Raw genomic sequence first — 113,146 nt, 5'->3', positions numbered from 1 at the left:
CCAGATTAGCCGCCGCGAATTGAATCAATGCAGCTTCTTCCCGGTTGGCTTTCGGCTGACCGTCAAGAGAGTCTGATATCTGGGTCCGCAGCGCTGACAGATCATCCTGCGACAGGTTTGGCAGCGTGACCATGAACCGAAGCGTTTCAGGATGACCCGGCACCAGCGCAAGCGCGCTACGCACATGTTTCAACGCGTCATCCAACCGCCCTACCCCGGCTTGCGCCTTGGCCAGACGCACTTGGCCATAGTGGAATTTTGGGTGTTGTTCGACGACCGCCGCCAGTACCTCGAGCGCACGTTCCCACTGGCGCAACTCATCCAGAATATCCGCTTTCAGGCAATAGGCCTGCAAATTCCCGGGCTGATGCTCGATGACCTGCTCAATCGCGGCAAGGGCTTCTTCTTCCTGATGTTCGCGCAACAATGCCATTGCGCGAATGAATTGCTGGGCTGGTGCCAACGGACCCCGGGCACCGATCTTGTCAATGAAACGCAATGCGGTGTCTGCTTCTCCGCCCTGCACCAAACTCAGCCCGTAGTTCTGAATCAACTCCGCACTACCGGGGTCCAAGCGCCAGGCGCGCTCGAAATAGGTTTGGGCCAGTTTGAATTTTTGCTGTTGGATAGCGCACAATCCGGCCAGCCTTGGAAAGGCCGCTGCTTTTGGCCACTTTTTGGCGGCCTTGGTTGCCCGTTTGAAAGCCCGGTCCAGCCGACCGGTTTTAAGCAAGTCGCCAATGCTGGAGATCTCGGCCTTAAGCTGGTCAGCTTTTTGCATATGTCCCGCCCTTTTTCTGTTTTGCGCAACCGAGTAAAGTTTGCCCTGTGCTAGTTCATTGTTTCCCGGGGGTCCACCGGAGATGAGGTATTGTGGTGGCCGTGGTCTTGACATTGCGTCCGCGCGCCCTCTGGTACTTTCTGCACAAGCAGCGTAAAAGGAATGCTGCGCGAAACATTTGGAGCCTAGCGTCGATGAAAGAACATCGTGGCCGTCTGACCAAGGACGGTATCCGCATCTATGAACAGGGTGACTTTGCCGGAATGCATTCGGCAGGGGCGCTGGCTGCGCGGATTCTTGACGAGATCGCAGAGCACGTATTTACCGGCCAGACCACCGGCGAGATCGATCGCCTGATCACCCAGATGGTCGAAGATGCGGGCGCGACGTCGGCGACAATTGGCTACAAAGGCTATCAGCACGCCAGCTGTATCAGCGTCAATCACGTGGTCTGCCACGGGATTCCCGGCGACAAGAAGCTGAAGGATGGCGATATCCTGAACATCGACGTCACCGTCATTGTTGATGGCTGGTTCGGCGATACTTCGCGCATGTACGTCGCAGGCAAGTTACCGCGCAAGGCCGAACGTTTGATTCAGGTCACCCACGACGCCTTGTTCAAGGGTATCGAGATGGTCAAGCCGGGCAACACGTTCGGCGATATCGGTCATGCCATTCAAACCTATGTCGAGGCCCACCGGATGAGCGTCGTGCGCGATTTCTGTGGCCACGGTCTGGGACGGGTGTTCCACGCGCCGCCGAATGTTCTGCATTACGGGCGTCCGGGTACTGGTGCGGTGCTGGAAGAGGGCATGTTCTTCACCATCGAGCCGATGGTGAATCTGGGCCGCCCCGAGACCAAGACACTGGCCGATGACTGGACCGCCGTAACCCGCGACAAATCCCTGTCGGCGCAGTTTGAGCATTCGGTCGGTGTAACGGCGGATGGGGTCGAGATCTTTACCCTGTCACCGGGCGGAAAGTATCACCCGACCTATTCGTCCTGATCAACGGCCTGTTCACGCCAGAGTTTAAGTAGCATTGTCTCTTGCCCCCACGGCGTGACGGCGTCGTGGATGAACACGGGCGCGCGCATTGGCTTGGGCGGCGGGCCGGTGGTTGTGTCGGCATCCTGGGCAAGCGCCCAGATCGGAGGGGCAATGGCGCGATCCATAGACCGATCGTAACATGCCCGGATCAGATTCCCAAAAGCCTTGGTAACTCGGCCATGTCGGTGAACAACTCGGCCCCAAGATCGGTCAATTTTTCGCCGCCCCCATGCGGAGCATAGGCCAAACAGCGCATATTGGCACGCATGGCCGCGGTCACCCCGCTGAGGCTGTCTTCAATGACGACCGGGTTCGTAGCACCGAAATGTTGCGCCGCAGCCTGAAACAGAGCCGGATCCGGCTTGGCAACCCCCAGTGCATAGGCCGAAAACATCGCGGGCTCAAATCGGTCCCACAGACCATTCTGGCCCAGCGTGATTTTCATCTTGGCGGGCGTGCCATTGGACGCAACGCAATAGGGAAGCCCGATGGCGTCAAGACAGGCCAACAGCTTTGGAACACCTGCGATCACCGGAACCCCGGCACGCAAACGGTCATCTGTTTCAGCTTCGACCTGATCAACCCAGCCAATTGGCAGCGACACCCCCATTTCCTGAGCTTTCTTTGCGCAATCTTCCGTCGTGAGCCCCATGAAAATGGATATGCACTCGGTCGCAGTCATGTGCAGACCATATCGGGCGAGACTGTCAGCCAAAGCCTGATTGGAGATAAATTCGCTATCGACCAGAACGCCGTCGCAATCGAAAATGACCAGATCATGCATGTGGATCTCCGCTTGGTTACAGCCCGGCGTAGCGAAGACAGCGCTTTGGTGCAAATCGGTGATCAGCGCATTTGTGCCCGGACAGTTTCAGTCTGAAACATCCCGCCACATCAAGGAGATATGCGTATCGCCGTACTTCCGGGTATCGTGCAACCTGAACCCGCCAGGTGCAGCCATCGGGGCGCTTTCTTCCCAGACCAGCAAAGCATCGTCGCCGATCCAAGCTCCGGCAACTGCCGCTTCGACCGCTTTCTCGCCCAGCGCCTTGCTATAGGGTGGATCAAGGAAGATCAGGTCATAGGCAGCGCCAGGATTGCCGCCCAGCTTTGTCGCATCACGTCGGACAAGGTCTGTTCGATCACTGCTGCGGGTCAGATCGATATTCTTGCGGATTAGACCCTGCGCAACGCGCCCGTCATCGACAAATGCCACATGATCGGCGCCGCGCGACAGTGCTTCGAGCCCCAACGCGCCAGTTCCAGCAAACAGGTCCAGCACGCGTAGCCCGTCAAAGTCGATCTGATGGCTCAGCACGTTGAACAGGCTTTCACGCACGCGGTCGGTGGTGGGGCGCAGATGGGCGCCCGCATCCCCTTTGCCAACCGAGGCCAAGGCGCGGCCCCGGAAGTCTCCGGCAATGACCCTCACGCTTTGAGCAGCGGCTTCAGATCCGCATCCGGGTCGGCAACAACCACCGGATCAGCGGTCTTGCCCGCTTCGATCAGACGTTTTCCGACCATATAGGCGCGCGGATCGTTCATCGCGTCCACTGCGATCAACCTGTCGCCCTTATAGTACCAGAAGGACACGGTCTGCCCCTCGCCCTTGCGCGTCACAACCCGGTCATATCCGGTATTCAGGCCCGCAATCTGCAATTTGACGTCATACTGATCCGACCAGAACCACGGCGTTGCGACGTAGTCCTTGGCGGCTCCCAGCATGTTCTGGGCCACGACCTCGGACTGATCGATGGCGTTGGGTACGCTTTCCAACCGGATACGCGCACCTGCATGCGGGAAGGACGCGCAATCGCCCGCCGCCCAGATCGACGGATCGGACGTGCGGCCATGCGCATCGGTTTTGATGCCGTTGTCCAGCTCCAGCCCCGCCATCTCGGCCAATTTGGTCGAGGGCGCAATACCCACACCAACCACGACAAAATCGACATCCAGCTGTGAACCGTCGGTCAGAACCGCTCCGGTGACTTTGCCATTGTCGCCCACCAGACGGTCCAGCCCAACACCTTCGCGGATGTCGGCGCCGTATTCGCTGTGCAGGGTGCGGAAATAGTCGCTGGTCTCGGGGGCGGCGACCCGTTGCAGGATGCGGTCGGCCATTTCGACCAGCGTCACCTTGACCCCACGCTTGGCGCAGACCGCCGCCGCCTCAAGCCCGATATAGCCGCCGCCAACGATCAGAGCGCGAGCGCCTTCGGCCACGTAGGGGCCCATATCGTCCACATGCGCCAGATCTCGCACCACATGGACACCATCCAGATCACCACCGATCGCAGCCGGCAGACGCCGCGGGTCAGAGCCGGTGGTCAGGGCCAGTTCGTCGTATGAGATCACCTCATCCCCCACAGTGACCGTTTTCGCCTGCGGATCGATACCGGTCACGCGCTGGCCCAGTCGCAGGGAGACGTTGTTGTCGGTGTAAAAACTTTCAGGGCGCAGGAACAGCCGCTCCAGCTCCATCTCGCCCAGCAGGTATGCCTTGGACAAGGGCGGGCGCTGATAGGGCAGATGCGGTTCAGCCCCTATCAGGGTGATATCGCCTTCGAACCCGTCTTTGCGCAGTCTGGCAACAAGCGAGGCGCCCGCTTGCCCGGCACCAATCACGACAATATGGCTCATGTTCCTCCCACCCTGTCGAATTCCCGTGGTTACTTCCACTTGTCCACCTATATTGCGGCTGGGACTGACTCTGCAAATCCAATCGACAGGAGCATAAAAATGATTTCAACAGGTGACACACTGCCCGAAGCAACCCTGACCCAATTGGGCGCGGATGGCCCCAAAGAGGTTCGGGTTTCAGACAAGACCAAAGGCCGCAAAGTGGTGATTTTTGCAGTGCCCGGCGCATTCACACCGACCTGCCATTCGGCCCATGTGCCCAGCTTCATGCGCACCAAGGACCAGTTCGACACCAAGGGCGTGGATGAGATCATCTGCATATCGGTCAACGATCCATTCGTCATGAATGCCTGGGGCGAAGCCACAGGTGCAACTGCGGCCGGATTGACCATGCTGGCGGATGCCGCGTCCGAGTTCACCAAAGCCATCGGCATGGATTTCGACGCCCCGCCCGCCGGTCTGATCGCGCGGTCCAAACGATATGCGATGCTGGTCGAGGACGGTAAGGTCACCGCATTGAACCTTGAGGAAAACCCAAGTGCCTGCGAAATCTCGGCTGGTGAAGGCCTGCTGGACGTCATCTGAGCCCTGCTGGCCCCGGCTGTGTCGGGGCCCGTTAACTGTATTTAACTTGATACAACGCCCTGATGTGCGAATACTTGGCGCATACAACTGGGAGTTCATTTATGAAACTAAAGGCATTTTCGTTTGTCGTGGTCAGCGCGGGCCTTTTGGCTGCCTGCGGTCCGGCCCCGACGCCACAACAGCAGGCTGCACGGCAACATGAAATCGCATGCCTCAGCGGAACATTGGGCGGTGCATTGATTGGTGGCGCCATAGGCAACCAGTTCGGTGGCGGATCGGGTAAATCGATCCTGACGGCCGCAGGCGCAGCTGCCGGTGGTTTTGAAGGTCAGAGATACGCATGCTGAGGAGAGTCGGAATGAAATATGTACTTGTTGTTGCGGCCCTAGCATTGGCCCCTGTCGCCAACGCGGAAACCGTGGCCGAACTGCATGAAAAAGAGCTGAATGCCATCGACGCAAATAATGATGGCTTTTTGTCCAAGGACGAATTCAACGCCTTTTCCGATTACGCCTTTCAGGAGATGGATGAGGACAAGAACGGCACGCTGGGTCTGAACGAAGCCAAGCCATTTCTGGATATCAAGCAATTCCAAGACGTTGATAGCAATGGCGATAGTCTTGTTTCCAAAGCCGAATACAACGCGCAGATGGAAAGTGATTTCACTGAGGCTGATCAGGACGGCAACGGCCAACTGGACTAGCCTTTTTCCAAAAGGAGCATGGGATGCGCAAATGGATTGGTTTGGGCGCGCTGGCACTGCTGGCGGCATGTGACGTGCCTCAGGCCCCTGTGGTCACCGGCCCGGACGGACAGGCGCGCATCCGGATCAATACCAGCGGTTTGACCTGTTACAACACGCGGTGTCTGGATATTGACCCGGATGCGCGCAGCGTCCGGCAGATCGGTAATCGGACAACGGGCATTCCCAGAAACATCGATGTCAGCGATGGCGCGGTAACACCTGCCGAGTTCGAGCAGTTGGGTGTTACCGCATCGCTGGCCGGTGGCATGGGGTCACGCGGCGACAGAGGTTAACACAGACTGTCCATCTTGCGCGCCAGCTTTGCGTCCAGCGCCGACAAGCCGCCCACGTCATGGGTGGACAATACAACCTCGACGGTACGGTAGACATTCGACCATTCGGGGTGATGGTTCCATTTCTCGGCCCAGATCGCCACTTGGGTCATCCAGCCGAACGCGGCAACGAAATTGCTGAAAATGAAGGTCTTGGTGATCGCATCCCGGTCTTTGACCATGGTCCAGCCGTTGTTGAACAGCGGGTCCAATAGAGGGCCACGGGTCTCGGTCGACAAAAGTTCGGTCATTGCTGTTCCTCCGGGTTCGATTTTCTAAACGGACCATAGTCCGTCAGAATCTCGATCTCTTCTCCCACTGCGCGGCCCTCGGCGTCCAGAAATTTTTTGACCGCATCGGCAAATCCCGGATCTCCGATCCAATGCAAGCTATGCGTGTGCGTTGGCAGATAACCGCGCGCCAGCTTGTGTTCGCCCTGTGCGCCAGCCTCGACGCGGGCGAGGCCATGGGCAATGGCAAAATCAATCGCCCTATAATAGCACAGTTCGAAATGCAGGCAGGCATGATGTTCAACGCAGCCCCAATAGCGGCCATACAGCGTCTCGCGCCCGATAAAGTTGAGCGCCCCGGCAATGGGATACCCATTGCGCTCGGCCAGAACCAAGGCCATATCGTCGGCCATGGTTTCCTGTGCGATATCAAAGAATTGCCGCGTCAGATATGGCGCGCCCCACTTGCGGTCACCTGTGTCCTGATAAAAGCGCCAGAACGCGTCCCAATGCTCGGACCGTAACTCGGGCCCTGTCAGAGTTCGAATCTCACCGCCAAAGTCGCAGGCTTGCGCGCGCTCTTTGCGGATATTCTTGCGCTTACGCGACGAAAGTACGGCAAGGAAGGTGTCAAAGTCAGCGTAGTCGTCATTGAGCCAGTGAAACTGCTGTGAGCTGCGCAGCATCAGGCCCATCTGCTCGCCTGCCAACGCTTCGTCCGCGGTACAAAATGTCGCGTGCAGGGACGACACGCGATTATCTGCGGCAAGTTGCACCGCGCCCTGCACCAGCGCCGACATGCCGATGCCCTCATATCCCGGCCGCACCAGAAACCGCCGGCCAGTCGCCGGGGTGAAAGGCACCGCGATTTGTAGTTTGGGGTAATACCGCCCGCCGGCGCTTTCATAGGCATGGGCCCAGCTGTGGTCGAAGATGTATTCGCCCTGGCTGTGTGATTTGGCGTACATCGGCGCCGCAGAAATCAACATCCCGTCCAGATAAGCGGTCAGGTATTGCGGCTGCCAACCGGTGCCGCGCCCGACCGAGCCGCTTTGTTCCAGGGCCAGCAGGAACCTGTGGGTGGTGAATGGATCAAGGGGCCGGCCGCCATCTGCAGCCTCGGGGCAGGCGCAACTGTCCCACTCTGTTGCAGAAATCTGCGACAGTGAGCTTAGAACCCGAACCTCGATTTGCGCCTGATCCATATACCCTCCGGGTCTGGACATTATTTGTGACGGGGCGCAGCAGGATCAAGCCGCATGCGCCGCCAGATACCCTTCGAAGGTCACATTGTCGGCAACCTCGCGCGCCTTTGCCTCTTGTTCGGGCGATCGGACGGTCCAACACAGGACCGGCACACCGCGCGCCTTCAGTTCGGCCACGCGCGGACGGTCCAGGTCATGAACCTCGTGACTGATGAAACTGGCACCGACCCGGTCGAAATCGGGTATATCGCGCAAGTGGTCACGAACATCGCCCGGCAGAAGCCAATTTTTGCTGTCAAATGAACTGGTCACCAGACCGCGCGGCAGATGCGGTGCCAAACGGGCCAGTTCGGCCACACTGTTGGGATTGAAAGACATCAGGGCCAGCGGGCCATCGTAGCCTTGTAGCGCGCGCACGGCGTCTTGTTCCAATGCTCCGACATCCGTGCCCATGGCCCCGTCCTGATCCTTGAATTCGATCAGCAGCGGCACTTGACCGGCGACCAGATCCAGCACTTCGTCCAGCATTGGAATCCCGTCCTCGGCGTACAACAACGCAGTGTCCGAGGCCTGTGCGGCGGTGATTTGCCGTATCGGGCCGGGCTGTCCGGTGAGGCGGGTCATGTCATAGTCATGAAACACCATGGCGCGCTGGTCCGAGGTCAGTTGCAGATCAATCTCGATCCCGTACCCAGCCTCGATCGCTGCGCGAATGGCCGCCCGGCTGTTTTCCGGGCGGCTGCCCGAGATATCGTGCAGTGCCCGATGTGCAATCGGAACCTGCAGGAATTCTGCTGGCAGGGATGGCGTCATTGAACTTCGAAGATGCCTTCGATTTCGACGGCCACACCCAGTGGCAGCGATGCGGCGCTGACGGCCGAGCGGGAATGACGACCTGCCTCGCCCAGCGCTTCGACCAGGAAATCGGACGCGCCGTTGATCACCTGCGGTTGCGCCGTGAAATCTGCGGTCGAGTTCACGAAACCGGTCAGTTTGATCACGCGCACCAGCTTTTCAATGTCGCCGCCGCAGGCCGCCTTGACCTGTGCCAGCAAGTTGATGGCGCACACCTTGGCCGCCGCCGCGCCTACGTCGACATCCATGTCGTCGCCCAGCTTGCCGGTGATCAGATCATCGGTCTTGGAAATCTGGCCCGAAACGTAAATGATGTTGCCCACGCGCACGAAAGGTACATAGTTGGCCGCCGGTGCAGGTGCGTCCGACAGGGTAACCCCCAGGCTTGCCAGTTTTGCTGCGATGCTCATGTGTTTGTCCTCACCTTCAATTGACTCGGGCGGACGCTAACCGGGAAGCCGCGCTTGGAAAAGCACGAAACCTGCATTTTTTGAATTGCCCGTGATCTGGGCGTAACTTCTCTTATTCCGAAGTGTTGATACAGTGTCACTTTACCCCAACCCGGCAGACGGGTTAAACGCAGGGTGTTTCATTTGAGACCGGAAACATCTATGTGACAACGACTTGTGCCGCGTCAGCACAACAGTATTGATTGAAAGCCGGGCGATACAGGTGCCAGGCAACTTTTGGAGTAGCAAAGACCGTGTTGAGCAGACTTCCTCTGAAACACCTTGTTGTTCTATCGTTGATGACCGTTTTGACGGCTTGCGCCAGTCAACCTGCTGATCAGGCCGCCCGTGGCGAAACCTTTGATCCGTACGAGGGAACCAACCGTTCGATCCACAAATTCAATCTGGGCGTTGACCGGTTCCTGTTCCGCCCGGCCTCGAAAGGGTACGTCAAGATCGTACCCGACCCGATGGTGACCAGCTTCAACAATTTCGCCGAGAATATCTCACTGCCCGGTCAGGCCGTTGATTACCTGTTGCAGGGCAATCCAAAACAGATGGGCAATGCGCTGCTGCGCTTCGTTATCAACATGACCGTCGGCGGAGCAGGTCTGTCATCCCCCGCTGACGAGCTGAACCTGCCCCCAGTGGATACCGATTTTGGCGAGACCCTGCATGTCTGGGGCTTTGGCGAAGGCGCCTATGTCGAACTGCCGCTCTACGGTCCATCGACCACGCGAGATGCGGTGGGGGTTGTCGTGAATCTGTTCTCGAATCCGATCAACTTTACGCCGGTTCGCCCAGTCGACAATATCGGTGTCTATGCCGAGGTCGTGCGGCGGATGGGGGATCGGGGACGGTTCTCGGACACCGTCGATTCGATCCTGTATGACAGCGCCGACAGCTATGCGCAGGCACGGTTGATCTTTCTGCAAAACCGCCGCTTTGAACTGGCACGGGATGATGAGGACGCCTATCTGGGCTTGTATACCGATCCCTACGCCGAAATCGGGACCGACCCTGTCAGGGACCCCTATCTAGACCCGTACGAGGACCCATATGCTGAATAACGCGTTGAACCGTCGTCATCTTATCGCCTCTGGCCTGGCGGGATTGGCTCTGACCACCCTGCCCGTATCTGTTTTTGCCCAAACTGAGGCAAGTGCCAAAGCGCTGGTCAACAGCGTGGTTACCGAAATCAATCGTGTGATCGATTCTGGGAAATCAGAAAACGCCATGTTGCGCGATTTCGAGAAGCTTTTTGTTCAATATGCCGATGTGCCGATCATGGCGCGGTATGCTCTGGGCGCCGACGCCCGTTCGGCCAGCCCGGCGCAACTGAAAAAGTTCACCAAAGCGTTTCAGGGGTATATCTCGCGCAAATATGGTCGTCGCTTCCGCGAATTCATCGGTGGCGAGGTGGAAGTACGGAACGCGCGCAAAATCAAAGCGGGTTACGAGGTCAGAACCTCGGTCAAGCTACGTGGCTCTTCGCCGTTTGAAGTGACCTTTCTGGTGTCCGACAAGTCGGGGCGCGACAAGTTCTACAACATGTTTATCGAAGGCGTGAACCTGCTGTTGACCGAGCGCACCGAGATTGGGGCAATGCTGGACGCGCGCAAGGGCAACCTGAATCAGTTGATCAAGGATCTGGGCCGGGTCGGCTGAGCCGGACCTTTCAGGGTTTACAGGCATCGCGACAAGCAAGTTGTTTTGATTTTGAAAGCCGGGGAACAACACCTGTTCGATCCCCGGACTTTGGCTACCGCTCGGGCTGTGTCTCTACGGCATATAGCTGCGTACCAGAGCGCTGGCGATCAGGGCCCAACCGTCGGCAATTACAAAAAACGCCAGTTTGAACGGCAGCGACACAATCGCAGGCGGCACCATCATCATGCCCATCGACATCAGAACAGCCGCGACCACCAGATCGATGATCAGAAACGGCAGGAAGATCAGAAACCCGATCTGAAAGGCGCGCGCAATCTCGGATAGCATGAAGGACGGCATCAACACCGAAAGAGGCGCTTGCGGCGATAATTCCATCGCGTCGCCACCGGGACGCAACGCTGCCATCGCCTGAAACGTATCCACATCCAACCGGGCAGCCATGAAAACGCGGAACGGTTCCAGAGCGCGCTGCAACGCCGGCTCGACCTCCATCGTTTCTTCAACCATCGGGCGGATTCCGGCAGTCCAGGCCTCGGTAAACACCGGCTCCATGATGAAGTAGGTCAGAAACAGGGCCAGACTGACGATCAGCATGTTGGGCGGCGATTGCTGCAGCCCGATACCTTGCCGCAAGATGGCCAGAACGGTAATCAGAAACGGGAAACAGGTAATCATGATGGCCAACCCCGGTGCAAGGCTGAGCACGGTGATCAGCAGGATCAACTGGATAGTCCGCGCCGATATTGATCCGCCGTCACCCAGCGACAAGGTCATATCCTGCGCGGCGGCCAATGACGGGGTCATCAGAGCCGCCGCGATCATCAACCCGGTCAGAAGACGCATCATCCAATTCCGTTTTGAAGGTCGGCAATCTCGGTCAGGCGCACCGCAAGTTGGCCGGCCTGATCGCCTTCCATTTCTTCCAGCAGGCCGCGGGCAACCAACTGGTCGCCAACATACAGATCCACAGGGTCCTCAATCCGCTTGTCCAGGGTCAGAACGGCGTTTTCACCCATGTTCAGCAAGTCCCGGATCAATGGGCGCGCACGGCCAACCGACACGGTCACCTCAATCGGAACGGAATCGAAAGGGTTGGATTTTTCGGGTTTCGGGGTCTGGGTGTCACTCATTCGACAAAGCCTCTCTTGCCTCAAACACATACGAGTCGAATGCCCGCGCGACCGAAGTCAGCAGGGCGCTGCAATCCACCTCGCGCCGGGACATCCCCACCTGCAACCGCGCCTGTCCCGGCCCAAGCGAGGGATCTTCGATCAGGCGTGGAGCAGGGGACAAGTCCGACGGAATGAGCGATTCCACATCCTCGGACCGCCCTTCCGGCACCATGATCTGCATCGGTTGTTCGATTTGCTCGCGGGCCATGTCACACAATTGTTCGACCAGACAGGCGGCAAAGCCACGCTCGATCACGTCCGGCAGAACGGCTTGGGACAGGCTTTGGAACATCGGCTCAAGCGACAGGATCATGCGGGTGATTGCTTCGTGATAGGTGAAGGACATGTCCTCCAACGATTTGCTCAGTTCGGCCGAGACTTGACCCCGGCTTTGTTGCTGGGCCTGCACCGCATCGTCCCATCCAGCGCCATAGCCCTGCTCGAACGCGGCAAGGCGTTGTTCTTCCAGCGCTTCCTCATCCAGCAAGTGGACCGCGCCACCACCGACCTGAACCGTGAAATCCTCAAGAAGATGGGCTATCGACATCACACCCTCTCCTCACCTTCTTCAAGCCAGTTGCGCAGGATTTCGACCGTTTCTTCCTGCTTGTCGCCAATCATCGCGCGCAGCCTATCCACCGGATCTTCGGTCGTTCCCACACCAAGCGCCGGAACATCAGCCTGCGTTGGCAGCGACGTGAACTCGGACACAGCGTCGGGTGCAATTTCACCCGTAAGAACCGAAGTGCCATCGGCATCGGGCCCGGCAGCCGCAGGCAGCAACGCCGGGGCCATAGCGGGTTTCATCAGGATCGGGCGGATCACGAACAGCGCCAGAACCATGGACACAAGGCCCAGAACAGCCATCTGAATCAGTGACATGGCATCCAGATGGATGTTCTGCCACATCGATGCCGAGGCCAGCGTTCCCTGCGGTTCAACCACGGGTAAATCCAGGGATTTCAAGGTAATCACATCCCCGCGCGCCGCGTCAAACCCGACGGCTGATGCCACCAGCTCCTCCAACGCGCCCAGTTCCGATTGTGGCAGCGGGGCGAAGGTTTCAACTCCGGCCGCATCCTCCGCACGTATCCCGTTGACCAGAACCGCAACCGTCAACCGCTTGATCGCTCCGGGGGCGTTGTGAACCTCAAGCTCGGTTTCGGACACTTCGTAATTCACGCGCTCGCGGGTCTGAGTGCCAGTGGAATTCGATTCATCACCACCCGCGCCATCCCCATCCGGCAAATTCGAGGCAACCGTGACATCAGAAGACTGATTGCGGGCACTGTCTGAACGCTCTTCAACATCGGTGCTGATCGCAACGCGACCTTTGGGGTCAAAACGCCGCTCGCGGATCGATTCGGTCTTGGTCACCGTGTCGACGCTGACCTCAACCACTGCATTGCCTGTGCCGACGCGCGCCTCAACCAGCCGCAATACCCGCTCGCGCAATTGACGGGATTTGTCATCGGCCGTATCGGCAGCCACCGCAGTGTCCTGCCCTCCAACAACCGTACCGTTGGAATCGATGACGGTCACATTTTCGGGGGCCAGACCGCTGACTGCTGAGGCCACAAGAAACCGGATCGCCTTGGCCTGATCGCCCGTGATTTCCGCTCCCGAAGGTACCAGATAGACCGACGCGGTCGGCGCCACACTGCGCTGAAACGGATTTGCGGATCCGTTCGCGATATGAACCCGCGCCTGACTGACATGAGGACCACCGACGATGGTGCGCGCCAGCTCTCCCTCTTTGGCGCGCCAATAGGCAGCGTCGAACATCTGGGACGTGGTACCGAAACCGCTGAGTGAATCCAGCAGCTCATAACCCCGGTTTCCGTTTGCGGGCAGGCCTTCGCTGGCCAATGTCATTCGCAGCTCGTCCCGCTGGGCGCCCGACACGTAAATCGATCCGCCACGGATTGCATAGGCGACGCCGCGCTGGTCCAACGAGCGGACAACATCCCCGGCAGCGCCGCTTTCCAGCCCCGCATAAAGCAGCGTCATCGACGGCGCGCTCACCAGCCGCGACATTCCAAGAACCCCAAGAAACACCAGCACGACCGCACCGGCAACGATGATTTGTTTACGCCTGTCCAAATTCATCCAGACAGTTCCGATCTGCTGCACGCTCACCTCCGACTCGCCGACATTCTGCCCGGCGCACCCCTTGTTTGGACGATTGCCCTTAACAATCGGTTAGTCCCTGCGGGGTTATGACGGGTGCAGAACGGATGGATGAGGACGTCATGACCGACGCAACTGCTGAACAGGCTGAAGCTTCTGAAAAAAAGGGAAAGAAAGGAATAGTTATCGGGCTGATTCTGGCCGCAGCCGGGGCAGCAGGCGGTTACTTTCTGACCTCTTCCGGGCTGTTGCCCATTGGTGGAAAATCGGAAAAGGCCGAAGCTTACGAGACGGAAAAAGATAAGCCAGCCAAGGCGCTTGCGGATGTGGGATTCGTCGATCTTCCACCTGTGATCGTATCCGTGAATTCGGGTAACTCACGGCATCTTAAGTTTCACGCGCAGCTCGAAGTTAACACCCCGTACATCGCTGATGTGGAAAAAATGCAACCGCGAATCATGGATGTCCTGAACGGATACCTGCGGGCGCTCGAAGTGTCGGACTTTGAGGATTCTCTGGCTTTGATGCGCATCCGGGGGCACTTGCTGCGTCGCATCGGAATTGTCGTCGGTGAAGGCCGTGTGCGCGACGTTCTGGTGATGGAATTTGTACTGAATTAGGAGGCGAAATTGGAGCTGATTGCGGATATTTTGCTGGTCGCCGGCGCATTGGGCGCGGGCCTGTATTGCTTTGTGCTGTCGCGACGGCTCAAACGGTTTACCGATCTGGAAAAAGGTGTGGGTGGTGCGGTTGCCGTCCTGTCCTCGCAGGCGGATGAGTTGAAAAAATCTCTGGATAGCGCACGGTCGTCATCTGATCGCTCTGGTGACGCGTTAAAGGAGCTGACCCAGCGCGCGGAAACGGTGGCGCAGCGCCTGGAACTCATGATGGCTTCGATGCATGACGTGATCCCGCATGAGGATACCGAGTCGACGACAGCCGCAGAAGCCGAAGCCTCGGACGATCAGCCCGAAGATACGGTGGAACCGGAGGTCGAGGAGGAGGACAAAGAGCCCGCCGCGCCCGAACTGGAAAACAAGACCGCGCCTGACACTCCCACCAAGGCCCCGGAAGGGTTGATGTTCTTTCGACATCATCGCAAGCAGAGCGAGGCCGCAAAATGAGCAGCACCCCGGCAAGCAAGGGGCGCAACCGCCCACGTGGCGGGGTCCTCACGGTAATTTCCTTGTTGATGATTGGCTCGGCTGCCATCCGGGTGGGGTTGGAGGCCGGTCCAGCCCTCGCAAAGTCAGCAGAGCCTCAGCAAACCGACAACACATCAGCAATGGCTGACACGCGCGATGTTCAAGTTGTCCTCACAGAACTTCTGCGTCGTGAAGAGCGCGTGAAACAACGTGAAGACGCTTTGCGCGATATGGAAAAGGCGTTGGAGATTGCAGACCTCGCGATCGAGACGCGATTGGTCGCCCTGCAAGAAGCCGAAGAAACCCTGCGCGCGACATTGGCGGTCGCGGACAAGGCGGCTGAAACCGATCTGACACGCCTCACGGACGTGTATCAGAGCATGAAACCCAAAGATGCCGCTGCATTGTTCGAAACCATGGACCCAACTTTTGCGGCTGGTTTCCTGTCTCGCATGCCCCCGGATGCGGCAGCGGGCGTGCTGGCTGGCCTCAGCCCCGAGGCGGCATACACGATCAGCGTCGTTATGGCGGGTCGCAACGCCACTGTCCCGCAGGAGTAAGCGCCCGTGTTCCCCAAACCTGTGCTGGAAATTGCTGGAGATCGCAAATGATTGGAGTTGTTGGAATTGTCGTCATTTTCGTGATGGTGTTCGGCGGTTATCTGGCCGCAGGCGGTAAGATGGCCATCATTATGAAATCGCTTCCTTTTGAGATGATGATGATCGGTGGCGCCGCCGTTGGTGCGTTTCTGATCAGCAACGATATGGGGGGTGTAAAACACACACTCAAAGACATGGGTAAAGTCTTCAAGGGACCGAAATGGAAACCCGAGGATTACCGCGACCTGCTGTGTCTGCTATTTTCGTTGATCCGAATCGCACGTGCGAACCCTGTCGAGGTGGAACAACATATCGAAGACCCCGAAAACTCGACCCTGTTTTCTACCTATCCCAGAATCATGGCCGACAAGGAAGCGGTTGATCTGATATGCGACACGATGCGATCCGCCGCGATGAACTATGATGATCCGCATCAGGTCGAGGAAGTTCTTGAAAAGCGGATGGAGACCAATTTTCACCACGCCATGCATTCCAGCCACGCCTTACAGACCGTGGCGGATGGCCTTCCGGCGCTTGGGATCGTTGCTGCCGTACTGGGTGTGATCAAGACGATGGGTTCGATTGACCAACCACCCGAAGTGCTTGGGAAGCTGATCGGCGGCGCGCTGGTCGGCACTTTTTTGGGCGTCTTTCTTGCCTATGGGCTGGTTGGTCCGTTTTCGGGCAAGCTGAAGTCCGTCGTGGAAGAGGACAACCACTTCTATCAACTGATCAAAGAGGTCCTCGTTGCCAATCTGCACAACCATAATGCCGCCATGTGCATCGAGGTCGGCCGTCAGAACACTCCAACCCACAACCGCCCCGGCTTTTCCGAACTTGAAGACGCGTTGAAGGAACTCAAGCAGGCGGCGGCATGACCCGAACTTGTGTCTTGGCTTCGCTTCTCATCACGATGGCAACAGGCGCGGCGTCTCAGGAAATTACCGTGCGCTCGGGCGAGCATGATGGCTACACGCGGCTTGTCTTCAATGTGCCGCCGGGTACCGATTGGGTTCTGGCGCAACGCAAGAACGGCGCGCGACTGACCGTCGCGATGGATGACGTCACCTATCGGACTGGCCCGGTGTTTGGTCGACTATCGACAAACCGCCTAGCGTCCCTGTCGCAGACCAAACCCGGGGCCGCGCTTGAGATGGAATTCGGATGCGACTGCGTGGCATCGGCCTTTTTGTTCCAAAAATCGATGATTGTCGTGGACATCGAACCCGGCACATCGCTACCGCCTCTGATCGCTGATATTCCGCTGCCGGTTTCACGGCAAGAGGTCCAAAATGTACAACCGCCCAAGACCCCTGCCCCGGTGGCGGCGCTGAATCTGTCGCTTTTGAATCGGAATGGGCAAGGATTTAAGGACCAATTGTCGATCCGTCTGCTGCAAGGGGCTGATCGGCATATCCTTGATCTTAATCTGGCCCCCATCGGACCCCGCAGTTCCTTAACGGCGGAAAGCACGACGTTGCCGCCAGACTTGAGCTCGAACGTCAGTCTTTCCACGGTTCTTGATGATCTGGTCGGTCTGCCAAGAGCTGAATTTCCGCAAATCGAAGCGAAACCGATCTGTTTTTCAAGTGCCGAGCTTGGCTTTAATGGCTGGTCTGATGCACGCCCGTTCCCCGATCAGGTGGCAGAATTCAGGGCTGGATTGTTTCACGAATTCGATCGGCTTGACGACGCTCGGGTCGTAGACCTCGCCAAACTTTATGCATTTCATGGCTTTGGCGCCGAGGCGAGCAGTGTGTTGGGCTTGCTGGAAACGCAACCTTCTGACGCGGCGTGGGTGTCTACGATTGCTCGGGTCGTGGATGAGCGCCAGACCATAGCGCCGAACCCGTTTGGTGGTTTGCAACACTGCAACAGTGACGCGGCGCTTTGGGCCGTTTTGACCGAACAAGCCTTGGCATCCGATGCTCGGTTGGAGGTGGTTGAACAAAGTTTTGCCCGGTTGCCCGATCACCTCAGGCGCAACCTTGGGCCACGGCTTTCCTCAATCCTTGTCGACGCTGAGGAATTGGAGGCTGCGCGTCGCATATTGCGCTCGGTGGATCGCGTCGAGCGGAACGGGCATCCGGACGTTTCGCAGGCCAAGGCTGAGGTCGCCGAAGCCGAAGGCGACGACACGCGCGCCGAAGCCCTGCTAACCGAAATCATTGCCGCCCCGGATGCGGCGATTGAGGCCCCCTTGGCCCTTGCGCGTTTAGTGGAAAAACGTTGGGCGGATCGGGGGGCAGTGTCCTCGCAGGAACTTGGGTTGGCCGCCTCTTACGCGACAGAGTTCCGGCGTTCGGAAATTGGCCCCTTGATGATGCGAACACATGCGATTGCTCTGGGTTTGAGCCACGAATTTGACACTGCGTTTGATCTGGTGCGCGCCCTTCCACAAGGCGACGACGCGGCAGGCACACTGAACCGGCATCTGCAATTGCTTGCTGAACGTTCAGATGACGTGATATTTTTGCGCCAAACCCTGGAGATGCCTTCGGATATGGTCGATGCGCTGACGATTGATACCGCCATCGCCCTGTCTGAGCGTTTCGCCTCGCTTGGATTTGCGACCCAAACCTTTGCCCTTGCCAACAGGCAACACGATACTACCAGGCGATCGGATCGGGCACGGCTGCGCGCGCGCGCGGCCCTGATGAATGGCCGCCCGCATCAGGCGATGTTGGAGCTGGCGGAAGATACCTCCGAAGATGCTGCCGCGCTACGGGTGCAGGCCATGGATGCGATCGAAGATTTTGCGTCAGCTGGTGGGATGCTGCGCGATCTCGGCGATACGGGCGCTGCGAACCGTTATTTTTGGCTGGCGGGGTTACGGGAACTGATCGACGCAGAGGCGGTTGGGAAATTCGCCGATCTGAACGAAACAACACAAGCATTGTCCAACCCGCCGGTCCGATTGTTGGATACACCCTTAGCGGATGCTGCCAACATGCTCAGAGATAGCGAGGCCGCCCGCCAACAGATTGCCGAATTACTCAAAACCGTCCGGCAGGAGTAATGCACTGATCACTGGAGCGCAAAGTGACCCTCGACCGTCTGCGTAGCGGCACGGAGATTGCCTTGCGTCCCAGCGCAAAGGCTATGCTTAGGTGTCATGCTTGATCCAGAGCTAGGTCACTGCGGCAATATCGGCTACGCGCGCATCTCGGACGATTGGCGCTGAGCTTGCAGATCTTTTGTGATCGCATCGTCTTTTATCATCGAAACTGTGAGCGCAACATCATGGGGCTTCGAAACACGATGTTCTGAGGCGGCGATCTCGGCACCAGCCCAGCGATCTTGTCGTAACCGTATGGAGCAGTCGTTTTCAGCAACGTGGGTTCGCTGACTCGAGTGGGCGGACGGTCAAGATCGTGACCATGTGCGGTTGCTGTGGGATGATTACCCAAGCAGGAAAGCCAGCTAAAAGTCGGGATGGGCGTGTACCCTGTTTTCGACGCCAGTGTCGGGAACAGGGTACACAAGACCAGAATTGATACCGGTCAAAGGCTTGTCAGTACGGCGCCTCGACATCGTTCATCGAAACATAAACCATCTTCATTTCACTGAAATGATTGATGGCCAGTTTTGAGTTCTCGCGACCGACACCAGACATCTTTGACCCACCAAACGGTGCTTCGACCGGGGCGAGGTTGTAGGTGTTGATGTAACAGGTGCCAGCCTCGAACCCAGCCACAATGCGGTGGGCGCGGGTCAGGTCATTCGTAAAGACACCAGCCGCCAATCCAAATTCGGTGTCATTGGCGCGAGCCATGACCTCTTCCTCGGTATCGAAATCCAGCACCGACATGACGGGCCCGAAGATCTCTTCGCGCGCAATGGCCATGTCGTCTGTCACATCTGCAAAGACTGTCGGCTGCATATAGAACCCGTCGCCCTCGATCCGGGCGCCACCATAGACCAGCCGCGCGCCTTCCGCTTTGCCTTTTTCGATATACCCCAAAGCGATATTCATCTGGTTTTCGCTGACCATCGGGCCAAAATTGACCTCTTCATCCAGAGGATCCCCGATTTTCGCGGTTGCCAGACGTTCAGACAGACGGTTCAAAAAGGCGTCCTTGATGCCTTTCTGCACAAAGACGCGGGTGCCGTTTGAACACACCTGACCCGAGGAATAGAAGTTCCCGTTAATTGCCCCTGAGACGGCGTTTTCAATGTCAGCGTCATCAAACACGATCATTGGGGACTTGCCGCCCAATTCCATCGTCACATGCTTCATGCCATCCGCCGCAGCGGCATAGACTTTGCGGCCAGTCGGGACCGATCCGGTCAACGACACCTTGGCTACGCGCGGGTCGGTCACCAGCGCGGCACCAACGTCTCCGTACCCTTGAACCACGTTGTAGACACCCTTGGGCGCGCCAGCTTCGATCAGGATTTCAGCCACTTGCAGCGCCGACAAAGGGGTCGTCTCGGACGGTTTGAAAACCATCGTGTTGCCGCAGGCCAGCGCCGGAGCCCCTTTCCAGCACGCGATCTGGGTCGGGTAGTTCCATGCGCCGATGCCGACACACACGCCCAGCGCCTCGCGGATGGTGTAGACAAAGTCGCCGCCGCCCAGCGGGATATGCTCACCGGTCAGCGATGCGGTCAGACCGCCAAAATATTCCAATGCGTCCGCACCCGAAGTCGCATCCGCCACCAGCGTTTCCTGCAGGGGTTTGCCGGTGTCGTGAGTCTCGAGGATCGACAACTCGCGGTTCCGGTCACGCATGATATCGGCGGCGCGGCGCAGGATGCGGCCCCGTTCGGTTCCCGACATAGCGGCCCACGCCGCTTGGGCGGATTTGGCGCTGTTCAGAGCTTTGTCCACAATGGCTGGTGTGGCGGAATGCAGGCGGGCGATGACCTCGCCCGTGGCCGGATAGACGACGTCGATCACGGCACCGTCAGAATCGTCTACATATTGCCCATCGATGAAGTGACTGGCCGTGGGTTGAAATTTCATGGAATCGTCCTTTGATATTCCTTGGACGCGCAGATAACGCGCGCTGATTTTAGTCGCAAGACGACGGGACAGGCTGGTTGGGAAACGGCGCAAAAAGTGCCACGACCGGCGGAAATCTTGAAAAAGTTCCATAAATGTTCTATATTTGTTCCACAAAGTTCTTCAGGTGGAACGGAGGTTTTCGAGTTATGACCCACGCTGCCCGTCAAAGCTGGTTCGATACACCCAGCAACGATTACTATTTATTGCCGGTCACGGACCGGCAGATGCGCTATGCCCGCGCGATTGCCGAACAAACCGCGCTTGAGATTCCGGTCGAGGCACAACGCGACCGCAAATCGATGTCAGACTGGATTTCGGCGCACAAACCGCAGGACCCGTCCCCCTTTGCCAACTATCCATCCGGCAAACAGATCGCCTTTGCCGAGCGTATCTCACGCAGCAAACGGCGCCCGATTCCGTCTGAATGTTTCCGCGACAAACAGAGGATGTCACGCTGGATCGATCAGAACCGTTGATCAGCTGCGATTGTGGGTATGCGAATAAATAGTGACCGCCGCGGCAACAAAAAGCCCCAGTAGGATGTAGCCTGTCACAGCCTCGGCCGCAGCCAGAGCGCGACACAGACCGACAGGAGACAGATCGCCATACCCGACCGTTGTGAATGTGACGTATGAGAAATACAGCGCGTCGGCAGGCCCTTGCGCGCCAAGGACGCAAAGATCCTGATAGCCAAAGGCGCCGTACACGGCGGCGAACAGGAACGGCACCACCTGGATAAAGGACACGCCCATCAGAAACAAAAGCCGACGCGGGGATTTCACCTGAGTCATGTAGAACCAGGATTGCGATACGATCCAGATCACCAGCCCCACCGCCGCGATGGTGCCGATGGTATCGCCGGCGGCGGCCTCGCTCAGGCGCGACAGCCCGTACCAGGCCAGAAAACTGGCAATGACCAGCCCAAGTGCCGCGACAAGCGTGGATTTCCATTCTTCCAAGGTTCTGGGTTCACGGGACATGGACACTCCGGCAAGCTGACTTGCCAGCGATCATCCAGTGTCACGCGGGTACTCGCAACCCGAATTCAGTCTGACCCCAAATGTTCAGCCCCGTGTGTGCGCGCCAGAACGATTTGCTTTTGCCGTTCGCGAAACCGCATCTTGTCCGCCTCGGACGTCTCGTTGATGCATTCATGGCAAGAGACGCCATGCTCATATTCGGGTCGTTTCACATCTTCGGGCAGGATCGGGCGGCGACAGCCGTGGCACAGTTTATGCGGCCCTTCGACCAGCCCGTGCCCAACCGAGACACGGTTGTCGAACACGAAACAGTCGCCCTGCCAAGTGCTGCCCGTGGCGGGCATCTCTTCAAGGTAACGCAGGATGCCGCCTTTCAGGTGATAGACATCCTCGATTCCTTGCCCCAGCAGGTAGTTGGTGGATTTTTCGCAGCGAATTCCACCGGTGCAAAACATCGCGACGCGCTTATTGTGAAAGCGGTCCTTGTTCTTCTCCCACCAGATGGGAAAATCACGGAAACTGGCGGTTTCAGGGTCTATTGCGCCCTCAAACGTGCCGATCGCCACCTCGTAGTCGTTGCGTGTGTCAATCACGACTACATCGTCCGAGCGGATCAGATCATTCCACTCTTCCGGCTCGACATAGTTGCCAACGCGGGCGCGCGGATCGACGTCCGGTTGACCCATGGTCACGATTTCCCGCTTCAGACGCACTTTCATCTTGCCAAAAGGTGGCTGATCCGAGGTCGCCTCTTTCCAATCCAGATCTGCGCAACCCGGCAGAGCCTGGATATGGGCCAGCACCGCATCGATCCCCGCACGGGGGCCTGCGATAGTGCCATTGATCCCTTCTTGTGCCAGCAGCAGAGTGCCTTTGACGGATTGCGCACGGCACAGGTCTAACAGGGGCTCGCGCAGCGCGGCGTGATCCGGGAAGCGGGTAAAGTGATACAGGGCAGCAATTGTGTACATGCGCGCGGTCTAAACCCGCGGGCACAGAGTCGCAAGAGATCGGATTGACGGCTTGCGCCCGGCCCCCTACCGATAAAGCAGTCAAAGGAGGCTGCCATGACCCATGCCCTGATCGTAATCGATGTCCAGAACGATTTCTGTCCCGGCGGTGCCCTCGCCGTGCCCGGCGGGGATGAGATCGTGGCCCCCATCAATGACATGATGGACGAGTTCGATGCGGTAATCCTGACGCAAGACTGGCACCCGGCGGACCATTCTTCGTTCGCCAGTTCCCACGCGGGCAAATCCCCGTTCGAGATGACCGACATGCCCTATGGCCCGCAGGTTCTGTGGCCCGATCATTGTGTTCAGGGCAGCGAAGGCGTCGATTTTCATCCCGATCTTCGCACACATGCCGATCTGATCATCCGCAAGGGGTTTCGCCCTGATATCGACAGCTATTCGGCGTTTTTCGAAAACGATCAGAAAACACCAACTGGTCTGAAAGGATACCTGGACTCTCGCGGAATTACCAAATTGACCCTGGTCGGGTTGGCGACCGATTTCTGCGTTCATTATTCGGCGGTGGATGCCGCAAAACTGGGGTTTGACGTCACGGTTCCACTAAACGCGTGCCGGGCAATCGATATGGACGGGTCGCTTGCAGCGGCCGAGCAGGCAATGCGCGACGCGGGCGTGACGCTAACCTAGGGCGACGCGCCAGCGGCGGCCAGAAATTTGAACACAACAAACAGAATGACGGCCAACCCAAGGGCGAAACCGATCCGCCCGGGCACAGCGCGTTTCTGAGGTTTGGCTTGGTCGCGTTGCGGCGGTTCCTGCAGAACAGGGGCCGAGCGGACGACCCCATTCCCCGGCTGCGCCCGTTTGACATGACCGAGGAACTGCCAGAAGTCGAACTCACCACAATATTCGCCCTGAACGCCCCGCCCTTTGATATTCTCAAACAGGGCACGCAAGATACGCTCCCGCTCTGGCGTGTCTTCGGATGGATAAACGCCGGGCGCGATACCGCTGTCATGGGCGTCCAGTCCGAAGCCCGCATCCTGAAACATCTTGCGAACCTTGGGCGACGCGCCGCGCAAGGCATCCGCCGTCTTGATGTCCCGAAACAGTGCGCGCACCTCGACGCCTTCCGCAGCGCCCGATTTCGCAAGCTCAGGATCAGTGTGGTCCAATGCTTTCTTTACAATATCAAAATCGTACTCGAGACCCATTCACCAAATTCAACCTTTTCGTCCATCCCGCCCCCTCAGTAGTCGGTGATAAGATCAAACAATATGCCCGCATTGTGACGTCATACTGGCATTGTCACCAAATCAGCGACTCTTGCCATTCACCGTGCCGATTGATCTAACAACGGAAATCGCAGGAGTTCCCCATGGTCGACATCGCGACCCGTGTCTACAATCACAAATGGAAGATCGACCCGATTGTGCGGTCTTTGATCGATACGGATTTCTACAAACTGCTGATGTGTCAGTCAGTGTTTCGAAACAAGCCTCAAACGGATGTCGTGTTTTCGCTGATCAATCGGTCGAATCACGTACCACTTGCCCATCTGATCGACGAAGGAGAGTTGCGCGAGCAGCTTGATCATATCCGTACGCTCAGCCTCAGCCGCGGCGAGAGCACATGGCTGCGCGGCAACATGTTCTATGGCAAACGCCAGATGTTCCGCTCGGATTTCATGGAGTGGTTCGAGAACATGCGCCTGCCGCCCTACCACCTGGAGCGTAAAGGCGATCAGTACGAACTGACATTCGAAGGCAAATGGCACGAGGTCATGCTGTGGGAAATCCCGGCGCTGGCCGTACTGATGGAGTTGCGGTCCCGCGCCGTTCTGAACGACATGCGCCGGTTCGAACTGCAGGTGCTGTATGCCCGTGCGATGACCCGTGTTTGGCAAAAGATCGAACAGTTGGGAACCATCGATGGCCTTGGGATCGCGGATTTCGGTACGCGGCGGCGGCATTCGTTCCTGTGGCAGGACTGGTGCGTTCAGGCAATGATGGAGGGGCTCGGGGAGTCCTTTACCGGCACCTCGAACTGCCTGATCGCCATGCGCCGCGAGGTTGAGGCCATCGGCACCAACGCGCATGAACTGCCGATGGTTTATTCTGCCCTGGCCGAAAGTGACACAGAGCTGGCCCAAGCGCCTTATGACGTGCTGAGCGACTGGCACGACGAACACGACGGAAACCTGCGGATCATTTTGCCGGACACATATGGCACCAAGGGATTCCTTGACCACGCGCCCGACTGGTTGGCTGGTTGGACCGGTATTCGCATCGACAGCGGCGATCCGGCAACCGGGGCTGAAATTGCGATTGACTGGTGGAAATCACGCGGCGAGGATCCGATGCAAAAGCGGGTCATCTTCTCGGATGGGCTGGATGTCGAGAAAATAAAGGAACTGCACAGTCAGTTCGCGCATCGCACCAAGGTTTCCTTTGGCTGGGGCACGTTGCTGACCAATGATTTCCGCGGGTTTGTTCCCAATGACGCATTGGCGCCATTTTCCGTGGTTTGCAAAGCCGTTTCCGCCAATGGTCGCCCGACGGTCAAACTTTCGGACAACCCGCACAAGGCGATGGGACCGGCGGATCAGATCGACCGGTATAAGCGGGTGTTTGGTGTTGGCGCGCAGGAGGCGATCGAGGTGATCGTTTAGGACGTCAACCTTCGACCAAGTATTTGATGTTGTGTGCTATAGTACCGGAATAGTTTTGGTATTTGGAGAACACTATGGCTGGTGTCGAAAACCCCGTTACCCTTGAAACTGCATTTTTGGAGCGCGATGAAAGAGGCCTGCACACGATTGCGGCTTATCTGATCAGCCGGGCTACGGTTCTGACCACACCAATAGAAGCGTTGGACTACACGTTCCCGGACGAAGATGCGGCTGAGCTCGGATTCAACTTGAAAACGCCCATCCAACAACTTGAAGGCCGGGTCGCTGCACCCTCGGTGCCGGGCCCAAGCGATGAGGGCGCTATCGAACGTGCCATAAACGCGCCAGAAGCCTATTATTTTCAATTGGCTGAACTGATTCAGGCGGCCGAAGAATCAGGCACGACCCCGGACATTCTGGCCGCCGTGAAATACGGTCTTTCCGCTCCGGACGGCTTGGTCCGGGTTGCATCGTTAAGCTCGGGCCTCAAAGTTTTTGAGTTGGACTCGTTAACGCCACTGGCTCGATTTGAGTGGTTCGCGCGGCGGTTCGACAGTCTTTCGGACCTCACGCGCGACGTGTTCTGGTCTCTTTTTCAAGCCTTCGCGGCGGGGACGCCGCAACCTCTACCTGACACACCAGTACAGCCAGGCCCCGGTCCGCAGCGTCGCTCGGGGTTGATACTGGTGCATGGCACCCATTTCGAGTTCAACCCGGATCCAGATTGGTACTACCCCGCAACCGGAGACCTACATCGATACATTCACCCACACCGCAACGACATCTACTCGGGCGACGATTTCTTTGAATGGGAAGGGCGCTGGTCCGATCGCGGGCGGGCAGTGGCCGCCAAGAATTTCACGGCTTGGGTACGGTATCACGGACTGGAGGGCTGCGACGTGGTCACGCACAGCCATGGTGGGAATGTGGTCATGAAGGCAGCTGAATCAGGTTTGAAGCTGCGCCGGGTTCTGTTTCTGAGTTGTCCCGTGCATTGGAACAAATACAATCTTTTGCACGGCAATATTACCGAAGCCTACGCAGCCAGGGTCAGGTTCGATTTCGTTGTCCATGCGGACGGCGGCGCCCAGAAATTCCCTGCAGAAGCCCACCTTAAGCAGGAGCGGCAGGTTGGTGAATACTTTGGCGGGCATTCGGACACGCGGAAATCGGACACCTGGCAGAGCGACAGGATTGAGAATATGCTGATGTAGGGATCGACCCTCGGTCTAGCCATGGTAAGCAGCTACCGTCTTGAGCTGCGAGAACCCATACAACGCTTCGAACCCCTTTTCGCGGCCATGACCGGATTTTCCAACCCCTCCGAATGGCAGTTCGACACCGCCGCCGGCGCCGTAGTTGTTGATGAACACCTGACCCGAACGCAGTCGTTTCGCCAGCCGCATTTGCCGTGCCCCGTCGCAAGTCCAAATGCTGGCCACCAGGCCGTAATCGGTGTTATTGGCCAATGTTAGAGCCTCTTTTTCAGTTTCGAAGGGAATCAATACCTGAACAGGACCGAAGATTTCATCCTGCGCCAGCACATGATCGGGGGGCACTTCTGAGAATAGCGTAGGCTTCACATATGCGCCCGCCGTCGGCGCATCGTCGATAATTTTGCCCTGCGCGGTAATCGTCAGGTCCGCCCCCTTTTCCAGGAACCCTGCAACAATCTCTTTCTGCCTGCTGGAAATCAAAGGGCCGAGCCGCAAATCCGCCACTGCGGGACCGACCGTCAACTGACCATAAGCGTCGGCCATACGTGATTTGACCTGCTCGTACACACCGCGCTGCACCAGAATGCGCGAGGATGCCGAACATGTCTGCCCCGCATTCTGTATACCTGCATTCACCAGAAATGGCAGAGCCGCATCAAGATCAGCATCGTCAAAGACCAGTTGCGGGGATTTGCCCCCCAACTCCAGCGTCACGGGCACCACGTTGCGCCCCGCTGCCTGTTGGACCAGCGCCCCGGTGGCAACCGATCCGGTGAAAGAGATGTGATCGACGCCCGGATGCCCTGCCAGGGCCGCGCCCGCCTCGGCCCCCAATCCGGGTACAACATTCAGCGCGCCGGATGGCAGACCCGCTTCAAACGCAAGATGCGCAAAGGCCAGCGCGGTCAGGCACGCCTCTTCTGCCGGTTTCAATACGCAGGCATTGCCCATAGCCAATGCCGCCCCGACCGAGCGGCCAATGATCTGCATCGGATAGTTCCACGGCACGATATGGCCCGTCACCCCATGCGGTTCGCGCAGGGTATAGACGGTATAGCCATCCAGATAAGGAATGGTCTCGCCCATCACCTTGTCCGCCGCCCCACCGTAGAATTCGCAATACCGCGCCAGCGCCACGGCATCGGCCCGGGCCTGCGTCAATGGCTTGCCGACATCCATCGCCTCAAGCAGCGCCAGATCATCCACGCGGTCCAACACCAATTGACCAAGCCGGCTGAGGATACGCCCTCTCTCCAGCGCGGTCATGCGACCCCAGTCGCCTTCCCGCGCGGATCGCGCTGCTTTGACGGCGGCGTCAATGTCGGGCTTTCCGCCCCGCGCGATCCAACAGAGTTCCGACCCGTCGGACGGGTTGATCAGCGGCAGGTTCTGACCTGATAGGGGCGGACTCCATGCACCATCAATCAAACAGAGACTGGGATCAAACCAGAGTGGGCTAGTCATAGGTCGCTCCATTTTTTGGCTCTAATTAAAGGTCAAACGGTATTTTTTATGCGGCACCTTTGCCGATTTCAGGCAGTTGAGGCGCGGCAGCAATTAATGCCCTCGTGTAAGAATGCTGCGGGTCGCCAAAGACATGCTCGGTCTCGCCCTGTTCGACGATCTGCCCGGCCTGCATCACCAACACCCGATCGGTAATTGTGCGAACAACGCTCAGATCGTGGCTGATGAACAAATAGGTCAGATCATAAGCCGCGCACAACTCGGCCAGCAGATCCAGAATCTGCGCCCGGACCGAGACATCAAGGGCCGAGACCGCCTCGTCAAACAGGATCAGTTCGGGTCGGATGATCAGCGCCCGGGCGATTGCAATGCGCTGACGCTGCCCGCCCGAGAATTCGTGGATATACTTGGTCGCATCGTCAGCACGGAGCCCCACGGCCTTTAATATCTCGGCCACACGATCCTGCCGGTCTGATCCGGTGGGAGGAGTATTTAGCAGATGAAACGGTTCGGTGATCAAACGCGCGACGCGATGGCGGGGGTTGAAACTGCCAAACGGGTCCTGGAACACCACCTGCATTCTGCGCCGCACGTCCAGATTGGGTTTGTGGCTGGAAAAAACCGGCTGACCATCAAGCAGAATTTCACCCTGCTGTATCTCTTCCAACCCAAGAATTGCGCGTGTTAGGGTCGATTTTCCACATCCAGATTCACCGACCAACCCCAGACGTTCGCCTTTATTGAGTGTGAAACTCACCTGATCGACAGCGCGATGCTGACCCGGCGCGTCGAACAGGCGTTTACGTGGCAGTCGATAGTCGCGAACCACGTTCGCGACCTCAAGCAGCGGGTATGTCTGCGGGACCTCTGGCAGAATGACGTGGTGACCAGATGCTTCGAACAACATGCGGGTATATGGATGCTGCATGTTGCGCAGCAGATCAGCCGTAGCGTCAGCCTCGACCACTTCGCCCCGGCGCATCACGACAATCTGGTCGGCCATTTCTGAGACAACCGCCAGATCATGCGTGATCATCAGCAGCCCCATACCATATTCCGTAACCAGCCCCTTGAGCAGATCAAGGATCTGCGCTTGGGTGGTGACATCCAATGCCGTGGTCGGCTCATCCGCGATCAACAGCTTGGGACGCAAGGCAATGGCCATTGCGATCACAACGCGCTGTCGTTGACCACCAGACAGCTCATGCGGATAGCGCGACAGCGGGAGCCTGTCGACTGGCAGGCCGACGCGGGTCAGCACTTCTTGTGTGCGGTCCCGTGCCTGGTTCCGCGGCATTGCCTTGTGGATCAGGATCGTTTCCATCACCTGATCGCCAATTGTCTTGACCGGGTTCAAGGCAGTCATCGGTTCCTGAAACACCATACCGATCGAAGCGCCGCGCAGACGACACATCTCGGCCTCAGGGTGATTCAGCAGTTCCTGCCCGTCCAACAGAACCGACCCTTCGGCCACAGCACCGTTGGGTTGCAGTTGCATCACGGTCAAAGCGGTCATCGATTTGCCCGACCCGCTTTCGCCGGTCACCGCCACAATCTGTCCCGGATCGATGGACAGGCTGACATCCCTTAAGATGTCCACACCGTGAATAGCCAGCGACAGGTTTTCGATCTGCAGCAAACTCATGCGCGGGCCACCCTGATACGAGGGTCCAGCCAGTCACGCAGCCCATCCCCCAGCAAGTTCAGACCCAACACCGTCACGATGATGGCAAATCCCGGAATCAGAGCCAAATGCGGGGCAAAACTGACCATTGTCTGTGCATCGGCCAGCATCCGCCCCCAGCTTGGCGTCGGAGGTTGCGCGCCCAGACCGACATACGACAAACCGGCCTCGGCCAGTATCCCCAGCGAGAACTGAATGGTTCCCTGCACGATCAGAAGATTGGCCACATTGGGCAAAATATGCTCGGCCGAAATCCTTGCTGCCCCCTTGCCCGAAACACGGGCCGCGAGGATGAACTCACGCTCCCACAGGGATAGGGCCGCGCCGCGGGTGATGCGGGCGAAAACGGGGATATTGAAGATACCGATGGCAATGATGGCGTTGATCGCCCCCGCTCCGAACACCGCCGTGATCAGGATGGCGATGACCAGCGACGGGAAGGCAAAGACCATATCATTGCCGCGCATGATCACCTCGTCCAGCCACGATCCCTTTCGCGCGGCGGCAGTTAGTCCCAAGGGCACGCCCAGCGTCATTCCGATACCCACAGCCACCGTTGCCACGGCAATCGAAGTACGTGCGCCGACCATGATCATGGAAAACATGTCGCGCCCAAAATGATCTGTACCAAACCAATGCTGCAGGCTGGGAGTCTGCAACTTGGCCGGGATATTCAGCGCAGCATGGCTGTACGGCGTCCAGACAAAAGAGATCAGCGCGGCCAACAGAACCAGCGACGACAGACACAGGCCGAGGATCAAATTGCGGCTCATGTCCGGCTCCTCAACCTTGGATCGACAGCGGCATAGGCCAGGTCGACTAGGAAATTCACGGTGATCACGGCAAAGACCAGCAGCATGACCACCGACTCCACCACAATCAGATCCCGGGCCGAGATCGCCTGAAACACCAACCGGCCCAGGCCGGGCAGATAGAACACCTGTTCGATGATAATCGACCCGGCCAGCAAGAAGGAGAATTGCAACCCGATGATGGTCAGCACCGGGATCAGCGCGTTGCGCATCCCGTGCCGCCACAGCGCCTGACGACGGGACAGGCCCTTGGCGCGGGCGGTGCGCATGAAATCTTCGCCCAGGATGTCCAACAGGGCCGAACGCATGACACGGGCAAGGATCGCGGCCTGCGGCAGCGCCAGCGCGATGGCGGGCAATGTCAGGGATTGCAACCCGGTCCAAAGTCCGTTGTCCCAACCCGCAAAGCCACCGGCATTAAACCAGCGCAGGTTGATGGCAAAGATCAGCACCAGCATCATGGCGAACCAGAAATTCGGCACCGCAATGCCCAGCTGCGTTGCGCCCATTACTGCCAGATCACCCGGTTTGCCGCGTCGCGCAGCCGCATAGATCCCCGCCGGAAAGGCAATCAATGTGGACAGCGTCAGCGCATAAAGCGCCAGCGGCAGAGACACCCACATACGATCCGCGATCATCTGCGACACCGGTGTGCGATAAGTGTACGAGGTGCCAAAATCCCCCGTCAGCATCCCACCGACCCAATCGACATATCGCTGTAGCTTCGAGGCGTCCAACCCAAGCTCGGCCCGAAGCGCCGCCAGTGTATCGGGCTGCGCGTTCACCCCCAGCATGAAGGTCGCCGGATCCCCCGGGGCAACCTCGATCACCGTAAAAATCACCACCGAGGCGACAGCGAGGCTGAGGATCAAAGAGATCAGGCGTTTAAGCGAATAGCGTAGCATTACCGATACGTTAAGGTTGCATAGGGGACGGGTCCAGCACCTAAGGCACCAACAGATAGGCAAAAACCGCATAGCCAACGATGGCCGCGTAACCCAGCGGATAGATCCATTTGATTGCGTAATTGTCCAGCTTTCTCGCCGTCCCTTCCCTGCCGGATACCTTCAGCCTTCGCAATGCGACGTTGAAAACGATCAGCGCCCCGGTCATCAGGAACATACATTGCAGGATGAAATCCAGAAATGTCAGGTAACCCAGCTTTGGCAGGTCTGCGGATATCGCCCAGTTGAAGGCCACAAAGACCAACAGGTTACCGCCGGCAATCTCAATCCGCCTACGGTATTCATCCAGAAAGAACAGGGCCCAACCCACGCTGACCAGCACCAGCATCGGCAGAAATACCCGAATGACATAGTATGTCAGATGCCGCTTGCCTTCGAAAACCAACGCAACCTGATCGCTTTCCCGACCCGACAAACCGATGACCTGAGATGTCTCCAGTCTGTCATTTTGCAAAATCCACTCTTCTTCGCCCAGAAGATCACCGAGGCCGGAAAGCTCGTTCAGCGGATAGTAAGATACGTAGTCGGACGGAAACACCGAGACGATATCGAAATGAAATTCCTGCGTGTCGAAGGGGTAGTTTCGAAAATCAAAATAAGGGGCTTGTAACGTCAGCGAGGATTTCTCGACGTAAAAAACACGCCCGTCCGAGCGCAGAGACGCCGCGGATTCGTGGATCCATTTGTTGGATTGTTGATTGTGAATGACAAAGGCGGGCACCACTGCCCCGATATCCGTCGCATGCTCAACCAGTGCCGATGGGTTGAAGACCCGAATGTCGCGCCCAAACTCTTCGGGGTCGAAGGCCAGCGCCGGGTCGGCCCATTCAGCGCGCAGAATGACTACAGCGCCATAGTTCTCGGCCTTCTGGTCGACGCTGGTGATCTGGTCGATCTTGATACCGATGCCAACGTCGAGCGGGTTCTCCGGCGTGCCGACCAGCGTCTCAATCCCTCCACCAAGCACGTTTTGCGCCTGCGACTGCCCACCCCAGATGGCAGCCAGACTAGCGACCAGACCAATCAGACAGATTGCGCGGGCCAATTTCATGTTCAATCCTACTCAAAAGAATCCATAGGCCGGGGCTGCGTCGCAGCCCCGGCGCAGGTTCACTCGGACCAGTGGATCACCGTCAGATCAATTGCAGCGGTGGGTGCGTTTTTCCAAAGGCCCTGCACGCCGGCCTTGGCCACACCCAACTTGGCCAGTTGGAACAGATATCCGTTGACATAATCGTTCGAGATCAGGCGCTGCGCATCACCCAGAAGTTTTGCCCGCTCTTCCGGGTCGGTGGTCGTGTTCAGCGTGTCCATCAACGCCTGCATATCGGTGCTGTCATACTGGAAATAGTAGTCGGGTCGCGCATAGATCCCGATATCCATCGGTTCGGTATGGCTGACGATGGTCAGGCCGAAATCCTTGCCGTTGAACACCGATTCCAACCACTGCGCCCATTCTACATTGATGATCTCGGCCGTGATGCCAACTTCGGCCAGTTGCGCCGCGATGATTTCCCCACCGCGACGGGCGTAAGATGGAGGTGGCAGATGCAACGTAGTCTCGAACCCGTCCGCAAACCCGGCCTCTGCCAACAACTCTTTGGCTTTTTCAGGGTCATAGGCGGACTCTCCGGTTAGATCTACATAGGCCGGGTTGTGCGGTGCGAAATGGGTACCGATAGGTGTGCCATAACCAAACATCGCCCCGTCAATGATGGCCTTACGATCAATGGCATGGGCCAGCGCCTGGCGCACACGGATGTCGTCAAACGGCGGTTGCATGTTGTTGGTGGACAAGATCGTCTCACCCTCGGTCGAGCCGACCAGCACCTGAAACCGCGGATCCGCCTCGAACTGAGGCAGGTTTTCCGGCGCCGGGAAGTTGTCGAACACGTCGACATCTTCGGCCATCATCGCGGCGAAGGCAGCCGTGGGGTCCGAGATGAATTTGAATGCTGCAGTCTCTAACGCGGGCTCATCGCCCCAATAATTGGGGTTGCGGTTCAAGGTAATGCTATCGCCCTGAACCCAGTTGCCAAAGGTGAATGCGCCAGTTCCGACCGGGTTGGTCTTGATGTTATCAATGCTCTCGGGCGCAACAATCACGGCATCACCCCAGGCCATGTTGAACAAGAAATTTCCGTTCGGCTCCGACAAGGTGACCTTAGCGGTCAGCGGATCGACAACCTCGACGCTTTCAATTCCGGCAAACAGGGCTTTCTGCGCGTTGGCGCTGTCTTCGGCTATGGCGCGATCAAGACTGAACTTGACATCCTCGGCATCCATCACCGTGCCGTCGTGGAAGGTCACGCCATCCCGTAGTTTGAATGTATAGACGGTGCCGTCATCCGAGATCTCCCAGCTTTCTGCCAATCCCGGCACGACCGAGCCGTCACCCATAAAGCGGGTCAGGCCTTCGAACACATTGGTGTAGACCACCGAATCGATGGCCTGCGCGGCGGCGCTGGTCGGGTCCAGATGCGGCGGTTCCAGCTGCATCGCGATCTTGATGTCGGATTTGGCAAAAGCCTGGCCCGCCAGAACGCTGGCGCCTAGCGCCAGCACCGAAGCAAAAGTCCGAAACGTCTGCTTTGTCATGAGATTCTCTCCCCGCTGAAATGGGATCGCCCGCTATTCTGCGGGTCCCTCTTTCAATAATCTCACTGTAAACCTTGGGTCATTCAAGGAAATGTTCGCGCAACCGGGGTTTCTATGACCTCATGCGATCTGCTATGCCGCACTGCAACATGAACCCCGCAGGAGCGATCATGAGCGCCACAGCCCGCAAAAAAGCCCCAAACGCCGAGGATATCCGCGCCCGAAAGGGAGACGACCCTCTGGTCAGCCTGACCGCCTATACAACGCCCATGGCCCGGTTGATGGACAATCACTGCGACTTTGTTTTGGTTGGCGACAGCGTAGGCATGGTGCTGCACGGCCTGTCCTCGACCCTTGGCGTGACAATGGAGATGATGATCCTGCACGGACAAGCCGTGGCCCGTGGGCTGGAAGCGGCCATGATGGTCATCGACATGCCCTTTGCCAGTTACGAAGAAAGCCCGGAACAGGCGTTCCGCAACGCGGCCCATTTGATGGCGGAAACCGGCGCCGGTGCGGTGAAACTTGAGGGCGGGGTCGAGATGGCCGACACCATCCGCTTTCTGGTCAAGCGCGGCATCCCGGTCATGGCCCATATCGGCCTGACACCGCAATCGATCAACACACTGGGTGGCTACAAGGTACAGGGCCGCGACGAGCAGGCCGAGGCCGTACTGGCCGATGCCCATGCCGTGACCGAAGCAGGTGCGTTTTCCGTCGTGTTAGAGAAGGTTCCGCAGGGTCTGGCCGACCAGATCACCGCCGGCATCGCAATCCCGACGATCGGCATCGGTGCCTCTGCCGGGTGTGACGGGCAAATTCTGGTGGTGGACGACATGCTGGGCTTTTTTACCGCCTTCAAGCCAAAATTCGTCAAACGTTATGCCGATCTTGGTCCGTTGGCCGAAGCCGCCATCGCGGAATACGCAGCCGAAGTCCGCGCGCGTAACTTCCCTGCGGCTGAGCATGTCTTTGCGGATCACGCTCCGACGAAGGGCCCTAAATCATGACCGCACCCATTCTGCGCCGCCTCGCAGATTTGCGTGCGTTGACCACGCATTGGCACCGCAAGGACGGGACGATCGGCGTCGTGCCTACAATGGGCGCATTGCATCAGGGGCATCTGTCTCTGGTCGAGGCCGCAAAAGCCGATTGCGACCGGGTGATCGTCACGATCTTTGTGAATCCCAAACAGTTCAACAACCCCGAGGATCTGGCAAAGTACCCGCGCACCGAAATTGAGGATGCGGAAAAGCTAGCCCCTTACGGCGTCGATGCGATCTATGTTCCGGACCCGGATGAGATCTACCCGGAAGGCTTCTCGACATCGGTGATCGTCTCGGGCCTGACCGATATGATGGAGGGGCCTTTCCGTCCCGGTCATTTTGACGGTGTCGCCACCGTGGTGGCCAAACTGTTCCTGCAAACGCAGGCGGATCGAGCCTATTTCGGCGAAAAGGACTATCAACAGTTGATGGTCGTCCGCCGCATGGCCCGCGATCTGGATATCCCAATCGAGGTGATCGGTTGCCCGACTGTGCGTGAACCCTCGGGGCTTGCCATGTCGTCCCGAAATCTGCTGCTGTCGCCCGAGGGGTTGCTGATTGCGGCTAAGAAAAGCGGCATCATGCGAGATCTTGCAGATCAACTTGCTGCGGGTCATGCGTTTGCTCCGCTGGCGCAAAAGGCAGAGGCCGCATTGATCGAAGCCGGCTTTACCGAAGTTGAGTATATTGACCTGCGCTGTGCCGAGACACTGGAAGATTTACCCCACGCTTCTCGCCCGGCTCGGCTGTTCATCACCGCTTGGGCCGATGGCGTTCGACTGATCGACAACATCCCTGTCTCGCCAACCTGATTTCTGCTCTGGCACGCGCGCCGGTGTTTGCGCTAAAGTCCCGCGAAACGAAACGGGGGAGGAGCGCAGGCATGACCTATATTCTGGCAATCGATCAGGGCACGACGTCCTCACGCGCCATTCTGTTTGACGCGCAGATGCAGCGTGTTGGCACGGCACAGCACGAGTTTCCGCAGCATTTCCCGCAGGAAGGCTGGGTCGAACATGATGTCGAAGACATCTGGGACAGCGTTCTGGCCGTCTGCCGCGAGGTCATCAAGACAACCGGCGTGACGCCTGCGCAAATCGCGGGGATCGGCATCACCAACCAACGCGAAACCACCGTCGTCTGGGACCGCGCTACCGGTAAGGCCATCCACAATGCCATCGTCTGGCAGGACCGCCGCACAGCCGAAATCTGTGCCCGCTACCGTCAAGCCGGGTGCGAAGATGATGTCACCGCCCAAACTGGCCTGCTGCTGGACCCCTATTTCTCGGGCACCAAGGTCAAATGGCTGTTGGATACCGTGCCGGGCGCCCGCGACCGCGCCGAGGCCGGAGAGTTGATGTTCGGCACCATCGACAGTTTCCTGATCTGGCGACTGACCGAAGGTGACGTGCATGCCACTGATGCGACCAACGCAGCGCGTACGCTGCTGTTTGACATCCACAAAGGCGAATGGAGCACGGAAATCTGCGATCTGCTGGATGTCCCCTTGGGCATGCTGTCGGACGTGCGGGACTGTGCGGCTGATTTCGGCAGCACCTCGCTTTTCGGCGGCAACATCCCGATCCTGGGCGTTGCTGGCGACCAGCAGGCCGCGACCATCGGCCAAGCCTGTTTTCAACCCGGTATGATGAAGTCGACCTATGGCACGGGTTGTTTTGCCCTGCTGAACACCGGGGCACAGCCGGTTGCGTCCAAGAACCGCCTGCTGACCACGATTGGCTATCAGTTGGACGGACAGCGGACCTATGCGCTGGAGGGGTCGATCTTTATCGCGGGCGCTGCCGTGCAGTGGCTGCGCGATGCGTTGCAGATCATCGAGTCCGCCCCGCAAAGCGGCGATTTGGCGGCGCAGGCCGACCCGAACCAGCATGTGGTGCTTGTCCCGGCCTTCACCGGCCTTGGTGCGCCCTATTGGAAGCCTGACTGCCGCGGCGCTATGTTCGGGCTCACCCGCAATTCAGGCCGGGCCGAGATCGCCCGTGCCACGTTGGAAAGCATCGCCTTCCAGACCCGCGATCTGTGGCACGCTATGCAAGGCGACTGGGGCGCCGAGGCGGATGTGATCCTGCGCGTTGATGGCGGGATGAGCGCCTCCGACTGGGCCATGCAGGGGCTGGCAAATTATCTGGGCGCGCCTGTTGATCGTCCCGTAATGCAGGAAACCACCGCATTGGGCGCAGCGTGGCTGGCCGGGATGAGGGCGGGGATTTATCCTGATCAGGACGGGTTTGCCGAAACATGGCGGCTGGACCAAAGGTTCGACCCCGACCTGCCCGAGGCCGAGCGTGACGCAGCCTATGCCCGTTGGCAACGCGCGGTTCAGGCGGCGATGGCGTTCTAACTGTTGTCTTTCAAAAGCCGCTGCTTTTGGCGTGACCAATCCCGCTTGGCCTGGGTTTCGCGCTTGTCATGGGTTTTCTTACCCTTGGCGATGCCGATCTTAATTTTGACCAGTCCTTTGTGGTTAAAATACATAACCAACGGCACCAGTGTCATGCCCTTGCGTTGTGTTGCATTCCACAAGTTCGACAGCTCTTTGCGCGAGACCAGCAACTTGCGTCGGCGACGTTCCTCGTGCCGGAACACCTTGGCCTGCTCGTAAGGCGCGACATAGCTGTTCACCAGCCACAGCTCGCCGTTTTCGACCGAGGCGTAGCTTTCTGCGATGTTCGATCCGCCCGCGCGCAGAGATTTGACCTCGGACCCTTCCAGCATGATTCCACACTCGATATCGTCTTCGATCGCGTAATCGAAACGGGCACGCCGGTTTTCGGCAATCACTTTGTAATTCGGGTCTGTCTTTTGCTTGGCCATGACGCGTTGATTTAGGCCGCTTGCACCGGCCATGCAAGGCAGGGATTGACCACACGCATCAGGATTTGGCCGAAATGATCAGATCCGGGCCGAAAATCGTATCCGCGTGGCTGTGCAGATAGATCTTGAGCCATGGGGTAAAGCGGTCCGGGTGGCGTTGCACCTCGGCCAGCAGATCGTGGTAGTCGATCCAGCGGATATCCATCACTTCGTCCGGGTTAGGCTCGATTTTCAGCGGGCCGCGGACATGGGCCAGAAATACATCGACGACCTCGTTTTCGACCATGTTGTTGCCAACATCGGCGTGATATTCCAGCCGGTGGCGGTATTCCGGATAAAGGCCGGTGATCCCCAGTTCTTCACGCAAACGACGCACGGCACAGACCGAAGAACCTTCGTCCCAGTCCGGATGGGTGCAGCAGGTATTCGCCCACAGGCCCGGCGTGTGGTACTTGCCCAGCGCCCGGCGTTGCAACAGAATCTCGGTTCCCCGCACCACAAAGACGGATACCGCCTTATGCTTGAGGCCTTTTTCATGCGCCTCCAATTTGTCCACGGGGGACAATTGGCCATCAACCCAGGCCGGGATCATGATTCCCATCTGTTGTCTCCTGCTGCCGGTCCGCCGGTCAGGCGGGAATTTAGGATTTGGCTGCGGCCGGATCGGCTTGGCATTGCCGTTGGCAAAACGTGACTTGCCCCGGCTGAACACAGAGTGGCGCTGATGTTTCGATTGATCAATCGCACGAAAGGCCGCAGGGGCTGCGGCCTTTTCGCAGTCATTCAAATGGAACCGTTTTGGCGTTATTCGCCAGATACGCTCACGATATAGGCGTAAACGTCCTCGCCACCTTTTTTCAGCTTGAAGGTCATTTTCGACTTGGCAGAGGTGTCATCCAGATAAGTCTTCAAAAAGGTTTTGGGGTCCTGCGCATATTCTACAAAAGTCGCCTCGTCCCAGACCAGCCCGTTTTCACCTGCGGCAACAATGCTGTCACCATATTTGAACCCTTCGAGGGTTCCTGCGGTACGGCCAGCGATGCCATACAGGTTCGGGCCGGTTTTGCCACCTTTGACAATGGCTTCACCCGAAGGGTCGGCGATCATGTGGCAGGATTTGCACTTGTTGAACGTCTTTTTGCCAGCTTCTGCGTCGCCTTCTGCATAAGCAGGCACGGCCAGCAAACCGACGATTGCGGTAGCGAGGATGCGATTCATAGTTATTGCTCCGATACATTTTGGCTGCCTAAACTGGTAAGCCGAGACAGCAGAGAGTCAACGCGCGGATTGCCGCGTGAAGGCCCAATTTAGCCGCGACAAATCCGCCGCGCCTTAACCGATGTCATGTAACTCGGACCAACATGGTAGCAGGTCACCTGCGGCCGGTGTCGCCAGGTACACGGCCCGGGCGATGGCCCGCGACAGGCACAGCGACGCCGCATGCCCGATCAGGCCCATCTCGGTATCCGCTGCCAGTGGCCGCGCACCGGTGCTGATGCCGAACACCAGATCTCCGTCGCCCGGTGTATGGGCAGGCACGATGGCGCGGGCAATACCGTCATGCGCCGCAACGGCCAACCGCTGACATTGCGGTTTGGACAGCGCAGCATCGGTGGCGACGATGGCAATCGTGGTATTGGCCTTATCCGGTTCGGCAGGTCGCATCGCCTTGGCCTTGCGGCTGACGGGGCGACGGCCCAAACCGGAGGCCAGATCAGGCCCTAATCCGCCGAATTCATCGTCCATTTCGAAGGGCGCGGCCCAGAAATACCGATCGCCCGGCGTTGTAACGCTGCCCAGCGGATTGGCCGCAACCAGCGCTCCGACAGTGACCCCGTTGTCCAGTACAACTGAGGCTGATCCAAGCCCGCCTTTGTGCATCGCAGCCAATGCACCGGTGCCCGCGCCCGCAGTGCCCAACGCAAAACTGTCAGAGGCATTTTCAAACGCGGCGCGCCCCAACGCGCGATATGGGTTTTCTGTCCACCCCTTGTCTCCGCCATTCAACAGGTCGAACAGGATTGCCCCCGGCACAATCGGCACCACCGCAGCGCCAACCGGGTACCCACGACCTTGGGCTCGCAGTGCGTCCGATACCCCGGAGCACGCATCCAGCCCAAAGGCCGACCCGCCTGACAAGGTGATGGCGTCAACCCGGGTTACGGATTTGTCCGGGGCCAGCAGATCGGTTTCCCGCGTTCCCGGCGCGCCGCCCATGACATGGACCGAGGCGATGAACGGGTCATCCGCCGTCAAAACAGTGGCACCTGATTTCAGCACGTCATCTTGTGCGTTGCCGACCCTTAGGCCGGGAACATCGGTAATCAGGTTTCTGGGTCCGGGGATCATGAGTTCTGCCGTTCGTTCAGATACACCGGCCACCATCCACTTCAAGCGCCGTGCCGGTGATCATACTGGCCTCGTCCGAGCACAGGAAGCAGGCCGCATTGGCCATGTCTTCTGGCGTCGAAAACCGGCCCAGCGGGATGGTGGACAGGAACTTGGCGCGAATCTCGGGCGTGTCTTCGCCCATGAAAGACTTCAGCAAAGGCGTTTCACCGGCCACCGGACAAATTGCGTTCACGCGAACGCCAGACGGGGCCAGCTCTACCGCCATGGTCTTGGTTGCGGTGATCATCCAACCCTTGGAGGCGTTGTACCAATTCAGGTTCGGGCGCGGCGACAGACCAGCTGTTGAGGCGACATTCAGGATGGCCCCGGCCCCGCGCGCTTTCATATGCGGCACCAGTGCGCGCGCGGTCAGGAAAACGGATTTCATGTTGACGTTGAAGACCCGGTCAAACTCGTCCTCACTCACGTCTTCAAGCGGGGTGGGCAGATGGGTGACGCCTGCGTTATTCACTAGAATATCAAGATGCCCGAAACTATCCAAAGCCACGTCGGACATGGCCTGAACTGAAGCGTCGTCGCCCACATTAACGACTTGCGAAACAGTGTTACCACCTAGCTGGGCCGCCATGTCATGGGCTGCATCCCCGTTGATATCGGCGATCATGACGCGTGCGCCCTCGGTCAGGAACTTTTGCACGATCCCCGCGCCGAATCCGGATGCTCCACCCGTAACGATTGCGGTTTTTCCCTCCAACCTCATGGCGTTGCCTCCCTGCGCCTGTCATCGGCAGAGTAGCAACGCAACGCGAAGTTACCAGATCAATCTTCGGACACCTTGCCGCGCAGCGCTTTGACATCCCCACGTGCCTTTTTCCCCGCCAACCGGCGCTTGACCGAGCCATAGGTCGGTTTGGTGGCGATGCGTCGCTTGGGTTTCACCAGAGCACGGGCAATCAGTTCGGCCAGCCGGGTGCGCGCGATTTCGCGGTTGCGCGCCTGACTGCGGGTTTCATCGCATTGGATGATGATCGCACCCTCTTTAGTCCAGCGGCGGCCTGCCAGACGCTTGAGGCGAGATTTGACCGGGTCAGGCAAAGAGGGCGAGCGCGCCGCCTCGAACCGCAATTCAACGGCTGTCGAGACCTTGTTGACGTTCTGCCCGCCGGGGCCGGACGAGCGCATAAAGCTCTCGGTCAATTCCCAGTCTTGCAGGGTGATATCATCAGAAACGTACAACATGGCGTAACTATACAAGCCGGACTCAGAAACAAAAAGGGCCGCCCCGGCGGGACGGCCCTTCGAAAGTATAGGAGGTGGGGTCGGTTAGATCAATCGACCAGCCGGAGCGAGCGCTCCGCCAAGGGCTGCCCTAACGGGCGATCCCCCCGGTTGTTCCGACACCTCTCTCCAATCTCTTTCTCGACACTGGATCACCTCCTTTTCTATCTATTGCGGTTGAAAAGAAGCGTGCCACAAGTTGTGCCATTCTCAAAGCGTTTTTTTACACAGGTTGTACCGTCAGCCGGGCAACGATCATCTTGAACGGAATCAGCGCGATCAGGGCCAGCGACAGTTTCACCAGCCAGTCAGCAAAGGCGAGCGTCACCCACAGGGGCGCCATCGGGCCAGTCAGCATGAAGGGAACAGGCTCCCACGCCCAGCTGATCGCGGCGTCGGCATTGGCGCCGAAGATGGTGACCGAAGCAGAGAATGCGATGGTGAAGAACAGCGCAGTATCCAAGGCCGACCCAACCAGCGTCGAGACCAGAGGCGCGCGCCACCAGCGACCGCCACGCAGCGAATTGAACACGGTAACGTCGGTCAGCTGCGCGATCAGGAAACCGGTGCCGGAGGCGACGGCGATCCGCAGCGGCACAGCGGCATAGGTGAAACCATCACCTTGCAGCATGATCTGACTGCCGATCAGCGAGCAGATGACACCGGTGACGAACCCGGCAAACACGACCTTGCGGGCCGGACCCACGCCGTACACGCGGTTCATGATGTCGGTGACCAGAAAAGCCAACGGATAGGTGAAAGCACCCCAGGTCAGCAGACCGTCAAGGATCAGGAATTGAACCAGAAAGTTCGAGGCCACGACAATGGCGGCCATGGCAATGATGCCGGGAATGTAAGCGCGTTGCATAATTTGATGCCCGTTTTGACAAGGTAGCGGCGACTTGGCCAAGGGTTCATCCCAAGGCAAGCCGTGCGTTTAGACCTTCGCTGTGCCTGAGTCAATCAGGCAGCAGGTATTCGACCAGTTCGGTGCGCTGCAGGGCCAGAAAGTTGTCATCCGCAATCATCGTCGCACGAAGTCGCCCTTGTGTATCCCGCCAGACCGACAAACCTTCGAGGTTGTCATGCGCGCCGGTGCCTGTTTCAAACAGGATCTCTTCGGCTTTGGGTCTATCATCGGCAACGTCCCACCGCCGCAGACGCGAGCGGAAGCCAGTCAGCGACACCGAACGCTCTAGTATGTATAATTGTCCGTCAGGGCCGAAATCGGCAGCAACGGGCAGGAACCCGCCTCGCTGCGGCAGAACAAAGGGCGTGGACCAGGCGGTACCGTCCCAACGATAAACCGGGATATCCCCCTGTGCGGTCCGGTTTTTTTCCGTCAAGGTGTACAGGCGTCCTTGGTCGTCAATTGCCAACCCCTCGAACGAGCCGTTGCGGTCCAGTGCGTCAAACGCCTTGGGGCGTGGCAGGACACGAGCCTTGGTTCCGGGCGCCGAATAGTACGCCACGCGATGAACGCCTTCGAAGGAAATGTAGAAGCCGCCATCCGGTGCCATTGCGATCCCTTCGGAATCGCCCACATATCCCAACATGACGCGACCTGTGCTGGACAGAACAGGCCATTGCCCGACAACCCGGATGTCGGTGATTTCACCACCCTCACGTTCGATACGAGCGGACACAAGCGTTGCCCGGTCACTCAGTGCCAACATGTGGCGACCGTCCTCCGAGATATGAAGGGCCGAGAAGCCGCCGAACCACTCGGCACTGTGGCGCCACGCAAAGCTGCCAAGATGAGAGGCAGTCTTGGCGTCTACCGCCCAGACCGACCCGGCCAGCAGCAGTGCGGCGATCAGTTGGATTGCAGGACCGAGGTGCATTGCTGAGGCAAGTCTGCCAGACGATATTCGCGGCGTTTCTTGGGGGCTGGTGCATTTGGATCCGGCGGCGGCGGGTTCAGGATGTTGCGCACCCATTGTTGCGCCTCGGCACAGCCATCACCCTTGGGGGGCGGGTCCTGATTGACACAGCCACGCGACCCTCTGGGGCATTTCAGCCGGACGTGGAAGTGATAGTGATGGCCCCACCAGGGACGTATCTTGCGCAAATAGGCCTTGTTGCCTTTCTCATCATTGCACATCTGAACCTTGGCGCCGGGGAATACGAAAATCCGTGCGACACGCTTGTCCTTGGCGGCCTCACGCAGAACCGCGTGGTGCTGTTTGGTCCAGTTGCCGTTCACGTAGGCCCCGTTGGCACGGCGCAGAGAGATCGACGAGAGATTCTCGCGCGCCTTGCGTGACATGCGCATGTTGTTGCCGGGCAGCATCCAGATATCAATGTCCAGCCCCAACTGATGGCTGCGGTGCCCCGATGTCATCGGTCCGCCACGCGGTTGGCTGATATCCCCGATATAGAGACCGTTCCATCCCGGTTGTCTCGCAGCGAACTTGCTGAGGTCCTGCACATAATCGATGGCCTGCGGATGTCCCCAGTTCCGATTGCGCGATAGTCGCATCGCCTGCCATGTTGGCCCGGTTTCAGGCAGTTGCACCGATCCCGCAGCGCATCCGCGCGAATAACTGCCGAAAGCAGCCGATTTTTGTTGTGAGCTTTGCTTTTGCGCACCAAAAAGCTGCTTTGCCAGCGGCTGAGCCGTGGCGGTATCCGCAAAAGCAATAGCTGCCAAAATTGCAAAAAAACGTAGTAAAATCATCTGCTCTGATCCCCTTCCGGTTTCACCCAGCGCATCAGGAATAGGCCCAGAATAAACAACAGAACGATCGGTGACACCCCCAGTCGCGCACTGCCGGTTGCCACTGTGGCAATTCCGATCAGCAGTGGCGCAACAAATGAAGTGGCACGGCCGGACAAACCATACAGGCCAAAGCTTTCGACCGGCGCTGCGGGGTCAGTATGGCGCACCATCATCGACCGGCTGGCCGATTGCAGAATGCCGCCCATGCCGCCAATCAGAACGCCGCAGCCAAAGAACACCAGATCCGGCAGCCCGGACCCTTCGGGCAGAGCGATGCCAAAAATCTGGGTCCGATCCATCGACACGATCGTGGTGCAGACAAAGATCAGCACCCAGATGGCCACCAGAATGACCGGTTTAGGGCCGTATTTCTTGTCCAGCTTACCCCCCACCCAGGAAAACGCCGCTGCAGCCAGAACACTGACAATGCCAAAGACTCCGATTTTGATCAGATCCCACTCCAACACCAGCCGAGCATACACGCCACCGAATGTGTAAAGCCCGTTCAACGCGTCACGGTAGAACATGGATGAACCGAGATAGCTGGCCAAGCTGCCCCGATGCCGCAGATTGGAGACGGACTTCACCAGAAGACTCAACGCCTCGCCCACGCTGCCTTTCTTGTCTGTTTGTGCGTCATCCCGGACCCACAGGAAGTAGGGCACCATGAACAAGATGAACCACCCAGCCGTAAAGGGACCGACAAAGCGCGTGCCTTCGCGGGTTGCGGCGTCCAGACCAAAGATCGGATCCATCCCGATCAACGTCTTGCCGTTGGCTTGTTCGACAAACAGCACCAGCATGATCGCCAGAGATACAAGGCCGCCAAAGTAACCAAAGGCGAAGCCCGATCCGGATATCTCACCCACTTCGCTGTCATCGCCCAGATCCGGTAGCTGCGAGTTGATGAAGATCAACGCGTATTCAGCGCCAACAAACCCCAGACCAAAGGCCGACAGCATCAGCCACATGTTTGACCCATCCGGCATGGTGAACCACAGCGCGGCCGAGCCCACCGAATACATCACCGAAAAGGCGAAAATCCACGGCATGCGCCGCCCGGATACATCCGCCAGCGCGCCCAAAAGGGGCGCACCGAAGGCGATCACCAACCCGATAATGGTCATCCCGTTTGCCCAAAGCGTCTGCGCCCGCGCATCGGCGGCCTGAGCGTCCAGACCTGAATTCAGGTAATATTCGGCAGCAACGCCTGCGAAATAGGGGCCAAAGACAAAGGTCACCAGCAGCGTGTGGTATGGCTGGCTGGCCCAATCGAAAAACCACCAGCCCCAAATGCGCTTGCGCTTGGAAATCTCTGCCATGCCTGCCCCTGTTTTTTTTGTTGTTTTCATAAGACGGGGCTTTGGGTCATTTCGCAAGCTTTCAGTTGGCGCGCACTTGCTCTTTTCCAAACGGGCGCTTAGGTCTCAGCCAATAAGAAAACGGAGTGCCCATGCTGTCGCTGATCCAAATCCTGCTGCTGATCCTGGACATTGTCTGGTTCATCATTCTTGCTCATGTAATCATGAGCTGGCTGATCAATTTTCAGGTGTTGAACCTGCACCAACAGTTGGTGGCACAAATCTGGTACGGTCTGAACCGAATTCTCGAACCGATCTATGGCCCGATCCGGCGCATTCTGCCCAGCATGGGTGGGCTGGACCTGACGCCGCTGGTGGTGTTGATCGCTGTCTATGCGCTGCGGATCGTCCTGATCAACAATGCGGTCTATTTCTACTGACCACTTGTTCACCGAATCTTAGTATGTGATTGTCCTGTATTAAGAGCAGATAAACCTTAAAACAGGGCACCCCCACACATGTTCGACGCCGCACCCCTGTTGCGAGATGTCTTTGGATTCGACGCCTTCCGCCCCGGGCAGGAAGAGATCGTCGATGCCGTGACCGCAGGCGAGAACGTGCTGGCCATCATGCCAACCGGGGGCGGCAAATCCCTGTGTTTCCAACTGCCTGCCCTATTACGCGACGGGGTGACGGTGGTGATTTCACCGCTGATCGCCCTGATGCGTGATCAGGTTCGCGCCTTGCAGGAAGCAGGCGTCGAGGCCGGGGCGTTGACCTCGGGCAATACGCCCGAGGAAACCGATGCTGTGTGGGAGGCGCTCGAGGCCGGACGGCTGAAGCTTTTGTACATGGCCCCCGAACGTCTGGCCGCCGGATCGGCATTGGGGATGTTGCGGCGCATTGGTGTCAGCCTGATCGCGGTAGACGAGGCGCACTGCGTCAGCCAATGGGGGCACGACTTTCGCCCCGATTACCTCCGGATTGGTGAGTTGCGGCGGGCGCTGGACGTCCCGCTGGCTGCCTTCACCGCAACCGCGGATGCGGAAACGCAGGACGAGATCGTCGAGAAGCTGTTCGACGGCACTGCGCCTCGCAAATTCCTGCACGGCTTTGACCGGCCCAATATCCATTTGGCCTTTGCCGCCAAGGACGGGCCGCGCAAGCAAATCCTCGACTTTGCCGAAGCCCGCAAAACCCAGTCCGGCATCGTCTATTGCGGCACCCGCAACAAGACAGAGGTGCTGGCGCAGGCGTTGCGTGCCGAGGGCCACACCGCCTGCCACTATCACGGTGGGATGGAGGCCGAGGATCGCCGCATTGTCGAAACCCGCTTTGCCCGCGAGGACGGCTTGATCGTGGTCGCAACGGTGGCGTTCGGGATGGGCATCGACAAACCCGATATCCGCTGGGTGGCCCATGCCGATTTGCCGAAATCCATCGAGGCATACTATCAAGAAATTGGCCGCGCCGGCCGCGACGGTGGCCCGGCAGAGACGCTGACCCTGTTTGGGCCCGATGACATCCGCCTGCGCCGGTCACAAATCGACGAAGGACTGGCCCCACCTGAACGGCGCGGGGCCGATCATGGTCGGTTGAATGCATTGCTGGGACTGGCCGAAGCGTTGAAATGCCGGCGTCAGGCATTGCTGGGGTATTTTGGCGAACAGATCGAACCCTGCGGCAAATGCGATCTGTGTGACACGCCACCCGAGGTGTTCAATGGCACCACCCCGGTTCGTATGGCCTTGTCCGCGATTCTGCGCACCGAGGAATGGTTCGGTGCGGGCCATCTGATCGACATCTTATTGGGCAATGAAACGGATAAAATTCGCGCCCGCCGTCATGACAACCTGTCCACTTATGGTATCGGCAAGGACTGGTCGCGCCCACAATGGCAGGCAATCTTTCGGCAGATGATGGGCCACGATCTGGTCCGTCCCGATGGGGAACGTCATGGCGCGCTGCGTATGACCGAGGCCGCCAAGCCGATCCTGAAGGGCGAGGCACAGATCAATCTGCGCAAAGACACGATACGCAAGGCCACGCGGAGACCGGCAGTCAAGATGATGGTGTCCGAAGAGGACGCGCCGCTGTTGTCGGCGCTCAAAGCCAAACGTCGCGCCCTGGCCGAAGCCGCGCGTGTCCCAGCCTATGTCATCTTCCCCGACCGCACCCTGATCGAAATGGCCGAAAGTCGCCCCGCAACCCTGGATGACATGGCCCGGGTCGGCGGCGTGGGCGCGAAAAAGCTGGAGCGGTATGGCGATACTTTCCTGGAAGTGATCGCAGGGGCAGTCGAAGCCGTACACCCGGCACGACGCAAGCTGGCCGGGCGCGATCAGGGCGACATTTATGATCGCCTGCTTGAGATTCAGACGCAGTTATCTCGGGGGCCCGAGGGTATCGACAAGCCGCTAACCTGTTCCGCCTCGCAATTGGCCAAGGTGGCGCAGATGCGCGGCAGCGATGCCCGCGCACTGGAACAGGTTCTGGGCGATCGCCGTCACGAAAGGTTTGGCGCCGCCTTTCTGGACGTATTGCAGATGGCGGGCTAGTTACCCCGGACAGGCAAGGAAAGAGGGCAGACATGCTGGTAGTTATTTCTCCGGCCAAACGGTTGGACTGGGCGGAACGCGATGTATCGGCAACCGAGCCGGCTTTTCAGGATGATGCGATCCGGCTGTCAAAAACCGCCCGCAACCTAACCCTTGGCGATCTGAAAAAGCTGATGGATCTGAGCGACGATCTGGCCCGCCTGAATCGGGATCGGTATCGCGTCTTTTCCGACGCACCCGAGGCAGACGTGACACGCCCCGCCGCGCTGGCCTTTGCCGGAGATACCTATCAGGGGCTCGAGGCCGCGTCGCTGGACACCGACGAAATGGCCTGGGCGCAGGACCATCTGCGTATTTTGTCCGGCCTGTATGGCGTCCTGCGTCCGCTCGACTCTATTCAAGCCTATCGGTTGGAAATGGGCAGCAAGTTGAAAACCCGTCGTGGCAAAAACCTGTATGACTATTGGCGTGACCAGCTGAGCAAGGCGCTTAACGCACAGGCCAGCGAGATTGGCAGCGAGGTTTTGGTGAACTGCGCCAGTCAGGAGTACTTTGGGGCCGTTGACCCAAAAGCGCTGAAACTGCGGGTGGTTACTCCAGTCTTCATGGAGGACAAAGCCGGCACCCCCAAGATCGTCAGCTTCTTCGCCAAGAAAGCGCGCGGAGCAATGGCGCGCTATATCATTCAGCATCGCCTGAGCGATCCCAGGGGGCTACTGGATTTTGACAGCGGCGGATATGAATACCGCCCAGACCTGTCAAACGAAGACAAACCCGTCTTCGTGCGTCCCTATCAGGCTTGATCCAACATCGACGGATCATACGCGACCAGTTCGACAGTGTTCCCTTCGGGATCTTCGGTGAAGATACCGCGCCAGCCGATCCAGCCGAAATTTTCAATCCGGTAGGGCTGCCCGATCTGGTCATACCAACGCAGGACGGCATCCTGTTCCGCGAATGGCAGGGACAGGGCGATGTGATGCAATGCGGACTGACCACCAGTCACTGGCCGTTCTGAACCGGTTGGATGCAAGCCGGGACGCGGTGCAGCCGTATGATGAAACAGCGCCAAAACCTGCGTATGCCCGCCATAGCCTTCGGCAATGCGAAAAAAGGTGATGGCGCTGTTATAATCCCCGCTCAGGCGTTCCAGCCCGATCACGGTTTCATAAAACTCGACCATCGCGCGCATATCAGCGCAACGGATTGCAATTTCGCCCAAGGCCCGGGCGCGAAACCCTCGATCTTTTGACATTTTGGCACTCTATCGCGCCTGCTCAATCTCAGCAATGACGGGAGAGGTGTGCTCGGGGCAGTGTTTCAGGATCATCTCACGGATCAGTTTTTTATGCAGCGGTTTGGTCAGGTAGTGATCCAGACCGGCGGATAAAATACTCTGATCGTCCCCCGCCATCGCATGGGCGGTCAGGGCAACGATGGGCAAGTGACGACCTGTTCCAATCTCGCGTCGACGGATTTCAACTGTGGCTTGCTTTCCATCCATTTTCGGCATCGAAATATCCATGAAGATCAGATCCGGATCAAACTCCTGATAAGCATCGACAGCCTCGATGCCGTTGCTTGCAAAACGCAGATCAATGTTCAGATCTTTGACCATTTTTTGCAGGATCAACTGATTGGTTCTGTTATCCTCGGCCGCCAGAACCCGCATGATCCTTTGCCCCTCACACAGGGCTGTCACCTCTGCAATGGTAGTATCAGAGCCCTTTGGCCGATCTGGTGTCAGCGCCGGACTTCCCAGCGCCATGAGCCGGGAAAACAGCTCGGATCGCGGAATGGGTTTCTGCAGAACGCCTTCGATCAGATGGCGGGCGGGGTTGGCGTGGATCACACCGGGATTGACGGACATCACAACAACAGGCAGTTCGCCCCACCCCCGGTCCTTGAGCGTCGTCGCCAGTTCCAGCCCATCCATGTCCGGCAGGTCATGATCGCAAAGCAGCAGATCAACCGAGCTGCTCAGCCTGGACAGCGCCTCACCTCCCGAAGCGCAGCACGTGACCTCGGCCCCGAGGCGGCCCAGTTGCTTGGTCAGAATTGCGCGATTGACGGCCAGATCTTCGACCACCATGACGTGCTTCAGATGACCGGCAAGGTCCGGAAGCCCCGGCTGCAGGCCTTCGGCAGTCGGTAGAGACACACGAAATCCAAAACATGATCCCTGACCCGGTTCACTTTCGACCCAGACCGAGCCGCCCATCATATCGATCAACCGTTTGCTGATCGCCAACCCCAGCCCGGTTCCTTCGAATTGGCGGTTTCGCTCATCCTCGATCTGGCTGAACTCGCCGAAAATATGCCCAACCTTGTCAGCCTCGATGCCAATGCCGGTGTCTTCGATCGCAACGTGAATATCACAGGTATCCGCGTCGGGATGCGGAACGCCGGTCACCCGGATCAGCACGTGGCCTTCGGCGGTGAATTTCACCGCATTGCCTACAAGATTGGTCAGCACCTGACGCACCCGGCCCGGATCACCCACGAACAAGGTCGGCAGGAACAGGTCGTAATCCACCAGCAGTGTCAGTCCCTTGTCCCGGACACTGGGCTGCAGCAGCATCGCAACCTCGAAGATGCAACGCTCCAAATCGAACTGCTCTGGGTGCAGGATCAGCTTGTCCGCCTCGATCTTGGAATAGTCCAGAACGTCGTTGATGATGACCAGCAAGGCCTCGCCGGAGTTGCGGATGGTATTGACGTAAAGGCGCTGCTCCTCATCCATCGGCGTTTCACTCAGTAGCTCGGTCATGCCGACAATACCGTTCATCGGCGTGCGTATCTCATGGCTCATATTGGCCAGAAACGCCGATTTGGCCCGGTTCGCGGCCTCGGCCCGTTCGCGGGCGGTCTTCAACTCGGTTTCATGTCGGACCGACGCCGTGATGTTCAGCGCCAGGCTGACCACATCACCACCGTTCCCACGCTGGTCGATCAGCTTGATATATTCGCCATTCCAAAGTTGAATCACCACTGCAGGAGGGTTTGCGCGCGCCCAGCGGTCCCACATTCTGGCCCGCCATTCGACGGCAGGTTCGGGCCCGATATCCACGATCCCTTCGGTCGTCAGCAATTCCAAAATGCGTTGGTAGGAAATTCCGGGGGTCACCTCATCCAACCCCTCAAACACGCTCAGATACGCGGTATTGGCGCTGATCAAACGGCTGTCACCGTCGAAGAAGGCAAAGCCGTCCTGAATGGTCTGGATCGAGTGCCAGAGGCGGCGCTCGGCCACCTCGATCTTGGCATTGGCGACCGTCAGATCCGATTTGACCTTTTCATTCTCATCCCGAACCGTCTCAACCTCGGCCTGAGTCTCGCCGATGCGCTTGGTCAGGGCCATGGCGTGACGGCCCAGTTTGCGGTTTGCCGCTGACAGTTCGGCCTGTTTCAATTCCAACAACCGCTCTGCCGCCAGACGCGCGCGCCGTTCCTGTGCCAGTTTGTTTGCAAGACTCATAGTTTCTAATTCCGGGACCGTCTGCGCACAGCATCCCGACAGAGCGTGAAAAAGTGTTTAAGCCGTTGCGCAACGGCCGAACGGCATGCGAGGCTGGCCGCAAACAGGAGGTCACCATGCACCGCTTTGTATTAATTTCAATCGCTTACATTTTTTCATTTTTCCTTTTGCCCACAGCCGCTTTCGCGCAAAGCACCGTTCCAGAGTTTCGCTATGTCACGACGAGGGACGCGGATTTTTACGGATCGGATCTGGATGCACTGTTCGACACAGATCTGAAGTCCTGCATTCAGGCCTGCTCGTCCAATGATCGCTGTACGGCCTTTACCTACAATACCCGATCAGACGCCTGTTTCCCCAAAAGCGGCGTGACCCGGCAGGAACCCTACGAAGGGGCCCTGTCTGCACAAAAGATTACCCTCACAGAACAGACCCTAACATTGGTCAAAATGCGTACCGAGGCGCTGGATATTCTACCCTCTGCGGATCTGATTCGTGCCGCGCAACAGGCCCGCGATCTGGGGTTTCTGCACAGCGCGGACGGCCGCGATCTGGAGACCGTGCTAGAGGCCGCACTCGGCGCTGCCAACGTGACCCAGGCCATGCAGTGGACAGGTGTTGCTGTTTCGCTAAGCGATGCACCGGACCTGTGGGTCGAATACGCCCGGCTGTTGCTGGCGATGAACCCATCGGGCTGGTCCGAAAAGCGAGACCTGCGCAATCGGGCGCTGAGCGCCGCAATCAACGGGTATCTGCGGGCTGATTCAACCGGCACGCAAATCGCGGCGTTGTTGACGCTTGCAAACGCGCTGGAAGAGGTTGAGCGCGGACGTGATATGATCCCCGTCCTCAGGCTGGCCGAACAGGTGCAACCTCGCGAGGACGTTTTGGCGACCTTGGATCAAGCCATCGGGAAATATGGGTTCCGCGTGAAAGACAGCACAGTGGAAAGCAATGCCGCCGCACCCCGGATCTGTGTCGAGTTTTCCGAACCACTGGTCAAAGCAGGGGTGGATTACGACCCCTTTGTGCAGCGCAGCGATGAAGGTCTGGTTGTTCAGGTGGATGAGGCTCAGCTTTGCATCGACGGTGTTGCGCATGGCCAGCGCTATCGTCTGACGCTGCGCGAAGGCCTGCCTGCCGCGTCCGGAGAAACCCTGAACCGCAATGTTGAACTGACGCATTACGTGCGCGACCGTGCGCCTGCGGTCCGGTTTCCGGGGCGCAGTTATGTGCTGCCGAAATCTGTCGATGCGGCGCTGCCGGTGGAAACGGTCAACGTCACCGAACTGGAGCTGATCCTGCGGCGCGTCAGCGACCGTAACCTGCTGCGCACAGTGCAACAGGATTTCTTCGGACGCCCGCTCAGCGAATGGCAGGAGCAAGAGTTCTCGGATGAAATTGCCGAGGACATCTGGACCGGCACCGCCGAAGTCTCGAACCAGTTGAACCAGACCATGACCGCGCGCCTGCCGATGGCCGAGGCGATTGCCGGGCGGCCTGCAGGCATCTACGCGCTGACAGCGCGGGTGCCGGGTGCTGATCCGTATGACGATCCGGGGGCTACACAGTGGTTCGTGTTATCCGATCTCGGCATCAGCACCGCGCTTGGCACGGACGGGTTGCACGTCACCGTGCGCGGATTGCACAACGCCGAACCCCGCGACGGGATTGAGGTTTCACTGGTGTCCAACGCCAATGCCGTACTTGCCAAGGTCCAAACGGATGCAGACGGGTATGCACGGTTCGAGCCGGGCCTGACGCGCGGTACCGGAGCCAGCGCGCCCGCATTGGTGATGGTCACAGACGGCGACACTGACTTCAGCTTTCTGTCCCTCACCGATCCGGCGTTTGACCTGTCGGATCGCGGTGTCGAAGGGCGCGCACCGGCCGGGCCGGTTGACGTCTTCCTAACCACCGATCGCGGCGCCTATCGCGCAGGCGAGGTGATCCATGTCACCGCCCTGTCCCGCGATGCTCAGGCGCAAGCGATTGAAGGCCTACCTTTGACCGCCATTCTAAACCGCCCGGATGGGGTCGAATACCGCCGCGCGGTGTCAGACGGTGGTGTCGCGGGTGGCCACGTGTTTGCCTTACCGGTGGCGGCGGACGTGCCGCGCGGCACTTGGAAGATCGAGATCAAGTCCGACCCCAAAGGCAAAGCGTTGGCCCGCCAAACCGTGTTAGTCGAGGATTTTCTGCCCGAACGTATCGATTTCGATCTGACCCTGCCCGATGCCCCTTTGCGCCCCGGCGACAGTCCGCCGTTACATATCGACGCCCGGTATCTGTTCGGCGCGCCGGGCTCAGACCTGACCATTGACGGACAGGTCATCTCGCGCCCCGCCGAGACAGTGCCGGGTTTCGATGGCTATCGCTTTGGCCGCTATGATGCTGAGGTGCCAATCAAAAGCAGCTATTTCGGCGACGTCCGCACAAATGCAGCGGGGCAAGCAGATATCGCGGTTAAAGTCCCTGTATTAGAGACTAGTGGCAAACCCATCGAGGCAACAGTCATTGCCCGTTTGTCCGATGGATCCGGCCGCCCCGTCGAGCGCCGTTTGACCGTACCAGTGCTGCCATCGCAGCCAGTGATTGGGATCAAACCGATGTTTGATGACGTGATCCCCGAAGGCACCGAGGCTGCGTTCCAGATCGTCGGGCTGACCCCTGATCTGACAGCCACCCCGATGCGATTGAGCTGGACGCTGAACAAGATCGAGACGCGATATCAATGGTATCAACTGTATGGAAACTGGAATTGGGAGCCGACCACCCGACGCACCCGTGTGGCGACGGGCGAGGTCGATTTCACCGCTGACCCGTTAACCCTTGCCCAACCAGTCGACTGGGGCCGGTACGAGCTTGTGGTACAGCGCGTCGATGGTACGTATGTCGAGTCAGCAGTAGACTTCTATGCAGGCTGGTATCAAGCCGCCGATGCGTCGACAACGCCGGACCGGCTAGAGATGTCGCTGGACCGCGACAGCTATCGCCCCGGTGATACGGCGCAAGTGCGGATCGTGCCGCGCATGGCTGGTGTGGCGCAAATCGAAGTGTTGTCAAACCACCTGATCCACCGCCAGATGATCAATGTGCCCGAGGGCGAGACCGTCATCCCGATTGAGGTCACGCAGGATTGGGGTGCTGGCGCCTATGTCACTGCGACTGTGATCCGCCCGATGGATATCTCGGCCGGGCAGAATCCGGCGAGAACTATGGGCGTGGCCCATGCCGCAGTTGATCCCGTTGGCCGCAAACTGAATGTCAACATTGACGTCCCCGAGATCAGCGCGCCGCGACAAACACAAAAGGCCCGTATCAGGGTCGAAAATGCGACCCAAGGCGATCCGGTCTGGCTGACTTTGGCGGCAGTGGATGTGGGCATACTGAACCTGACCGGGTTCGAAAGCCCGGACCCTCAGGGCTATTACTTCGGTCAACGCCGTCTGGGCGTGGACCTGCGCGACGTCTACGGACGCCTGATCGATGGCATGAACGGCGCGATGGGAACGGTGCAGTCTGGCGGTGACAACGATAACGGAATGCGCCGCCAATCACCCCCGCCAACACAGGATCTGATGGCGGTGTTCAGCGGGCCGGTGCAAGTGAGGGCCAATGGCGAGGTCGAAATCGACATTCCCCTGCCCGCCTTCAATGGCACGGTCCGCCTGATGGCCGTGGCTTGGTCCCGCGCTGCGGTCGGGCAGGCCGAGGCGGACATGATCGTTCGTGATCCGGTGGTGGTCACCGCCAGCTTGCCCCGCTTTCTGGCACCCGGCGATCAAAGCCGGATGTTACTGGAAATTATCCATGCCGATGGTACGGCTGGGGACATGGCGCTTGGACTGACGACTTCATCCGAGCTGGAACTGGGTGCAGCACCCAGCAGCTTTGCGCTGGACCAGGGCGGCAAGGTCGTGATCGAGGTTCCGATCCGCGCAATGGCAGTCGGAGACCCGGAAATCAGTGTTTCCATCACCACCCCCGATGGCCGCGATCTGTCACAAACCTTGCGGATGCCGGTACGAGCCAATGATCCAGTAGTGGCGCTAACACGCAGGTTTTCGCTAGGTTCCGGGGACAGCTTCCTATTCTCGCAAGACGTATTCGATGGCTTCCAACCCGGTTCGGCCAAGGCCATCCTGTCTGCAGGGCCGCTGGCAAAATTTGACACCCCCGGTCTTTTGGACCGCTTGAATCGTTACCCCTATGGCTGCACGGAACAGATCACCAGTCAGGCCCTGCCCTTGCTGTATCTGTCATCGGTCGCGCAGGCTTCGGGGCTGGGTGACGGGCCTGTAGTTGATCAGCGCATCGACAACTCGATCCGCAGCGTACTGACACGTCAGGCGGCAAATGGGGCGTTTGGCCTGTGGCGGGCCGAAAGCGGTGATTTCTGGCTGGACGCCTATGTCACCGACTTCCTGTCCCGCGCCCGCGCGCAAGGGCATCCGGTACCGGACCGCGCCTTTGCTCAGGCGATGGATAATCTGCGCAATCGGATCAACTATGCGCCTGATTTTGACCAAGGCGGACAGGACATAGCCTATGCGCTGATGATTCTGGCGCGCGAAGGCGCAGCCTCGATGGGAGATCTACGGTACTATGCGGATGTCAAAGGTGATGCGTTCGATACACCTCTGGCCGCATCGCAACTCGGCGCTGCGTTGGCCTCGTACGGGGATCAGACCCGTGCAGATACGATGTTCGCCCGCGCCGCGCAGATGTTGGCGCAGCGCCCAGCGCAGAACCAAACCTACTGGCGCGCCGATTATGGCACCGATCTGCGCGATGCCGCCGGATTGCTGACGCTGGCCGTTGATGCGGGCAGCGAAGCTATCGATCGCGAGGCCTTGGTCCAACGGGTCACCGCAGGGCGGGCCCACCTGTCAACGCAAGAGGCGACGTGGTCCCTGTTGGCCGCGCATGCGCTTGTATCCGACCCGACCGGCTCGGGCTTGCTAGTGAATGGCGCCCCCATTGACGGACCCTTCGTGCAGGTTCTGGAATCTGGGCAAGCTGAAGAGTTGAACATCACCGCTACTGATGGCGGACCAACAGACATCACCCTGACCGTCAACGGCATCCCCGATATCCCACCCGAAGCGGGAGGCACCGGATATGCGATTGAGCGTCAGTATTACTCGATGGAAGGGGAACCGCTGGACCCCTCCAATACCACCGTCGGCGACCGATTTGTGACAGTGATCACGGTGACGCCTTTCGAAGGTGGCGGGGCGCGGTTGATGGTGGACGACCCGCTGGCGGCGGGCGTCGAGATCGATAACCCAAGCCTGCTGCGTTCGGGCGACGTGCGGTCACTGGACTGGCTGGACCTGTCCGAGGCAAGCCATACCGAGTTCCGGTCGGACCGGTTCCTGGCGGCGGTTGATTTGTCAGGCCGGGAAACGGTGACATTGGCATATGTGGCACGGGCAGTGACACCCGGTGACTTCCACCACCCGGCAGCCTCGGTCGAGGATATGTATCGACCACAGAACCGGGCGCGCACTGCGACAGGTCGTGTTGTGGTCAGATGACTTGCGGAGCATCATATCGATTTTCAAGTGGCCGTGATGCCTAAGGCCACCCGCCTTCTGTTGACGCTGGCGGGGCTGCTCTACCTTGCCGCGTTCACCCGGGATCGTGGTGAGGATTGGATCAACGCCACGGTCTTGCCGCCCGTTCTGGCAGAAATCTCGGTCGAGATGCGTGACCGGAACGGGGACTTACTGCGCGCGTTTTCGGTTGAAGATGGGATCTGGCGGATGCGTCCCGGTCCGGTGGACCCCGCGTTTACCGATATGCTCATCCGGTACGAGGACAAACGCTTCTGGTCCCATGCGGGCGTCGATCCCGTGGCGATGGTCCGGGCAATGGCACAAACACTTTGGAACGGGCGCACCATATCGGGCGGTTCAACTCTGACCATGCAGGTCGCGCGCCTGATCGAGGATGGCCCGACTGGGCGCTGGAATGGCAAAATTCGCCAAATTAGGGTCGCATTGGCACTGGAACAGCGGTTGAGCAAGCGGCAGATCCTGAACCTTTATCTAACCCACGCGCCCTATGGCGGTAACCTCGAAGGTATCCGTGCCGGGACACGTGCCTGGTTCGGAAAAGACCCCGCGCGATTGACGCCAGCGCAAGCGGCGCTGTTGGTCGCCCTGCCCCAATCGCCCGAATCCCGACGACCGGATCGCAAGCCCGATGCGGCCCGCGCGGCTCGCAACAGGGTCCTGCAACGGATGCAGCGGTACAATGTTCTGTCAGCCTCTGAAATGCGCAGCGCCGCGACCGAAGCCATACCGACACGGATAAGGATGTTCCCAAGGCTTGCCCCCCATCTGACAGACCAGGCGCGGCGCAGGCACCCCGAGGCAAAGACACATGACCTGACTCTGGATGCCGGTTTGCAGGCAAGGTTGGAGCAATTGGTTGCGCAGGCCGCGACGCGGGCCGGTCCGCGCGTCTCGGGTGCGTTGATCGTGGCGGATCATCGCAGTGGCGAGGTTCTGGCGTCCGTCGGATCGGCGGGGTACCAAGATGCGCGGCAGGGGTTTGTAGACATGACCCGAGCGTTACGATCCCCGGGCTCAACATTGAAGCCATTGATCTACGGGCTGGCTTTTGATCAGGGACTTGCACACCCCGAAACATTGATCAGCGACAGCCCGGTGATGTTCGGCCGTTATGCGCCGCGCAATTTCGACGGAGTGTTTCGGGGTGATGTGCGGGTGCGCGACGCGCTGCAGATGTCACTCAACATACCTGTCGTCCGCTTAACCCATGAACTGGGTCCAGCCCGTGTGATGGCCGCATTGCGGAAGGCCGAGACCGCACCCGACCTGTCCGGCGGCACGCCCGGACTTGCGATTTCGCTGGGCGGGGTGGGTCTGAGCTTGCACGATCTGGTTCAGCTTTACGCGACGCTGGCCGCAGGCGGTCAGGGGCCGGTCCTGTATCACCGGGCGCTGGCCCAAACCGCGCAAACCGACCGTATCCTTTCGGAACCCTCGGCTTGGCAGATCGGAGATATCCTTGCAGGCCTAACCCCGCCGCCTGGTGCGCCGCAAAGGGCGTTGGCCTACAAGACCGGAACCTCGTACGGGCACAGGGATGCCTGGGCGATCGGATATGACGGGCAGCATGTGATTGGTGTCTGGCTGGGCCGCGCCGACGGGACGCCGGTGCCAGGCGCGTTTGGAGGGGACCTGGCCGCGCCGCTGTTGTTCGAAGCGTTCGGACACCTGAAGCCCGATTTTACACCCTTGCGTCCACCGCCCCCTGCAACCTTGATTGTGGGCGCTGCCCAACTGCCACCGCCGCTACAGCGGTTTCGACCACGGACGGCAGCTTTTCAAAACGATCCGATGGCTCCGAACCTGCTGTTTCCGCCAGAAAGTGCTTTAATTGAGGCGAGGGGCGGGCCTTTGACCATCAAACTGCGCGGCGGAGTTGGGCCGTTTTCGGTCCTGGCGGACGGGGTTCCTGTTCTCACCGGCCAGCGCCACCGGGAATTTGAAATACCCAACCCGGGCCCGGGTTTTGCATCTTTGGTTGTTGTGGACGCCCGAGGGCTATCTGATCGCGTCTCGGTTCAGATCGAATAGACCTAACGCCGCCCCTCGCGCAGCCAACCACCCAACAGGAACCCACCCGCCAGCAGCAAAACCAGCCACGGCGGCAGCAATCCCGCTTGCGTGACATCCCGCGTTTCATAAGCATTGCGCGGGGTCAGACCGATCCACCCGCGGCCTGCGGCAGGCCGCCCGGCACGCACATTGCGGATCGAGGGCAACCCGTCCTCCAGTGGCATGACACCGCCGCGCAGACCGGCCAGAACAGGCGTGAGGATTTCGCCCGTTGCGATGGTGCGTTCAAATTCACGTGGGGCTGAAGGGCCAAGGCCGATTACCGCCATGTGGTCGCCTTCCTGTAGCCGATACAAGCCAATCTCGGGGCCAAAATACCGCGCCTCGAACCGGCCGGGGGACACTTCGTCCAGCGTAATCTCAAGCGTATCGCCATTCGGGCGGGTAACCGTCACCGGCCCGACCTCATCCTCAAGCGTCTGGCGGATGATGCGCATGGACTGACCGTTGGCCTCGGCCCACAGGGCCTCTTCCTCAAGCTCAGGCTCTTTCATCATCCAGTGCGCCAGTCGACGCAGCAGTTCCAGTTGTGGGCCACCGCCTTCGAACCCCCGACCCCATAGCCAGGCGTGATCTGACGCAAGCAAGGCCACGCGCCCCTCGCCCACCCGATCCAGAACCAGCAGCGGACGTTCGTCCACCCCGGTCATCAACACTTCGCCCGAACGGTGGTTCACGTCGATCTGACGCAACCACGCGCCCCAGTCATCGGAATCGCCCAAGTTCGTCGTCACAGGATGCCGCTGACCCAGATCGCTGACCATTGGCACATATCGTTCCTCGATCACCCGAGCCGAGGGTTGCGCAGGCAGGATCGGAGCAAGCGGAGAGCGGAAAATACTGTCGGCAGAGGCAAAATCAGGACCGGCGGCAATCAGAACGGCCCCCCCGTCGTTGATATAGTTGGTGACGTTGTCCAGATATATTGCCGGCAGAATGCCGCGCCGCTTGTAGCGGTCAAAGATGATCAGATCGAAATCGTTGATCTTTTCCAGGAACAGCTCGCGCGTCGGGAAGGCGATTAGCGATAACTCGTCCACCGGCACACCGTCTTGCTTTTCGGGCGGGCGCAGGATGGTGAAATGAACCAGATCAACCGAGCTGTCGGATTTCAGGAGGTTTCGCCAAGTGCGCCCGCCCGGATGCGGCTCACCCGAGACCAGCAACACCCGCAACCGATCCCGCACGCCGTTCATCTGGATCAGGGCGGTGTTGTTGCGGTCGGTCAACTCGCCCTCGGCCTGCGGCACCGAGAATTGGATCACGTTACGCCCACCATGGGGCAGTGTGATTGGTAATTCGACGTCCAGACCGATGGGAATGCTAAACTGTTCCGGCTCACCTCCGTCCACCGAGATCACCAAAGGTGCGGTCGTGGCACCAGCAGGCGCTGCGCCGCTATCTTCAACCCGCAAGGTCAGGGTCACCGGTTCACCAATAATGGCAAAGGCTGGGGCATTTCGAACAATCAGCCTGCGATCCCAGTCCCTTTCACGCCCGGTCTGCAGCAGATGCATCGGGGCAGGCAGATCCGGCGCTTGGTCGATGTCGTGCACGATACCGTCCGAGACAACAAGAATACCGGCAATGCGGGCGCGGGGTTCCTCGGCCAGCGCGGCATTCAGCGCGGCCATCAACTGCGTACCTTCGTCTCCGTCACTGTCCCCCACGCGAATGCGGCGCAGTTCGGTGTTGTCGCGCGACTCGATCTCGGCGGCGAGATCTTCGGCGGCCTGCGCTGTTTGGTCAGCACGATCAGACAGGGTCTGGCTGGCGCTTTCATCTTCGATCATCAGGACAATATCTGTCAGTGGCGCGCGGTCTTCGACCTGATAGACCGGTCCGGCCAATGCCGCGATAACAACCAGAGCGGCCAATCCGCGGAGCGCCCAGCCCGATAACCCGCGCCATAGGGCCAATATGATGCCCGTACTCGCGATAATCGCTATGATGACCAGAACGGGCCATGGGATCAGCGGATCGAATATGACGGTTCCGGTCATTGTCCCAACCTGTCCAGAAGGGCGGGCACGTGGACCTGATCGGATTTGTAGTTCCCGGTCAGCACATGCATCACCAGATTGACGCCAAAGCGATTGGCCAGTTCACGCTGGCGTTCGCCGGCATAGCCACGGCCTACTGGCAACAACGCCTGACCGTTGCGATCAACAGCCCACGCCCCGGCCCAGTCATTGCCCCCAATCACCACCGGCGTCACATTGTCGTTGAGATTGCGGAACGGCATGCCTTCAATCTGTTCAGCATCTAAGGGCGCGGATTCAACCCAAACCTCGGCACCTGCGTAGCGGCCCGGGAAATCCTGTAGCAAATAGAACGTCCGGGTCAGAACATGGTCGCGTGGAATCGGCTCTAGTGAAGGGATATTCAGCGGGCCTGCCAATTGCTGCAGCTTGCGCCCATTGGGACTTGAGGCGCCGAAACCGGCGATATCGGCGTCGCGCGTGTCAAACAGGATCATACCACCCGAGCGCAGATAGGCGTTGAGCTTGGCATAAGCTTCGGTCGACGGTTGCGGCTGATCCGGGCTGATCGGCCAGTAGAGCAGTGGAAAGAAGGCCAGCTCATCCCTTTCAAGATCCACACCGATAGGCGCGGCAGGTTCGACCGAGGTGCGATAGGACAGCGTTTGCGCCAGCCCACGCAGCCCGGCCTGCGCGACATCATCCACTTGCGGGTCACTGGTCAAGACATGCGCCAGCACCAGTTCATGCGTTGCCTCAAGGGCAAATTCCGTATCTTCAGGCGTTTGCGCCTGCGCCTCTGGCACCAACAACAAAGCGCCCAACGCCACGGCCGCCGCACGGGCCAGTCCCAAACGACCAGACAGCGCCAGCGACGCGATTACATCCACAGTCAGCAAAATCAGGGCCAGACTCAGCAGGATGCCGCCCAGCGGCGTCTCGCTCGTCGCTTCTTGCCCTTTGATCGGAACATCAGCTGGCCAAATTGCCGGGCTGAGGGCTGCATCCTCGGACAGGACATTCAACGCCAGCTTCTGTTTGCCGCTTTCGTACAACCCCGGGCGCAGCTCTGGCCCAATCTGTCCGGACACCAACTCAACACCATCCACTCCGACCAGAGTCCCAGCATCCGACAGGGTGCCGAATCCGTCCAGAACCTGAACCGGCTCCCATGTGGTGCCTTGCAACTGAGCCTCTTGCCGGGATTTCGCAGCTGAGGCCACGGCCAGACGGTCCAGCATTTCGACAAACAATCCAGACAGTGGCAGGCTGGACCATTCCGCATCCGCCGTAACGTGAAACAGAACCACCTGCCCCAAACCCAGCGCCTTGCGTGTGACCAGCGGCGTGCCATCCGACAGCGACGCAATCACCCGATCCGCCAAGTTAGGGTCTGGTTGCGCCATGACCTGCGTCGAGATAACGACATCGTCCGGTATGTGCAATCCGTAGAACGGAGAGTTTTCCGGGAAAGGCGCAAGGGCTTTGGCTTCACCCCAGCTCATCGCGCCCCCGACCGAGCGTCCGCCGCTGCGCAGGCGTGCGGGCAGCAATGTATCCTCTTCATCGCGGCCCAGATCGCTGGCCGCCATGCGTGGACCGGCGAAACGCAGCAGCAAGCCACCTTGTTCCACCCAGTCGATCAGGTCCGCCTGTTCGGTTTCGGACATCTGGGCCACATCCGACAGAACGATGACGTCGGGGTTCGCTGGCAAGACCTCAAGCAAGCCTCCGTCCACAAAATCCGCGGTGGGGACCAAAACTTGCGTCAGGTAATGCAGGGGCGACAGCAGTTCCAACCCTTCGCGGTTCAGGGTGCCTGCGATCAGCGCCACCTCGCGTCGGCGCAAGCTGTCATCAGTCAGGGTCACCGCGCCAGCAGACCGCTGGCTTTGAATCTCGAACCGGGTGATCCGGGCGCGCAGTTCCGACGGCAGGGCCAGTTCGATCTGCGCCTCGGTCGCGCCGTTTTCAAAGGTCAGCTCGGCGGAATGCAGTACCCGCGCGGTGCCCGCCGGGTCACGACCCTGCGCCAACACCGTCACTGTGCCCGCCGCGCCGGGCTCTGCCCGCAGGACGGTCAGTTGAATAACCCCATCCTGATAGGCCGCAGGCAGTAGTGCCATTGCCGGGGCTGGCGACCGGTAAACAGTCACATCACCACGTTCTTGCAGCGCCGACACCATCTGATCATGGCCATCATAGCCAAGCCTGTCACTGAACCAATGGGTGTCGAATCCGCCATCTACTTCGCTCAAGGCGGCCAGAATCTGGTCGATCTGTGCCTCAGCCGGTTGCCACGGCATAGGTATCAGACCCGGCAAACGACCACGCCATGCTTCGGCCGCCTGAAACACCGGCGTTTCCGGTTCGGTCATCCGCAAGATCGAGACTGGCCGCCCGGCGCGCCCGGCCTCGGACAATTGTGCATCGATTTGATCCAGCGTCGATGACCAGCGCGCCGCACCGGCCCAACTGGCATCCAGAACCAGTAGCAGTGGCCCCGTCCCGGTCTGATCGCGTGATGGGTTCAGAACCGGCCCTGCCAGCCCGATGATGATCGCGGCCGCCGCCAGCATCCGGAGCAGCAGCAGCCACCACGGCGTTCGGTCCGAGACGCTTTCGTCGTCTTTGAGGCCCAGCAACAGTGTCACCGCCGGGAACAGCCGACGGATCGGCGCAGGCGGCACCGCGCGCAGGATCAACCACAGGATCGGCAGGGTCAAAAGACCCAGCAAAATCCATGGGGCAGTAAACCCGATGCCAGCCAGAACCGTCATCGCACTCCTCCATCCAGCGCGCGATAGAGCCACAACAGAGCCGCTTGCGCGCTGTCACCGGTATGGTGCAGGCCCAATTGCCAGCCCGTCGCGCGGCAAAGCTGCGTCAACGCATCCTTGCGGCGGGCAAGCCGTTCCAGATACCGTTCACGCAGCTCGCCTGCCTTGAGGGTCTCATGCCGAACCGAGCCTCCAACGCTTTCGAATATAGTCCGCCCGCGATACGGGAAGGTTTCCTCCCCGGGGTCCAGAACCTGTAACACAACCCCCCTGACACCTCGGTCAGCGGCTTTGGTGAGGGCCAATTCGACCTCATCCATCGGACCAAGGAAATCCGAAATGAACACGGCACGGGCATGCGGGATCATCGCCCGGTGCTCTGGTGGCGCATAGTCTGCCTGTTCGTCCTCGGACCAGGCCTCTGCCAATCGGATGATCTGTGCATTGCCGCGCCTTGGGGGCAACTTGGTGCCCGTCAGCCCAACCCGCTCGCCACCCCTTACCAGCAGGATAGCCGCTGCCAAACCCAACAATCGCGTGCGGTCGGCCTTGGTGGGCAGGGTCTTGTCAGACGCAAACCGCATCGAGGCGCCCTGATCAACCCATAACATGATGGATTGCGCGATCTGCCACTCCCGCTCGCGCACGAATTGCTGATCGCCTCGCGCCGAGCGACGATGATCGATCATCCGGCGACTGTCGCCGATCTGAGCGGGGCGGTATTGCCAGAAATCATCGCCCATGCCAGATCGCCGCCGACCGTGATCACCCAGCAGAACGGTTCCGGCCAAGTGTTCAGCCCGCGCCAACAGAGGCGGTAGCCGTGATGCCTCGGCCTCGGATCTTTCGCGAAGGGTCAGCGCGGCATTCACGCTGCCGCCTCGGTCCGGGTCAGGCCAGTTGCCGTCGAGTCGATCAGGTCAGCCAGATTATCACCCCGCGCCCGTGCCGCAAAGTTCAGCGCCATACGGTGGCTCAGCACCGGGCGCGCCATGTCCAATACATCCTCGGCATTGGGCGCCAGACGCCCCTGCAACATAGCCCTTGCCCTGACTGTCATCATCAGCGCTTGTGCGGCGCGCGGGCCGGGCCCCCAGGCCACTGTCTCAGCCACGCGATCCGATACACCATGCTCTTCGGGGCGGAAGGCCCGAACCAGATCAAGGATCAGCTCGACCACCGAGTCGCCAACCGGCATACGGCGCAATAATGTCTGCGCCGCCAACAATTCCTCTTTGGTGAAAATCTGGTGCGCCTGATCTTCTTCGACGCCGGTTGTGGCCAGCAGAATGTCACGCTCGGTCTGGCGGTCAGGATAATCCACGTCGATCTGCACCAAGAAGCGGTCCAGCTGAGCTTCGGGCAGCGGATAAGTACCTTCCTGTTCAATCGGGTTCTGCGTCGCCAAAACATGAAACGGCACACCCAACGAACGATCCTCACCAGCGACGGTCACTGTGCGTTCCTGCATCGCCTGCAGCAGCGCCGACTGCGTTCGCGGGCTGGCGCGGTTGATTTCGTCCGCCATCAGTAACTCGCAAAAGATCGGGCCAGAGATGAACCGGAAATGGCGCGAACCATCGTCAGCCGTATCCAGAACCTCGGACCCCAGAATATCGGCGGGCATCAGGTCGGGCGTAAACTGGATGCGGTTGCCATGCAGCCCCATCACCGTCGACAGCGTTTCGATCAAACGCGTTTTACCCAATCCCGGCAGACCGATCAACAAAGCGTGACCGCCACACAGAAGGGCGGTCAAGGTCAGGTCAACAACCCTCTCTTGCCCGATAAAGCGGCGAGTAATCGAGGATTTCGCCTCTTGCAGCTTGTTTTCCAGCGCTTCGATCTCGGCTACGAGGTCGGCAGGTTCGGTCATGACTTTCCCTTCCGTGGACTATTATGATTGAAGTGTATCGCGCTGAGAGGAAATGGCAAAAGCAATGAGCGGACAAAAACCTGTGACACCATCGCCGGACGGTCTGGCCGCCTCGGTAAATGCGTCCAAAACCAAGGGTTTACCGCCCGTTCACCTGTGGAATCCTCCGTTTTGTGGCGATTTGGACATCCGGATCGCCAAGGATGGTACCTGGAGTTACTTAGGGTCGCCGATCAATCGGTTCGAGTTGGTGAAGCTATTTTCTTCAATTCTTAAGAAAGAAGACGGCAAATATTATCTGGTGACACCGGTCGAAAAGGTGGGAATCACTGTCGAGGATGCGCCCTTTGTTGCGGTGGATTTTGACATTACCGGGGCACGTGACACCCAAACCCTGACATTTACCACCCATGTCGGGGATACTGCGGTGGCAGAGCCACAGCATCCGATCCGCGTTGCTATCGATCCCGACACGCAAGAGCCAGCGCCTTATATCTTGGTTCGGGCAAACCTAGAAGCGCGCATCGACCGCAAGAGCTTTTACCGGCTTGTCGACATCGGCACCGACTATCAAGGCTGGTTCGGCGTCTGGTCCGGCGGGCAGTTCTTTCCCTTCGTGCCCTCAGATACGCTGAGCGGACTCTAATCTGTTTCAGGACATCTTCTGTCGCAAGCCAGAATTTTTCCGACCCTGGCTAGCGATCTGGACGATTTTCGGTAATCTGTCGGTTTCAATCTCTTTCGCGAAAAACACCCGACAGTTAAGCTTGGCATACCAAACCCAGAGACCGCTCATGCCCAGATTTGCCGCCAATCTGTCCCTGCTCTTTACCGAGCTGCCGTATCTCGACCGTTTTCAGGCCGCCGCACAGGCTGGGTTCAAAGCGGTCGAGATTCTGTTTCCCTATGATTTGGCCGCAAAGGAAACGCGGCGGGCCTTGCTGGCCAATGGGTTAGAATTGATTCTGATCAACGCTCCACCGCCCAATTATACCGGAGGGCAGCCGGGATATGCCGCTATTCCGGGGGGCCAGGGGCGGTTTCAGTCTGATATCCGCCGGGTTCTGCGTTACTCCGAAAGCCTGCGTCCAGCGCTGATCCACATCATGTCAGGATACGCCTCCGGACCGCAGGCACTGGCTTGCTTTGTCGACAATCTGCAATGGGCGGCCGATGTCGCACCACAGCAGCGATTCACAATCGAACCGTTGAACCCGGTATCCCAACCCAAGTATTTTCTGAACGATTACGATCTGGCCGTCGACATTCTGGACCGAGTGGACCGCCCAAATGTCGGCCTGCAATATGACAGCTTTCATGCGCAGATGATCCATGGGGACGCTCTGGCCATCTGGAATAGATTTCACGATCGCGTTGCCCACGCTCAAATCGGGGCCGCCCCGGATCGCTCGGAACCCGGGCGGGGATCGACAGATTTCCCCTGCCTGTTCAAGGCGATGGACAGCTGCGGCTATGCTGGTTGGGTCAGCGCGGAATACACGCCGTCCACGCCGCGGACGATCGATTCTTTGGGGTGGATGCACGGCTAGCGGGATCAGTGCTGGCAATTGGGTCGAAAATGCCGCAAATCAGGGCAACGCGATTTCAAGGATGCCGCTTATGATCCCTGCCCGCTTTGCCCATGCCCTGTTCTGCCTGATCATGTCGGGGCTGATGTCCTGCATCGTCACCGGTATCGCCACGGTCAAAGCCGTCGGTTTCGGTCCACACACCACGGGCGACTGGATGGCATCGTGGGCCTTTTGCTGGCCCATCGCCTTTAGCGTCATTCTGATCCTCGGACCCGCTGTAAAACGGATGGTCGCGCGCATGGTCAGGCCCGAGGCCTGACCCGCCGCAAAGAGGGCCCACCGGGCCTGATGAGCGGCGCGTTTTGGATCAATGCGCCTCAGCCCAGTTCGCCCCCTGCCCGGCATCCACGCTCAGCTTTACATCCAGCTTCACGGCCGGATCGGACGCCCCTTCCATGATGTCGCGCGCCACCTTGATGGTCTGATCCACCGCATCCTCGGCCACTTCGAACAGCAATTCATCATGCACTTGCAACAGCATCTTTGCCGGCAACCCATTGATGGCATCCGGCATCCGCACCATCGCGCGTCGGATCACATCCGCCGCCGTACCCTGGATCGGCGCATTGATCGCCGCGCGGCGCGAAAACCCTGCATGCGGGCCCTTGGCATTGATCTCGGGTGTGTGGATTTTGCGGCCAAACAGCGTTTGGACATAACCGTTCTCTTTGGCGAACGCGACGGTGTCGTCCATATAGGCCCGAATACCCGGGAAACGTTCAAAATAACGGTCGATGAAGCCCTGCGCCTCGGCCCGCGGAATGCGCAGGTTGCGCGCCAGACCAAAGCCGGAAATCCCGTAAATCACACCAAAGTTGATCGCCTTGGCCTGACGGCGGATATCCGGCGTCATCTCGTCCAGCGGCACATCGAACATCTCGGACGCGGTCATGGCGTGAATGTCCAAACCATCCGAAAATGCCTGTTTCAGAGCCGAAATATCGGCAATATGCGCCAGAATGCGCAATTCGATCTGACTGTAGTCAAGGCTGAGCAGTACATTTCCCGGCTCGGCAATAAACGCCTCGCGAATGCGTCGTCCTTCTTCGGTGCGCACCGGAATATTTTGCAGGTTCGGATCGGTCGAGGCCAAACGCCCCGTATTCGCCCCGGTGATCGAATAAGACGTATGCACACGGCCCGTATCCGGGTTGATATGGGTCTGCAAAGCGTCGGTGTAGGTCGATTTCAGCTTGGATAGCTGCCGCCAATCCAGCACCCTGCGCGGCAATTCATGCTCGGTCGCCAAATCCTCGAGGACATCCGCACCGGTCGAATACTTCCCGGTCTTGCCCTTTTTGCCGCCTTCCAGACCCATCTTGTCGAATAGAATCTCGCCCAGTTGCGCCGGTGAGCCTACGTTAAAATTCCCTCCGGCCAATTCGTAGATTTCAGCCTCTAAACCGGCCATTTTCTGTGCAAATGCGTTGGACATTCGGCTCAACACATCGCGGTCAACCTTGATGCCGTGCATCTCCATCTCGGCCAGAACCGGTACCAGCGGACGCTCCAGAGTTTCATAAACGGTCGTCACCTGAACCTGATGCAGTTGCGGCTTGAACAGCTTCCACAAACGCAGCGTGATATCCGCGTCCTCGGCGGCATAGGCCGTCGCCTCGTCAATCGGAACCTTGTCAAAGGTGATCGCCGACTTGCCCGAGCCCAGCAACGGTTTGATCGGGATCGGCGTGTGGCTCAGATAACGCTCGGACAGCGTATCCATGCCATGCCCATGCTTGCCGCCATGCATCGCGTAAGACATCAGCATGGTGTCATCGATTGGCGCCACGTCGACGCCATAACGTGCAAATATCTTGGCGTCGTATTTCATGTTCTGTCCGATCTTCAGGATCGACGGGTCCTCGAACATCGATTTCAACAGCGTTAGAGCCTGTTCCAACGGCATTTGCCCCTCGGCCAGCGCATCCGTCCCAAACAAATCATCCGTTGCGCTTTCGCGGTGGATCAGCGGAATGTAACAGGCTTCACCCGGCTCGATGCACAGCGAGATCCCAACCAGATCCACGATCATCTCGTTCAGACCGGTGGTTTCGGTATCCACCGCAACCCAACCACGCTCATACGCCTGATCGATCCATTTCTGCAGAGCATCTGCATCCCGCACGCATTCATACTTCGATGCGTCGAACGGGATCGCCTCGGCTTCTTCCACCTCAGCGGCGGGTGCGGGCGCATCCGCAATCACCGGAGCCTCGGCGCCCAGCTTATCGGCGATGCGCTTGGTGAGAGTTCTGAACTCCATCTCGGCCAGAAAATTCAACAATACCTCTGGCTCGGGATCTTTCACCTCAAGATCATCCAGCGTGAAATCCAGCGGTGTCTGCTCATCCAACTGCACCAGCTTTTTAGACAGTTCAATCTGGTCGCGCTTTTCGATGAGAGTCTGGCGGCGCTTGGGCTGCTTGATCTCTTCGGCGCGATCCAGCAGGGTTTCAAGATCACCATATTCATTTATCAACAGTGCTGCCGTCTTGATCCCGATGCCCGGCGCACCCGGCACGTTATCAACGCTATCCCCGGCCAACGCCTGCACATCGACAACGCGTTCGGGGCCAACCCCGAATTTCTCGATCACACCATCGCGGTCGATGCGCTTGTTCTTCATCGCATCCAGCATTTCGACCCCGCCGCCGACCAACTGCATCAAGTCTTTATCGGAACTGACAATGGTCACACGACCACCGGCCTCGCGCGCCTGAACGGCCAGCGTGGCGATGATGTCGTCGGCCTCATACCCTTCCAGTTCCTTACAGGCGATATTGAAAGCTTTGGTCGCCTCACGGGTCAGCGGCATCTGCGGGCGTAGATCCTCGGGCATCGCCTCGCGGTTGGCTTTGTAGAGGTCGTACATGTCGTTACGAAAGGTGTGCGACCCCTTGTCAAAGATCACCGCAACATGGGTTGGTGCATCCGGCCCGGCGTTATTCTCGACATATTTCTGCAGCATGTTGCAAAAGCCCGAGACCGCCCCGATCGGCAATCCATCCGATTTCCGCGTCAGCGGGGGCAGCGCGTGATAAGCCCTGAAAATAAAGGCTGACCCATCGATCAGATGCAGATGACATCCTTTTCCGAACTCGCTCATGCGCCGTCTCCGTTCTGGTTGGAAACGGTTCTGCCACAGGCCCGCCCGGGTGGCCAGTAAAGAAGGCAATCATCCACCGAAGAACCCGGCAAGAGCTGTTGGTCAAGTAACGCGGAACGCCCTGTTCGCCTTGTCCCAGCTCAATCCCGTACGTTCGGCAATACGCTGCATCTGCTTGTTCAACGAGCGATCATTTAGTCTGCGGCTCAGAGTGCGCAAAGGAACAAGGTTACGTTCCCCATAACCGTCGATCAGGAAAAACATCCGGGTCTGGTTGCGTGTCCCGTAGACTATGTTCGTCTCATGGATATCGCGGCCCACGACCTGAAGCTGGAACAGCTTGTTCACAAAGCTGTTAAGCTCGCTCAGTGTTTCAGGGGCAAGACGACCTTGTTGGCACAGCTTGGAAAGATGGCGGGCAAGTTGTCCATCGCCGGAGTCAATACGCTCCACCACGACACCCGGGCCGATGTCTGTCTGCACGACGCCAAAGGACCGCGCCAACGGCAGTTGCGCAATATCAACGCCGCTTTTCAACGCCGCCTTCATCTCGCATTCGATTTCCTTAAGGGCGTTTCGGTATATGGAATCAGGAAAAAGTCGCCGGATCAGCCGCTTGGTTAAAGACCGATTAGGACGTTTGCGAGGCCGCGTCACCTTGATCAGCAGCTCTGGTTGATCTGGGCAGGCATACACGTCCCGATGCCCACCGCCTGCCAGCAACTCCTGATCCGACAACTGCAAAAGCCGCACTGCAAATAGCATCTGATCTCCGTATTGCACGTACCCGGCAGCGTTTCAGATCATCCGAAATAGCCAGAGCAGGGTGGCTGCAAAGCTGTTTCCTTAGCTTTGCGCCTCGGTCCCTGACAACACATATTTGCAATCACAATAGGGACATTCAACCCAGCCTGTATCCTCGGGGATCTGCAACCAGACGCGCGGATGGCCCAACGCGCCTTCGCCACCGTCACAGGCGACGCGGCTTTGCTCAACGATCTTGGTTTCCGGCGCTTCAAGTGTCACGGCTGGCGATCCTTCACTGGTTGTCGGCCTCGCGGGCATGCTTTAGGTGCGTTTATGAGCGATGAGCAAACCGGGGGCAAGTGCCACAAATGACCGAAGCGGCAATCAGGATCGAAGGGTTGCACAAAACCTATCGCGGCGGCAAAGGGCAACCCGAAAAGCACGCATTGAAGAGTATCGATCTGACCGTTCCGCAAGGATCGGTTTTCGGCCTGTTGGGGCCAAACGGGGCTGGCAAGTCGACCCTGATCAATATCCTGGCCGGGCTGGTGATCAAATCGGCTGGTCAGGTATCGATCTGGGGGTTCGATCAGGACCAGTATCCGCGCCAATCCCGCGCCACCATCGGGGTTATGCCACAAGAGCTGAATCTGGATCCATTCTTTACCCCGCGCGGCGCGCTGGAAGTGCAGGCAGGGTTGTATGGGGTTCCGAAATCTGAACGACGCAGCGATGAAATCCTCGAACTTGTAGGGCTCAGCGACAAGGCCGAAGCGTATGCCCGCACCCTGTCGGGCGGAATGCGGCGGCGGCTGTTGCTGGCCAAGGCTCTGGTACACCATCCGAAGGTTCTGGTTCTGGATGAACCCACGGCCGGTGTTGATATCGAACTGCGTCAGATGCTCTGGACCAATGTGCGCAAGCTGAACGAACAGGGCATGACCATTATCCTGACCACGCATTACCTGGAAGAAGCGCAGGAAATGTGTGACGAAATCGCTATCATCAACCACGGCGAAAAAGTTGCCCAAGACAGCACCGCAAATCTGTTGGGCCGCATGGACAGTCGAACCATGGTGATCATCCCAGACAGCCCTGTCATCGCTTTGCCCGCAGCCGAGGGTGTCGAGACCATGCTGCGTGACGATGGCAGTCTGGTCCTGCACTATCGCAGCAACCAGACCAGCGCCGAGCAGGTGCTTGAATCAGTTCGACAGGCCAACATCCGCATCCGCGATGTGCGCACGGAAGAAGCGGATCTCGAGGATGTGTTCCTTGCCCTGACCTCGAGCCGCGCTGACGATCCCCCGGCGGATGATCAAAATCAACCGCGCCGGGGCATTCATCGCGTCAAGCTTTAGGCGCGATCGATTCTCGCCTGATAGCAGTTGTTCTGGGCAGATCGGACGTGGATATAAGCGACATCCGGGCGGGCGAATATGCCCTGGATGGCGTTGTTGATCTGATCGGTGGGGGTAACAACTCCGGTGCCATAGACAATCCGGTCATCCGTCCCGTACCCTTTGATCAGATAATCAGGGGATGAGGTCAGAATCTCGGGCAATTCGGTATCGCCCTGATACCGCTCGCACGGTTCTACACATAGGAATATCGGCCCTGTTTCAGCGTAGGGATGTGTCTCTAAAAAGGGCCGGTGCGCCAATATCAGCATCTCAAGACCTTCAGGAATATGGCAGAGGCAATGGCGGCACGGGTTGCCGGTTCCAGTCGAAATGGCCCGTTCCGGCGGCGTCCCATAAGCATCCGGGGCACCAGCTTGATAGGCACGAACATCTTCGGTGGATAATGCGGCAATTTTGTACATGTCTGTCTCCTTCTTTTCTTAAGGATGCCCGCCTACCCCGGAGCAAACGACCCGTTTCTTGCGCAATGACGTAAAAGACTCGAAAAAGAACAAAACGTGAATATAATAGAGAGTCGTCATGTATGCCGAACTATCGATCACATCAAATTTCACCTTTCTCACCGGGGCCTCTCACCCCGAGGAGTATATGAAGCGTGCTGTCACCCTTGGCCTGCCTGCCATTGCCATCGCTGATGACAATTCGGTCGCCGGAATTGTTCGCGCTCATACCCAGGCACGCGAGATCGCCCGCAAAGTGCGCGAACGGCTGGAATGGGAAACGCAGAACACCCCTATCGGCCCGCCCTGCCCCGATTACATCCCAAAACCATACTCCTATCCAATCCACGCCGTGCCGCGTCTGATCCCGGCGGCCAGGTTGACCTTTACCGATGCGCCCACCGTCACCGCCCTGCCCCTGAACCGGCAAGGTTGGGCTAACCTGTGCCGCATCTTGTCCAAGGGCCGCCTGCGCACTGAGAAGGGCAACTGCATCCTGCACCTGTCCGACCTGCTGGAATTCCCCGGCGGTCTCCACCTGCTGCTCTGGCCCCAGGCGACCCGGTCTCAGGGCGGCGCGGACGGATGGCAGACACAGGCGCAACAGTTGACGCGCCGCTTTGCCGGGCGGATGCATTTGTTGATGCACCCTCGGTATGATGGCACGGATAGTAAATGTTTCTCTTTGTTAGAGATTGAATCACAGCACTTGGGCATTCCCACCCTCGCCAGCGCCACACCTCTTATGCATCACGGTACACGCCGCAAACTGGCTGATGTGCTGACTGCCATCCGCCTGCGCCGCAAGGTGGATGAACTGGGTCGCAACGCGCTCGCCAATGGCGAACAGCGTCTGCGGTCGGAAACCGAGATGCTGCGCATTTTCAAAGGCTACGAGGATGCCGTCGCCCGTGCCCATACACTCAGCGAACAGCTCACCTTTTCACTGGATGAACTGCGCTATGAATACCCCAGCGAGGGCAGTGAGCAGGAAACCCCAACCGAACGTCTCCATCGTCTGACGCAAGAAGGGTTGCGCTGGCGCTACCCGGCAGGAGCACCAGAAAAAGCAAAAACCATGCTGGCGCACGAGCTCGCCCTGATTGGCAAGCTGAAATACGAACCTTATTTTCTGACCGTCCGCGATATCGTCAAATTCGCCCGATCTCGCGACATCCTATGCCAAGGGCGCGGGTCAGCAGCCAATTCGGTGGCCTGCTTCTGCCTCGGCATCACCGAGGTCAGCCCCGAGATGGGCACCATGGTTTTTGAGCGCTTCGTGTCTGAGGCGCGCGACGAGCCACCGGACATCGACGTGGATTTCGAACATGAACGCCGCGAAGAGGTGATCCAGCACATCTACGAACGCTATGGTCGCCACCGCGCGGGTCTCTGCGCCACGGTCGTGCATTACAGGGGCAAACGCGCCATCCGCGAGGTTGGGCGTGCCATGGGGTTGACTGAAGATACCATCTCGGCGCTGTCATCACAGCTCTGGGGCTTCTTCTCGGCTGCGGGGCTCGAAACAGAAAGGATGCGTGAAATCGGCCTCGATCCTGAAGATCGACGTCTGAAACAGACTCTAACATTGGTATATGAGATCGACGGGTTCCCACGTCACCTCTCGCAACACGTGGGCGGGTTCATCATCACCGAGGGACGTCTGGATGAACTTGTCCCCATTGAGAACGCAACGATGGAGGACCGCACGGTCATCTGTTGGGATAAGGATGACATCGACACCTTGGGCATCCTCAAGGTCGATGTATTGAGCCTCGGGATGCTCACCTGCATCCGCAAGGCGTTTGACCTGATCGGCCAGCATCACCAGACCAGCTATACCCTCGCCACCCTGCCGCCAGAGGATCCGGCGGTCTATGACATGCTCTGCAAGGCTGACAGTATCGGCGTGTTTCAGGTGGAAAGTCGGGCGCAGATGAACTTTCTGCCGCGGATGAAACCCCGCGAATTCTATGATCTTGTCATTGAAGTCGCCATCATCCGCCCAGGTCCCATTCAGGGTGACATGGTGCATCCCTATATCCGACGACGGAACGGAGAAGAGCCCGTCGTTTTCCCTTCGGACGCATTGGGCGAGGTGTTGGGCAAAACGATGGGCGTGCCGCTGTTTCAGGAACAAGCGATGCAGATCGCAATTATCGGCGCGGGTTTCACCCCAGAGCAAGCCGACCGCCTGCGTCGCTCGCTGGCAACCTTCAAGAAACATGGGTCCGTCAGTGAGTTTCGCGCGCTGTTTTTGCGCGGGATGAAGCGGAACGGCTATAAACAGGACTTTGCCGAACGCTGTTTCTCCCAAATCGAAGGTTTCGGTTCCTACGGCTTTCCCGAAAGCCACGCGGCCAGCTTTGCCCTGTTGGTCTATGCCTCGGCCTGGATCAAGTGCCATCATCCGGGCATCTTCGCCTGCGCGCTGCTGAATGCGCAGCCGATGGGATTCTACGCCCCGGCCCAGATCGTCCGTGATGCACGTGAACACGGGGTTCTGGTACGCCCGATTTGCATCAATGCCAGCTTCTGGGACAATGTGATGGAACCTGACGGTCAGGGCGGGCTGGCCCTGCGGCTGGGCTTTCGCCAGATCAAGGGCCTCAGCGAAGAGGATGCCAGCTGGCTGACCGCCGCGCGTGGCAACGGCTACCATCAGATCGACGATGTCTGGCGTCGTGCGGGCCTTGGCCCTGCAGTGATCGAACGGCTGGCCGAGGCGGATGCCTTTGCCGCCTGCGATCTGACCCGGCGCGAGGCACTGTGGCAGGCCAAGGCGATTGCCACTGTCAAACCGCTGCCGCTGTTTTCACAGGACCTGGAGGGCGAGGCGTTGGATGAACCCGAGGCGTATCTGCCAAAAATGACACTGGGCGAGCAGGTGGTCGAGGATTACGTCGCCACCCGCCTCAGCCTGAAGGCGCATCCCGTGGCCTTGCTGCGGCATTTGCTGACACCGGATGGGCGCGACAAAACCACCCCTGTAGCATGACCACACAACGAGATATTGGCTTTGAACAGAGTCGAAATCCGAGACCATCATGTCCAGACCAGTCCTTCCCCCACGCTTTCCCGCGACGCCCGACCAGATCAACGCGCAAGTCCGCGTCTTTTATGCCCGCGTCCGGCAGGACTCGGTACTGGGACCGGTTTTTGCGAACCATGTCGACGACTGGCCCGCGCATGAGGAAAAGATCGCCGCCTTCTGGCGCAACGCCATTCTGTTCGAGCGCAGCTATGACGGCAATCCGCAGCGGGTTCATATCGAACGACAGGACGTGAAACCCGAATTTTTCGCCCACTGGTTGGATCTGTTCGAAGAGGTTGCCACCCAGACGCTGCCGCCGGAAACCGCCATTCCATGGATCGCACTGGCGCGTCGCATCGGCGTGGGGATGAAGGCAGGCGTGCAATCCGCGCGCCAGTCCAAGGATGCGCCTCCGATCTTGCGATGACCTCAGATCATGGCAGCTTTGGCATGTTAGCGGTAAAATAGGGGCTATCGACCTTGGCAAAATCGGTTTAATCACAGGAAAAGTCAGCCGGAGCAACATCCGCGCTGCTATGGCAGACCGCCGCCACACCGACCCATTGCCCGAGGCCAGATCAATGAGCACTCAAAACAACACCCTCAGGGGACTTGGTTACGCGTTTCTTGGTTTTGCGGTCTTTGCCAGCCACGACGCGCTGATCAAGGTGTTGGGCGGCACTTATTCCGTGATGCAGATCATCTTTTTTGCCACGCTTTTCTCCTTTGTGCCCATGGCCGTCACGATCCTGGCCGATCGGACACCCGGTAATTTCCGGCCACATCACCCTTGGCTGGTGATGTTGCGGTCGGCTTTGATGGTCACGGCCATGTCTTGCGCCTTTTACGCCTTTTCGGTCCTGCCTCTGGCCGAGGTTTATTCGCTGCTCTTTTCCTTTCCGCTGATCGTCACAGTCCTGTCGATCCCGATCCTTGGCGAAGTGGTTCGCGCCCAGCGCTGGGCGGCAGTTGGCGTTGGATTGATTGGTGTGTTGATCGTCTTGCGTCCGGGAACAACAGAGATCACCGCCGGCCATCTGGCCGCCCTGACAGCCGCTTTCTGCAGCGCCTTCGCCTCCGTTCTGGTGCGCAAGATCGGGAATGAGGAACGATCCGCCGTCCTGATCCTTTATCCGATGCTGCTGGCTATCGTTGTCATGAGCCTGGCACAGCCTGCCGTGTATCAACCGCCATCGCTGTTACATCTGGTGATGATGGCTTTGGTCGGCGTGCTGTCGGTCATTGCTCAGCACCTGATCATCGTGGCCTATCGCGCCGCGCCTGCCGGGGTGGTTGCCCCCAGCCAGTACAGTCAGATCATCTGGGCCACTCTTTTTGGTGCAGTTTTCTTTGGTGAACGGCCTGATGCCTGGGTTGCCGTCGGAACAAGCATCATCATCGCATCAGGTGTTTTCGTGGTCTGGCGCGAAACCCGCACTAACGCATCGGCCAACAAACCTGTTCTGCGGGTGCGGTCACCACGGTCGGATACAGGTGCGACGCGGCCAGGAGCCTAAAACCCTGACGTCAAGAGTCCCTGCATCTGATCTTGAAATATCCATTTGCATCCGCTTCGTCGAAGCGACCAACTTCACGAACCAAATCTCTTGTCGACTTGAATCCGTAACTCCGAGAATCAAAATCTGGATAGATCTTTCCCAATTGCCTTTCTACAAACGGCAGTGTCGCCCATCCGTCAGGATTGTTTGTTGTCAGCACCACATTGCGAATAAGCTGATACGCGTGATTTAAGCTCTGTTTTCCTGGCTGACCATTCGACTTTTCCGAACTTTGATCCACTTCGGCCATCTTCTCGATATTCTCGATATAAATAAATCTGTTACACGCTGCCACGAACGCTTTGGGAGCCTTGCGTTCTCCAATACCAAAAACGTCCAGCCCCTGCTCTCGAACACGGCTGGCGAGGCGTGTAAAATCGCTGTCAGAAGAGACCAATACAAAACCGCTGAAGCGGCCGGTATGCAAGATATCCATGGCATCAATAACCAACGCGATATCGCTTGAGTTCTTTCCGGTTGTGTTGGCGAATTGCTGATGGGGAACGATGGCATATTCGGCCAAAGATTTGGCGTCCCATCCTTGGGGCGACCCATTGGAAAAATCCCCGTAGATCCGCCTTAAACCAGCCTCGCCCAATGTCGCGATTTCTTCAAATATCTCGGCGGCATGTTTTGCGGGCACGTTGTCCGCATCAATCAGAACCGCAAGACGATCCGTATTTCCTGTTGTCACCTGAATTCCTCAACTCAAAATTTAATTCGTAATGAGGAATGTATGAACGGAATGAGGCAGGCGAAAGCCCGCCCCATACATTTATTTCAATTCAATCAGTACAATACCACCGACCGAATGCTCTCACCCTTATGCATCAGTACAATACCACCGACCGAATGCTCTCACCCTTATGCATCAGGTCAAAGCCGTGGTTGATGTCGTCCAGTCCCATGGTGTGGGTGATCATCGGGTCGATCTCGATCTTCTCCTCCATGTACCAGTCGACGATTTTGGGCACGTCGGTGCGGCCACGAGCGCCGCCAAAGGCGGTTCCGCGCCACGAACGACCGGTGACCAACTGGAACGGACGGGTAGAGATTTCGGCCCCCGCAGGTGCCACGCCGATGATGATCGACTCACCCCAGCCTTTATGCGCCGATTCCAGCGCTGTGCGCATGACGCCGACATTGCCGGTGGCGTCAAAGGTGTAATCTGCGCCGCCTTTGGTCAGGTTGACCAGATAGGGTACCAGATCACCCTCAACCTCGGACGGGTTGACGAAATCGGTCATGCCGAACCGGGTGGCCATTTCCACCTTGGACGGGTTCAGGTCAACGCCGACGATCTGATCGGCCCCGGCCAGACGCAGGCCCTGAATGACGTTCAGGCCGATACCGCCCAGGCCAAACACGATGGCGCGGCTGCCGATTTCGACCTTGGCAGTGTTGATCACCGCACCGATGCCGGTGGTCACGCCACAGCCGATATAGCAAATCTTGTCAAAAGGCGCGTCCGGGCGCACCTTGGCCAACGCGATCTCGGGCAGAACCGTGTGATTGGCGAAGGTCGAGCAGCCCATGTAATGCAGGATCGGGTCGCCATCCAGCGTCGAAAACCGCGAAGTGCCGTCAGGCATCAAACCTTTACCTTGGGTTTCGCGGATCGACTGGCACAGGTTGGTTTTCGGATTCAGGCAGTATTCGCATTCGCGACATTCGGGCGTGTAAAGCGGGATCACGTGATCGCCGGGCTTCAGGCTGGTGACACCGGGGCCGACCTCGACTACCACGCCCGCGCCTTCATGACCCAGAATGGCCGGGAACAGGCCTTCGGGGTCGGCACCGGAACGGGTGAATTCATCGGTGTGGCACAGGCCGGTGGCCTTGATCTCAACCAGAACCTCGCCCGCTCTGGGGCCTTCGAGGTTCACATCCATCACTTCCAAAGGTTTGCCCGCCTGAATGGCGACAGCGGCACGGGTACGCATAGTACTCTTCTCCCAGTCAAATTTGCCCGACCCTGCGTCAAATACAGGGTGTTTTCAACTGCGCTTTCGTGGCAGATTGGCTAATTGTTTGATATTGCAGAAACGACATTGCCAGAAAAAGGAACGCCAATGCACCGTTTTATCCCGATCCTGATCCTTCTGGCGGCTTGCGCTGAAACGACTGTCCCCGAGGAGCGTGAATTTACCACGACGGAAAACGCACCTGTAGATCTGGCTTTTTGCAAGGGTGAAGCTTTTGCGGACTCGGTTGGCCAGCCAGTTTCGACAATTCAGGCCAATCTGCCCGAACGGTCGCGCGTTTTGGGCCCCGACGGCATTGCCACGCAAGATTATCGCATCGATCGGCTGAATGTTTATGTGAATGGTGCCGGTATCATTCAGCGCCTGACCTGCGGCTAGGCACAGGCGGGCTCGACTCAAGGGGCGATTCTCATTTAAGAACAAAATGAGAACAAAATGATATCTGCCCAATGCCCAAACGCCGAATACTCTCACTATGGTTTCCCCGCCTGGGGGCTGAACGGCTGGTGCGCGCTGCGCGGGGCCTGCATGATGGTCCTTTGGCGGTGGTTGCGGAACAGTCGAACATGCAGGTCATCACCTCGCTGAATGCGGAAGCTCAGGCCGCTGGGCTGCGCGTCGGTCAGCCGGTGCGTGATGCCCATGCCATGTGCGCGACCCTTATCACCCGACCCCGTAACGCCCCGGCCGAGGCGGCATTTCTGACCGCGCTGCGGCGTTGGGCGGGCAAGTTCAGCCCTTGGGTGGCCGAAGAAACCCCGGACGGTCTGGTTATCGATCTGTCGGGTTGCGCCCATCTGTTCGGCGGCGAAAACACATTGCTGAGTGTCATTGAAACCGACTGCGCCGATATGGGCCTGAGCGTGCAGATGGGCATCGCCGATACACTGGGGGCAGCTTGGGCCTTGGCGCGTTATGCCGGGCAAGAGGTCACATCAGATCGTAACGGCGACGCCATCAGCCAAGAGGCCCGTGCCACCCGCGCCCGCGCCAGCAAGCGACGGCACTGGACCAAGGGCGGGGCTGCACCGCAGGTCATGGCCTTGGGCGGTGGTGCGCGAATTGCAGCGCCGGGACAGGCTTACGGCGTGCTCAGCCCGCTGCCTATCGCGGCACTGCGGCTTGAGGATCAGATCGTGGCGCAGCTAAACCGTTTGGGCCTGCGCCGGATTGGCGATCTGTTGGGTCAACCCCGCGCCTCTCTCGCCCGGCGGTTCGGGCGGGGGCTGGTTCTACGGCTGGATCAGGCGATGGGCAGCGCGCCCGAGCCGGTCTCACCCGCCCGCCCGCCGCATCACTTTGCGGTGCGGATGACCCTGCCCAACCCGATCGGGCTGGTCGAGGATGTGATGGCCGCAATCGACCGGATGCTGCCCACGCTCTGTACCAAGCTGGAAGAGAAAGGTCGCGGCGTGCGCACCCTGCGGCTCGAGGCGCACCGTGCCGATCAGGCGGCTGAGATTGTCGAAGTAGGTCTCGCCCGCCCGACCTTCGATAAACATCGCATTTACCCTTTGTTAGAGATGAAAATTGACAAGATCGATGCGGGCTATGGCATCGATATGCTGCGACTGGAGGCGATCCAGACCGAGCCCGTCCACGCCCGAACCCGCACCGGCCATGCCGAGGCACGCAATGCGGTGCGCAACCGGGTCGAGGGGAACACGGCGGTGGAAGATCTGATCGGCAAACTGGGCGCACGGGTCGGGCTTGAGGCGATCACAAGGCGCCACCCTGCCGCCTCGCATATTCCCGAGAAAACGGCGCAGACACTGGCTGCCGCCTGGTCCGAGCCCGCGCGCGACTGGTCTGCGCCACCACGTCCCCGACCGCTGCAGATGTGGCAGCCCGAGCCGGTGATGGCCCCGGAAACTCCGGATGTGCCGACCGCGTTCCGCTGGCGTGGGCGCGATTGGAAGTTGTCGCAGGCCACCGGGCCGGAACGGATCGCCCCGGAATGGTGGCTGGACGATCCCAACTGGCGCAGCGGCGTGCGCGATTACTGGGTGGCCGTGACGGAACAGGGCGAACGGTTATGGCTGTTTTACGGTCATGGCGGCACCATGTCAGCGGGCTGGTTCTGTCAGGGACAGTTTGGTTAGACTCTATTTTCCGCGATAAATCAGAACATCCGGCAAATAATCGATCAGGCGTATCACCCAGGAAAACGGCGCCGGAAAATCGGTGCGGAACCGGCGGCGCGACATTGCCTTCAACACCCGTCCTGCCGCGTCCTCAGGCGTCATCAGCATCGGCATCTTGAAGCTGTTCTTTTCAGTCAGACGGGTCTTGATGAATCCCGGGTTGACGATGCGTATCGTCACGCCTGTCCCAGCCAGATCATGCCGCATCGTTTCAGCCAATGAGATCAGCGCCGCCTTACTGGCCGCATAGCCAATAGCTGCGGGCAAGCCGTGGTAACCGGCAAGCGAGCCGATCAGGGTGATATCCCCCCGACCGGCCTGCACAAAACCGGGTACTGTTTCCCCCAGAACCCGCAACGCTCCGGTGTAATTCACATCGCTCATGGCCAGCGCGGCCTCGGTATCCCAATCCGATGCAGACATCGGGTCATAGGCCCCGGCATTGTAGACAAGCCCATCCAACTTTCTGACCTCGGCCACCGCACGGCGCACGGCAGTCAGGTCGGTGACATCCAGAGGCACCGCCCGTGCATTCGGCAAGGCATCGCAAATCTCGGCCAGACGGTCGGCGTTACGCGCTGACAAGACCAGATGCGCGCCCTGACGGCTGAGCGCTTGCGCCAGCGCGCGGCCCAGCCCTTCGCTGGCGCCGATGATCCAATAGGTTTTTCCGTCAAAGCTGTTCATGCGTGGGCCGTTTCAATCTTGTGTGATGTTTTTACGACCTTAAGGCAGCGTTGGATCATATGGTTCCGAAAGGAACCGGCAATGTCATCCGGAATCACAACATAGTGCACTTGCGAAAAACCTCTGACATGATTGATCCACCCCCGGCTACCCTGCGTATCTTATTGTAAAATGTCATATAACGAGGCTGGAATGTTCGACGAAACCCGGGGCGTACGCAAGAAAATCGCAATTGTAGGCGCAGGCATTTCAGGTCTATCCGCGGCTTACTACCTGTCTGAGGATCACGACGTCACTTTGTTCGAAGCCGAGCCACGCTTGGGCGGCCATGCCCGAACCGTCATGGCGGGGAAGAATGGGGATCAACCGGTCGATACCGGCTTTATCGTGTTCAACTATGCCACATACCCCTACCTGACCAAACTGTTCGACGAACTGAACGTCCCGGTGATCAAAAGCGAGATGAGCTTTGGTGCGACCATCGACAATGGCCGTATCGAATACGGCCTGAACAACCTGCGGACCCTGACGGCGCAGAAACGCAACCTCGCGCGTCCTGCCTACTATAAGATGATTGCCGACATCTTACGCTTTGGCCGCGAAGCCCCCGATGCGGCAAAAGATGACGACACAACGATCGGAGAGCTGGTCGATCAGCTGCGCCTTGGTCATTGGTTCCGTCACAACTATCTGATGCCCATGTGCGGTGCGATCTGGTCAACCCCGGTTGAGTTTGTCGACCAGTTTCCCGCCCGGTCGCTGGTGCAGTTCTTCCGCAACCACGCCCTGCTGGCCAGTGGCCGCGCCAAACAACACCAGTGGTGGACCGTTAAAGGCGGCAGTATCGAATATGTCCGCCGGATCGACGCCGCGCTGCGCGCACGCGGATGTGATATCCGCCTTGCGACCCCGGTTCAGCATATTCAGCGTGACGAACTGGGAGTGACCGTTTTCAGCAACGGGCAGGCAGATCAATTTGACGAAATCATCATGGCAACACATTCCGATCAATCCCTTGCGATTCTGGGCGAAGACGCGACTCTGGAAGAGGCTGCCGCCCTGGGGGCAATCCGCTATCAACCCAATACGGCCATTCTGCATTGCGACCCGGGCCAGATGCCGAAACGGCGCGCGTGCTGGTCGAGCTGGACGTATCGGTCTGAGGCTGGAAATGTTGGCGTCACCTATTGGATGAACCGCCTGCAAAACATTCCCGACAGCAATCCTCTGTTCGTGACACTCAACGCGTCTTCGGAAGTTCCAGCGGACAAGATCTATGATCAGGTCGAATTCGCCCATCCGGTGTTCGACAAGGCGGCACTGCGTGCACAAGGGCAGATCCACGAAATGCAGGGGCAAAACCGAACCTGGTTCGCCGGTGCCTATAATCGGCACGGATTTCATGAAGACGGAATTGCCAGCGCAATGCATGTTGTTGACCGCCTGAAGGGCACCCCGCAAACAATCGGAGATGACAATGGCATTCTTGAAAAAGATCCGGCCATCCCTGTTGCGGCTGAATAGCGAAACCTGGCGCGGCGGACTGCTTTCACTGTTCCTGCTGGTCCCTGCCGGTTTGGCAGCGTCTCCACTGTCAGGTCAGTTGAGCGACCCCAAATTGCTTGGAAGCTCAACGTTCCGGTTTCTGGGCCTTCCTGTGTACGACGCAAAACTCTACACCCCGGGTGGCGCACCGTTCAGTTGGAAGGAAGACTTTGGCCTGCAACTGACCTACCGCAAGAATCTGGCTCAAAAAGCACTGGTCAAGTCGACGCTGGACGAAATGGCGCGACAAGGGAATCTTGCCCCAACTCAAGCACAGCTTGCGACATGTTTCCAAGGCGTCAGCAAAGGCGACAGCTATCTTGCCATCTCTGAAGGTCCAAACAAAGTCGGGTTCTGGCGTAACGGAACCCAAACCTGCACTTTGACGAATAACGGCATCAAACGCTCTTTCATGTCGATATTCCTTGGCAACAACACCAGATCCGCAAGCTTTACGCGGCAGTTGAAAGGGCAGTGATGCTGTATCCCCGTGTCAGCCTCTATGCGCTGATGCTCGCGGCGGCGGGTATCCCGCTTTATATTCACTTGCCGCGTTTTGCGGCTGTGAACCTGGGCATCAGCCTTGGGGTCATCGGCACCGTGTTACTGCTGATCCGACTGGTGGATCTGGTGCAGGACCCGCTGATTGGCTGGGCCATAGATCGTTGGCCCGGGGGACAGACCCTGTTTGCTGCGCTGGCCGCAATTGGATTGGCCATCGGGTTTCCACTGCTGTTTTCCTTGTCGGAAGGTGCCGGTCTTGCGGTGCTCATCGCTATTCTGGTGCTTTTGTTTTCGGCTTACAGCCTCGGAACAATTTTGCTTTATGGTCGTAGCGCGACGCTGGCAAAACGACCTGATCCAAAGGAACTGATGACGCTGGCCGCCTACCGTGAAGGTGGACAATTGGCCGGTGTTATCATCGCCGCAAGCGCCCCTGCCGTGTTCGTGGCGTTTGGGGCGCAAGCGCAAGGTTATCCCATCTTTGGTCTGTTTCTCGGCTTGCTGGCCGTGCTGACATTTGTGCTGACCTTCCCGATCTGGCGACGCACCCCGATTACCGGAGAGGGATTGTCCCTTGCCGGGCTGGGACAAGCCGGAGCGTTGCGACTGTTGGCACTGGCGCTGGTCAACAGCTTGCCGGTCGCGATCACGTCGACGCTATTCCTCTTCTTTGTCGAAGATCGCCTGCAACTGCCGGGCAAAGCAGGCCCCCTTTTGATCCTGTTCTTCTTCAGCGCAGGCGCAAGCATTCCGCTTTGGGCGCGCCTGAGCAATCGAATCGGCCCGAAACAGACTCTGATAATCGCCATGCCGCTTGCGATTGCGGGCTTTGTCGGCGCCGCCACTTTGTCCGCTGGAAACCTTGCTGGGTTCGCAATCATCTGCCTCGCCTCTGGTGCTGCACTGGGGGCGGATATGGTTGTGCTGCCGGCCATGTTCTCAGTTGTACTGACGCGCGCAGGCCTGAATGCCTCAACCGCGTTTGGCATCTGGTCATTCGCAGGCAAGCTGGGTCTGGCCCTGGCTGCCTTTTTCACTCTGCCGCTGCTGGAACGCAGCGGCTTCACCCCAGGTCAAACCAATTCGGCCCAGGCACTGTACACACTCAATCTTGCCTACGCTGTGCTGCCCTGCATCCTGAAACTCGGCGCGTTCGGGATGGTTTTGACATTGCCCACAGAGGTCACCAACAAATGAACGCCATTGCAATCATTCTACTGGCGCTGCTGGTCGCCATCCTTCTGAAGAACCGCCTTATGGGTTTTCAGGCACAATCGCCCTCGGATTATACTGGAACAGGCCCGGAGTTTTCCCTCAAAACCCATCTGAACGGGAAAATCCTATCCGAAGGGCTGATCTACGGCCCCAATGGCAAGGTGTCGAACAGTTTCGTGGCGCATATGGTGGGGGAGTGGAAAGGGAATTCGGGCACGCTGTCGGAATATTTCACCTATTCCAACGGCAAACAGATGACCCGAAAATGGTATCTGACACTGGGGACGGGCAACGCCTTTACCGCCACTGCCGATGATATCGTGGGCGAAGGCAAAGGCACGGTTTCAGGATCAACGGTCAAATTGACCTACAGGATTATCCTGCCCAAAGACGCCGGTGGGCACACGCTGGATGTGACAGACTGGATGTATTTGACCGAGAACGGTGCGATCATGAATCGGTCTGAAATGCGAAAGTTCGGCATCAAGGTGGCCGAGTTGGTCGCAACCATGCGACCTGCGCCTGACCCCAAGCCCATCCATGTGAACGGCGCCAACGGATATGGCGCTGCTTCTGAAGGACAGCTGCTGCAATGATGTCGTACAAATCTCTGATAACCTTTATCGCCATCACCGCTCTGGCAACTCTGGCCGCGTGCTCTGGCAAACCAAGAGTTCCAAAAACCTTTCTGTCTGACCGGCAACTGAATCTCGAGGAGTTCTTTGCGGGTAAAACCGTGGCCTATGGCCAGTTTCAGGATGTTTTGGGGAACGTGCCGCGTCGGTTTACAGTCGATATCGAAGGGATGTGGAATGGCGAAACCCTGACGCTGGTAGAGGATTTCCTGTATGACGACGGCGCCACCGAGCAGCGCATCTGGACGCTGACCAAGACCGGAGAGGACGGCTGGACCGGAACCGCGCCAGGCGTGTTGGGAACCGCCAGCGGAATCGAACGTGGCGATACATTCAATTGGACCTACAAGATTGATCTGCCCATCAAAGAGGGGACGATGCGGGTGAATTTCGATGACTGGATGTGGCTGCTTGATGACGACCGTCTTCTGAACCGCGCCTATGTTTCGCGATATGGGGTTCGGTTGGGCGAAGTCATTTTGTTCTTCGAGAAAATATAGCTATAGAACCCGCCTTGTCACAAATCTAAAAAGTTCCGAAATACATCGTCTCTTAGACACTTGGAGAGTTTATTTCTCGCAAAGCCGGTGATTTTTTATCCCCAAAGTCTGCCGATGGCCGTAGTTTCTATATACTGCCATAGGGACGAAACATGAGAGATCTGTACGAAAAACTGGTGGAGCTGCGCCGTGCCTTCCATCGCGATCCGGAACTGGGGTTTCAGGAAGAACGCACCAAGGCGACAGTTGCCGACTACCTGAGACAGCTTGGACTGGAGGTTCACGAAGGCGCTGGCGTGATCGGCGTTCTCAAATCCGGTGGTGGCAACAGGGCGATTGGTCTGCGCGCGGATATGGACGCTTTGCCAATTCATGAGATCAGCAGCCACGGGTATGCCTCGGAAAACCCCGGCGTTATGCATGCCTGCGGTCATGACGGACACACCACCATGTTGCTGGGCGCTGCCGAAAAGCTGGTGAAGAACCCCGATTTCGACGGTATTGTGGTGTTCATCTTTCAACCCAACGAGGAACACGGGCTGGGCGCGCGCGCGATGATCGACGAAGGCGTTCTGGAACGGTTTCCCATCGAAGAAGTCTATGCGATCCACAATCTGCCAGGGGCACCCGTAGGTCAGATCTCGACCCGTACTGGTCAGATTTGTGCCAGCGAAAGCCTGTTTGAAATCGAGATCAAAGGTCAGGGCGGTCACGCCTCGATGCCACATGTCGGGGTGGATGCGATCACCGTCGGGGCCGAAATGGTATTGGCGCTGCAGACAATCGTTTCGCGCAAGCTGGCACCTTCAGCCGGGGCTGTTGTTTCGGTGACGGAGTTTCTGACCGATGGTCAACGCAATGTGCTGTCCGGAAACGCCACGTTGAAAGGCGATGTGCGGGCCCGCCTCCCCGAGGATCGGCAAGCGCTGGAACGGTTCATGCGTCAGATCACATCCGGAATCGCGGCCGCCCATGGCATCACCGTCGAGATGAGCTTCAAGACCGAGTTCATTGAAACGATCAATGCACCTGACCCAACCGACGCTGTAGTCCGAGCCGGACGTGCGCTAAAGCTTGAGACCATCGGTGACAGGCCGCCGATGAGTTTTTCCGAGGATTTTGCGCATTTCAGCGCAACCGTGCCGGGATGTTTCCTGCTGCTTGGCAATGGGCACAGCGGCCCGCATGGCCAGCCGCTGCATTCGGCAGACTATGATTTCAACGATGCACTGTTGCCGATCGGTTCCGACTTTTGGGCCGAACTCGTGCGCGACCGCCTTCCACTCAAACAGGATACCCAATGACAAAACTTCTTCCCTCTGCCCGTGTCGGACATGTCGCCGCAACCATGCGTTCGGGCGATGCGGCCCACCGCGTTCTCTCTGAACAGGATTTTGCCACTGCTCGCGCGGAAATTACCCAATGGGACGGCTATGCGCCCACGCCTCTGGTGTCCTTGGCAGCACTGGCCGCTGAAATTGGGATCGGGGAAATCCTCTACAAGGACGAAGGCCCACGCTTTGGTCTGGGCAGCTTCAAGGCGCTCGGCGGATCGTATGCCGCGCTGCGCGTGCTCCAGCGTCAGATTTCGGAGAAACTGGGGCACGACGTCTCACTGGTCGATATCCGTACGGACAAATACAAGGATGAATGCGCCGGGATCACACTGGTTTCGGCCACGGATGGCAACCATGGCCGTTCGCTCGCCTGGGGGTGCCAGCGGTTTGGTGCGCCTTGCCGGATCTATATCCATGCCGAGGTCAGTGAAGGCCGCGCGCAGGCGATGCGCGATCTTGGCGCCAACGTGATCCGCATCACCGGCGACTATGATGAATCGGTCCTTCTGGCCAAATCCGAGGCTGAAGAGAACGGCTGGTTCGTGGTTTCGGACACCTCGTGGGAGGGCTATAGCGAACCGCCGCGCGACGTGATGTCCGGATATGGCGTGATGACCAGCGAAATCTGCGACGCATTGGATCAAGCACCCACACATGTCTTCCTGCAAGGCGGCGTCGGAGGTCTGGCGGCGGGCGTGGCCGCCGGTCTGCGCCAATACTGGGGTGCTGAAAGCCCGCGCGTTGTGATCGTTGAACCCGAACTGGCCGCCTGCCTGTTCGAAAGCGGCCGCGCCGGCGCCCCAACCAATTTTGCCATCGCCGAAGAAACCCTGATGGCGGGTCTGTCTTGTGGCGAACCGTCTGGCATGGCGTGGGAAATTCTGGCTGAAGAAGCTGCGGATTTCCTGACCATTCCTGAATCGGTTGTTGCCCCGACCGTGCGTCTTATGGCGCGCCCGCTGCAAGGCGATACCGCTGTCGAAGTCGGTGAAAGCGCCATTGCGGGCCTTGCCGCGCTGATCGCCGTGCGGCAGGACGCGGCGTTATCGGCCAAACTGGGGCTGGATGCACAGTCGCGTGTGTTGCTGATCGGCTCGGAAGGGGTCACTGACCCGGACATCTTTGCCCGGATCATGGACGGCGCGGATGCCATCTGACACATGCCGCGCCAAAGATGTCAGTCACTTGATCTGACACTCTGCCAACCCTAAGAGTTCAACGGCTTGCCCAAGTGTTTGGGCAAGCCGTTTTCACTCAACGTTCAGGCTGGATCACCTCAAGGCCATACTGTAGCGCGCTTTCACACAGCAAATCCCATAGCGAAACTGCAAAGCTGCGAGGCAACAGCAGGTTCAGACCAGTCTGATCCCGCCACAGCGTCACGCCGACATGATGGAAGCCGGTGCTAGCCACGGTGCCTGATGGAAAGGCCGCCGCCCTCAGATCAATCGGCAGAAAGTGGTTCAACAGAACCTCCGCCTTTGGCCCACCAACACGAATCCAAACACGAGATTGCAGCAAGTCAAGAATGGCACCGTCCTCAGGTGCCAGCACGGGCGTTTCGGACAGCGATCCCGCGGGCGCAACCAACCACCACTTGAGCGGTTCAACCCGCAGAAGCGTGCCAATTTTACCCAACACGGCCTCACCGGGGCTCGCTGCGGTGGCACAGCCTGCAATCCGCGCCGCCTCGGTCCCGGTGCGCGCCAGAGTGTTCGGCCAGGCGGAAAACTGGACCATCGCGAAATCTTCGATTTCTTCCAGCGTGACGCCAATTTTGCCTTCTGGCCCGTGATGGCCTGCCACATAGGAAGTGTGAAGCGGTGAAACAGAATTAGCCATGCATCCGCTCTCCCTCTGGGTCGAACATGTGGGGTGAGACAATCTCGACCTCGATATCGCCTTTGCGCACAGGATCGGTGGCAATGGCCGTTTTCCCCTGCCAGTCACCATGACCGCCCGAGATATAGCCAATACCGATCCAGTGCCCCAATGCGGGCGAGTGGGTGACGGCCGTGACCCAGCCCTCGCCATGCCCTTCGGTCACGCCGGGTTTGCACAGCAGCGCTCCACCATTGAACGTCTGGCTGCGGTCCTTGGGAAAGATGCCCACCAATTGCGGGCGATCGGGGCGCAGTAACTCGGGGCGTTGGCGCAGCGCACTGCCAATGAATGGTTTCTTAGTCGACGCCATCTTACCCAGCCCCGCATCGTCGATAGTCACGCGCCCATCGAGTTCAGCGCCGGTGACATGTCCTTTTTCAATCCTCAGCGCCCCCAGCGCCTCCAGCCCGTAAAGGCAGCCCTCCAAAGGCTCGGCTGCAGCCCACAGCAGATCCATCATCCGCTCACCATAGCCTGCGGACACATAGACCTCATAGGCCAGCTCACCCGAAAAGCTGATCCGCGCGATCAGGCAATCGATGCCGCCGTTTAGCCGTGTGCGAGTCACCCCCATAAAGGGCAAGTTTTCGGCCAAGATCGCATCCGGGTCTTCCAGGCAAGCCGCGATCCCGTCGCGCGCCTTGGGGCCTGCAACCGATACGCCCGCCCATTGGTCCGAAACCGAGCTGACATGCACCTTCAGGTCTGGCCAGCGCAGTTGGAGAAGCTCTTCCAGCCAAACCATCACCTTGCCTGCATTGGCGGTCGTGGTGGTTAACAGGAAATCAGTCTCGGACAGCCGCCATGTGGTGCCGTCATCCATCACAATGCCGTCATCCCGCAACATGATGCCATAGCGTGCCTTGCCGATCGGCAGCTTGGCGAAGGCATTGCTGTAAACGCGGTTCAGGAATTCAGACGCATCCGGTCCCTGCACAGCAATTTTACCCAACGAGCTGACATCGCAGATCCCGATTGCTTGGCGCACGGTTGCGGCTTCGCGGATATAGGCCTCGGTGATGGTTTCACCGGCGCGGGCATAATACCACGGACGGTGCCACAGGCCCGCATCGGTCATCGTGGCCCCGTGGCGCAGGTTCCAGTCATGCATCGGCGTGCGGCGCAGCGTTCTGAAGTGATCTCCGACATTGCGGCCTGCCAGCGCACCGATTGCAACAGGCGTGTAAGGAGGGCGGAAACGGGTGGTGCCGACATTGGGAATCTCCTTGCCCAGCGCCTCGGCCATCAGTGCCAGCCCGATCACATTGCCCATCTTGCCCTGATCAGTGGCCATGCCCAATGTTGTGTAGCGCTTCAGATGCTCGACCGAGACGAACCCTTCCTGATGGGCCAGCCGCACATCGCTGCTGGTTACATCATGCTGTGGGTCCACAAAGCCTTTGGTTTTCTGGTCAGGCAGGCCCACCTCATAAACCGGCTTGATCGGCGTGTCCCAGCCACCCGGAACCGGCCCCTCAACAGCTTGGCCGAGGGCAGTTTTGGCGGCAGCAATACCCGACGCCTCGCAGGCATCGCCTTGCCAAATACCGGACGCCGAACCAGCCATGACAACGTTGTCGGGACAGGGCGCAGGTAGAAAGCAGGCCAGATCCGCATCCCATTTCGGTTTGGCACCGCGATGAGACAACAGGTTCACCACCGGTGACCACCCGCCCGACACCAGCAACAGATCACAGGGCAGAGTGTCCGCGGTAGCCCAGGAATTGCCTTCAGCCCGCGCTAGTTGCACCCCGTTGACCGCCCTGCGCCCACAGGCCCTGAGTGGCGCGAGCCCGGTCCTGACCGCGACACTCGCGTCGGCCATCACTTCACTTAGCGATCCGCCCCCCTCAGGGCGCAGATCGACCAGCGTCACGGACGCCCCTGCAACAGCCAGTTCAGCAGCGGTGGCATAGGCCGAGTCATTATTGGTCGTGACAACGATATTCTGGCCGGGCAGCACACCAAAACGGTTCAGATAGCTGCGCGCAGCGGCGGCTGTCATCACTCCGGGGCGGTCGTTGTCGGCAAAGCACACCATGCGTTCCAGCGCACCCGTGGCCAGAACCGTTGCTCCGGCCCGCACCGTCCAGAACCGCTGACGCGGCGAATGCTCAGGTTTCAGCGCCAAATGATCCGTTACCCGTTCGAGCAGACCCGCAGTGCCATAGTCGTACAGGCCAAAGGCAGTTGTGCGTGTCATGATCCGCACACCCGCCGCCTGCAACGCGGTGATCAATTCGATGCGCCGGGCCTCGGCCGCGGGGTCTGTCTGGTTCAGGAAATCCCCGCCCAGCTCGAAATCCTGCTCGACAAGGATCACATCCTTGCCCTGCTGCGCCGCAGTCAGCGCCGCGTTCAGACCGGCAGGGCCAGAGCCCACAACCAGCACGTCACAAAACGCGTGCGCATGATCATAGGCATCGGGGTCCGCAAGCCGCGACGCCTCACCCATCCCGGCGGCTTTGCGGATCAGTTTTTCGTACTGCATCCAGATGCCGGTTCCACGGCCCCACTCAAATGGCGGCAGCCCCATGAAGGTCTTGTAATAGAACCCCGCCGAAAAGAAGCGCCCGAACAGCCCCAGAACCGAGCCCACATCGTTGCGCACATTTGGCCAGGCGTTCTGACCATGGGCGCTTAACCCGTCGAACAGCTCTTGCATCGTGGCTTTCGTGTTGGGCTCTGCGCGCACGCCCGTCCCAAGCGTGACAATCGCGCCGGATTCCTCGACCCCGGCGGACATGACGCCCCGCGGACGGTGATACTTGAAACTGCGGCCCAGAATCTGAGTACCACTGGCCATCAGGGCCGAGGCAAGGGTATCACCGACAAACCCGTCATAGGATTTGCCATCCCAGGTGAGTTTCAGCGTGCGGGACCGGTCAATGCGCCCACCCTTGGTCAAACGTGTTGCGCTCATGATGAAGACTCCAGCGCTTTGGCGAGATCCGGATGTGCCGGGCGGACAGCGTGAATTTCGTGGGTCATCGTATCGCGGTCTACCAGAATCCACATGCGGCACCCGTTCACGTGGTGCCAGGTTTCAGTCTGAACTCCGCAGATGTTCTCGCGCTGAAACACGGCATCGTGCCACTCCTGCAAAGGGGCATCCAACGCCGGATATGTGATCGAGCCATCGCCGCCATAGGTGAATTCGCTATGATCCCGGATGCCACAAAACGGACAGGGTATTCTAATCATGTCGTTGCTCCTTATCCGTGAAGTTTCGGGTCTGGGCCTGCGCCGCGCTCGTCAATCTGAAGGCCACGTTCAAAGCGTTTCAGATCGTGGTTGGCGATCACCGGATGGGGTCGGTCATTGGCGATCAGATCGGCAAAATAAGTGCCCGAGGCTGGGGTCGCCTTGAACCCGCCGTAGTTCCAGCCCGCATTCAGATACAGGTTGTCGACGGGGGTTTTGCAGATGAAGTGCGTGCCATCCATCGACATATCCACAACACCCGACCAATGACGTAGCAACCGGACCCGGCCTAGACAGGGCAGTACCGACATAGCCGCCTCGGACACGTCCTGCACAATCGGCAGGTTGCCCTTTTGCGCGTAGGATTTGTACCAATCCAGATCGCCACCAAACACCATGCCGCCTTTGTCCGACTGCGAAATATAGAAATGCGCGCCGCCGACGCCAAAGACCACGACTTGGTCCAGCAACGGCTTCAGAGGTTCGGACACAAAGGCCTGAAGCTTGTGCGATTCAATTGGCAATCGCCCCAACCCTGCCATTGCCCACAGCCGCGAGGTGTTGCCCGCCACCGCCAGCCCCACCTTGCTGGTGGTGATTGTCCCGCGCGAGGTTTCCAGCGCGGTGACTTTTTCCGCATCGCGGGTGATACTGGTGACTTCGCAGTTCTGGATGATGTCCACACCCATCTGATCGGCCGAGCGGGCATATCCCCAGACAACCGCGTCATGCCGTGCGGTCCCGGCCCGTTTCTGCAGGGCGGCACCCATGATCGGAAATCGGGCATTCGGCCCGTAGTTGAGATGCGGCACAGCTTGCTTCAACTGCTCAAGGCTCCAGATTTCAGCATCCGGCGCCCCCGTGCGGCGCATAGTATTATAGTTTCGTGCTGCCGCATCCACCGCGCCGGGGCTGTGCAGCAACGAGATATGTGACCGCTGGCTGAACATCACATTGTAGTTCAGATCAAAGCTCAGGTTTTCCCAGAGTTTCAGCGAATCTTCATAAAACTCCCGGTTTCCCGGCTGCGCATAGTTCGAGCGTACAATCGTGGTATTACGACCAGCGTTTCCGCCGCCGATCCAGCCCTTTTCAAGCACGGCAACATTGCGGATGCCGTGGTTTTTTGCCAGATAATGAGCGGTCGCAAGACCATGCAGGCCACCCCCAATCACCACCACGTCGTAGTGGGATTTGGGTTCCGGGTCGCGCCATTGGCGGGACCAGCCTTTTTGGCTGGTCAGGCCGTTCCAGAAGACATTCCAAGCAGAGAATCTAGTCATGGCTCATTTCTATTTCTGATGTTTGGATACGATTCAGCCCCGGGTGCGAAAAGGTCAGGCCAACGTCTTTTGAGCATTACAGGATAACCTTTTCCAGCGTTTTCGGGTGGCTTGTCACCGGCTCCCATCCATCGTCGGTGATGATAAAGCTATCGCCGACCTGCGCGCGAAAGGTGTCCACGGTGACCGATCCATCCACCGCCAGAACCATGCCGGGCTGTAGAATGGTCGTATCACCGGTCACCAGTTGAGGCGCCTCAAGGAAACTGAACCCGGTCGCGCGACCACACCGGAATGGGTAATCGTAGCCCGCGCCCTGAATGACATCAGCATAGGCCGCATGCACGCTTTCGGCGGTCACGCCGGGGCGCAGCACGTCCAGCGCAGCCTTCTGGCTGGCCACAGCCACCTCATACACTGCCTTTTCCGTCGGGTCCGTGGGTTCACCGATCCAGAAGGTGCGGTCGAAGCCCAGCTTGAAACGGTGGAAATTGGTCATCCCGCAAAAACACAGGAACACCGGCTCGCCCTGCTTCATGATTCGGGTGCTGGCGCGGTGATGGGTCTTGGTGATGGTGTCTCCGGACGCCATGATCTGAAGGAAATGCGTGTTAGGCGACATCGAGGTATCCCGGTAATGCGCGTTCAGCAATTCTGCCGCCTTGCGGGTGCCCGCCTGAGACGTCGCAATCGCAACCTCATACTCTGGCACCCCATCGCCGATGGCCGCGCGCCCGGCGTCCATCATGGCATTGGCCACCAAACCGGCGTGACGTGCCAATTGCAGTTCTTCGGCAGATTTGATCATGCGCATGCCGTTCAGAATCGGGGTCACGCTTGCCAGTTGGTTGCCATCGACAAGACCGCTCACATAGTCGCGCACCATCGGTGGCATCTGATCGGGTTCAATCGCAACCTTGGCGGCAGATTTGACCGCCTCGGGCAGTTTTTCTCGCCACTCGTTGCCCGCACCGTCATTCCAGGCGGCAATACGGTCCACGCGGGCCTCGGCCTCGGCTTTGGTAAGGTCGATAGTCGGGGTAATCAGCAGGCTGTCACCGTCCTTGGGCACCACCAGGATTGTCGGGCGGCCAAACTCCATATGCAGGTAGTCGTAATAGCCAGTCAGGTAATAGACATTATCGTCATCCGTGATCAGCGCCACGTCGATATCGGCGTCCGCCAGTTTTGCCCGAAGGCAGTTCAGTCTTTCCATGAACATGCGACACGTCCCTGCTCGAGCGGATTTCCAACCGGATTTCGGGGCAGGTTATCGACACAACGGGAAACTTCAAAACTAGATCTCTTGCAACCCAGTAAAAACTTGATGTTGCGAGACGCTATCGCCGTCTGACGCCGTTGGATATCTTTCAACTGTATCCCATTTGGTAAATGGCATCACCATCGTCAATGTACGGTTCGAAATCACTTCACAGATACATGGTAGGAATATTTCCGACGGAAATCCGGGAATTTTGACAAATTGAGTTGCCCTTGCTTCCAAATCTGATTTTTATCGGACAATGGATGATAAAGATCTGGAAATCCTCAAGCTGATGCAGCGCAACGCACGTCTGACTGCCGATGCGATCAGCGCCGAGGTCGGGCTGTCCTCGCCAGCAGTGCAAAAGCGGATCAAGCGGCTGCGCGATACCGGAGTGATCGAACGCGAAATTGCCGTCATTTCCCCGGCAAAACTCGGCCGTGAGATGACCGTGATCGTAGAAGTGGTGCTGGAACGCGAAAGCAGGCGGCATCTGGATGAGTTCAAACAACGTATGCGCCATGCGCCTGCGGTCCAGCAGTGCTATTACGCGACGGGTTCTGCGGATTTCATCCTGATTGTCGTCACTAGCGGCATCAAGGAATACGAAGAATTCACCCAAGAGTATTTTTTTGACGAATCCAACGTCAGCCGCTTTAACACATCCGTTGTGATGGACCGCGTCAAAGTATCCCTGGATGTGCTTTGATAAGCACCACCACCGGAATCTTCAGCGGTTGGTGTGTGTACCGAAGTGTTAAACACGGCCTTCAGAAACCCATCGATGACGGCACTAAGTCCGGCACATTGGCGCAAACAGCGGTGGCATCAATGCTCTGTGCAAATTTCCTGATGACCGCCCATTCCTCGCCACACACAAGGGAATAGCCGACCTACGATTGGAAACTCATTGCCTGTCTTTCTCAGGCGCGCTTTTCCCCGATCGACGCGACGCCGAGAACATCCAAAACCTTGGCTTCAATCTGTTCGGCGTTCATACCAGCCACTGCGTACATATCGGCAGGACTGGACTGATCGATGAAGATGTCCGGCAGCACCATTGAGCGGTATTTCAGACCGTGGTCAAAGATACCCTCGTCACTCAGCAACTGCGCCACATGGCTGCCAAAACCGCCAACGGCGCCTTCTTCGATCGTGATCAGGGCCTCGTGGTTTGTAGCCATATCCAAGATCAGGTCGCGGTCCAGCGGTTTGGCGAAACGGGCATCAGCGATGGTCGGTGTGATGCCCCGGGCCGAGAGTGCCTCGGCTGCTTTCTGAACCTCGGCCAGCCGTGTGCCGAAGGATAGCAGCGCCACCCTCTGACCGGGCTGAACCAGACGACCCTTGCCGATTTCCAGGACTTCACCACGTTCAGGAAGATCCACTCCAACCCCTTCTCCGCGCGGATAGCGAAAGGCGATGGGTCCATCGTTGTGCGCGGCAGCAGTAGCCATCATGTGCATCAGCTCTGCCTCATCGGCGGCGGCCATGACAACCATACCAGGAAGATTGGCCAGATAGGCAATGTCGAAAGACCCTGCATGAGTCGCGCCATCAGCCCCGACAAGCCCGGCCCGATCAATGGCGAACCGCACCGGCAGGCGCTGGATCGCGACATCGTGCACAACCTGATCGTAGCCGCGCTGCAAAAAGGTCGAATACATCGCGCAGAACGGCTTCATCCCGCCAGCCGCCAGCGCAGCCGAGAAGGTCACGCCGTGTTGTTCTGCAATCGCCACGTCGAAACAACGTGACGGATAACGCTCGGCAAACAGGCCCAGGCCGGTGCCATCGGGCATGGCGGCGGTCACGGCCACGATCTTGTCGTCACGCGACGCCTCGTCCACCAGCGTCTTGCCGAAGACCGAGGTATAAGACGGCGCGTTTGAGGGCGCTTTCTTCTGCTCACCCGTCACCACGTCGAATTTCGCCGTCGCATGCCCCTTGTCACGAGCTTGTTCGGCTGGGGCATACCCCTTGCCTTTCTTGGTCAGCACATGAATCAGGATCGGACCTGTTGCACGGGCTTTGACTGTGCGCAGCACCGGCAACAACTGGTCCAGATCATGCCCGTCGATGGGCCCGAGATAGGAAAAGCCCAACTCTTCGAACAGCGTGCCGCCGACGGCCATGCCTTTCAGCATTTCCTTGGCGCGTTTGGCGCCTTCGCGGAACGGTTCGGGCAACAGCGACACCGCACCTTTGGCTGCGGCTTTCAGATCGTGGAACGGTTCTTCGGCATACATACGCGACAGATAGTTGGACAGGGCACCAACCGGCGGCGCAATGCTCATTTCATTGTCGTTCAGAATGACAATCAGGCGCTTTTTCAGATGGCCTGCATTATTCATCGCCTCGAATGCCATGCCAGCCGACATCGATCCGTCACCAATCACTGCAATCGCGTCGCCCAACCCTTCGGGTGTGACCCCGCCCAGATCACGGGCAACGGCAAACCCCAGCGCAGCACTTATCGAGGTCGAACTGTGCGCCGCACCAAACGGATCATAGGGGCTTTCACTGCGTTTGGTGAACCCGCTCAGCCCACCCTTTTGCCGCAAGGTGCGAATGCGGTCGCGCCGTTCGGTCAGGATTTTATGGGGATAGCACTGGTGACCCACGTCCCAGATGATCTTGTCGCGGGGCGTGTCGAACACTGCATGCAAGGCCGTTGTCAGTTCCACAACGCCCAAGCCTGCCCCCAGATGCCCGCCAGTGACGGATACGGCCGAGATCGTTTCGGTTCTCAGTTCCGTGGCCAGCTGATGCAGCTGCGCGTCGGAGAACTGCTTGAGATCCGCAGGGCGGTTCACAAGATCCAGCAAAGGTGTCTGCGGACGATCAGAAGTCATGTTTGGCGCGTTCCTCGCGGCTTAGCTGTCCCGGGCAATAACGAAGCGGGCGGCGTCCTTCAAGGTTTCAGCCTTTGACCCATACCCCTCAAGCGCTGTACAGGCCTGATCCACCAGATCAGTGGCACGCGTTTTGGCGGCCTCCAGCCCCAGCAGTGAGACAAATGTAGCCTTGCCCGCATCGGCATCCTTTTGCAGGCGCTTTCCGGCCTTTTCGGCATCACCTTCAACATCAAGGATGTCGTCTGTGATCTGAAAAGCAAGGCCCAATGCCCGGGCATATTGGCGCAAGGGCTCAGGATCGGCCTGGACCAGTCGGGCGCCCGCGCAAGCGGACCATTCGATCAGAGCACCAGTCTTGCCCGCCTGCAACCGGGTGATCGCCTCAAGCGACAAAGGTTCCGCCGCCGATTCAGCCGCAATATCCAGGGCCTGCCCCAGAACCATGCCCTGCGCACCACTTGCTTTGGCCAGTGTTAGAGCCATTTCCGCACGAATTTCAGCGTTTCCAGCATTTGGGTGCGCGCAGAGTTCAAACGCAAGGGCCTGCAACGCATCACCCGCCAGAACTGCGGTGCCCTGATCCCATTTGACATGAACCGTCGGCCGCCCACGGCGCAGATCGTCATCATCCATACAGGGCAAATCGTCATGCACCAGCGAATAGGCATGCAGCGCCTCAATACTTGCAGCGGGCCAGATAGCCTGCGCCTCATCGACCCCATGCAGCCGCGCACTTTCCAGCACCAGAAACCCGCGTAAACGCTTGCCACCCTGCGTGGCATAAGCCATCGCACGGGTCACTTCGATGTCATCCAGAGCGCTCAGAACCAGATCGAACTGTTCCTGAATGCGCACCGCGTCTTGCGCAAGTCTTTCGCGAAACATTCAGAGACCTTCGACAGGCGTCGTCCCGGTCGGCTGACCATTGGCATCCAGAGTGATGGCCGCGACTTTTTCTTCGGCGCGCTTCAACTCGTCCTCGCAGCGCTTTTTCAACGCGGCCCCGCGTTCATACAGCGCGATGGATTGATCCAAAGCAACGTCGCCACGTTCCAGCTGTCCAACCACGGCCTCAAGCTCTTTCATCGCCTGTTCGAATGTCATCTGCTCAACTGGGGTATCGGTCATCGGGCTGCCTTCATCAGTTCTTCCACATGCGCGCGCGTTGCATCGGCAAGCGCGTTCAGATCATACCCGCCTTCCAGAGTCGAGACGATACGGCCATCACATACCTCATCGGCGATCTTGCACAGCTCAGCCGTAACCCAGGCGAAATCGCCGGTGGACCAGTTCAGATTGGCCAGCGGGTCATCCTGATGGGCGTCAAAACCCGCCGAGATGATGATAAATTCAGGTTTGAACGCGCGCAGACGCGGGAAAGCCTGCGATTCATAGGCCGATCGCATCTCGGCCCCGCCCGCACCGGGGGCAAGCGGGATGTTCAGGATCGTTTCATAGGCGCCGGTCTCATCCACTCGCCCGGATCCGGGCCACAACGGCATCTGCTGACTGGTGATCACCAAAGCACGCCGCTCGTCCCATAGCAGATCCTGCGTACCATTGCCGTGATGAACGTCGAAATCAACCACGGCAACCCGGTTCAAACCGTGATGGTCCAACGCATGCTTGGCCGCCAGTGCAGCGTTCCCAAACAGGCAAAACCCCATTGCAGTGTCTGTTTCTGCGTGATGACCCGGCGGTCGGATCGCGCAGAACGCATTCGGAGCGTCCCCGCCCAGCACCATATCTACTGCGCGCACAACCGCCCCGGCTGCACGGTAAGCCGCATCAACTGATCCCGGTGACATGAAAGTATCGCCGTCGATCTGTGCGTACCCTTCGTTTGGGCAATTGCTGCGTATCTCGCGGATGTGACTTTCGGGGTGGATGCGCAGCAGATCGTCATCCGCAGCCATAGGCGCGGTGACCCGGTTCAGGTCCAAAGCTTCAAGCGCATGCAGAATATGTTCCAGCCGCGCTACCCGTTCAGGGTGCCCGTCAGGCGTCACGTGGCCCAAACAATCGGCGTGGGTCAAAAGGGCGGTCTTCATCGGGGTCCCCTGTTCATCTGGCCAAAAATACCTTCGCCGAAGGCTTAAAATCGCCGCGCAGCGGCAAAATCAATCCGGCGCCAGCATGTAGCCAGCGCCGCGCACGGTTTGTAGATAGCGCGGTTGTTTCGGATCCTGCTCGATCTTGCGGCGCAGGCGGGTGATCTGAACATCCACGGCACGTTCCTGCGCCTGCCCCTTGTCGCGCCCGAGGTCTTCGACCAGCTTTGCCCGGGTGATCGGCTCACCGGGCTGGGCCGAGAATATCTTCATCAACTGGCTTTCCGTGGCGGTAAGACGGACCGGGTCTTCACCCTGCCACATCTCACCTCGCTCGATGTCATAACGGATCGGGCCAAGGTTTAGGATCTTGGTTGCCGTGTCCTGCGCCGGGGTCTCGGGCATACGCCGCAGGATCGCGTTGATCCGCAACAGCAGCTCTTTGGGCTCGAACGGTTTGGCCAGATAATCATCCGCACCCGCCTCAAGTCCTGCAATCCGGTGCTCGGTCTCTCCGCGCGCGGTCAACAGCAAGATGGGTGTGCTGTGTGTTTCGCGCAAGGCGCGGGTCAGGCTGACGCCATCTTCGCCCGGCATCATCACATCCAGAATGATCATATCGAAATCCAGCCCAGACAACACCCGCCGTGCATGGGCGGCATCGCGCGCCGCCGTGACCAGAAATCCGCTCCGCATCAGGAATTTCTTGAGCAGATCGCGAATGCGCTCGTCATCATCAACAATCAGCAGATGGGCATCCATGTCACTCATGAGGTCGTTTCCCGAAGTTTCGTATAAGCATGACGCATATCAGCATCCATCATCGCTTCAAGCACTTTGCGAAATCCGGCCACAGCTTCGGGTCCGGCATCCTTGTATGCGGCGCGCATCCGGGCGCGTTGTGCATCCGACAGTTTGGTCTCAAGCGCTTGCCCCTGTTCCGTCAAAAATAGGTGCCGTTCACGTTTGTCCACTGTGCCAACGCGGCTTTCGACCAGACCATCGTCAATCAATGTCCTGAGAACCCTATTTAGAGACTGTTTTGTCACGCCCAGGATTGCCAGCAAATTGTTGACGGTCGTTCCCGGCGCGCGTTTGATAAAGTGGATTGCCCGATGATGTGCGCGGCCATAGGCCATTTTGGTCAGGATACGATCCGGATCGGCGGTAAAGCCGCGATAGGCGAAAAACATGGCCTCGATCCCTTGTCGCAACTGCTCGTCAGTCAAAAACAACAGGCTTTCACCCCCGAACAGTGGGGCGGGGCGGATTTCGGACATATCATGCCTCATTCGTTACACGGGCCGACTTTAAGTCAGCGTTATTGACATTCCAAGGGTGGACAGGTATCGAATCTCAGTTTCTGCGCAACTTTATGTCCACTTCGGACTTATTTGGCGCAACAATCGAAAATTTAACCCGAGTCAGGAGGTTTCGCATGGCGGGGTATGACGATCGTGATGGTGTCATCTGGTTGGATGGCAAACTGGTGCCCTGGCGCGACGCCAATGTGCACATTCTGTCCCACGCGATGCACTATGCCTCGTCCGTGTTCGAAGGTGAGCGGGCCTATAATGGCAAGATCTTCAAAAGCCGCGAACATTCCAAACGTCTGATCGCCTCGGCCGAGGCGCTGGATATGCCGATGCCATATACGGTTGATCAGATCGAAGCCGCCAAGAACGAAGCCCTGAAAGCCAGCGGATTGCAGGACGCCTATGTGCGCGCACTGGTCTGGCGCGGCTCGGGAGAGGATATGGGTGTGGCTTCGGCTAGAAACCCGGTACGGATGGCCATCGCTGTTTGGCCGTGGGGTGCCTATTACGGTGACGCCAAGATGCAGGGTGCCAAGCTGGACATTGCGGAATGGAAACGCCCCAGCCCCGAAACCATCCCGGTTCATGCCAAGGCGGCGGGCCTTTACATGATCTGCACCATTTCGAAACACAAGGCCGAGGCCAAGGGCTGTTCGGACGCATTGTTCATGGACTACCGCGGCTATGTGGCCGAAGCGACAGGCGCAAACGTGTTCTTCGTCAAGGATGGCGAGGTGCATACGCCACTGGCAGATTGCTTCCTGAATGGCATCACCCGCCAGACGGTGATCCAGATGCTCAAGGACAAGGGCGTGACCGTTCATGAACGCCGCATCATGCCTGAAGAAATGGCTGGATTCGAACAATGCTGGCTGACAGGAACCGCTGCTGAGGTCACCCCAGTCGGGCAAATCGGCGATTATGTGTTCGAGGTCGGCGACCTGACGCGTGAGATCGCAGAAGACTACGAAAACCTCGTGCGCGCCTGATCGCAAAGCCCGGAAAAACACGAGCCCTCGCTGAAATCGGGGGTTTTTCTTTGCCATTCGTGTGAAGATTGTTGCCGATCGTTCAATCCGCTGGACGATTGCGCAAGTTCCTATACCTTGTCCATATGTTGGATCTGCTCAGCGATATTCTCACACGCCTGTCCCTGCGCGGGACATTCTATTTTCGCACCTCATTCACGCCGCCCTTCGGGATACAGGTTCCCGCGTTCGAGAATGTGGCCCGGTTTCATTTTGTTCAGCGCGGTGAGCTGAAGGTTCATGTTTCGACCACGGGCGAGACTCTGAGATTGAGGCAGGGCGATCTGATCCTGATCCCTCACGGCGCAGCCCACGCCCTGTTGTGCAACGAAGTCCAACCGCTCGAGGCCCTTCCGTTAGAGCAGGTCTTGCAGGACTCGGGCTATCAGGGGGACGGCGTTCTGGTCTATGGCGGCGCAGACGAAGGCCGGGATACACAGCTGATCTGTGGGCACTTTTCCTTCTCAGGTCCACCGGGCGGACGTGGCACCGGGCATATGCTGCTCGACCGGCTACCGCCCTTTATCCTTATCGAAAACTATGGCGAAGAGGCCGGCGCATGGATCGAAGCCACGCTGCGCATGATCGGGTCCGAAGTGGGCGGCGCGCGGATTGGCGGGGATCTGATTGCACTGAAACTGTCCGAAGTACTGTTTGCGCAGGCGATCCGGGCCTATCTGGAACACCAAAGTCCCAGCGATGCGGCTTTGGCTGGTTTTGCCGATCCGCGCATATCGCGTGCCCTGACCGCATTTCATCACGGCCCGGCCCAAGACTGGAGCGTTGAGTCTCTGGCGCGCGAGGCCGGAATGTCCCGAACAGCGTTTGCCCAGCTTTTTGCAGAGAAGATGGGCGCGACGCCCATGCAGTATCTGACCTCGTGGCGCATGCAAATTGCTTGCCACGGGCTGACAGAAAGCCGGTGGAACGTGGCAGATGCAGCGGCCGAGGTTGGATATGCCTCTGAGGCGGCGTTTTCACGCGTGTTCAAGAAGCAGCTCGGCGTCTCTCCGGCCGCTTATCGGTCGATGCACTGATAATCCTGCGTATCTGAACGATCTGCAATATTTCGCGAACGATCCGGGCTGATACGTTCGATGAACCTGTCCTATCTTGGGGCTACACCAAGCAAGGAAAGGAGCTCTCATGTCTCTTCGGTTCGTAACCCGCAACGTGCACGCTTATCTCGACTATCCTGTGGCCCTGGCGCTGATGGGGCTGCCTTTTATTCTGGGGCTGGGTCAATCCAACCCGATGGCTTTGTGGCTGTCCGTGGTCACTGGTGCTGCGGCTTTTGTACTGACTGTCCTGACGGATCACCATCTGGGGATCTGGCGGGTTTTACCCTACAAATTTCACCTGGCCGTGGATCTGATCGTTGGGATCACATTTCTGTTCGCGCCCAGCCTGTTCGGGTTTTCGGGCATTGATGCCGCGTTTTATTGGCTCAACGGTGCCGCTGTCGTGCTCGTCATATCGCTGAGCGCACCGGAACAGGGTGTGACAGCCTGAGTCAGACGTCCACAATCTTGTGGCATCGACCTGACATAGTCCGAATACTGAGCCGTGTGTTTGAATAGCACACGGCTCACTTTAGTTCACGCCACACGCCGGGTTCTCGGTTGCTCAGTACTGGCCTGGTGATTTTCAACTTGCATTTCCCGACAAAAACAATCAGATAAAAGGCAACGCCAGATGACATGTCATCAAGCACTTCCTTTCGGGGCGGCTTGCGGGCTTAGCGCAACAAATGGTGAGGGCACGCCGCCGCCCCGGAAACGACCACCGATTGGGGCGTCACAGGGTTGAAAGAGTCAGGGATGAGCGATCCGCTTGATGAGATCATTGCCCGCCATGATGCGGCCACCGCGTGCGGGTGCAGCTGCTGCGACGAAGACTTTGCAGCCTATGTCGAGCAGAAGAAACGCCAGCTACAGATTCAGGAGACGGATACCGATCAATCCCTTCCCGATAGCGCGGCCAGTCGGCGCGGATCTGTTCGTTATGTATTCGAGTATCTACTGGCGAAACGAACCACAACAGGTGATTGATCGACGCGGCGCATAGGCAGGTCACGCCGATCTTGTCATTCCCTAGAAGTCCACGCCACGCTGCGCTTTGATTCCGGCCTGGAACGGGTGCTTTTCCTCGGTCATTTCCGTAACGAGATCAGCATAATCCCGCAGCGCTTGCGGTGCATCACGACCCGTCAGGAAAACGCTTGTACGCTCAGACCGCGCGTCCATTCCTGCGATCACCTGTTCGGCCGACAGGTATTCATAGCGCAGCGCGATATTGATTTCGTCCAGTACGACCAGATCATAGTCACCACTTGCCATCAGAGCGCAGGCCTTGTCGAACGCCGCGTTTGCAGCTGCGATGTCACGGTCGCGATCCTGCGTATCCCAGGTAAAGCCCTCGCCCATCGTGTGCCACGTCACCAAATCCCGCTCTTCAAAGAACCGGCGTTCACCAGTTTTCCATTTGCCCTTGATGAACTGCACCACAGCGACCTTCTGGCCCCAACCCAACGCACGGATCACCACGCCAAAAGCTGCCGAGGATTTACCCTTGCCCTTGCCAGTGTTGATCAGAACAAGCCCACGGCCCGGATCAACCGCCTCGGACACTTTCTTGCGGTGCTTGGCCTGCACCTCTTGCATCTTATCTTTGTGATCCTGCGCGTCGCTCATGGGGAACCCTCTTTGACTGTTGGGCCCAACCTAGGGGAAGTTCGCGAAAGGTAAAGTCACGGTTTGTGATCGGTCAGGGATCGGGCCTTGCCGCGTTCCAGACCCAGTTGATGTTCGCGCCAGATCACCACCACATTGCCCGCGATGACCAGCGCCGCCCCAATCAGGATAGCCACTGTCGGCAGTTCGCCGAACCAGACATAGCCGATGACGATAGCGAACAGCATGCTGGTATAGTCGTAAGGCGCCAGCATCGAGGCCTGACCAAACCGATAAGACGAGGTTACGAGGATCTGGGCAACGCCCCCGATCAAGCCCATCGCAACCAGAAGCGCCGTTTGCTCCCATGTCGGCATGGTCCAACCCCAAAAGGCGGTCAGCCCCGACAGCAGGGCCGCTGTGACCGAAAAATAGAATACAATCGCAGCCGGATGGTCGACCTGAACCAATTGCCGGATGTGGATTTGCACAAAGGCGCGGGCGATGGTTGCCGCCAAAACGCAAAGCGCGCCGATGGTTGCCGCCGTTTCCATGTCGTTGCTGCCAAGGCGCGGCCATATCATGATCAGAACGCCCAGCAGGCCGAGTACGACCGCCCCGATACGGATCATGCGAATGCGTTCACCGAGCATGACGGCGGCCAGAATCAGGGTGAAAATCGGTGTGGCGTAGCCGATCGCAGTCACTTCGGGCAGTGGCAACAGGCTGAGACCCGTGAAGGTCAGCCCCATAGCCGTTGTCCCCAAAACACCGCGCCAGAAATGGCCCATCGGCTTTTTGACAACAAAGCCTTGTGCCAATTCTCCGCGTGAAATCAGCCAAATGATAATTACGGGGACGGCAAAGAGTGACCGGAAGAAGACCAGCTCACCGGGCGGAAAATCCCCGGACAGGGCTTTGACCAGCGCTGACATCGACGTGAACAAAAACAGGGCGCTGAGCTTCAGCGTCACGGCCAGTACAGGTCGATGCGATGTTAAGGATTTTGCCATCGGCGCGACCCTGCGCTTTTGCTGCGCAAAGATCAACGGGTCTGGTCAACGGGTGGTCCAGGTCTGCGGCAGGGGGTTGCCGATCTCTTCGGCAAAGTCATCAAGGAAGCTGATCATGCGCTCTGCGCGTCGCGTTGCAATCTGCTTTCCAGTGTCGGTTAACATTTCGTGTGGCAGGTTCAGCAATTTGACTTTCCAATGGTCGATGGAGAAATGCAGATCATCCAGAGGCCGTCTCTCGGCAAATGGATCAGCGGGATCATAGAGTGCCCGCCCCAATGCCCCGGACACAGAAAAAGTGCGAGCGATGCCAATCGCACCCAGCGCATCCAGCCGGTCGGCATCGCGCAAAATCCGGGCCTCTGTCGTTTCGGGTGGGATGTTGGCGGAAAAACTGTGCGCTGTGATTGCGTGCCCAACGGCTTGGATCTGGATCGCATCGTATCCAAGTTCTGCTAGAATAGACTCTGCTTCAGATGCCGACTTGCGCGATGCGAGATGGCGATGGGGATCGTCTTTAGGCAAATTCACCAGATCATGCAGGTAGCTGGCTGCCAGAAGCACAGGCATGTCGGTCCGGTCATCCGCGATGGCTTGCGCGTTGACCCAGACACGATCCAGATGGGCCAGATCATGCGCGGGATCGGTTGCCATGCGCTGCGAAACAACAGCGCGCAGCCGGTCGCTCAGATCAGCCAATCTGTCCACGGTTCTCGCCGATCTGGCCGCGATGCAGCAAAAGATGATCCAGGATCACACACGCCATCATCGCCTCACCCACCGGGACGGCGCGGATGCCGACACAAGGGTCGTGGCGGCCTTTGGTGATGATCTCGGTTTCCTCACCGGATTTGGTGATGGTCTTGCGGGTTGTCAGGATCGACGAGGTCGGCTTGACAGCAAAACGCACGACCACATCTTGCCCGGTTGAGATTCCGCCCAGAATGCCACCAGCGTGGTTCGAACTGTACTGAGGGCCGTTCTGGCCCATGAAGATCTCGTCCGCGTTGGCGTCGCCGGTCAGTTCAGCAGCGGCCATACCTTCGCCGATCTCGACGCCTTTTACGGCGTTGATCGACATCATTGCGGCCGCTAGATCAGTGTCTAACTTGGCGTAAACCGGCGCGCCAATCCCTGCTGGAACACCGCGCGCCACAACTTCGACAACGGCACCGACGGAATTGCCGGATTTGCGTAGATCGTCCAGATAAGCCGCCCAATCTTCAGCAGCCTGCGCATCCGGAGTCCAGAACGGGTTCTGTTCGATTTGGGACCAGTCGAAATTTTCCCGGTCAATCTTGTGAGGACCGATTTGGCTCATGTAGCCGATGATCTGCACATTGGGCGCGATCTGTTTGATCGCCTCGCGCGCCAGCCCACCAGCGGCGACCCGAGCAGCGGTTTCGCGGGCCGAACTACGCCCACCGCCGCGATAATCCCGGATACCGTATTTCTGCCAATAGGTGATATCGGCGTGACCCGGACGGAACTTGTCCATGATATCGCCGTAGTCTTTCGAACGCTGATCGGTGTTTTCGATCATCAATTGAACGGGCGTGCCGGTTGTCTGACCTTCGAACACGCCGGACATGATTTTCACTTCGTCGGCTTCGCGGCGCTGAGTGGTGAATTTATTCTGCCCCGGTTTGCGCTTGTCCAGCCAGTGCTGGATCATGCCCTCGTCAATCGCAACGCCCGGTGGGCAACCATCGACTGTGGCGCCCAGTGCCGGGCCATGGCTTTCGCCCCAAGTGGTGACGCGAAAAAGATGTCCAAAGCTGTTCATCGACATGGGGCGTGCTCCTTTGAGGGTCGTGATTAGCGGGCAAGGCCCTTGGCCTCAAGCGGATTTGCGTGTGTACAGCCGATGTGCGCCGCCCCGGGGGCGGCGCGTTTGAGTATTTTTGAAAAGATGAAGATCAGGTGGTCTGAGACAAAATTGCGTGGGTCGCTGTGATCTTCAGGGCGGCATGGGCGGCTTCGCGGCCTTTTTCCACAAAGTTCTCGCGGTATATGGCGTTGTGGTGGTCTGTTTCCTGATACTGGTGCGGGGTAAGCGAGACAGACAGGACCGGAATGCCCGTGTCGAGACCTGCGCGCATCAACCCATCGACCACCCCTTGCGCCACAAAATCGTGACGGTAGATGCCGCCATCCACGACAAAAGCTGCACAGGCGACTGCAGCATAGCGCCCGGTTTGGGCAAGATCGCGGGCCAGCAGAGGCATTTCGAAGGCGCCGGGGACGTCGAAAACATCAACCAGGTCGGCGGGGATGAGTTCCAGAAATCCATCCAATGCGCGGTCAACGATATCGGAATGCCAGTTGGCTTTGACAAAGGCATAGCGGGTGTGTGTCATCATGATCTCCTTTCGTAACAGACACGTCACCCAAGGCGATCACGAGCAGACCCGCCGCATCATGGGCGTGGCTTGCGCGTTCTCTTTCATCCGGACTGTAACCGTCGGCTCTGGTTTCTCACCAGATCTGCTGACACCCCGGATGAATCCGGGGCCGCTCGCGGGCTTACGGATCGTGGCCCGCATACCGCCGGTGGGGAATTTCACCCCGCCCTGAGAACAAAGAGGACCTTGCCAAGGACGGGATGCTTCTGCAAGAGAATTTGGCAGGAGGATCACCATGCATCCCAACCTCGCCTTTCGCGCCGAAGATCGCGCGCATCACCTTTCTTTTGCACGCGAGCGCGCCTTTGGTGTTCTGGCCTTGTCGACGGATGACGCACCTTTGATCAGCCATGTGCCCTTTTTGCTAAGCGAAAACGGAACGGTAGCTGAGCTGCACCTGGTTCGTTCGAACCCCATTGTCCGGGCACTGAAGGAACCTCAGGTCGCCCGGATCGCGGTATCCGGGCCGGACAGCTATGTTTCGCCGGATTGGTACGGGGTGACGGATCAGGTGCCCACATGGAACTATGTCGCCGTGCATCTGACCGGGCGGCTTGAGCTGCGCCCTCAGGAAGAATTGCATGATCTTCTGGACCGCCAATCTGCCTTCTTCGAGGAGCAACTGTTGCCCAAACCGCCCTGGCGCGCAAGCAAGATGACCCAGACGGCACTGAGCCGTATGATGCGCATGATCGTTCCATGCCGAATGGACGTTGAGGATATTCAAGGCACCTGGAAGTTGAACCAAAACAAAGCTGATGATGTACGTTTAGCTGCCGCGGATCACGTTAAGGCGGATGGATTCGGCAGTGAGATTGTACGGCTGGCCACGCTGATGCGGGATTCGTGACCAACCAACCGGTCAATTGCTGAAGGTCGCCAGATAAGCCGCGATGTCGTCCGCACCCTTTTTCAACTTGACGCTCATGTTCGGGCGTGCCGTTTCATCATCCAGATATTCCTTAATGAAACCAATCGGGTCCTGGGAATAGGTGGCAATGTTTTCTTCGCTCCAAACCAGCCCTTCTTGACCGGCGCGGATCATGTCATCGGTAAACATGCCGACGGGCAAACGCTCGCTGCCGTTGAGGTAATCGTACTCGGACCCGGCGACGCGCCCCACGACACCGTAGAGATTCGGGCCGGTGATTCCACCCTTCACCAGAACCTCGCCATCCTTGATGATCGCGTGGCACGACGAACAGCGGTTGTAGAGTTTTTCACCTTTTGCCGGGTCGCCAGCCGCAGCAACCTGAGTGGAAAGCGCCATCATGAACAACGTGGCGGCCAAAGTGATCTTTGACATGGGGTTTCTCCTGAGTAGCGTTCGCGCGCAGTGGCGCTTTCCTGCATTCGCGCTAAAAGTGCAACAAAAAATCATTCGGCATTCTGAAAATAAAATTATCTATTTAAAAGTAATGATTTACCTTGGAAAATATCTCGCTTTGGTAGAATGAAAAACGGTCTGAATGCACCTGGAATGACAAATGACCCGAATTACGGATCCGAGCATGAGAAGACGGGAAAATCACTGCTACCACTGCGCCGCTTGGATCGAATCAACATCGCTCGGTTCGGAGGAGCGACAAAAGTTGTGACTGGGATTCAAGAAAAATGCCGGTTGCGTTGTGACATAATGCCCAGATGCGGCGTAATGCGCGCCTAAGACCGCTGGACGAACCGTATTCTCCCCGATAGATACCCCGGCTAAGACACCGCATTCGTGCGGTGCGCGAGCTATTTGCCCGTTCTCGGGCGCCAGAAAATCGGAGATAACCTCGTGTCCCACGCAGAAGACCACGAAGGCACCCGCAGAGATTTCCTCTACTACGTCGCTGGCGGCGCAGGTGTCGTAGCCACGGGGGCGGCGGTCTGGCCCCTTGTCAATCAGATGAACCCCTCGGCGGATGTGCAGGCATTGTCCTCGATTCGTCAGGACGTCAGCGGGGTCGAGCCGGGCACGCAGCTGACCGTGAAATGGCTGGGTAAGCCTGTGTTTATCCGTCACCGCACCGGTGCCGAGATCCAGGAAGCGCAGGAACAGGATGCCGAAGGTGTTGACGCGCTGCCTGATCCGCTGGCCCGCAACTTGAACCTGAACGCCGATGCACCGGCAACCGACGCCAACCGTGTCATGCCGTCGCCCGAAGGCGAAGCGCCAGGCGCGTGGATCGTTCAGATGGGCGTTTGCACCCACCTTGGCTGTGTGCCTCTGGGAGATGCTGGTGATTTCGGTGGCTGGTTCTGCCCCTGCCACGGCTCGCACTACGACCTTGCCGGTCGTATCCGCAAAGGCCCCGCGCCTGAAAACCTGCCCATTCCGCCCGTCGAATGGGTGGACGACAGCACAATCAAACTCGGCTAAGGAAGACCCAGATGTCCGGAATTCCCCACGATCATTACGAGCCGAAGACAAACGGCGAAAAGTGGCTGAACAGCCGCCTGCCCATCGTCGGCCTGCTTTACGACACCCTCATGATCCCGACCCCCAAGAACCTGAACTGGTGGTGGATCTGGGGCATAGTCCTGGCGTTCTGCCTGGCGCTGCAAATCGTCACCGGTATCGTTCTGGTGATGCACTACACGCCGCATGTTGATCTGGCCTTTGCCAGCATCGAACACATCATGCGCAACGTGAACGGCGGCTATATGCTGCGCTATATTCACATGAACGGCGCCTCGCTGTTCTTTGTCGCGGTCTATATCCACATCTTCCGCGGCCTGTTCTACGGCTCGTACAAAGCCCCGCGTGAGATCACGTGGATCGTTGGCATGCTGATCTATCTGATGATGATGGGCACCGCGTTCATGGGTTATGTTCTGCCCTGGGGTCAGATGTCGTTCTGGGGTGCAACCGTGATCACCGGCCTGTTTGGCGCGATCCCGTTTGTCGGCGATGCGATCCAGACCTGGCTGCTGGGCGGACCGGCGGTGGATAACGCCACGCTGAACCGCTTTTTCTCGCTGCACTACCTGCTGCCGTTCGTGATTGCGGCGCTGGTCATCGTGCATATCTGGGCCTTCCACACCACCGGCAACAACAACCCGACAGGTGTTGAGGTTCGTCGCACGTCGAAGGCAGACGCGCAGAAAGACACGCTGCCGTTCTGGCCCTATTTCGTGATCAAGGATGTGTTCGCTCTGGCGGTCATTCTGGTCGTGTTCTGGGCGATCGTCGGCTACATGCCGAACTATCTGGGTCACCCGGACAACTACATCGAAGCCAACCCGCTGGTCACACCTGCACACATCGTGCCCGAATGGTACTTCTTGCCGTTCTACGCGATCCTGCGGGCCTTCACCGGTGAAGTTTGGGTCGTTCAGTTCGCCAGCTTTGTCACTGGTGGCATCGTAGACGCCAAGTTCTTTGGTGTTCTGGCGATGTTCGGTGCAATTGTGGCTATGGCTCTGGCGCCTTGGCTGGACACATCGACCGTACGCTCGGGCACCTACCGTCCGATGTTCAAATGGTGGTTCTACCTGCTGATCATCGACTTCTTTGCCCTGATGTGGCTGGGCGCGATGCCCGCGGAAGAGCCTTATGCCTCTTTCTCGCTAATCGCATCGGCCTACTGGTTCGCATATTTCTTCGTGATCCTGCCGATCCTGGGTGTGATCGAGAAGCCCGAGTTGCCGCCGGAAACCATCGAAGAAGACTTCAACGCGCATTATGGCAAGGCTGACGCCGACGCCACGCCGGCCGAGTAAGAGGGACTGGAAACCATGTTCAAGAAACTTGCAATCGGCGTCGCGTTTGCTCTGGCCCTTACCCCTGTTGCGTCTATCGCAGCAGGTGACGGCGAGCAGCATATCGAAGACTTCCACTTTTCGTTCGAGGGTCCTTTCGGCACCTTCGATCAGCACCAGCTGCAGCGCGGACTTCA

At 58.6% G+C, this 113,146-nt stretch carries 112 protein-coding genes and 1 riboswitch (2 of these 113 running past the window's edge); of the genes, 49 read left to right on the top strand and 63 right to left on the bottom strand.

From position 1 onward, the window contains the following. On the bottom strand, positions 1-781 hold the start of the coding sequence (locus tag HW561_RS10175; protein WP_176864301.1) for a tetratricopeptide repeat-containing sulfotransferase family protein. It extends 899 nt beyond the left edge of the window; the window shows 781 of its 1,680 coding nt (coding positions 1-781); its start codon is at positions 779-781; its stop codon lies beyond the left edge, outside the window. A 194-nt stretch (positions 782-975) separates the two neighbouring features. On the opposite strand from HW561_RS10175, the gene map reads away from it, so the two are divergent. Continuing rightward, on the top strand, positions 976-1,788 hold the full coding sequence (gene map, locus HW561_RS10170) for a type I methionyl aminopeptidase (RefSeq protein WP_176864300.1): 813 nt from the start codon (positions 976-978) through the stop codon (positions 1,786-1,788). Here the strand turns inward: map and HW561_RS10165 are convergent. From HW561_RS10165 to HW561_RS10150, 4 genes are all read right to left on the bottom strand, one after another. Then, positions 1,776-1,955 (bottom strand): hypothetical protein, encoded by a 180-nt coding sequence (locus HW561_RS10165; protein ID WP_176864299.1) that lies wholly within the window; start codon positions 1,953-1,955, stop codon positions 1,776-1,778. The two genes, map and HW561_RS10165, sit on opposite strands and share 13 nt — an antisense overlap. 23 nt (positions 1,956-1,978) lie before the next feature. Next, on the bottom strand, positions 1,979-2,614 hold the full coding sequence (locus HW561_RS10160; protein WP_176864298.1) for an HAD family hydrolase: 636 nt from the start codon (positions 2,612-2,614) through the stop codon (positions 1,979-1,981). 87 nt (positions 2,615-2,701) lie between these two features. Further along, complete coding sequence (gene rsmD, locus HW561_RS10155) at positions 2,702-3,262, bottom strand: 16S rRNA (guanine(966)-N(2))-methyltransferase RsmD (RefSeq protein WP_176864297.1); 561 nt, start codon at positions 3,260-3,262, stop codon at positions 2,702-2,704. Beyond that, the gene (locus tag HW561_RS10150) at positions 3,259-4,470 is read right to left on the bottom strand and encodes an NAD(P)/FAD-dependent oxidoreductase (protein WP_176864295.1); all 1,212 of its coding nucleotides are present in this window, start codon (positions 4,468-4,470) and stop codon (positions 3,259-3,261) included. The genes rsmD and HW561_RS10150 overlap by 4 nt, the downstream gene beginning before the upstream one ends. Positions 4,471-4,569: 99 nt before the next feature. Between HW561_RS10150 and HW561_RS10145 the strand changes: the two genes are divergently transcribed. The 4 genes from HW561_RS10145 (at position 4,570) to HW561_RS10130 (ending at position 6,093) form a co-directional block, all read left to right on the top strand. After that, positions 4,570-5,055, top strand: a complete 486-nt coding sequence (locus HW561_RS10145) for a peroxiredoxin (RefSeq protein ID WP_176864293.1) — start codon at positions 4,570-4,572, stop codon at positions 5,053-5,055. A 101-nt stretch (positions 5,056-5,156) separates the two neighbouring features. After that, entirely contained in the window at positions 5,157-5,402 is a 246-nt protein-coding gene (locus HW561_RS24195; RefSeq protein WP_176864291.1) for a glycine zipper 2TM domain-containing protein, read from the top strand. An 11-nt stretch (positions 5,403-5,413) separates the two neighbouring features. Further along, positions 5,414-5,758 carry an EF-hand domain-containing protein gene (locus HW561_RS10135; protein ID WP_176864289.1) on the top strand — a complete coding sequence of 115 codons (345 nt, stop codon included), beginning with the start codon at positions 5,414-5,416 and terminating at the stop codon, positions 5,756-5,758. A gap of 23 nt (positions 5,759-5,781) precedes the next feature. Continuing rightward, positions 5,782-6,093, top strand: a complete 312-nt coding sequence (locus tag HW561_RS10130) for a hypothetical protein (RefSeq protein WP_176864287.1) — start codon at positions 5,782-5,784, stop codon at positions 6,091-6,093. Here HW561_RS10130 and HW561_RS10125 read toward each other — a convergent pair. Genes HW561_RS10125 through HW561_RS10110 form a run of 4 tightly spaced genes read right to left on the bottom strand, consistent with a single transcriptional unit; the run spans position 6,090 to position 8,832 of the window. Continuing rightward, the gene (locus HW561_RS10125) at positions 6,090-6,383 is read right to left on the bottom strand and encodes a 4a-hydroxytetrahydrobiopterin dehydratase (protein ID WP_176864285.1); all 294 of its coding nucleotides are present in this window, start codon (positions 6,381-6,383) and stop codon (positions 6,090-6,092) included. The genes HW561_RS10130 and HW561_RS10125 overlap by 4 nt on opposite strands. Beyond that, positions 6,380-7,567 (bottom strand): GNAT family N-acetyltransferase, encoded by a 1,188-nt coding sequence (locus HW561_RS10120; RefSeq protein WP_176864283.1) that lies wholly within the window; start codon positions 7,565-7,567, stop codon positions 6,380-6,382. The genes HW561_RS10125 and HW561_RS10120 overlap by 4 nt, the downstream gene beginning before the upstream one ends. A 45-nt stretch (positions 7,568-7,612) precedes the next feature. After that, positions 7,613-8,380 carry a glycerophosphodiester phosphodiesterase family protein gene (locus HW561_RS10115; RefSeq protein WP_176864281.1) on the bottom strand — a complete coding sequence of 256 codons (768 nt, stop codon included), beginning with the start codon at positions 8,378-8,380 and terminating at the stop codon, positions 7,613-7,615. Further along, positions 8,377-8,832 carry a RidA family protein gene (locus HW561_RS10110; RefSeq protein WP_176864278.1) on the bottom strand — a complete coding sequence of 152 codons (456 nt, stop codon included), beginning with the start codon at positions 8,830-8,832 and terminating at the stop codon, positions 8,377-8,379. The genes HW561_RS10115 and HW561_RS10110 overlap by 4 nt, the downstream gene beginning before the upstream one ends. Positions 8,833-9,170: 338 nt before the next feature. Between HW561_RS10110 and HW561_RS10105 the strand changes: the two genes are divergently transcribed. Both HW561_RS10105 and HW561_RS10100 read left to right on the top strand, forming a co-directional pair. After that, positions 9,171-9,941 (top strand): MlaA family lipoprotein, encoded by a 771-nt coding sequence (locus HW561_RS10105; RefSeq protein ID WP_176864470.1) that lies wholly within the window; start codon positions 9,171-9,173, stop codon positions 9,939-9,941. Further along, positions 9,931-10,539: an MlaC/ttg2D family ABC transporter substrate-binding protein gene (locus HW561_RS10100; RefSeq protein ID WP_176864276.1), complete on the top strand. Its 609-nt coding sequence runs from the start codon at positions 9,931-9,933 to the stop codon at positions 10,537-10,539. Before HW561_RS10105 ends, HW561_RS10100 begins: the two co-directional genes overlap by 11 nt. Before the next feature lie 114 nt (positions 10,540-10,653). Here HW561_RS10100 and fliP read toward each other — a convergent pair whose 3' ends face one another. The 4 genes from fliP to fliF are packed head-to-tail and all read right to left on the bottom strand — an operon-like array spanning position 10,654 to position 13,847. Continuing rightward, positions 10,654-11,388: a flagellar type III secretion system pore protein FliP gene (gene fliP / locus HW561_RS10095; RefSeq protein WP_176864274.1), complete on the bottom strand. Its 735-nt coding sequence runs from the start codon at positions 11,386-11,388 to the stop codon at positions 10,654-10,656. After that, a complete protein-coding gene (locus tag HW561_RS10090; protein ID WP_176864272.1) occupies positions 11,385-11,672 on the bottom strand; it encodes a FliM/FliN family flagellar motor switch protein in 288 nt (95 codons plus the stop codon). Before HW561_RS10090 ends, fliP begins: the two co-directional genes overlap by 4 nt. Further along, positions 11,665-12,261: a FliH/SctL family protein gene (locus HW561_RS10085; RefSeq protein ID WP_176864270.1), complete on the bottom strand. Its 597-nt coding sequence runs from the start codon at positions 12,259-12,261 to the stop codon at positions 11,665-11,667. Before HW561_RS10085 ends, HW561_RS10090 begins: the two co-directional genes overlap by 8 nt. Continuing rightward, positions 12,261-13,847: a flagellar basal-body MS-ring/collar protein FliF gene (fliF, locus tag HW561_RS10080; protein ID WP_176864268.1), complete on the bottom strand. Its 1,587-nt coding sequence runs from the start codon at positions 13,845-13,847 to the stop codon at positions 12,261-12,263. Before fliF ends, HW561_RS10085 begins: the two co-directional genes overlap by 1 nt. Before the next feature lie 119 nt (positions 13,848-13,966). Here fliF and HW561_RS10075 point away from each other — a divergent pair, with 119 nt between their 5' ends. The 5 genes from HW561_RS10075 to HW561_RS10055 are packed head-to-tail and all read left to right on the top strand — an operon-like array spanning position 13,967 to position 18,607. Continuing rightward, positions 13,967-14,464 (top strand): flagellar basal body-associated FliL family protein, encoded by a 498-nt coding sequence (locus HW561_RS10075; protein ID WP_235962853.1) that lies wholly within the window; start codon positions 13,967-13,969, stop codon positions 14,462-14,464. A 9-nt stretch (positions 14,465-14,473) separates the two neighbouring features. After that, a complete protein-coding gene (locus HW561_RS10070) occupies positions 14,474-14,968 on the top strand; it encodes a hypothetical protein (RefSeq protein WP_176864264.1) in 495 nt (164 codons plus the stop codon). Continuing rightward, on the top strand, positions 14,965-15,549 hold the full coding sequence (locus tag HW561_RS10065) for a MotE family protein (protein ID WP_176864262.1): 585 nt from the start codon (positions 14,965-14,967) through the stop codon (positions 15,547-15,549). Before HW561_RS10070 ends, HW561_RS10065 begins: the two co-directional genes overlap by 4 nt. A 47-nt stretch (positions 15,550-15,596) precedes the next feature. After that, on the top strand, positions 15,597-16,466 hold the full coding sequence (gene motA, locus HW561_RS10060; RefSeq protein ID WP_176864260.1) for a flagellar motor stator protein MotA: 870 nt from the start codon (positions 15,597-15,599) through the stop codon (positions 16,464-16,466). Then, positions 16,463-18,607, top strand: a complete 2,145-nt coding sequence (locus HW561_RS10055; protein ID WP_176864258.1) for a hypothetical protein — start codon at positions 16,463-16,465, stop codon at positions 18,605-18,607. The genes motA and HW561_RS10055 overlap by 4 nt, the downstream gene beginning before the upstream one ends. Positions 18,608-19,102: 495 nt before the next feature. On the opposite strand, the gene betB is transcribed toward HW561_RS10055, so the two are convergent. After that, complete coding sequence (betB, locus tag HW561_RS10050; RefSeq protein WP_176864257.1) at positions 19,103-20,557, bottom strand: betaine-aldehyde dehydrogenase; 1,455 nt, start codon at positions 20,555-20,557, stop codon at positions 19,103-19,105. Positions 20,558-20,745: 188 nt separating this feature from the next. On the opposite strand from betB, the gene HW561_RS10045 reads away from it, so the two are divergent. After that, positions 20,746-21,075, top strand: a complete 330-nt coding sequence (locus HW561_RS10045; RefSeq protein WP_176864255.1) for a hypothetical protein — start codon at positions 20,746-20,748, stop codon at positions 21,073-21,075. Here the strand turns inward: HW561_RS10045 and HW561_RS10040 are convergent, their stop codons facing one another. Together HW561_RS10040 and trhO are read right to left on the bottom strand one after the other, a co-directional pair. Then, the gene (locus HW561_RS10040; RefSeq protein ID WP_176864252.1) at positions 21,076-21,579 is read right to left on the bottom strand and encodes a potassium channel family protein; all 504 of its coding nucleotides are present in this window, start codon (positions 21,577-21,579) and stop codon (positions 21,076-21,078) included. It lies immediately after the preceding gene. A gap of 65 nt (positions 21,580-21,644) precedes the next feature. Further along, on the bottom strand, positions 21,645-22,550 hold the full coding sequence (gene trhO, locus HW561_RS10035; RefSeq protein WP_176864250.1) for an oxygen-dependent tRNA uridine(34) hydroxylase TrhO: 906 nt from the start codon (positions 22,548-22,550) through the stop codon (positions 21,645-21,647). A 96-nt stretch (positions 22,551-22,646) separates the two neighbouring features. Between trhO and pncA the strand changes: the two genes are divergently transcribed. Beyond that, complete coding sequence (pncA, locus tag HW561_RS10030; RefSeq protein ID WP_176864248.1) at positions 22,647-23,240, top strand: bifunctional nicotinamidase/pyrazinamidase; 594 nt, start codon at positions 22,647-22,649, stop codon at positions 23,238-23,240. Here the strand turns inward: pncA and HW561_RS10025 are convergent. Next, positions 23,237-23,767 carry a hypothetical protein gene (locus HW561_RS10025; RefSeq protein ID WP_176864246.1) on the bottom strand — a complete coding sequence of 177 codons (531 nt, stop codon included), beginning with the start codon at positions 23,765-23,767 and terminating at the stop codon, positions 23,237-23,239. The two genes, pncA and HW561_RS10025, sit on opposite strands and share 4 nt — an antisense overlap. 164 nt (positions 23,768-23,931) lie before the next feature. Here HW561_RS10025 and pncB point away from each other — a divergent pair, with 164 nt between their 5' ends. Together pncB and HW561_RS10015 are read left to right on the top strand one after the other, a co-directional pair. Continuing rightward, a complete protein-coding gene (gene pncB / locus HW561_RS10020) occupies positions 23,932-25,224 on the top strand; it encodes a nicotinate phosphoribosyltransferase (RefSeq protein ID WP_176864244.1) in 1,293 nt (430 codons plus the stop codon). 74 nt (positions 25,225-25,298) lie between these two features. After that, positions 25,299-26,438 carry a hypothetical protein gene (locus tag HW561_RS10015; RefSeq protein ID WP_176864242.1) on the top strand — a complete coding sequence of 380 codons (1,140 nt, stop codon included), beginning with the start codon at positions 25,299-25,301 and terminating at the stop codon, positions 26,436-26,438. Positions 26,439-26,453: 15 nt separating this feature from the next. Here HW561_RS10015 and HW561_RS10010 read toward each other — a convergent pair whose 3' ends face one another. The 6 genes from HW561_RS10010 to HW561_RS09985 are packed head-to-tail and all read right to left on the bottom strand — an operon-like array spanning position 26,454 to position 33,964. Next, positions 26,454-27,905 (bottom strand): aldehyde dehydrogenase family protein, encoded by a 1,452-nt coding sequence (locus HW561_RS10010; protein WP_176864240.1) that lies wholly within the window; start codon positions 27,903-27,905, stop codon positions 26,454-26,456. Between the two features lie 46 nt (positions 27,906-27,951). After that, a complete protein-coding gene (locus HW561_RS10005) occupies positions 27,952-29,550 on the bottom strand; it encodes an ABC transporter ATP-binding protein (protein WP_176864238.1) in 1,599 nt (532 codons plus the stop codon). Continuing rightward, complete coding sequence (locus HW561_RS10000; protein ID WP_176864236.1) at positions 29,547-30,362, bottom strand: ABC transporter permease; 816 nt, start codon at positions 30,360-30,362, stop codon at positions 29,547-29,549. Before HW561_RS10000 ends, HW561_RS10005 begins: the two co-directional genes overlap by 4 nt. Beyond that, complete coding sequence (locus HW561_RS09995) at positions 30,359-31,306, bottom strand: ABC transporter permease (RefSeq protein ID WP_176864235.1); 948 nt, start codon at positions 31,304-31,306, stop codon at positions 30,359-30,361. The genes HW561_RS10000 and HW561_RS09995 overlap by 4 nt, the downstream gene beginning before the upstream one ends. Before the next feature lie 40 nt (positions 31,307-31,346). After that, entirely contained in the window at positions 31,347-32,417 is a 1,071-nt protein-coding gene (locus HW561_RS09990; RefSeq protein WP_176864234.1) for a ligand-gated ion channel, read from the bottom strand. Positions 32,418-32,476: 59 nt separating this feature from the next. After that, positions 32,477-33,964 carry an ABC transporter substrate-binding protein gene (locus tag HW561_RS09985; protein WP_176864233.1) on the bottom strand — a complete coding sequence of 496 codons (1,488 nt, stop codon included), beginning with the start codon at positions 33,962-33,964 and terminating at the stop codon, positions 32,477-32,479. A gap of 170 nt (positions 33,965-34,134) precedes the next feature. On the opposite strand from HW561_RS09985, the gene panB reads away from it, so the two are divergent. From panB to glpK, 3 genes are all read left to right on the top strand, one after another. Further along, a complete protein-coding gene (panB, locus tag HW561_RS09980; RefSeq protein WP_176864232.1) occupies positions 34,135-34,974 on the top strand; it encodes a 3-methyl-2-oxobutanoate hydroxymethyltransferase in 840 nt (279 codons plus the stop codon). After that, positions 34,971-35,822: a pantoate--beta-alanine ligase gene (gene panC / locus HW561_RS09975; protein ID WP_176864231.1), complete on the top strand. Its 852-nt coding sequence runs from the start codon at positions 34,971-34,973 to the stop codon at positions 35,820-35,822. The genes panB and panC overlap by 4 nt, the downstream gene beginning before the upstream one ends. Before the next feature lie 71 nt (positions 35,823-35,893). Further along, a complete protein-coding gene (gene glpK, locus HW561_RS09970; RefSeq protein ID WP_176864229.1) occupies positions 35,894-37,372 on the top strand; it encodes a glycerol kinase GlpK in 1,479 nt (492 codons plus the stop codon). Here glpK and smpB read toward each other — a convergent pair. The 10 genes from smpB to HW561_RS09920 all read right to left on the bottom strand — a co-directional run bounded on the left by smpB (position 37,369) and on the right by HW561_RS09920 (position 45,519). Further along, positions 37,369-37,845 carry an SsrA-binding protein SmpB gene (smpB, locus tag HW561_RS09965; RefSeq protein ID WP_176864227.1) on the bottom strand — a complete coding sequence of 159 codons (477 nt, stop codon included), beginning with the start codon at positions 37,843-37,845 and terminating at the stop codon, positions 37,369-37,371. The genes glpK and smpB overlap by 4 nt on opposite strands. 58 nt (positions 37,846-37,903) lie before the next feature. Further along, positions 37,904-38,446, bottom strand: a complete 543-nt coding sequence (gene idi, locus HW561_RS09960; RefSeq protein ID WP_176864225.1) for an isopentenyl-diphosphate Delta-isomerase — start codon at positions 38,444-38,446, stop codon at positions 37,904-37,906. 203 nt (positions 38,447-38,649) lie between these two features. Further along, on the bottom strand, positions 38,650-39,063 hold the full coding sequence (locus HW561_RS09955) for a c-type cytochrome (protein ID WP_176864223.1): 414 nt from the start codon (positions 39,061-39,063) through the stop codon (positions 38,650-38,652). 114 nt (positions 39,064-39,177) lie between these two features. Further along, entirely contained in the window at positions 39,178-40,194 is a 1,017-nt protein-coding gene (locus HW561_RS09950) for a P1 family peptidase (protein WP_176864221.1), read from the bottom strand. Positions 40,195-40,210: 16 nt separating this feature from the next. Continuing rightward, positions 40,211-40,957 carry an SDR family oxidoreductase gene (locus HW561_RS09945; RefSeq protein ID WP_176864219.1) on the bottom strand — a complete coding sequence of 249 codons (747 nt, stop codon included), beginning with the start codon at positions 40,955-40,957 and terminating at the stop codon, positions 40,211-40,213. Positions 40,958-41,016: 59 nt separating this feature from the next. Then, positions 41,017-41,436, bottom strand: a complete 420-nt coding sequence (gene arfB, locus HW561_RS09940; protein WP_176864217.1) for an alternative ribosome rescue aminoacyl-tRNA hydrolase ArfB — start codon at positions 41,434-41,436, stop codon at positions 41,017-41,019. 262 nt (positions 41,437-41,698) lie between these two features. Continuing rightward, positions 41,699-42,343, bottom strand: coding sequence for a queuosine precursor transporter (locus HW561_RS09935; RefSeq protein WP_176864215.1), 645 nt, complete (start codon positions 42,341-42,343; stop codon positions 41,699-41,701). A 91-nt stretch (positions 42,344-42,434) separates the two neighbouring features. Further along, on the bottom strand, positions 42,435-43,319 hold the full coding sequence (locus HW561_RS09930; RefSeq protein WP_176864213.1) for an esterase-like activity of phytase family protein: 885 nt from the start codon (positions 43,317-43,319) through the stop codon (positions 42,435-42,437). Next, on the bottom strand, positions 43,292-44,155 hold the full coding sequence (mepA, locus tag HW561_RS09925) for a penicillin-insensitive murein endopeptidase (RefSeq protein ID WP_176864211.1): 864 nt from the start codon (positions 44,153-44,155) through the stop codon (positions 43,292-43,294). The genes HW561_RS09930 and mepA overlap by 28 nt, the downstream gene beginning before the upstream one ends. Continuing rightward, on the bottom strand, positions 44,152-45,519 hold the full coding sequence (locus tag HW561_RS09920) for an MFS transporter (protein WP_176864209.1): 1,368 nt from the start codon (positions 45,517-45,519) through the stop codon (positions 44,152-44,154). Before HW561_RS09920 ends, mepA begins: the two co-directional genes overlap by 4 nt. Positions 45,520-45,650: 131 nt before the next feature. Here HW561_RS09920 and HW561_RS09915 point away from each other — a divergent pair, with 131 nt between their 5' ends. The 3 genes from HW561_RS09915 to yaaA all read left to right on the top strand — a co-directional run bounded on the left by HW561_RS09915 (position 45,651) and on the right by yaaA (position 48,859). Continuing rightward, on the top strand, positions 45,651-45,938 hold the full coding sequence (locus tag HW561_RS09915) for a YggT family protein (protein ID WP_176864207.1): 288 nt from the start codon (positions 45,651-45,653) through the stop codon (positions 45,936-45,938). A gap of 78 nt (positions 45,939-46,016) precedes the next feature. Beyond that, positions 46,017-48,056, top strand: a complete 2,040-nt coding sequence (gene recQ / locus HW561_RS09910; RefSeq protein ID WP_176864205.1) for a DNA helicase RecQ — start codon at positions 46,017-46,019, stop codon at positions 48,054-48,056. Positions 48,057-48,088: 32 nt separating this feature from the next. Next, positions 48,089-48,859 (top strand): peroxide stress protein YaaA, encoded by a 771-nt coding sequence (gene yaaA, locus HW561_RS09905; RefSeq protein ID WP_176864203.1) that lies wholly within the window; start codon positions 48,089-48,091, stop codon positions 48,857-48,859. Here yaaA and HW561_RS09900 read toward each other — a convergent pair. Continuing rightward, on the bottom strand, positions 48,850-49,311 hold the full coding sequence (locus HW561_RS09900) for a VOC family protein (RefSeq protein ID WP_176864201.1): 462 nt from the start codon (positions 49,309-49,311) through the stop codon (positions 48,850-48,852). The genes yaaA and HW561_RS09900 overlap by 10 nt on opposite strands. 9 nt (positions 49,312-49,320) lie before the next feature. Beyond that, entirely contained in the window at positions 49,321-51,534 is a 2,214-nt protein-coding gene (locus HW561_RS09895; protein WP_176864199.1) for a response regulator, read from the bottom strand. A gap of 116 nt (positions 51,535-51,650) precedes the next feature. Between HW561_RS09895 and HW561_RS09890 the strand changes: the two genes are divergently transcribed. Together HW561_RS09890 and pbpC are read left to right on the top strand one after the other, a co-directional pair. Continuing rightward, entirely contained in the window at positions 51,651-57,077 is a 5,427-nt protein-coding gene (locus HW561_RS09890; protein ID WP_176864197.1) for an alpha-2-macroglobulin family protein, read from the top strand. Between the two features lie 36 nt (positions 57,078-57,113). Continuing rightward, a complete protein-coding gene (gene pbpC / locus HW561_RS09885; protein WP_176864195.1) occupies positions 57,114-59,150 on the top strand; it encodes a penicillin-binding protein 1C in 2,037 nt (678 codons plus the stop codon). Between the two features lie 2 nt (positions 59,151-59,152). Here the strand turns inward: pbpC and HW561_RS09880 are convergent, their stop codons facing one another. Genes HW561_RS09880 through HW561_RS09865 form a run of 4 tightly spaced genes read right to left on the bottom strand, consistent with a single transcriptional unit; the run spans position 59,153 to position 65,830 of the window. After that, positions 59,153-61,195, bottom strand: a complete 2,043-nt coding sequence (locus HW561_RS09880; RefSeq protein WP_176864193.1) for a hypothetical protein — start codon at positions 61,193-61,195, stop codon at positions 59,153-59,155. Next, complete coding sequence (locus HW561_RS09875) at positions 61,192-63,954, bottom strand: DUF4159 domain-containing protein (protein WP_176864191.1); 2,763 nt, start codon at positions 63,952-63,954, stop codon at positions 61,192-61,194. Before HW561_RS09875 ends, HW561_RS09880 begins: the two co-directional genes overlap by 4 nt. Beyond that, the gene (locus HW561_RS09870; RefSeq protein ID WP_176864189.1) at positions 63,951-64,826 is read right to left on the bottom strand and encodes a DUF58 domain-containing protein; all 876 of its coding nucleotides are present in this window, start codon (positions 64,824-64,826) and stop codon (positions 63,951-63,953) included. The genes HW561_RS09875 and HW561_RS09870 overlap by 4 nt, the downstream gene beginning before the upstream one ends. Next, positions 64,823-65,830, bottom strand: a complete 1,008-nt coding sequence (locus tag HW561_RS09865; protein ID WP_176864187.1) for an AAA family ATPase — start codon at positions 65,828-65,830, stop codon at positions 64,823-64,825. Before HW561_RS09865 ends, HW561_RS09870 begins: the two co-directional genes overlap by 4 nt. 64 nt (positions 65,831-65,894) lie before the next feature. Between HW561_RS09865 and HW561_RS09860 the strand changes: the two genes are divergently transcribed. The 3 genes from HW561_RS09860 to HW561_RS09850 all read left to right on the top strand — a co-directional run bounded on the left by HW561_RS09860 (position 65,895) and on the right by HW561_RS09850 (position 67,681). Further along, positions 65,895-66,476 (top strand): DUF1285 domain-containing protein, encoded by a 582-nt coding sequence (locus HW561_RS09860; protein WP_176864185.1) that lies wholly within the window; start codon positions 65,895-65,897, stop codon positions 66,474-66,476. A 148-nt stretch (positions 66,477-66,624) separates the two neighbouring features. Then, complete coding sequence (locus tag HW561_RS09855) at positions 66,625-67,380, top strand: hydroxypyruvate isomerase family protein (RefSeq protein ID WP_176864184.1); 756 nt, start codon at positions 66,625-66,627, stop codon at positions 67,378-67,380. Positions 67,381-67,450: 70 nt separating this feature from the next. Beyond that, positions 67,451-67,681: a DUF2798 domain-containing protein gene (locus HW561_RS09850; protein ID WP_176864182.1), complete on the top strand. Its 231-nt coding sequence runs from the start codon at positions 67,451-67,453 to the stop codon at positions 67,679-67,681. A gap of 48 nt (positions 67,682-67,729) precedes the next feature. Here HW561_RS09850 and polA read toward each other — a convergent pair whose 3' ends face one another. The 3 genes from polA to HW561_RS09835 form a co-directional block, all read right to left on the bottom strand. Further along, positions 67,730-70,528, bottom strand: a complete 2,799-nt coding sequence (polA, locus tag HW561_RS09845; RefSeq protein WP_176864180.1) for a DNA polymerase I — start codon at positions 70,526-70,528, stop codon at positions 67,730-67,732. A 102-nt stretch (positions 70,529-70,630) separates the two neighbouring features. Further along, on the bottom strand, positions 70,631-71,293 hold the full coding sequence (locus tag HW561_RS09840) for a YrbL family protein (protein WP_176864178.1): 663 nt from the start codon (positions 71,291-71,293) through the stop codon (positions 70,631-70,633). Positions 71,294-71,374: 81 nt separating this feature from the next. Beyond that, complete coding sequence (locus tag HW561_RS09835; protein ID WP_176864176.1) at positions 71,375-71,554, bottom strand: zinc-finger domain-containing protein; 180 nt, start codon at positions 71,552-71,554, stop codon at positions 71,375-71,377. An 89-nt stretch (positions 71,555-71,643) separates the two neighbouring features. Between HW561_RS09835 and HW561_RS09830 the strand changes: the two genes are divergently transcribed. After that, on the top strand, positions 71,644-72,636 hold the full coding sequence (locus tag HW561_RS09830) for an ABC transporter ATP-binding protein (protein WP_176864174.1): 993 nt from the start codon (positions 71,644-71,646) through the stop codon (positions 72,634-72,636). Here the strand turns inward: HW561_RS09830 and HW561_RS09825 are convergent. Further along, on the bottom strand, positions 72,633-73,100 hold the full coding sequence (locus HW561_RS09825) for a DUF1203 domain-containing protein (protein ID WP_176864172.1): 468 nt from the start codon (positions 73,098-73,100) through the stop codon (positions 72,633-72,635). The genes HW561_RS09830 and HW561_RS09825 overlap by 4 nt on opposite strands. A 118-nt stretch (positions 73,101-73,218) precedes the next feature. Here HW561_RS09825 and HW561_RS09820 point away from each other — a divergent pair, with 118 nt between their 5' ends. The 3 genes from HW561_RS09820 (at position 73,219) to HW561_RS09810 (ending at position 77,690) form a co-directional block, all read left to right on the top strand. Beyond that, positions 73,219-76,137, top strand: a complete 2,919-nt coding sequence (locus HW561_RS09820; protein ID WP_176864170.1) for an error-prone DNA polymerase — start codon at positions 73,219-73,221, stop codon at positions 76,135-76,137. A gap of 49 nt (positions 76,138-76,186) precedes the next feature. Beyond that, positions 76,187-76,600 carry a group III truncated hemoglobin gene (locus HW561_RS09815; RefSeq protein ID WP_176864168.1) on the top strand — a complete coding sequence of 138 codons (414 nt, stop codon included), beginning with the start codon at positions 76,187-76,189 and terminating at the stop codon, positions 76,598-76,600. 154 nt (positions 76,601-76,754) lie between these two features. Continuing rightward, positions 76,755-77,690 (top strand): DMT family transporter, encoded by a 936-nt coding sequence (locus HW561_RS09810; protein WP_176864166.1) that lies wholly within the window; start codon positions 76,755-76,757, stop codon positions 77,688-77,690. Positions 77,691-77,700: 10 nt separating this feature from the next. On the opposite strand, the gene HW561_RS09805 is transcribed toward HW561_RS09810, so the two are convergent. Together HW561_RS09805 and HW561_RS09800 are read right to left on the bottom strand one after the other, a co-directional pair. Continuing rightward, a complete protein-coding gene (locus tag HW561_RS09805; RefSeq protein ID WP_176864165.1) occupies positions 77,701-78,426 on the bottom strand; it encodes an NYN domain-containing protein in 726 nt (241 codons plus the stop codon). Between the two features lie 136 nt (positions 78,427-78,562). Then, a complete protein-coding gene (locus HW561_RS09800; protein ID WP_176864163.1) occupies positions 78,563-79,675 on the bottom strand; it encodes an S-(hydroxymethyl)glutathione dehydrogenase/class III alcohol dehydrogenase in 1,113 nt (370 codons plus the stop codon). Positions 79,676-79,804: 129 nt separating this feature from the next. Between HW561_RS09800 and HW561_RS09795 the strand changes: the two genes are divergently transcribed. After that, positions 79,805-80,095 carry an I78 family peptidase inhibitor gene (locus HW561_RS09795; protein WP_176864161.1) on the top strand — a complete coding sequence of 97 codons (291 nt, stop codon included), beginning with the start codon at positions 79,805-79,807 and terminating at the stop codon, positions 80,093-80,095. 71 nt (positions 80,096-80,166) lie between these two features. Next, positions 80,167-81,819, top strand: coding sequence for a Y-family DNA polymerase (locus HW561_RS09790; protein WP_176864158.1), 1,653 nt, complete (start codon positions 80,167-80,169; stop codon positions 81,817-81,819). A 3-nt stretch (positions 81,820-81,822) separates the two neighbouring features. On the opposite strand, the gene HW561_RS09785 is transcribed toward HW561_RS09790, so the two are convergent. Beyond that, the gene (locus HW561_RS09785) at positions 81,823-82,548 is read right to left on the bottom strand and encodes an SDR family NAD(P)-dependent oxidoreductase (protein ID WP_176864156.1); all 726 of its coding nucleotides are present in this window, start codon (positions 82,546-82,548) and stop codon (positions 81,823-81,825) included. Positions 82,549-82,740: 192 nt separating this feature from the next. Here HW561_RS09785 and HW561_RS09780 point away from each other — a divergent pair, with 192 nt between their 5' ends. The 7 genes from HW561_RS09780 (at position 82,741) to HW561_RS09750 (ending at position 89,441) form a co-directional block, all read left to right on the top strand. After that, on the top strand, positions 82,741-84,072 hold the full coding sequence (locus HW561_RS09780; protein WP_176864154.1) for an NAD(P)/FAD-dependent oxidoreductase: 1,332 nt from the start codon (positions 82,741-82,743) through the stop codon (positions 84,070-84,072). After that, positions 84,026-84,571: a hypothetical protein gene (locus HW561_RS09775; RefSeq protein WP_235962852.1), complete on the top strand. Its 546-nt coding sequence runs from the start codon at positions 84,026-84,028 to the stop codon at positions 84,569-84,571. Before HW561_RS09780 ends, HW561_RS09775 begins: the two co-directional genes overlap by 47 nt. Beyond that, positions 84,571-85,794, top strand: a complete 1,224-nt coding sequence (locus HW561_RS09770) for an MFS transporter (RefSeq protein WP_176864152.1) — start codon at positions 84,571-84,573, stop codon at positions 85,792-85,794. Before HW561_RS09775 ends, HW561_RS09770 begins: the two co-directional genes overlap by 1 nt. Next, on the top strand, positions 85,791-86,408 hold the full coding sequence (locus HW561_RS09765; protein WP_176864150.1) for a DUF3833 domain-containing protein: 618 nt from the start codon (positions 85,791-85,793) through the stop codon (positions 86,406-86,408). Before HW561_RS09770 ends, HW561_RS09765 begins: the two co-directional genes overlap by 4 nt. Then, positions 86,405-86,947, top strand: coding sequence for a DUF3833 family protein (locus HW561_RS09760; protein ID WP_176864148.1), 543 nt, complete (start codon positions 86,405-86,407; stop codon positions 86,945-86,947). The genes HW561_RS09765 and HW561_RS09760 overlap by 4 nt, the downstream gene beginning before the upstream one ends. 152 nt (positions 86,948-87,099) lie before the next feature. Beyond that, a complete protein-coding gene (locus HW561_RS09755; protein ID WP_176864146.1) occupies positions 87,100-88,251 on the top strand; it encodes an amidohydrolase in 1,152 nt (383 codons plus the stop codon). Continuing rightward, positions 88,248-89,441, top strand: a complete 1,194-nt coding sequence (locus HW561_RS09750; protein ID WP_176864144.1) for a diaminopropionate ammonia-lyase — start codon at positions 88,248-88,250, stop codon at positions 89,439-89,441. The genes HW561_RS09755 and HW561_RS09750 overlap by 4 nt, the downstream gene beginning before the upstream one ends. A gap of 97 nt (positions 89,442-89,538) precedes the next feature. On the opposite strand, the gene HW561_RS09745 is transcribed toward HW561_RS09750, so the two are convergent. From HW561_RS09745 to HW561_RS09725, 5 genes are all read right to left on the bottom strand, one after another. Next, positions 89,539-90,126, bottom strand: a complete 588-nt coding sequence (locus HW561_RS09745; RefSeq protein ID WP_176864142.1) for a sarcosine oxidase subunit gamma — start codon at positions 90,124-90,126, stop codon at positions 89,539-89,541. Beyond that, positions 90,119-93,091, bottom strand: a complete 2,973-nt coding sequence (locus HW561_RS09740; RefSeq protein ID WP_176864140.1) for a sarcosine oxidase subunit alpha family protein — start codon at positions 93,089-93,091, stop codon at positions 90,119-90,121. The genes HW561_RS09745 and HW561_RS09740 overlap by 8 nt, the downstream gene beginning before the upstream one ends. Continuing rightward, a complete protein-coding gene (locus HW561_RS09735; protein ID WP_176864139.1) occupies positions 93,088-93,372 on the bottom strand; it encodes a sarcosine oxidase subunit delta in 285 nt (94 codons plus the stop codon). The genes HW561_RS09740 and HW561_RS09735 overlap by 4 nt, the downstream gene beginning before the upstream one ends. Before the next feature lie 11 nt (positions 93,373-93,383). Further along, the gene (locus HW561_RS09730) at positions 93,384-94,655 is read right to left on the bottom strand and encodes a sarcosine oxidase subunit beta family protein (RefSeq protein ID WP_176864136.1); all 1,272 of its coding nucleotides are present in this window, start codon (positions 94,653-94,655) and stop codon (positions 93,384-93,386) included. Between the two features lie 76 nt (positions 94,656-94,731). Then, complete coding sequence (locus HW561_RS09725) at positions 94,732-95,877, bottom strand: M24 family metallopeptidase (protein WP_176864134.1); 1,146 nt, start codon at positions 95,875-95,877, stop codon at positions 94,732-94,734. Positions 95,878-96,178: 301 nt separating this feature from the next. Between HW561_RS09725 and HW561_RS09720 the strand changes: the two genes are divergently transcribed. Then, positions 96,179-96,628 carry an Lrp/AsnC family transcriptional regulator gene (locus HW561_RS09720; RefSeq protein ID WP_176864132.1) on the top strand — a complete coding sequence of 150 codons (450 nt, stop codon included), beginning with the start codon at positions 96,179-96,181 and terminating at the stop codon, positions 96,626-96,628. A gap of 214 nt (positions 96,629-96,842) precedes the next feature. On the opposite strand, the gene dxs is transcribed toward HW561_RS09720, so the two are convergent. The 6 genes from dxs to HW561_RS09690 all read right to left on the bottom strand — a co-directional run bounded on the left by dxs (position 96,843) and on the right by HW561_RS09690 (position 102,108). Next, complete coding sequence (gene dxs / locus HW561_RS09715) at positions 96,843-98,774, bottom strand: 1-deoxy-D-xylulose-5-phosphate synthase (protein WP_176864130.1); 1,932 nt, start codon at positions 98,772-98,774, stop codon at positions 96,843-96,845. A gap of 21 nt (positions 98,775-98,795) precedes the next feature. After that, entirely contained in the window at positions 98,796-99,662 is an 867-nt protein-coding gene (locus HW561_RS09710; RefSeq protein WP_176864128.1) for a polyprenyl synthetase family protein, read from the bottom strand. Next, positions 99,663-99,905: an exodeoxyribonuclease VII small subunit gene (locus tag HW561_RS09705; RefSeq protein ID WP_176864126.1), complete on the bottom strand. Its 243-nt coding sequence runs from the start codon at positions 99,903-99,905 to the stop codon at positions 99,663-99,665. It abuts the gene before it with no gap. Next, complete coding sequence (locus HW561_RS09700) at positions 99,902-100,828, bottom strand: histone deacetylase family protein (RefSeq protein ID WP_176864124.1); 927 nt, start codon at positions 100,826-100,828, stop codon at positions 99,902-99,904. The genes HW561_RS09705 and HW561_RS09700 overlap by 4 nt, the downstream gene beginning before the upstream one ends. A gap of 69 nt (positions 100,829-100,897) precedes the next feature. Then, the gene (locus HW561_RS09695) at positions 100,898-101,599 is read right to left on the bottom strand and encodes a response regulator (RefSeq protein ID WP_176864122.1); all 702 of its coding nucleotides are present in this window, start codon (positions 101,597-101,599) and stop codon (positions 100,898-100,900) included. Beyond that, positions 101,596-102,108 carry a MarR family winged helix-turn-helix transcriptional regulator gene (locus tag HW561_RS09690; protein WP_176864120.1) on the bottom strand — a complete coding sequence of 171 codons (513 nt, stop codon included), beginning with the start codon at positions 102,106-102,108 and terminating at the stop codon, positions 101,596-101,598. The genes HW561_RS09695 and HW561_RS09690 overlap by 4 nt, the downstream gene beginning before the upstream one ends. A gap of 158 nt (positions 102,109-102,266) precedes the next feature. Here HW561_RS09690 and HW561_RS09685 point away from each other — a divergent pair, with 158 nt between their 5' ends. From HW561_RS09685 to HW561_RS09670, 4 genes are all read left to right on the top strand, one after another. Then, a complete protein-coding gene (locus HW561_RS09685) occupies positions 102,267-103,133 on the top strand; it encodes a branched-chain amino acid aminotransferase (RefSeq protein WP_176864117.1) in 867 nt (288 codons plus the stop codon). A 125-nt stretch (positions 103,134-103,258) separates the two neighbouring features. Beyond that, entirely contained in the window at positions 103,259-104,209 is a 951-nt protein-coding gene (locus tag HW561_RS09680; RefSeq protein ID WP_176864466.1) for an AraC family transcriptional regulator, read from the top strand. Positions 104,210-104,318: 109 nt separating this feature from the next. Next, positions 104,319-104,684: an SPW repeat domain-containing protein gene (locus HW561_RS09675; RefSeq protein WP_176864115.1), complete on the top strand. Its 366-nt coding sequence runs from the start codon at positions 104,319-104,321 to the stop codon at positions 104,682-104,684. Positions 104,685-104,992: 308 nt separating this feature from the next. Then, on the top strand, positions 104,993-105,223 hold the full coding sequence (locus HW561_RS09670; protein ID WP_176864113.1) for a hypothetical protein: 231 nt from the start codon (positions 104,993-104,995) through the stop codon (positions 105,221-105,223). 42 nt (positions 105,224-105,265) lie between these two features. Here the strand turns inward: HW561_RS09670 and cobO are convergent, their stop codons facing one another. From cobO to HW561_RS09645, 5 genes are all read right to left on the bottom strand, one after another. Continuing rightward, positions 105,266-105,865, bottom strand: coding sequence for a cob(I)yrinic acid a,c-diamide adenosyltransferase (cobO, locus tag HW561_RS09665; protein ID WP_176864111.1), 600 nt, complete (start codon positions 105,863-105,865; stop codon positions 105,266-105,268). 56 nt (positions 105,866-105,921) lie between these two features. Beyond that, complete coding sequence (locus HW561_RS09660; protein WP_176864109.1) at positions 105,922-106,857, bottom strand: DMT family transporter; 936 nt, start codon at positions 106,855-106,857, stop codon at positions 105,922-105,924. Between the two features lie 45 nt (positions 106,858-106,902). Beyond that, positions 106,903-107,565, bottom strand: coding sequence for an HD domain-containing protein (locus tag HW561_RS09655; protein WP_176864107.1), 663 nt, complete (start codon positions 107,563-107,565; stop codon positions 106,903-106,905). Continuing rightward, positions 107,549-108,649 carry a chorismate synthase gene (gene aroC / locus HW561_RS09650; protein WP_176864105.1) on the bottom strand — a complete coding sequence of 367 codons (1,101 nt, stop codon included), beginning with the start codon at positions 108,647-108,649 and terminating at the stop codon, positions 107,549-107,551. The genes HW561_RS09655 and aroC overlap by 17 nt, the downstream gene beginning before the upstream one ends. 127 nt (positions 108,650-108,776) lie before the next feature. Further along, a complete protein-coding gene (locus tag HW561_RS09645; RefSeq protein ID WP_176864103.1) occupies positions 108,777-109,217 on the bottom strand; it encodes a 6,7-dimethyl-8-ribityllumazine synthase in 441 nt (146 codons plus the stop codon). Between the two features lie 74 nt (positions 109,218-109,291). After that, a riboswitch (FMN riboswitch) is annotated at positions 109,292-109,442 on the bottom strand. 55 nt (positions 109,443-109,497) lie between these two features. Between HW561_RS09645 and HW561_RS09640 the strand changes: the two genes are divergently transcribed. Beyond that, entirely contained in the window at positions 109,498-110,112 is a 615-nt protein-coding gene (locus HW561_RS09640; protein WP_176864101.1) for an FMN-binding negative transcriptional regulator, read from the top strand. 12 nt (positions 110,113-110,124) lie between these two features. Here the strand turns inward: HW561_RS09640 and HW561_RS09635 are convergent, their stop codons facing one another. Next, complete coding sequence (locus tag HW561_RS09635; RefSeq protein ID WP_176864099.1) at positions 110,125-110,568, bottom strand: c-type cytochrome; 444 nt, start codon at positions 110,566-110,568, stop codon at positions 110,125-110,127. Positions 110,569-111,042: 474 nt separating this feature from the next. Between HW561_RS09635 and petA the strand changes: the two genes are divergently transcribed. The 3 genes in view from petA to HW561_RS09620 are tightly spaced (at most 15 nt apart) and all read left to right on the top strand, a layout consistent with a single transcriptional unit that may run on beyond the window. Continuing rightward, entirely contained in the window at positions 111,043-111,627 is a 585-nt protein-coding gene (petA, locus tag HW561_RS09630) for a ubiquinol-cytochrome c reductase iron-sulfur subunit (protein ID WP_176864097.1), read from the top strand. A gap of 11 nt (positions 111,628-111,638) precedes the next feature. Further along, on the top strand, positions 111,639-112,970 hold the full coding sequence (gene petB / locus HW561_RS09625; protein ID WP_176864095.1) for a cytochrome b: 1,332 nt from the start codon (positions 111,639-111,641) through the stop codon (positions 112,968-112,970). Between the two features lie 15 nt (positions 112,971-112,985). Further along, positions 112,986-113,146: the 5' end (the start) of a cytochrome c1 gene (locus tag HW561_RS09620; RefSeq protein ID WP_176864093.1), read on the top strand. It continues 622 nt past the right edge of the window; the window shows 161 of its 783 coding nt (coding positions 1-161); its start codon is at positions 112,986-112,988; the stop codon falls past the right edge of the window.

This window comes from Ruegeria haliotis, from assembly GCF_013377785.1.
GTDB lineage: Bacteria > Pseudomonadota > Alphaproteobacteria > Rhodobacterales > Rhodobacteraceae > Ruegeria > Ruegeria haliotis.
The sequence above is the reverse complement of the archived record's forward strand: the minus strand, read 5'-3'. Positions and strand labels throughout refer to the sequence as shown.

Excerpts from the sequence above, each read along its gene's own strand:
- panC (WP_176864231.1), top strand. The coding sequence starts at position 34,971 with ATGACCGCACCCATTCTGCGCCGCCTCGCAGATTTGCGTGCGTTGACC.
- HW561_RS10090 (WP_176864272.1), bottom strand. The coding sequence starts at position 11,672 with ATGAGTGACACCCAGACCCCGAAACCCGAAAAATCCAACCCTTTCGAT.
- panB (WP_176864232.1), top strand. The coding sequence starts at position 34,135 with ATGAGCGCCACAGCCCGCAAAAAAGCCCCAAACGCCGAGGATATCCGC.
- trhO (WP_176864250.1), bottom strand. The coding sequence starts at position 22,550 with ATGTACACAATTGCTGCCCTGTATCACTTTACCCGCTTCCCGGATCAC.
- mepA (WP_176864211.1), bottom strand. The coding sequence starts at position 44,155 with ATGATTTTACTACGTTTTTTTGCAATTTTGGCAGCTATTGCTTTTGCG.
- HW561_RS10145 (WP_176864293.1), top strand. The coding sequence starts at position 4,570 with ATGATTTCAACAGGTGACACACTGCCCGAAGCAACCCTGACCCAATTG.
- HW561_RS10165 (WP_176864299.1), bottom strand. The coding sequence starts at position 1,955 with ATGGATCGCGCCATTGCCCCTCCGATCTGGGCGCTTGCCCAGGATGCC.
- polA (WP_176864180.1), bottom strand. The coding sequence starts at position 70,528 with ATGAGCGAGTTCGGAAAAGGATGTCATCTGCATCTGATCGATGGGTCA.
- HW561_RS09790 (WP_176864158.1), top strand. The coding sequence starts at position 80,167 with ATGCCCAAACGCCGAATACTCTCACTATGGTTTCCCCGCCTGGGGGCT.
- HW561_RS10120 (WP_176864283.1), bottom strand. The coding sequence starts at position 7,567 with ATGGATCAGGCGCAAATCGAGGTTCGGGTTCTAAGCTCACTGTCGCAG.
- HW561_RS09725 (WP_176864134.1), bottom strand. The coding sequence starts at position 95,877 with ATGTTCATGGAAAGACTGAACTGCCTTCGGGCAAAACTGGCGGACGCC.
- HW561_RS10040 (WP_176864252.1), bottom strand. The coding sequence starts at position 21,579 with ATGTCCCGTGAACCCAGAACCTTGGAAGAATGGAAATCCACGCTTGTC.
- fliP (WP_176864274.1), bottom strand. The coding sequence starts at position 11,388 with ATGATGCGTCTTCTGACCGGGTTGATGATCGCGGCGGCTCTGATGACC.
- HW561_RS10125 (WP_176864285.1), bottom strand. The coding sequence starts at position 6,383 with ATGACCGAACTTTTGTCGACCGAGACCCGTGGCCCTCTATTGGACCCG.
- HW561_RS09755 (WP_176864146.1), top strand. The coding sequence starts at position 87,100 with ATGAGAGATCTGTACGAAAAACTGGTGGAGCTGCGCCGTGCCTTCCAT.
- HW561_RS09820 (WP_176864170.1), top strand. The coding sequence starts at position 73,219 with ATGTATGCCGAACTATCGATCACATCAAATTTCACCTTTCTCACCGGG.
- HW561_RS10045 (WP_176864255.1), top strand. The coding sequence starts at position 20,746 with ATGACCCACGCTGCCCGTCAAAGCTGGTTCGATACACCCAGCAACGAT.
- HW561_RS09750 (WP_176864144.1), top strand. The coding sequence starts at position 88,248 with ATGACAAAACTTCTTCCCTCTGCCCGTGTCGGACATGTCGCCGCAACC.
- petB (WP_176864095.1), top strand. The coding sequence starts at position 111,639 with ATGTCCGGAATTCCCCACGATCATTACGAGCCGAAGACAAACGGCGAA.
- HW561_RS09740 (WP_176864140.1), bottom strand. The coding sequence starts at position 93,091 with ATGAGCGCAACACGTTTGACCAAGGGTGGGCGCATTGACCGGTCCCGC.
- HW561_RS09690 (WP_176864120.1), bottom strand. The coding sequence starts at position 102,108 with ATGTCCGAAATCCGCCCCGCCCCACTGTTCGGGGGTGAAAGCCTGTTG.
- HW561_RS09995 (WP_176864235.1), bottom strand. The coding sequence starts at position 31,306 with ATGCTACGCTATTCGCTTAAACGCCTGATCTCTTTGATCCTCAGCCTC.
- HW561_RS09955 (WP_176864223.1), bottom strand. The coding sequence starts at position 39,063 with ATGAATCGCATCCTCGCTACCGCAATCGTCGGTTTGCTGGCCGTGCCT.
- HW561_RS09990 (WP_176864234.1), bottom strand. The coding sequence starts at position 32,417 with ATGAAATTGGCCCGCGCAATCTGTCTGATTGGTCTGGTCGCTAGTCTG.
- HW561_RS10150 (WP_176864295.1), bottom strand. The coding sequence starts at position 4,470 with ATGAGCCATATTGTCGTGATTGGTGCCGGGCAAGCGGGCGCCTCGCTT.
- HW561_RS09895 (WP_176864199.1), bottom strand. The coding sequence starts at position 51,534 with ATGAGTCTTGCAAACAAACTGGCACAGGAACGGCGCGCGCGTCTGGCG.
- motA (WP_176864260.1), top strand. The coding sequence starts at position 15,597 with ATGATTGGAGTTGTTGGAATTGTCGTCATTTTCGTGATGGTGTTCGGC.
- HW561_RS09855 (WP_176864184.1), top strand. The coding sequence starts at position 66,625 with ATGCCCAGATTTGCCGCCAATCTGTCCCTGCTCTTTACCGAGCTGCCG.
- HW561_RS09945 (WP_176864219.1), bottom strand. The coding sequence starts at position 40,957 with ATGAGGTTGGAGGGAAAAACCGCAATCGTTACGGGTGGAGCATCCGGA.
- HW561_RS09775 (WP_235962852.1), top strand. The coding sequence starts at position 84,026 with ATGGCATTCTTGAAAAAGATCCGGCCATCCCTGTTGCGGCTGAATAGC.
- HW561_RS09695 (WP_176864122.1), bottom strand. The coding sequence starts at position 101,599 with ATGAGTGACATGGATGCCCATCTGCTGATTGTTGATGATGACGAGCGC.
- HW561_RS09760 (WP_176864148.1), top strand. The coding sequence starts at position 86,405 with ATGATGTCGTACAAATCTCTGATAACCTTTATCGCCATCACCGCTCTG.
- pncA (WP_176864248.1), top strand. The coding sequence starts at position 22,647 with ATGACCCATGCCCTGATCGTAATCGATGTCCAGAACGATTTCTGTCCC.
- pbpC (WP_176864195.1), top strand. The coding sequence starts at position 57,114 with ATGCCTAAGGCCACCCGCCTTCTGTTGACGCTGGCGGGGCTGCTCTAC.
- HW561_RS09640 (WP_176864101.1), top strand. The coding sequence starts at position 109,498 with ATGCATCCCAACCTCGCCTTTCGCGCCGAAGATCGCGCGCATCACCTT.
- recQ (WP_176864205.1), top strand. The coding sequence starts at position 46,017 with ATGTTCGACGCCGCACCCCTGTTGCGAGATGTCTTTGGATTCGACGCC.
- HW561_RS09880 (WP_176864193.1), bottom strand. The coding sequence starts at position 61,195 with ATGACCGGAACCGTCATATTCGATCCGCTGATCCCATGGCCCGTTCTG.
- HW561_RS09720 (WP_176864132.1), top strand. The coding sequence starts at position 96,179 with ATGGATGATAAAGATCTGGAAATCCTCAAGCTGATGCAGCGCAACGCA.
- HW561_RS09660 (WP_176864109.1), bottom strand. The coding sequence starts at position 106,857 with ATGGCAAAATCCTTAACATCGCATCGACCTGTACTGGCCGTGACGCTG.
- HW561_RS10115 (WP_176864281.1), bottom strand. The coding sequence starts at position 8,380 with ATGACGCCATCCCTGCCAGCAGAATTCCTGCAGGTTCCGATTGCACAT.
- HW561_RS09705 (WP_176864126.1), bottom strand. The coding sequence starts at position 99,905 with ATGACCGATACCCCAGTTGAGCAGATGACATTCGAACAGGCGATGAAA.
- HW561_RS09680 (WP_176864466.1), top strand. The coding sequence starts at position 103,259 with ATGTTGGATCTGCTCAGCGATATTCTCACACGCCTGTCCCTGCGCGGG.
- HW561_RS09770 (WP_176864152.1), top strand. The coding sequence starts at position 84,571 with ATGCTGTATCCCCGTGTCAGCCTCTATGCGCTGATGCTCGCGGCGGCG.
- glpK (WP_176864229.1), top strand. The coding sequence starts at position 35,894 with ATGACCTATATTCTGGCAATCGATCAGGGCACGACGTCCTCACGCGCC.
- HW561_RS09890 (WP_176864197.1), top strand. The coding sequence starts at position 51,651 with ATGCACCGCTTTGTATTAATTTCAATCGCTTACATTTTTTCATTTTTC.
- HW561_RS10065 (WP_176864262.1), top strand. The coding sequence starts at position 14,965 with ATGAGCAGCACCCCGGCAAGCAAGGGGCGCAACCGCCCACGTGGCGGG.
- pncB (WP_176864244.1), top strand. The coding sequence starts at position 23,932 with ATGGTCGACATCGCGACCCGTGTCTACAATCACAAATGGAAGATCGAC.
- HW561_RS10085 (WP_176864270.1), bottom strand. The coding sequence starts at position 12,261 with ATGTCGATAGCCCATCTTCTTGAGGATTTCACGGTTCAGGTCGGTGGT.
- HW561_RS09675 (WP_176864115.1), top strand. The coding sequence starts at position 104,319 with ATGTCTCTTCGGTTCGTAACCCGCAACGTGCACGCTTATCTCGACTAT.
- HW561_RS10025 (WP_176864246.1), bottom strand. The coding sequence starts at position 23,767 with ATGGGTCTCGAGTACGATTTTGATATTGTAAAGAAAGCATTGGACCAC.
- HW561_RS09785 (WP_176864156.1), bottom strand. The coding sequence starts at position 82,548 with ATGAACAGCTTTGACGGAAAAACCTATTGGATCATCGGCGCCAGCGAA.
- HW561_RS09700 (WP_176864124.1), bottom strand. The coding sequence starts at position 100,828 with ATGAAGACCGCCCTTTTGACCCACGCCGATTGTTTGGGCCACGTGACG.
- HW561_RS09985 (WP_176864233.1), bottom strand. The coding sequence starts at position 33,964 with ATGACAAAGCAGACGTTTCGGACTTTTGCTTCGGTGCTGGCGCTAGGC.
- arfB (WP_176864217.1), bottom strand. The coding sequence starts at position 41,436 with ATGTTGTACGTTTCTGATGATATCACCCTGCAAGACTGGGAATTGACC.
- HW561_RS09935 (WP_176864215.1), bottom strand. The coding sequence starts at position 42,343 with ATGCAACGCGCTTACATTCCCGGCATCATTGCCATGGCCGCCATTGTC.
- HW561_RS10015 (WP_176864242.1), top strand. The coding sequence starts at position 25,299 with ATGGCTGGTGTCGAAAACCCCGTTACCCTTGAAACTGCATTTTTGGAG.
- HW561_RS09865 (WP_176864187.1), bottom strand. The coding sequence starts at position 65,830 with ATGACCGAACCTGCCGACCTCGTAGCCGAGATCGAAGCGCTGGAAAAC.
- HW561_RS09850 (WP_176864182.1), top strand. The coding sequence starts at position 67,451 with ATGATCCCTGCCCGCTTTGCCCATGCCCTGTTCTGCCTGATCATGTCG.
- HW561_RS09920 (WP_176864209.1), bottom strand. The coding sequence starts at position 45,519 with ATGGCAGAGATTTCCAAGCGCAAGCGCATTTGGGGCTGGTGGTTTTTC.
- HW561_RS09635 (WP_176864099.1), bottom strand. The coding sequence starts at position 110,568 with ATGTCAAAGATCACTTTGGCCGCCACGTTGTTCATGATGGCGCTTTCC.
- HW561_RS09730 (WP_176864136.1), bottom strand. The coding sequence starts at position 94,655 with ATGACTAGATTCTCTGCTTGGAATGTCTTCTGGAACGGCCTGACCAGC.
- HW561_RS10100 (WP_176864276.1), top strand. The coding sequence starts at position 9,931 with ATGCTGAATAACGCGTTGAACCGTCGTCATCTTATCGCCTCTGGCCTG.
- yaaA (WP_176864203.1), top strand. The coding sequence starts at position 48,089 with ATGCTGGTAGTTATTTCTCCGGCCAAACGGTTGGACTGGGCGGAACGC.
- cobO (WP_176864111.1), bottom strand. The coding sequence starts at position 105,865 with ATGAGCGACGCGCAGGATCACAAAGATAAGATGCAAGAGGTGCAGGCC.
- HW561_RS09745 (WP_176864142.1), bottom strand. The coding sequence starts at position 90,126 with ATGGCTAATTCTGTTTCACCGCTTCACACTTCCTATGTGGCAGGCCAT.
- HW561_RS10010 (WP_176864240.1), bottom strand. The coding sequence starts at position 27,905 with ATGACTAGCCCACTCTGGTTTGATCCCAGTCTCTGTTTGATTGATGGT.
- aroC (WP_176864105.1), bottom strand. The coding sequence starts at position 108,649 with ATGTCGATGAACAGCTTTGGACATCTTTTTCGCGTCACCACTTGGGGC.
- HW561_RS10055 (WP_176864258.1), top strand. The coding sequence starts at position 16,463 with ATGACCCGAACTTGTGTCTTGGCTTCGCTTCTCATCACGATGGCAACA.
- HW561_RS09875 (WP_176864191.1), bottom strand. The coding sequence starts at position 63,954 with ATGACGGTTCTGGCTGGCATCGGGTTTACTGCCCCATGGATTTTGCTG.
- HW561_RS09670 (WP_176864113.1), top strand. The coding sequence starts at position 104,993 with ATGAGCGATCCGCTTGATGAGATCATTGCCCGCCATGATGCGGCCACC.
- HW561_RS10160 (WP_176864298.1), bottom strand. The coding sequence starts at position 2,614 with ATGCATGATCTGGTCATTTTCGATTGCGACGGCGTTCTGGTCGATAGC.
- HW561_RS09800 (WP_176864163.1), bottom strand. The coding sequence starts at position 79,675 with ATGCGTACCCGTGCCGCTGTCGCCATTCAGGCGGGCAAACCTTTGGAA.
- HW561_RS10130 (WP_176864287.1), top strand. The coding sequence starts at position 5,782 with ATGCGCAAATGGATTGGTTTGGGCGCGCTGGCACTGCTGGCGGCATGT.
- betB (WP_176864257.1), bottom strand. The coding sequence starts at position 20,557 with ATGAAATTTCAACCCACGGCCAGTCACTTCATCGATGGGCAATATGTA.
- HW561_RS10005 (WP_176864238.1), bottom strand. The coding sequence starts at position 29,550 with ATGAGTTTGCTGCAGATCGAAAACCTGTCGCTGGCTATTCACGGTGTG.
- HW561_RS09825 (WP_176864172.1), bottom strand. The coding sequence starts at position 73,100 with ATGTACAAAATTGCCGCATTATCCACCGAAGATGTTCGTGCCTATCAA.
- map (WP_176864300.1), top strand. The coding sequence starts at position 976 with ATGAAAGAACATCGTGGCCGTCTGACCAAGGACGGTATCCGCATCTAT.
- HW561_RS09840 (WP_176864178.1), bottom strand. The coding sequence starts at position 71,293 with ATGCTATTTGCAGTGCGGCTTTTGCAGTTGTCGGATCAGGAGTTGCTG.
- HW561_RS09860 (WP_176864185.1), top strand. The coding sequence starts at position 65,895 with ATGAGCGGACAAAAACCTGTGACACCATCGCCGGACGGTCTGGCCGCC.
- HW561_RS09815 (WP_176864168.1), top strand. The coding sequence starts at position 76,187 with ATGTCCAGACCAGTCCTTCCCCCACGCTTTCCCGCGACGCCCGACCAG.
- HW561_RS09765 (WP_176864150.1), top strand. The coding sequence starts at position 85,791 with ATGAACGCCATTGCAATCATTCTACTGGCGCTGCTGGTCGCCATCCTT.
- HW561_RS10135 (WP_176864289.1), top strand. The coding sequence starts at position 5,414 with ATGAAATATGTACTTGTTGTTGCGGCCCTAGCATTGGCCCCTGTCGCC.
- HW561_RS09710 (WP_176864128.1), bottom strand. The coding sequence starts at position 99,662 with ATGTTTCGCGAAAGACTTGCGCAAGACGCGGTGCGCATTCAGGAACAG.
- HW561_RS10000 (WP_176864236.1), bottom strand. The coding sequence starts at position 30,362 with ATGAGCCGCAATTTGATCCTCGGCCTGTGTCTGTCGTCGCTGGTTCTG.
- HW561_RS09685 (WP_176864117.1), top strand. The coding sequence starts at position 102,267 with ATGGCGGGGTATGACGATCGTGATGGTGTCATCTGGTTGGATGGCAAA.
- HW561_RS09735 (WP_176864139.1), bottom strand. The coding sequence starts at position 93,372 with ATGATTAGAATACCCTGTCCGTTTTGTGGCATCCGGGATCATAGCGAA.
- HW561_RS10110 (WP_176864278.1), bottom strand. The coding sequence starts at position 8,832 with ATGAGCATCGCAGCAAAACTGGCAAGCCTGGGGGTTACCCTGTCGGAC.
- HW561_RS09780 (WP_176864154.1), top strand. The coding sequence starts at position 82,741 with ATGTTCGACGAAACCCGGGGCGTACGCAAGAAAATCGCAATTGTAGGC.
- HW561_RS09930 (WP_176864213.1), bottom strand. The coding sequence starts at position 43,319 with ATGCACCTCGGTCCTGCAATCCAACTGATCGCCGCACTGCTGCTGGCC.
- smpB (WP_176864227.1), bottom strand. The coding sequence starts at position 37,845 with ATGGCCAAGCAAAAGACAGACCCGAATTACAAAGTGATTGCCGAAAAC.
- HW561_RS09810 (WP_176864166.1), top strand. The coding sequence starts at position 76,755 with ATGAGCACTCAAAACAACACCCTCAGGGGACTTGGTTACGCGTTTCTT.
- HW561_RS10075 (WP_235962853.1), top strand. The coding sequence starts at position 13,967 with ATGACCGACGCAACTGCTGAACAGGCTGAAGCTTCTGAAAAAAAGGGA.
- HW561_RS09795 (WP_176864161.1), top strand. The coding sequence starts at position 79,805 with ATGCACCGTTTTATCCCGATCCTGATCCTTCTGGCGGCTTGCGCTGAA.
- HW561_RS09915 (WP_176864207.1), top strand. The coding sequence starts at position 45,651 with ATGCTGTCGCTGATCCAAATCCTGCTGCTGATCCTGGACATTGTCTGG.
- HW561_RS09950 (WP_176864221.1), bottom strand. The coding sequence starts at position 40,194 with ATGATCCCCGGACCCAGAAACCTGATTACCGATGTTCCCGGCCTAAGG.
- HW561_RS09830 (WP_176864174.1), top strand. The coding sequence starts at position 71,644 with ATGACCGAAGCGGCAATCAGGATCGAAGGGTTGCACAAAACCTATCGC.
- HW561_RS10105 (WP_176864470.1), top strand. The coding sequence starts at position 9,171 with ATGACCGTTTTGACGGCTTGCGCCAGTCAACCTGCTGATCAGGCCGCC.
- HW561_RS24195 (WP_176864291.1), top strand. The coding sequence starts at position 5,157 with ATGAAACTAAAGGCATTTTCGTTTGTCGTGGTCAGCGCGGGCCTTTTG.
- idi (WP_176864225.1), bottom strand. The coding sequence starts at position 38,446 with ATGGGAATCATGATCCCGGCCTGGGTTGATGGCCAATTGTCCCCCGTG.
- dxs (WP_176864130.1), bottom strand. The coding sequence starts at position 98,774 with ATGACTTCTGATCGTCCGCAGACACCTTTGCTGGATCTTGTGAACCGC.
- HW561_RS09900 (WP_176864201.1), bottom strand. The coding sequence starts at position 49,311 with ATGTCAAAAGATCGAGGGTTTCGCGCCCGGGCCTTGGGCGAAATTGCA.
- HW561_RS09645 (WP_176864103.1), bottom strand. The coding sequence starts at position 109,217 with ATGACACACACCCGCTATGCCTTTGTCAAAGCCAACTGGCATTCCGAT.